Annotated in this window: 110 protein-coding genes and 4 tRNA genes (2 of these 114 running past the window's edge); 61 read left to right on the plus strand and 53 right to left on the minus strand. The window is 68.0% G+C overall.

Going from position 1 to position 111757, the window contains the following annotated elements; translation table 11 throughout:
* Window positions 1–218 carry the 3' portion of a hypothetical protein gene (locus PWS46_RS09945; protein WP_434614416.1) on the plus strand. Its footprint begins 151 nt before the window's first position, so 218 of the gene's 369 nt are visible here — the last part of the coding sequence; the start codon falls outside the window, past its left edge; the stop codon is at window positions 216–218.
* Window positions 219–223: 5 nt separating this feature from the next.
* Here PWS46_RS09945 and PWS46_RS09950 read toward each other — a convergent pair whose 3' ends face one another.
* The 3 genes from PWS46_RS09950 to PWS46_RS09960 are packed head-to-tail and all read right to left on the minus strand — an operon-like array spanning window position 224 to window position 2855.
* On the minus strand, window positions 224–1186 hold the full coding sequence (locus PWS46_RS09950) for an ABC transporter ATP-binding protein (RefSeq protein ID WP_434614419.1): 963 nt from the start codon (window positions 1184–1186) through the stop codon (window positions 224–226).
* A complete protein-coding gene (locus tag PWS46_RS09955; protein ID WP_434614422.1) occupies window positions 1183–2166 on the minus strand; it encodes an HlyD family secretion protein in 984 nt (327 codons plus the stop codon). Before PWS46_RS09955 ends, PWS46_RS09950 begins: the two co-directional genes overlap by 4 nt.
* Window positions 2163–2855, minus strand: coding sequence for a TetR/AcrR family transcriptional regulator (locus PWS46_RS09960; RefSeq protein ID WP_434614424.1), 693 nt, complete (start codon window positions 2853–2855; stop codon window positions 2163–2165). Before PWS46_RS09960 ends, PWS46_RS09955 begins: the two co-directional genes overlap by 4 nt.
* Before the next feature lie 351 nt (window positions 2856–3206).
* On the opposite strand from PWS46_RS09960, the gene nifA reads away from it, so the two are divergent.
* From nifA to PWS46_RS10030, 14 genes are all read left to right on the plus strand, one after another.
* A complete protein-coding gene (gene nifA, locus PWS46_RS09965; RefSeq protein ID WP_434614427.1) occupies window positions 3207–5123 on the plus strand; it encodes a nif-specific transcriptional activator NifA in 1917 nt (638 codons plus the stop codon).
* Between the two features lie 104 nt (window positions 5124–5227).
* Entirely contained in the window at window positions 5228–6124 is an 897-nt protein-coding gene (locus tag PWS46_RS09970) for an adenylate/guanylate cyclase domain-containing protein (protein WP_434614430.1), read from the plus strand.
* Between the two features lie 184 nt (window positions 6125–6308).
* Window positions 6309–7874 carry a nitrogenase cofactor biosynthesis protein NifB gene (nifB, locus tag PWS46_RS09975; RefSeq protein WP_434614433.1) on the plus strand — a complete coding sequence of 522 codons (1566 nt, stop codon included), beginning with the start codon at window positions 6309–6311 and terminating at the stop codon, window positions 7872–7874.
* A 51-nt stretch (window positions 7875–7925) separates the two neighbouring features.
* Entirely contained in the window at window positions 7926–8117 is a 192-nt protein-coding gene (locus tag PWS46_RS09980; protein ID WP_014248512.1) for a 4Fe-4S dicluster domain-containing protein, read from the plus strand.
* Window positions 8118–8269: 152 nt separating this feature from the next.
* The gene (locus PWS46_RS09985) at window positions 8270–8812 is read left to right on the plus strand and encodes a hypothetical protein (protein WP_434614436.1); all 543 of its coding nucleotides are present in this window, start codon (window positions 8270–8272) and stop codon (window positions 8810–8812) included.
* Window positions 8809–9633, plus strand: coding sequence for a 4Fe4S-binding leucine-rich repeat protein (locus PWS46_RS09990; protein WP_434614439.1), 825 nt, complete (start codon window positions 8809–8811; stop codon window positions 9631–9633). The genes PWS46_RS09985 and PWS46_RS09990 overlap by 4 nt, the downstream gene beginning before the upstream one ends.
* Before the next feature lie 30 nt (window positions 9634–9663).
* Window positions 9664–9990, plus strand: coding sequence for a nitrogen fixation protein NifZ (locus tag PWS46_RS09995; protein WP_434614442.1), 327 nt, complete (start codon window positions 9664–9666; stop codon window positions 9988–9990).
* 43 nt (window positions 9991–10033) lie between these two features.
* Window positions 10034–10339 (plus strand): nitrogen fixation protein NifZ, encoded by a 306-nt coding sequence (locus PWS46_RS10000; protein WP_063635114.1) that lies wholly within the window; start codon window positions 10034–10036, stop codon window positions 10337–10339.
* A 29-nt stretch (window positions 10340–10368) separates the two neighbouring features.
* Window positions 10369–11520 (plus strand): cysteine desulfurase family protein, encoded by a 1152-nt coding sequence (locus tag PWS46_RS10005; protein WP_434614445.1) that lies wholly within the window; start codon window positions 10369–10371, stop codon window positions 11518–11520.
* Window positions 11521–11556: 36 nt separating this feature from the next.
* Window positions 11557–11766, plus strand: coding sequence for a putative nitrogen fixation protein NifT (nifT, locus tag PWS46_RS10010; RefSeq protein ID WP_295830528.1), 210 nt, complete (start codon window positions 11557–11559; stop codon window positions 11764–11766).
* 5 nt (window positions 11767–11771) lie between these two features.
* Window positions 11772–12056, plus strand: a complete 285-nt coding sequence (locus tag PWS46_RS10015; RefSeq protein WP_149222183.1) for a hypothetical protein — start codon at window positions 11772–11774, stop codon at window positions 12054–12056.
* The gene (locus PWS46_RS10020; protein ID WP_434614449.1) at window positions 12057–13268 is read left to right on the plus strand and encodes a DegT/DnrJ/EryC1/StrS family aminotransferase; all 1212 of its coding nucleotides are present in this window, start codon (window positions 12057–12059) and stop codon (window positions 13266–13268) included.
* A gap of 23 nt (window positions 13269–13291) precedes the next feature.
* Complete coding sequence (locus tag PWS46_RS10025; RefSeq protein ID WP_434614452.1) at window positions 13292–14179, plus strand: SIR2 family protein; 888 nt, start codon at window positions 13292–13294, stop codon at window positions 14177–14179.
* A 107-nt stretch (window positions 14180–14286) separates the two neighbouring features.
* Complete coding sequence (locus PWS46_RS10030) at window positions 14287–15330, plus strand: lipid A deacylase LpxR family protein (RefSeq protein WP_434614456.1); 1044 nt, start codon at window positions 14287–14289, stop codon at window positions 15328–15330.
* Window positions 15331–15334: 4 nt separating this feature from the next.
* Here PWS46_RS10030 and PWS46_RS10035 read toward each other — a convergent pair whose 3' ends face one another.
* Complete coding sequence (locus PWS46_RS10035) at window positions 15335–15973, minus strand: DUF4337 domain-containing protein (RefSeq protein WP_109154514.1); 639 nt, start codon at window positions 15971–15973, stop codon at window positions 15335–15337.
* A gap of 222 nt (window positions 15974–16195) precedes the next feature.
* Between PWS46_RS10035 and PWS46_RS10040 the strand changes: the two genes are divergently transcribed.
* The 10 genes from PWS46_RS10040 to PWS46_RS10085 all read left to right on the plus strand — a co-directional run bounded on the left by PWS46_RS10040 (window position 16196) and on the right by PWS46_RS10085 (window position 28476).
* The gene (locus PWS46_RS10040) at window positions 16196–16762 is read left to right on the plus strand and encodes a septation protein A (protein WP_434614459.1); all 567 of its coding nucleotides are present in this window, start codon (window positions 16196–16198) and stop codon (window positions 16760–16762) included.
* Window positions 16763–16881: 119 nt separating this feature from the next.
* Entirely contained in the window at window positions 16882–17181 is a 300-nt protein-coding gene (locus PWS46_RS10045) for a twin-arginine translocase TatA/TatE family subunit (protein WP_434614462.1), read from the plus strand.
* Between the two features lie 182 nt (window positions 17182–17363).
* Complete coding sequence (locus PWS46_RS10050) at window positions 17364–18434, plus strand: SPOR domain-containing protein (protein ID WP_434614465.1); 1071 nt, start codon at window positions 17364–17366, stop codon at window positions 18432–18434.
* Window positions 18435–18701: 267 nt separating this feature from the next.
* On the plus strand, window positions 18702–19103 hold the full coding sequence (locus PWS46_RS10055) for a response regulator transcription factor (protein ID WP_136704437.1): 402 nt from the start codon (window positions 18702–18704) through the stop codon (window positions 19101–19103).
* The gene (locus PWS46_RS10060; RefSeq protein ID WP_434614469.1) at window positions 19100–21307 is read left to right on the plus strand and encodes an exonuclease domain-containing protein; all 2208 of its coding nucleotides are present in this window, start codon (window positions 19100–19102) and stop codon (window positions 21305–21307) included. The genes PWS46_RS10055 and PWS46_RS10060 overlap by 4 nt, the downstream gene beginning before the upstream one ends.
* Window positions 21304–21522 (plus strand): hypothetical protein, encoded by a 219-nt coding sequence (locus PWS46_RS10065; RefSeq protein ID WP_434614472.1) that lies wholly within the window; start codon window positions 21304–21306, stop codon window positions 21520–21522. The genes PWS46_RS10060 and PWS46_RS10065 overlap by 4 nt, the downstream gene beginning before the upstream one ends.
* 9 nt (window positions 21523–21531) lie before the next feature.
* A complete protein-coding gene (locus PWS46_RS10070; RefSeq protein WP_434614475.1) occupies window positions 21532–24324 on the plus strand; it encodes an ATP-binding protein in 2793 nt (930 codons plus the stop codon).
* A 308-nt stretch (window positions 24325–24632) separates the two neighbouring features.
* Window positions 24633–26330, plus strand: a complete 1698-nt coding sequence (locus PWS46_RS10075; RefSeq protein ID WP_434614478.1) for a response regulator — start codon at window positions 24633–24635, stop codon at window positions 26328–26330.
* Window positions 26331–26389: 59 nt separating this feature from the next.
* On the plus strand, window positions 26390–28084 hold the full coding sequence (locus PWS46_RS10080; protein WP_434614481.1) for a PAS-domain containing protein: 1695 nt from the start codon (window positions 26390–26392) through the stop codon (window positions 28082–28084).
* Entirely contained in the window at window positions 28081–28476 is a 396-nt protein-coding gene (locus PWS46_RS10085) for a response regulator (RefSeq protein WP_085090045.1), read from the plus strand. The genes PWS46_RS10080 and PWS46_RS10085 overlap by 4 nt, the downstream gene beginning before the upstream one ends.
* Before the next feature lie 23 nt (window positions 28477–28499).
* On the opposite strand, the gene moeB is transcribed toward PWS46_RS10085, so the two are convergent.
* The 7 genes from moeB to PWS46_RS10120 all read right to left on the minus strand — a co-directional run bounded on the left by moeB (window position 28500) and on the right by PWS46_RS10120 (window position 35709).
* Window positions 28500–29657, minus strand: a complete 1158-nt coding sequence (gene moeB / locus PWS46_RS10090; protein ID WP_434614484.1) for a molybdopterin-synthase adenylyltransferase MoeB — start codon at window positions 29655–29657, stop codon at window positions 28500–28502.
* Between the two features lie 9 nt (window positions 29658–29666).
* Window positions 29667–29945 carry a MoaD/ThiS family protein gene (locus tag PWS46_RS10095; protein WP_434614487.1) on the minus strand — a complete coding sequence of 93 codons (279 nt, stop codon included), beginning with the start codon at window positions 29943–29945 and terminating at the stop codon, window positions 29667–29669.
* On the minus strand, window positions 29942–31345 hold the full coding sequence (locus PWS46_RS10100; RefSeq protein ID WP_434614489.1) for a TfuA-like protein: 1404 nt from the start codon (window positions 31343–31345) through the stop codon (window positions 29942–29944). The genes PWS46_RS10095 and PWS46_RS10100 overlap by 4 nt, the downstream gene beginning before the upstream one ends.
* A gap of 14 nt (window positions 31346–31359) precedes the next feature.
* On the minus strand, window positions 31360–32613 hold the full coding sequence (locus PWS46_RS10105) for a YcaO-like family protein (RefSeq protein WP_434614492.1): 1254 nt from the start codon (window positions 32611–32613) through the stop codon (window positions 31360–31362).
* A 254-nt stretch (window positions 32614–32867) separates the two neighbouring features.
* Complete coding sequence (locus PWS46_RS10110; RefSeq protein WP_434614495.1) at window positions 32868–34127, minus strand: hypothetical protein; 1260 nt, start codon at window positions 34125–34127, stop codon at window positions 32868–32870.
* A 306-nt stretch (window positions 34128–34433) separates the two neighbouring features.
* Window positions 34434–35009 (minus strand): hypothetical protein, encoded by a 576-nt coding sequence (locus tag PWS46_RS10115; protein WP_143266825.1) that lies wholly within the window; start codon window positions 35007–35009, stop codon window positions 34434–34436.
* A gap of 127 nt (window positions 35010–35136) precedes the next feature.
* Window positions 35137–35709, minus strand: a complete 573-nt coding sequence (locus tag PWS46_RS10120; protein WP_085090049.1) for a GNAT family N-acetyltransferase — start codon at window positions 35707–35709, stop codon at window positions 35137–35139.
* A gap of 339 nt (window positions 35710–36048) precedes the next feature.
* Between PWS46_RS10120 and PWS46_RS10125 the strand changes: the two genes are divergently transcribed.
* From PWS46_RS10125 to glyS, 4 genes are all read left to right on the plus strand, one after another.
* Window positions 36049–36498, plus strand: a complete 450-nt coding sequence (locus PWS46_RS10125) for a hypothetical protein (RefSeq protein ID WP_434614500.1) — start codon at window positions 36049–36051, stop codon at window positions 36496–36498.
* 124 nt (window positions 36499–36622) lie between these two features.
* Entirely contained in the window at window positions 36623–36904 is a 282-nt protein-coding gene (locus PWS46_RS10130; protein ID WP_434614502.1) for a hypothetical protein, read from the plus strand.
* A 116-nt stretch (window positions 36905–37020) separates the two neighbouring features.
* Window positions 37021–37917: a glycine--tRNA ligase subunit alpha gene (locus PWS46_RS10135; protein ID WP_014248542.1), complete on the plus strand. Its 897-nt coding sequence runs from the start codon at window positions 37021–37023 to the stop codon at window positions 37915–37917.
* A gap of 4 nt (window positions 37918–37921) precedes the next feature.
* On the plus strand, window positions 37922–40009 hold the full coding sequence (gene glyS / locus PWS46_RS10140; RefSeq protein ID WP_434614505.1) for a glycine--tRNA ligase subunit beta: 2088 nt from the start codon (window positions 37922–37924) through the stop codon (window positions 40007–40009).
* 141 nt (window positions 40010–40150) lie between these two features.
* On the opposite strand, the gene PWS46_RS10145 is transcribed toward glyS, so the two are convergent.
* Together PWS46_RS10145 and PWS46_RS10150 are read right to left on the minus strand one after the other, a co-directional pair.
* Window positions 40151–40792 carry a chemotaxis protein gene (locus tag PWS46_RS10145; protein WP_434614508.1) on the minus strand — a complete coding sequence of 214 codons (642 nt, stop codon included), beginning with the start codon at window positions 40790–40792 and terminating at the stop codon, window positions 40151–40153.
* A 5-nt stretch (window positions 40793–40797) separates the two neighbouring features.
* A complete protein-coding gene (locus tag PWS46_RS10150; protein WP_085090053.1) occupies window positions 40798–41157 on the minus strand; it encodes a response regulator in 360 nt (119 codons plus the stop codon).
* A 128-nt stretch (window positions 41158–41285) separates the two neighbouring features.
* On the opposite strand from PWS46_RS10150, the gene PWS46_RS10155 reads away from it, so the two are divergent.
* The 3 genes from PWS46_RS10155 (at window position 41286) to PWS46_RS10165 (ending at window position 43158) form a co-directional block, all read left to right on the plus strand.
* Entirely contained in the window at window positions 41286–41786 is a 501-nt protein-coding gene (locus tag PWS46_RS10155; RefSeq protein ID WP_434614511.1) for a putative toxin-antitoxin system toxin component, PIN family, read from the plus strand.
* 137 nt (window positions 41787–41923) lie between these two features.
* Window positions 41924–42394: a hypothetical protein gene (locus PWS46_RS10160; protein ID WP_434614514.1), complete on the plus strand. Its 471-nt coding sequence runs from the start codon at window positions 41924–41926 to the stop codon at window positions 42392–42394.
* Window positions 42395–42618: 224 nt separating this feature from the next.
* A complete protein-coding gene (locus tag PWS46_RS10165) occupies window positions 42619–43158 on the plus strand; it encodes a DedA family protein (protein ID WP_434614516.1) in 540 nt (179 codons plus the stop codon).
* Between the two features lie 12 nt (window positions 43159–43170).
* Here PWS46_RS10165 and PWS46_RS10170 read toward each other — a convergent pair whose 3' ends face one another.
* From PWS46_RS10170 to gltX, 10 genes are all read right to left on the minus strand, one after another.
* Window positions 43171–44415, minus strand: coding sequence for an HD-GYP domain-containing protein (locus PWS46_RS10170; protein ID WP_434614519.1), 1245 nt, complete (start codon window positions 44413–44415; stop codon window positions 43171–43173).
* A gap of 98 nt (window positions 44416–44513) precedes the next feature.
* A complete protein-coding gene (locus PWS46_RS10175) occupies window positions 44514–45743 on the minus strand; it encodes an SLC13 family permease (RefSeq protein WP_434614521.1) in 1230 nt (409 codons plus the stop codon).
* A gap of 22 nt (window positions 45744–45765) precedes the next feature.
* Entirely contained in the window at window positions 45766–46590 is an 825-nt protein-coding gene (locus tag PWS46_RS10180; protein ID WP_434614524.1) for an MBL fold metallo-hydrolase, read from the minus strand.
* Between the two features lie 174 nt (window positions 46591–46764).
* Window positions 46765–48990, minus strand: coding sequence for a phosphoribosylformylglycinamidine synthase subunit PurL (purL, locus tag PWS46_RS10185; RefSeq protein WP_434614527.1), 2226 nt, complete (start codon window positions 48988–48990; stop codon window positions 46765–46767).
* Window positions 48987–49676, minus strand: coding sequence for a phosphoribosylformylglycinamidine synthase subunit PurQ (purQ, locus tag PWS46_RS10190; protein ID WP_434614530.1), 690 nt, complete (start codon window positions 49674–49676; stop codon window positions 48987–48989). Before purQ ends, purL begins: the two co-directional genes overlap by 4 nt.
* 112 nt (window positions 49677–49788) lie before the next feature.
* A complete protein-coding gene (locus tag PWS46_RS10195; protein WP_434614533.1) occupies window positions 49789–51015 on the minus strand; it encodes an ammonium transporter in 1227 nt (408 codons plus the stop codon).
* 212 nt (window positions 51016–51227) lie between these two features.
* Window positions 51228–52598: a TldD/PmbA family protein gene (locus PWS46_RS10200; protein ID WP_434614536.1), complete on the minus strand. Its 1371-nt coding sequence runs from the start codon at window positions 52596–52598 to the stop codon at window positions 51228–51230.
* A gap of 120 nt (window positions 52599–52718) precedes the next feature.
* Window positions 52719–53150, minus strand: a complete 432-nt coding sequence (locus PWS46_RS10205; protein ID WP_434614539.1) for a DoxX family protein — start codon at window positions 53148–53150, stop codon at window positions 52719–52721.
* 296 nt (window positions 53151–53446) lie between these two features.
* Window positions 53447–54826, minus strand: coding sequence for a cysteine--tRNA ligase (gene cysS, locus PWS46_RS10210; protein ID WP_434614542.1), 1380 nt, complete (start codon window positions 54824–54826; stop codon window positions 53447–53449).
* 28 nt (window positions 54827–54854) lie between these two features.
* Window positions 54855–56210, minus strand: a complete 1356-nt coding sequence (gltX, locus tag PWS46_RS10215) for a glutamate--tRNA ligase (RefSeq protein WP_434614544.1) — start codon at window positions 56208–56210, stop codon at window positions 54855–54857.
* Window positions 56211–56391: 181 nt separating this feature from the next.
* Between gltX and elbB the strand changes: the two genes are divergently transcribed.
* From elbB to PWS46_RS10230, 3 genes are all read left to right on the plus strand, one after another.
* Window positions 56392–57060: an isoprenoid biosynthesis glyoxalase ElbB gene (elbB, locus tag PWS46_RS10220; RefSeq protein WP_434614547.1), complete on the plus strand. Its 669-nt coding sequence runs from the start codon at window positions 56392–56394 to the stop codon at window positions 57058–57060.
* A gap of 137 nt (window positions 57061–57197) precedes the next feature.
* Entirely contained in the window at window positions 57198–57767 is a 570-nt protein-coding gene (locus PWS46_RS10225) for a hypothetical protein (RefSeq protein ID WP_434614550.1), read from the plus strand.
* 132 nt (window positions 57768–57899) lie between these two features.
* The gene (locus PWS46_RS10230) at window positions 57900–58124 is read left to right on the plus strand and encodes a hypothetical protein (protein ID WP_434614553.1); all 225 of its coding nucleotides are present in this window, start codon (window positions 57900–57902) and stop codon (window positions 58122–58124) included.
* A gap of 53 nt (window positions 58125–58177) precedes the next feature.
* On the opposite strand, the gene nadE is transcribed toward PWS46_RS10230, so the two are convergent.
* Window positions 58178–59836, minus strand: a complete 1659-nt coding sequence (nadE, locus tag PWS46_RS10235) for an NAD(+) synthase (protein ID WP_434614556.1) — start codon at window positions 59834–59836, stop codon at window positions 58178–58180.
* A 264-nt stretch (window positions 59837–60100) separates the two neighbouring features.
* Between nadE and PWS46_RS10240 the strand changes: the two genes are divergently transcribed.
* Together PWS46_RS10240 and PWS46_RS10245 are read left to right on the plus strand one after the other, a co-directional pair.
* Window positions 60101–61087, plus strand: coding sequence for a hypothetical protein (locus PWS46_RS10240; RefSeq protein ID WP_434614559.1), 987 nt, complete (start codon window positions 60101–60103; stop codon window positions 61085–61087).
* Window positions 61088–61242: 155 nt separating this feature from the next.
* Window positions 61243–61653 carry a nuclear transport factor 2 family protein gene (locus PWS46_RS10245; RefSeq protein ID WP_434614562.1) on the plus strand — a complete coding sequence of 137 codons (411 nt, stop codon included), beginning with the start codon at window positions 61243–61245 and terminating at the stop codon, window positions 61651–61653.
* Window positions 61654–61666: 13 nt separating this feature from the next.
* Here the strand turns inward: PWS46_RS10245 and PWS46_RS10250 are convergent, their stop codons facing one another.
* The 3 genes from PWS46_RS10250 to PWS46_RS10260 form a co-directional block, all read right to left on the minus strand.
* Window positions 61667–62890: a serine hydrolase domain-containing protein gene (locus PWS46_RS10250; protein WP_434614565.1), complete on the minus strand. Its 1224-nt coding sequence runs from the start codon at window positions 62888–62890 to the stop codon at window positions 61667–61669.
* Between the two features lie 185 nt (window positions 62891–63075).
* Entirely contained in the window at window positions 63076–64824 is a 1749-nt protein-coding gene (locus PWS46_RS10255; protein ID WP_434614568.1) for a glycosyltransferase family 39 protein, read from the minus strand.
* Entirely contained in the window at window positions 64821–65945 is a 1125-nt protein-coding gene (locus PWS46_RS10260; RefSeq protein WP_434614570.1) for a glycosyltransferase, read from the minus strand. Before PWS46_RS10260 ends, PWS46_RS10255 begins: the two co-directional genes overlap by 4 nt.
* A 413-nt stretch (window positions 65946–66358) precedes the next feature.
* Here PWS46_RS10260 and PWS46_RS10265 point away from each other — a divergent pair, with 413 nt between their 5' ends.
* Window positions 66359–68368: a methyl-accepting chemotaxis protein gene (locus PWS46_RS10265; RefSeq protein WP_434614573.1), complete on the plus strand. Its 2010-nt coding sequence runs from the start codon at window positions 66359–66361 to the stop codon at window positions 68366–68368.
* 160 nt (window positions 68369–68528) lie between these two features.
* Entirely contained in the window at window positions 68529–69203 is a 675-nt protein-coding gene (locus PWS46_RS10270; RefSeq protein ID WP_434614576.1) for a hypothetical protein, read from the plus strand.
* Window positions 69204–69557: 354 nt separating this feature from the next.
* On the opposite strand, the gene PWS46_RS10275 is transcribed toward PWS46_RS10270, so the two are convergent.
* Window positions 69558–69632, minus strand: a tRNA-Gly gene (locus PWS46_RS10275).
* A 145-nt stretch (window positions 69633–69777) separates the two neighbouring features.
* Here PWS46_RS10275 and PWS46_RS10280 point away from each other — a divergent pair.
* The 5 genes from PWS46_RS10280 (at window position 69778) to PWS46_RS10300 (ending at window position 72822) form a co-directional block, all read left to right on the plus strand.
* Window positions 69778–70338, plus strand: a complete 561-nt coding sequence (locus tag PWS46_RS10280; RefSeq protein ID WP_434614579.1) for a prolyl-tRNA synthetase associated domain-containing protein — start codon at window positions 69778–69780, stop codon at window positions 70336–70338.
* A gap of 164 nt (window positions 70339–70502) precedes the next feature.
* A complete protein-coding gene (locus tag PWS46_RS10285) occupies window positions 70503–71456 on the plus strand; it encodes a tetratricopeptide repeat protein (protein WP_434614582.1) in 954 nt (317 codons plus the stop codon).
* A gap of 57 nt (window positions 71457–71513) precedes the next feature.
* The gene (locus tag PWS46_RS10290; RefSeq protein ID WP_434614585.1) at window positions 71514–72182 is read left to right on the plus strand and encodes an LON peptidase substrate-binding domain-containing protein; all 669 of its coding nucleotides are present in this window, start codon (window positions 71514–71516) and stop codon (window positions 72180–72182) included.
* A gap of 29 nt (window positions 72183–72211) precedes the next feature.
* A complete protein-coding gene (locus PWS46_RS10295) occupies window positions 72212–72442 on the plus strand; it encodes a Trm112 family protein (protein WP_434614588.1) in 231 nt (76 codons plus the stop codon).
* Window positions 72439–72822 (plus strand): gamma-butyrobetaine hydroxylase-like domain-containing protein, encoded by a 384-nt coding sequence (locus PWS46_RS10300; RefSeq protein ID WP_434614591.1) that lies wholly within the window; start codon window positions 72439–72441, stop codon window positions 72820–72822. The genes PWS46_RS10295 and PWS46_RS10300 overlap by 4 nt, the downstream gene beginning before the upstream one ends.
* Before the next feature lie 162 nt (window positions 72823–72984).
* Here the strand turns inward: PWS46_RS10300 and PWS46_RS10305 are convergent, their stop codons facing one another.
* The 4 genes from PWS46_RS10305 to PWS46_RS10320 form a co-directional block, all read right to left on the minus strand.
* Window positions 72985–74511, minus strand: a complete 1527-nt coding sequence (locus PWS46_RS10305) for a UbiD family decarboxylase (RefSeq protein ID WP_434614593.1) — start codon at window positions 74509–74511, stop codon at window positions 72985–72987.
* A 209-nt stretch (window positions 74512–74720) separates the two neighbouring features.
* Window positions 74721–75443: an acetoacetyl-CoA reductase gene (gene phbB, locus PWS46_RS10310; protein WP_063635164.1), complete on the minus strand. Its 723-nt coding sequence runs from the start codon at window positions 75441–75443 to the stop codon at window positions 74721–74723.
* A gap of 150 nt (window positions 75444–75593) precedes the next feature.
* Entirely contained in the window at window positions 75594–76769 is a 1176-nt protein-coding gene (locus PWS46_RS10315) for an acetyl-CoA C-acetyltransferase (protein ID WP_434614596.1), read from the minus strand.
* A gap of 113 nt (window positions 76770–76882) precedes the next feature.
* Complete coding sequence (locus PWS46_RS10320; RefSeq protein ID WP_434619970.1) at window positions 76883–77974, minus strand: alpha/beta fold hydrolase; 1092 nt, start codon at window positions 77972–77974, stop codon at window positions 76883–76885.
* An 803-nt stretch (window positions 77975–78777) separates the two neighbouring features.
* On the opposite strand from PWS46_RS10320, the gene phaR reads away from it, so the two are divergent.
* A complete protein-coding gene (gene phaR / locus PWS46_RS10325; protein ID WP_434614599.1) occupies window positions 78778–79428 on the plus strand; it encodes a polyhydroxyalkanoate synthesis repressor PhaR in 651 nt (216 codons plus the stop codon).
* Window positions 79429–79635: 207 nt separating this feature from the next.
* On the plus strand, window positions 79636–79854 hold the full coding sequence (locus PWS46_RS10330) for a hypothetical protein (protein ID WP_085090089.1): 219 nt from the start codon (window positions 79636–79638) through the stop codon (window positions 79852–79854).
* A gap of 20 nt (window positions 79855–79874) precedes the next feature.
* On the opposite strand, the gene PWS46_RS10335 is transcribed toward PWS46_RS10330, so the two are convergent.
* From PWS46_RS10335 to mepA, 6 genes are all read right to left on the minus strand, one after another.
* Complete coding sequence (locus tag PWS46_RS10335; RefSeq protein ID WP_434614602.1) at window positions 79875–81065, minus strand: glutathionylspermidine synthase family protein; 1191 nt, start codon at window positions 81063–81065, stop codon at window positions 79875–79877.
* Window positions 81066–81440: 375 nt separating this feature from the next.
* Complete coding sequence (locus tag PWS46_RS10340) at window positions 81441–81812, minus strand: hypothetical protein (protein ID WP_434614605.1); 372 nt, start codon at window positions 81810–81812, stop codon at window positions 81441–81443.
* 238 nt (window positions 81813–82050) lie between these two features.
* Window positions 82051–82126: transfer RNA gene (locus PWS46_RS10345), tRNA-Ala, on the minus strand.
* 38 nt (window positions 82127–82164) lie between these two features.
* Window positions 82165–82251, minus strand: a tRNA-Leu gene (locus tag PWS46_RS10350).
* 111 nt (window positions 82252–82362) lie between these two features.
* Entirely contained in the window at window positions 82363–83304 is a 942-nt protein-coding gene (locus PWS46_RS10355) for a methyltransferase domain-containing protein (RefSeq protein WP_434614608.1), read from the minus strand.
* Between the two features lie 198 nt (window positions 83305–83502).
* Window positions 83503–84474 (minus strand): penicillin-insensitive murein endopeptidase, encoded by a 972-nt coding sequence (mepA, locus tag PWS46_RS10360; protein ID WP_434614611.1) that lies wholly within the window; start codon window positions 84472–84474, stop codon window positions 83503–83505.
* Between the two features lie 294 nt (window positions 84475–84768).
* Here mepA and PWS46_RS10365 point away from each other — a divergent pair, with 294 nt between their 5' ends.
* Window positions 84769–85371, plus strand: a complete 603-nt coding sequence (locus tag PWS46_RS10365) for a hypothetical protein (RefSeq protein ID WP_434614615.1) — start codon at window positions 84769–84771, stop codon at window positions 85369–85371.
* A gap of 20 nt (window positions 85372–85391) precedes the next feature.
* On the opposite strand, the gene PWS46_RS10370 is transcribed toward PWS46_RS10365, so the two are convergent.
* On the minus strand, window positions 85392–86525 hold the full coding sequence (locus PWS46_RS10370; RefSeq protein WP_434614618.1) for an ABC transporter permease: 1134 nt from the start codon (window positions 86523–86525) through the stop codon (window positions 85392–85394).
* 204 nt (window positions 86526–86729) lie between these two features.
* Entirely contained in the window at window positions 86730–88523 is a 1794-nt protein-coding gene (locus PWS46_RS10375; protein WP_434619973.1) for an ABC transporter transmembrane domain-containing protein, read from the minus strand.
* 232 nt (window positions 88524–88755) lie between these two features.
* Here PWS46_RS10375 and rpmE point away from each other — a divergent pair, with 232 nt between their 5' ends.
* The gene (rpmE, locus tag PWS46_RS10380; RefSeq protein WP_012974887.1) at window positions 88756–88980 is read left to right on the plus strand and encodes a 50S ribosomal protein L31; all 225 of its coding nucleotides are present in this window, start codon (window positions 88756–88758) and stop codon (window positions 88978–88980) included.
* A 91-nt stretch (window positions 88981–89071) separates the two neighbouring features.
* On the opposite strand, the gene PWS46_RS10385 is transcribed toward rpmE, so the two are convergent.
* A complete protein-coding gene (locus PWS46_RS10385) occupies window positions 89072–89497 on the minus strand; it encodes a DUF1465 family protein (RefSeq protein ID WP_085090096.1) in 426 nt (141 codons plus the stop codon).
* A 265-nt stretch (window positions 89498–89762) separates the two neighbouring features.
* Between PWS46_RS10385 and PWS46_RS10390 the strand changes: the two genes are divergently transcribed.
* A complete protein-coding gene (locus tag PWS46_RS10390; protein ID WP_434614623.1) occupies window positions 89763–90239 on the plus strand; it encodes an Hsp20 family protein in 477 nt (158 codons plus the stop codon).
* A gap of 101 nt (window positions 90240–90340) precedes the next feature.
* Here the strand turns inward: PWS46_RS10390 and PWS46_RS10395 are convergent, their stop codons facing one another.
* From PWS46_RS10395 to PWS46_RS10405, 3 genes are all read right to left on the minus strand, one after another.
* Window positions 90341–90940: a PDC sensor domain-containing protein gene (locus PWS46_RS10395; protein WP_434614626.1), complete on the minus strand. Its 600-nt coding sequence runs from the start codon at window positions 90938–90940 to the stop codon at window positions 90341–90343.
* A gap of 154 nt (window positions 90941–91094) precedes the next feature.
* Complete coding sequence (locus tag PWS46_RS10400; RefSeq protein WP_434614629.1) at window positions 91095–91757, minus strand: hypothetical protein; 663 nt, start codon at window positions 91755–91757, stop codon at window positions 91095–91097.
* A gap of 235 nt (window positions 91758–91992) precedes the next feature.
* A tRNA-Ser gene (locus PWS46_RS10405) sits at window positions 91993–92082 on the minus strand.
* A 208-nt stretch (window positions 92083–92290) separates the two neighbouring features.
* Here PWS46_RS10405 and rplU point away from each other — a divergent pair.
* From rplU to PWS46_RS10430, 5 genes are all read left to right on the plus strand, one after another.
* Window positions 92291–92608, plus strand: a complete 318-nt coding sequence (gene rplU, locus PWS46_RS10410; protein ID WP_012974890.1) for a 50S ribosomal protein L21 — start codon at window positions 92291–92293, stop codon at window positions 92606–92608.
* Window positions 92609–92663: 55 nt separating this feature from the next.
* Window positions 92664–92951 (plus strand): 50S ribosomal protein L27, encoded by a 288-nt coding sequence (rpmA, locus tag PWS46_RS10415; RefSeq protein WP_014248601.1) that lies wholly within the window; start codon window positions 92664–92666, stop codon window positions 92949–92951.
* Window positions 92952–93112: 161 nt separating this feature from the next.
* On the plus strand, window positions 93113–94390 hold the full coding sequence (obgE, locus tag PWS46_RS10420) for a GTPase ObgE (RefSeq protein ID WP_434614633.1): 1278 nt from the start codon (window positions 93113–93115) through the stop codon (window positions 94388–94390).
* A complete protein-coding gene (proB, locus tag PWS46_RS10425) occupies window positions 94380–95519 on the plus strand; it encodes a glutamate 5-kinase (RefSeq protein ID WP_434614636.1) in 1140 nt (379 codons plus the stop codon). The genes obgE and proB overlap by 11 nt, the downstream gene beginning before the upstream one ends.
* A gap of 5 nt (window positions 95520–95524) precedes the next feature.
* Window positions 95525–96169, plus strand: coding sequence for an HAD family hydrolase (locus PWS46_RS10430; RefSeq protein ID WP_434614639.1), 645 nt, complete (start codon window positions 95525–95527; stop codon window positions 96167–96169).
* Window positions 96170–96191: 22 nt separating this feature from the next.
* Here PWS46_RS10430 and PWS46_RS10435 read toward each other — a convergent pair whose 3' ends face one another.
* The 9 genes from PWS46_RS10435 to PWS46_RS10475 form a co-directional block, all read right to left on the minus strand.
* Window positions 96192–96770: a hypothetical protein gene (locus tag PWS46_RS10435; RefSeq protein ID WP_434614643.1), complete on the minus strand. Its 579-nt coding sequence runs from the start codon at window positions 96768–96770 to the stop codon at window positions 96192–96194.
* A gap of 151 nt (window positions 96771–96921) precedes the next feature.
* On the minus strand, window positions 96922–98091 hold the full coding sequence (locus tag PWS46_RS10440) for a divergent polysaccharide deacetylase family protein (RefSeq protein WP_434614646.1): 1170 nt from the start codon (window positions 98089–98091) through the stop codon (window positions 96922–96924).
* 15 nt (window positions 98092–98106) lie between these two features.
* Window positions 98107–99528, minus strand: a complete 1422-nt coding sequence (locus PWS46_RS10445; RefSeq protein WP_434614649.1) for a S41 family peptidase — start codon at window positions 99526–99528, stop codon at window positions 98107–98109.
* Complete coding sequence (locus tag PWS46_RS10450; RefSeq protein ID WP_434614652.1) at window positions 99529–100821, minus strand: murein hydrolase activator EnvC family protein; 1293 nt, start codon at window positions 100819–100821, stop codon at window positions 99529–99531.
* Between the two features lie 291 nt (window positions 100822–101112).
* Window positions 101113–102690: a 2,3-bisphosphoglycerate-independent phosphoglycerate mutase gene (gene gpmI / locus PWS46_RS10455; RefSeq protein WP_434614655.1), complete on the minus strand. Its 1578-nt coding sequence runs from the start codon at window positions 102688–102690 to the stop codon at window positions 101113–101115.
* 104 nt (window positions 102691–102794) lie between these two features.
* On the minus strand, window positions 102795–103253 hold the full coding sequence (gene rlmH, locus PWS46_RS10460) for a 23S rRNA (pseudouridine(1915)-N(3))-methyltransferase RlmH (RefSeq protein WP_109075575.1): 459 nt from the start codon (window positions 103251–103253) through the stop codon (window positions 102795–102797).
* Between the two features lie 25 nt (window positions 103254–103278).
* A complete protein-coding gene (gene rsfS / locus PWS46_RS10465; RefSeq protein WP_014248611.1) occupies window positions 103279–103725 on the minus strand; it encodes a ribosome silencing factor in 447 nt (148 codons plus the stop codon).
* Window positions 103722–104435, minus strand: a complete 714-nt coding sequence (locus PWS46_RS10470) for a nicotinate-nucleotide adenylyltransferase (RefSeq protein WP_434614660.1) — start codon at window positions 104433–104435, stop codon at window positions 103722–103724. Before PWS46_RS10470 ends, rsfS begins: the two co-directional genes overlap by 4 nt.
* A 118-nt stretch (window positions 104436–104553) precedes the next feature.
* On the minus strand, window positions 104554–105828 hold the full coding sequence (locus PWS46_RS10475) for a glutamate-5-semialdehyde dehydrogenase (protein ID WP_434614663.1): 1275 nt from the start codon (window positions 105826–105828) through the stop codon (window positions 104554–104556).
* A gap of 166 nt (window positions 105829–105994) precedes the next feature.
* Here PWS46_RS10475 and PWS46_RS10480 point away from each other — a divergent pair, with 166 nt between their 5' ends.
* The 7 genes from PWS46_RS10480 to PWS46_RS10510 all read left to right on the plus strand — a co-directional run.
* On the plus strand, window positions 105995–106738 hold the full coding sequence (locus tag PWS46_RS10480) for a sulfite exporter TauE/SafE family protein (RefSeq protein WP_434614666.1): 744 nt from the start codon (window positions 105995–105997) through the stop codon (window positions 106736–106738).
* A 19-nt stretch (window positions 106739–106757) separates the two neighbouring features.
* Entirely contained in the window at window positions 106758–107264 is a 507-nt protein-coding gene (locus PWS46_RS10485; protein ID WP_434614669.1) for an RNA pyrophosphohydrolase, read from the plus strand.
* A gap of 197 nt (window positions 107265–107461) precedes the next feature.
* Window positions 107462–107776: an STAS domain-containing protein gene (locus PWS46_RS10490; RefSeq protein ID WP_434614671.1), complete on the plus strand. Its 315-nt coding sequence runs from the start codon at window positions 107462–107464 to the stop codon at window positions 107774–107776.
* A complete protein-coding gene (locus PWS46_RS10495) occupies window positions 107773–108138 on the plus strand; it encodes a response regulator (protein ID WP_199231895.1) in 366 nt (121 codons plus the stop codon). The genes PWS46_RS10490 and PWS46_RS10495 overlap by 4 nt, the downstream gene beginning before the upstream one ends.
* A 33-nt stretch (window positions 108139–108171) precedes the next feature.
* Window positions 108172–110484 carry a chemotaxis protein CheA gene (locus PWS46_RS10500; protein WP_434614674.1) on the plus strand — a complete coding sequence of 771 codons (2313 nt, stop codon included), beginning with the start codon at window positions 108172–108174 and terminating at the stop codon, window positions 110482–110484.
* A gap of 9 nt (window positions 110485–110493) precedes the next feature.
* Window positions 110494–111039: a chemotaxis protein CheW gene (locus PWS46_RS10505; protein ID WP_434614677.1), complete on the plus strand. Its 546-nt coding sequence runs from the start codon at window positions 110494–110496 to the stop codon at window positions 111037–111039.
* A 67-nt stretch (window positions 111040–111106) separates the two neighbouring features.
* Window positions 111107–111757: the start of a methyl-accepting chemotaxis protein gene (locus PWS46_RS10510; RefSeq protein ID WP_434614680.1), read on the plus strand. The gene runs 1914 nt beyond the window's last position; the window shows 651 of its 2565 coding nt (coding positions 1–651); its start codon is at window positions 111107–111109; the stop codon falls past the right edge of the window.

The raw sequence follows: 111757 nt of genomic DNA on the forward strand, positions 1-111757 counted from the left end.
GCTGGGACGAGGACATCCTCGGCCGCGATGTTCTGGAGGACGGCGAATATTTCGAGGTCTCCTTCGACAAGGCCGAAAAGACCTGCAAGTGGGACATGAAGGTCGTTTATGACGACGGCGAATCGGCGGTGTGGCAGGGGCTGAACCTGTGCCAGATCACCAAGCTGACGCTGAAGTGGAACAAGAACACCGGCGTCACCTCGGCCAAGACCGAGTAAGCGCGTCAGCGGAAATTGTCGGTGCTGCGGTTCATCAGATGGATGAAGACGTCTTCCAGCGTCGGCTCCGTCGCGGTGATCCGCAGCGCCGGCTGTCCGGCTCCCGGCGGTCCTCTCCAGGGAGCGAGCGCCCGGTCCAGCGCGGCGGCGTCGGTGCCGCTGACATGCAGGCGGCTGCCGAAGACCGCGACCATCTCCACCCCCGGCTGTCCTTCCAGCGCCGCGGCGATGCGGTGCAGACCGTTGCCGGCCACCAGACGGGTGTGCAGTCCCGATTCGGCGACGACCTGCTCGACCGTGCCGGAGGTCATCAGCGTTCCATAGGCGATATAGGCGATGCGGTGGCAGCGTTCCGCCTCGTCCATGTAGTGGGTGCTGACAAGAACGGTCAGCCCTTCCCCGGCCAGCCGGTGGATCTCGTCCCAGAACTCCCGCCGCGCCTTGGGATCGACGCCCGCCGTCGGCTCGTCCAGCAGCAGAAGCTTCGGTTCGTGCAGGATGCAGGCGGCCAGCGCCAGGCGCTGCTTCCAGCCGCCTGACAGCTCCCCGGCCAACTGCGTGCGGCGGTTGGACAGTCCCAGCCGCTCCAGCGCCTCATCCACCCGGCGGCGGCGGTCGGGCAGACCGTACATCCGGGCGACGAAGTCCAGGTTCTCGGCGATGCTCAGATCCTCCCAGAAGCTGAACTTCTGGGTCATGTAGCCGACCTGCCGCTTGATCGCCGCGCTCTGCCGCCGGATGTCGAGGCCGAGGCAGGTGCCCTCCCCCGCGTCGGGGGTCAGCAGGCCGCACAGCAGGCGGATCGTCGTGGTCTTGCCGGACCCGTTCGGGCCGAGGAAGCCATAGATCTCCCCGGTCTCCACCCGGATCGACACGTCGTCGACCACGGTCTTGCTGCCGAATCGCTTGACCAGCCCGCGCACGTCGATGGCGGGAGTGCCGGCGGCGGAAATGCTTTCCTCCGTCACTGCCCTGCCCCCGCCGGTTGGACATCCGCCGGCCAGACATCGACCGGCAGTCCGGGATTCAGCGGCCGGTCCGGCACCGCCTCCACCCGGAAGACCAGTTTCTCGCGGCTGCCGACGCTGTAGATCACCGGCGGCGTGTATTCGGCCTGGGAGGCGACCCGCGTCACCCGCGCCGACAGGCCGGGCGGGCAGCCGTCGCAACGCACCGACAGGGTTTCCCCCGGCGCCACACCCGCCATAACGGTTTCCGGCACGAACAGCACCAGCTTCACCCGCTCCGGCGGCAGCAGCGACACCACCGGGGAGCCGGCTGGCACCCATTCGCCGGGATTGTAGAGCGTATCCTCCACCAGGGCCGCCGCCGGCGCGACGGGCGCCAGATCGGCGAGCCGGCGCTCCGCCTGGGCCAATGCAGCCTCCGCCTGGGTCACCGCCTCGTCTGCGGCCCGCAACTGGTCCGGACGGGCGGGCAGCGCCGCCACCGCCAGCTGCGCCTCCGCCTCCGCCAACTGGCCGCGGTCGCGGTCGTAGGCGGCAAGGGCCTGATCGAGCTTGTCGGGAGAGGAGACCTTGCGGGCGACCAGTTCGCGCTGCCGGGCCAGTTCTGCGGTGGAATAGCGCAGAGCCGCCTCCGCCCGCGCCTTCTGTGCGGCCAGCACCGCCACCTCCTGCGGCCGTTTGCCGGTGGCGAGGTCGGCGCGTTGCGCCCGCGCCTGGGCCAGCGCCGCGGCCAGCCGGTCGCGCTCCGCCGTCGCGGTGGCCCGGTCGATGGCGAACAGCGGTGCCCCAGCCGCCACCCGGGTGCCGCGGGCGACCGACAGGCTCTCCAGCATCCCGGCGCTGGGGGCGGCGATGCGCAGATACTCCCCCTCCACATAGCCATGGGCGAGCGGTGGCGGCCCGTCCGCGGCGAAAGGCAGGCCGACCGCCAAGGCCAGCGCGGCCAGCCCGTCCAGGATGGTCCCGAGAAAGCCGCTCATGCCGCGCCCTCCCCTGAATCCTGCAGAAGCACCCGGCGCAGATTGCCGATGTGGACCTCCACCAGCGCCGTCACGTCCAGCGGCGGCTCGCCGTCGACACCGTCGAAGGAGGTCCGCCACACCGCGCTCATCAGCAGCGGTGCCACGATGAGGCGCACCGTAGGATCGACGGCCACCGGGCGGAACTCGCCGCTGTCGATTCCCCGCCGCAGCAGGGCGGCCAGCACGCCGAAGCCGCGGCGGATCACCTCGCGGTGGTAGAAGGCGGCAAGCTCCGGGAAATTGCCGGCCTCGGCGATCACCAGCCGCGGGATGACGGCCATGCGGGTCGTCGCGATCAGCCGCGCCACCATGCGCAGCAACCGCTCCAGCACCGGGAAGCACGGTCCGCCTGCCGCGGCGACCAGCGCTTCGGCCTGCTGCAGGTTGGGCAGGATGGCGGCGCGGATCACCGCCTTGAACAGATCGTCCTTGCTGGGAAAGTAGAGATAGAGCGTGCCCTTGCTCACGCCGGCGCGGGCCGCCACCTCCTCCAGCCTTGCGGCGGCGAAGCCGCGTTCGGCGAAGACATCCATCGCGGCGGCAACGATCTCCTGCGGGCGGGCCTCCTTGCGGCGGCGCCAGCGCGGCGGGTCGCCGGGCGGCACAGGGTCGGGATCGGAGTTGGGACCGGATTGGCGGGAGGGCATGGCTCGCCCCTTTTTATAACTGACCGGTCAGTTATTAACATGATTCGGCCCTTCCACCAATGGCTAAGGTCATTGTGCGACGCAGCAGAATCTATGCAAAAGGTCTTGCCTTTCGGCGAGCAGTCACGGACACTTTCCACCGGCTGGCCGCGTACGAACAGAGTTGCGGCCAGCCCCGGCCCGGACGGCGGGCTCCAAAACAGGGCATGAACGGCGTGGCCGGACCAACGGTCGCCGCGGTTTTCGGGAGGTACGGATCAAGGCGCCGACGCCGGGACCCGATGCATTGTGATGCCTGGACCAATCCGTCCGGCCCATGCCCGGGCCCCCTGCCGAGCAAGGGGATCGATCATGCCGAGTGCTGCCCAGTCCGCGTCATCCTCCAGCCTGGAGCTGCTGACGATCTACGAGGTCAGCAAGATCCTCGGATCGTCGCTCGATCTGGAACAGACCCTGCGCGAGGTGCTGCGCGCGCTCTCATATCAGCTGCAGATGCACCGGGGCCGGGTCTATCTCCAGGGCGAGGACGGGGCTCTGCGGCTCGTCGCCGCGCAGGGGCTGCCGAAGGGCGCGCCGGCGCAGGAGATAGACTACAACCAGGGCGAGGGCATCAGCGGCCGCATCCTGAAGACCGGCATGCCGGCGGTGGTGCCCAACCTGGCGGAAGAGCCGCTGTTCAACAACCGCTCCGGCGGACGCGACGATCTGGACGAACAGGTCGCCTCACTGGTCGGCGTGCCGATCAAGGCCGCCGGCACCGTCATCGGCGTGCTGACAATCGACCGCATCTCCGACGACGGCCCCAGCGGCCATTTCGGCTCCGACGTCCGCTTCCTGACCATGGTCGCCAACCTGATCGGCCAGACCGTGCGCCTGCATCGGACGGTGGCGGAGGAGCGGCGCTTCATGATGCGCGAGACCTTCCGCGTCCAGAAGGAGCTGCGGCCGGTCGTGGCCCCCGTCAACGACGTGGTCTGCACCAGCCCGAACATGGTCGACGTGCTGGCCCAGGTGCACCGGGTTGCCCCCTTCAAGTCGACCGTGCTGATCCGCGGCGAGAGCGGCACCGGCAAGGAGCTGATCGCGCGGGCCATCCACAACCTGTCGCCGCGCAAGGACGCTCCCTTCATCCGCGTCAACTGCGCAGCATTGCCCGAATCGCTTCTGGAGTCGGAGCTGTTCGGCCACGAGAAGGGTTCCTTCACCGGCGCGCAGAAGGACCACAAGGGCCGGTTCGAGCTGGCGTCGGGCGGCACCCTGTTCCTCGACGAGATCGGCGACATCTCCTCCAACTTCCAGGCCAAGCTGCTGCGCGTGCTGCAGGAGCAGGAGTTCGAGCGGGTCGGCGGGTCGAAGACGATCAAGACCGACGTGCGGCTGATCTGCGCCACCAACCTGAACCTGGAGGAGGCGGTCGGCCACGGCAAGTTCCGCGCCGATTTGTATTTCCGCATCAACGTGGTGACGATCCATCTGCCGCCGCTGCGCGAACGCCGCGGCGACATCGCCACGCTTGCCAAGCATTTCGTCGCCAAGTTCGGCCGCGACAACGGCCTGAACCTGGACATCGCCGCCGAAGCGCTGGAGGTGCTGAACCGCTGCACCTGGCCCGGCAACGTGCGCGAACTGGAGAACTGCATCGAGCGTGCGGCGACACAGTGCCGCAACGGCACCATCCGCGTGCCCGACCTGTCCTGCAGCATGAATCTCTGCAACTCGTCGGTGCTGTTCCAGTACCGCACCATGGGTGCCGCCGTCGGCGGGCTGGCGCCGTCGATGAGCGGGACCCCCACCAACCCGGCTGCCACCAATCCTGCCGCCGGCAATCCGGCACAGGGACGCACTCAGCCAGCCCCCATGAACGGCACCGCCATGCCGCCGGCCGTACCGGCCCCCGCCAACGGCACCCCGAACGGCGCCCCCAACGGTTCACAATGGCCAGCCTGCGCGTCCGGCTGCGGAGCCGGGCCGATGCCGGTCTGCGGCGCCTCCCAGCCGCTGCCGCCCTCGGCCATCGTTCCCCTGCCCGCTCCCCAGCCGGCGGCATCCACCCCTGCCACCCCGTCCGCGCCGGCTCCGCAGCCGGCGGCAGCCGGCCCCGACCTGCCGCTGGACGAGCCCGAGTCGGGTCCGTTGCGCGACCGCCTGGTCTGGGCGATGGAACGGACGGGCTGGGTCCAGGCCAAGGCCGCCCGCCTGCTGGGCATGACGACGCGGCAGGTGAGCTACGCGCTGCGCAAGTACAACATCGAGATCAAGAGATTCTAGGAATCGGGCGAAGCTCCCTCTCCGTCACACCTCGCCGCAATTTCGTGCTACCCTGACGGGCCCTCGGTTCGATGGCGCGTTCCCCGTTCCAACGGATCTCCGTCTTGCCTTCGCTTGAAAAGCCCCTTGCCCTGCTGTTCGTCGACATCGCCGACAGCACGATGCTGTACGAGCGGATCGGCAACGCCACCGCCGCGGCGCTGACGCAGCGGGTGCTGACCCATCTGCGCCGGCTGGTGGAGGAGCAGCGCGGCGGCGTCATCAAGAGCCTGGGCGACGGGCTGCTCGCCGCCTTTCCGGTCTGCGACGACAGCGCCCGCGCCGCCTGCGCGATGATGGGCATCCAGGACCAGCACGGGATGCGCCTGCGCGTCGGCATCCATTTCGGTACGGTGATCGAAGGGGTGGGCGACCTGTACGGCGACGCCTGCAACGTGGCCGCAAGGGTGCAGCAGATCGCCCGGCCGGGCGAGATCCTGGCGACCCAGGCACTGGTCGACGGCCTGTCGCCGGACCTGCGGGGCCGGACCAAGCCGCTGAGCAACGTCGCGATGAAGGGCAAGGCCGCACCGATCCGCGTCCACCAGATTCGGACCGACGACGAGGCCGACGACGCCATCGAAAGCACAACGCTGGGCTTCTCCCTGGTGCCGGAGGCCGGACGCAGCATGGTGACGCTGCACCTCTCCTACCGCGGGCAGGACATCACGATGAGCCGGGGGCTGCCGCGTGTCACCATCGGCCGGGAGGACAGCAGCGGCCTGCGCATCGCCTCGCGCCAGACCTCGCGCCAGCATGCGGTGATCGACTTCACCCGCGAAAGCTTTCTGCTGACCGACCATTCCACCAACGGCACCTACATCCGCAGCGGCGGGTCGCCGCCGGTGGTGCTGCGCCGCGATTCGACCAAGCTGGTCGGCAGCGGCCTGATCGGCTTCGGGGCGGAGGCGCTGGACGAGAGCCAGGACCATGTCGTCGCCTTCCGCGGCGAACTGGCCTGACCGGTTTGTCGGCACCCCGACAAAGCCCCTTGCCATACCCGCCATTGTCGCAATGACGACAGCGTCCGCGACGCCGACAAATCCCGGCAATCCCTTGTAATTCCTGCATTCTCCGCTCTGGCCCCGAACTTGCTTTTCTCCACTTCGTCCAACGGTGTCGTCCGGCACGGCAGGGAAGGAGTGGATGATGAGCAACGTGGTTTCGCTCGACAGCATCTTCGGGCTCGGGGAACTGGCCCCGCCCGCGACGATGCCGGCAGCGCCCGAGGCGGCGTCCGGCTGTTCGTCGTCGTCCTGCGGATCGTCCGACGGGCCGGCCGACATGGACCCGGCGGTGTGGGAGAAGGTGAAGAACCATCCCTGCTATTCGGAAGAGGCGCACCACTATTTCGCCCGCATGCATGTCGCGGTCGCCCCGGCCTGCAACATCCAGTGCAACTACTGCAACCGCAAATACGATTGCTCGAACGAGAGCCGGCCGGGCGTGGTCTCCGAAAAGCTGACCCCCGATCAGGCGATCAAGAAAATCCTCGCCGTCGCCCAGGAAATCCCGCAGCTGTCGGTGATCGGCATCGCCGGCCCCGGCGACAGTCTGGCGGCGAACGGCAAGAACACCTTCGCCACCTTCGAAATGCTGCAGAAGAAGGCGCCGGACCTGAAGCTTTGCCTGTCCACCAACGGCCTGGCCCTGCCGGACCATGTGGACACCATCGCGCAATACAACATCGACCATGTCACCATCACGATCAACATGGTCGATCCGGAGGTCGGCGCGCAGATCTATCCGTGGATCTTCTACAAGCACAAGCGCTGGACCGGGCTGGATGCCGCCAAGATCCTGCACGAGCAGCAGATGCTGGGGCTGGAGATGCTGACCTCGCGCGGCATCCTGGTGAAGGTGAACTCGGTCATGATCCCCGGGGTCAACGACGAACACCTGCTGGAAGTGAACAAGGCGGTGAAGAGCCGCGGCGCCTTCCTGCACAACATCATGCCGCTGATCTCCGACCCCGCCCACGGCACCTGGTTCGGCCTGAACGGCCAGCGCGGGCCGACCGCACAGGAGTTGAAGGTGGTGCAGGACGCCTGCGAGGGCGGCGCCAAGCTGATGCGCCACTGCCGCCAGTGCCGCGCCGATGCGGTCGGCCTGCTGGGCGAGGACCGCGGCGAGGAGTTCACCGCCGACAAGATCGAGGCGATGGGCGCCATCGACTATGACGACGAGGCCCGCCGCAGCTACCGCGAGCATGTCGAGGCCGAACGCGCCGGACGCCATGCCTCCAAGGCCGCCGCCCAGGCCGATGTGCGGGACAGCGTCGGCACCGCCGTCGACCCGATCCTGATCGCCGTCGCCACCAAGGGCGGCGAGCGCATCAACGAGCATTTCGGCCACGCCAAGGAATTCCAGATCTACGAGGTCGGCCCGAGCGGCGCCAAGTTCGTCGGCCACCGCCGCGTCGACCAGTATTGCGAGGGCGGCTCCGGCGACGTCGACACGCTGGACGGCGTGCTGGCCGCCATCAACGACTGTACCGCGGTGTTCGTCGCCAAGATCGGCGGCTGCCCGTCCAAGTCGCTGGCCGACGCCGGGATCGAGCCGGTCGACCGCTTCGCCTTCGACTACATCGAGGAATCGGCGCTGGCCTATTTCAAGGACTATGCCGAGCGGCTCGGCCAGGGCGTCGTCCAGTCCCGCGCCGGCCAGGACGCGGTGATCCGTACCGGGGCGCTGACCGCGCGCCGCGCCTGACACCTCCCTTTTCCCCCTTCCACAGCCATCCCATCACCGAAGGAGAGAGCCATGGCCTACAAGATCAAGTCCGCCGAATGCACCGTCTGCGGCGCCTGCGAGGCCGAGTGCCCGAACATCGCCATCAGCCTGAAGAAGGGCACCTACGTCATCGACCCGGCGAAATGCACCGAATGCCAGGGCCAGTTCGACAGCCCGCAATGCGCCGCCGTCTGCCCGGCCGACTGCTGCGTCCCGGCGTGATGTGAAGTGCCTCCGGTATCCCCTCTCCCCCCCGGGGAGAGGGTTAGGGTGAGGGGGAGGCGTTGCGGCACTCAACCGAGAATCCTCGCTGTGCATCCCCCTCACCCCGACCCTCTCCCCCCGGGGAGAGGGGGAGGATATCGGATGAAGGCTTGAACCAGGAGCACCGCGCCATGCTGGACGAGGTGGATGAGGACTGGCTCGCCCGCCGCTACTACGGCGGGGATCTTCCGCCCGAGGCGGAACGCTGCCTGCATCTGGCCGCCGCCAGCTATGCCGACAGCGGGGCGGCGCTCGCCCATCTCGCCCGCGCGGCCGAGGTCGCTCCCGGCCATCGCCTGGTCGATCTCGGCCATTACAAGTTCCACTTCTACAAGGCCAATCTCGATCAGGCGCTGGTCTATGGCGAGCGCATGATCGGCCACGCCATGGCCGCGCTCGGCGTCAACCACACCGACTGGCGCGCCGTCACCCCGGCCACCGCCGATTTCCGCGGGCTGGAGCCGGCACCCCGCCTGTTCCTGTTCGCCCTGGTCGCCATCGGCTATCTGCTGCTGCGCACCGGTCGGCTCGACGCCGGGCGTGAGGCGCTGGGCAAGGTCTGCCAGCTCGACCCCGACGACCGTTTCGGCGCCGCCCGCCTGATCGCCGTCGCCGACCGCCATGAGGATGAACTTGAGGAGGCCGGCGCATGAGCGACGACATCCTCGACTCCCTGGATTGGCGCGGCGAACCGGTGGACTGCACCGCCTGCCCCCACCGCGACCGCCGCCTCGACCCTGAGACCGCCGTCCTGACCGCCGCCATCCCCGCAGGCGGCAAGCTGACCGGACACTGCCTGCCGCTGAAGGCCTGCGTGCAGGACCGCTATGCCAAGCGCATCCAGCGCTTCTTCGAATGGAACCCGGACCTGTCGGCCGGCCATCTCGACCATCCCTATTTCGAAGTGCGGGCGAACGCCGCGCGCTTCGCCCCGATCTTCCAGCTTCCCCGCCTGATGAACGACCCGGACGAGACGGTGCGCTCCGTCCTGGCCCGGCGGCTGCCGCGCCGGCTGCTGCTGAAGCTGCGCGACGACCCCGACCGCGAGGTGCGGATCGCCGTCGCCAGCCGGCTGGAGGATGCCGACCTCGCTCCGCTGATGCGCGACCGCGACTGTTCGGTGCGGCTGCGCGTGGTGCGGCGGATCCCCGACGGCATGCTGCCGGCGATGATGCATGACGAGGATCCGGAGGTGCGGGTGGAGGTCGCCCGCCGCCTTTCCATGGACTGGCTGCCCAGTCTCGCCTGGGACGACAGCCCGCGGGTGCGTCTGGTGGTGGCGCAGCGGCTGCCGACCTCGAAGCTGCATGTGCTGCTGCAGGATACCGACTGGATGGTCCGCCTCGCCATCGCCGGACGGATCGACGCCGGACAGCTCGGTCCCCTGCTCGACGACCCGGAGGAGGAGGTGCGCGCCATCGCCCGCCAGCGCGCCGCCGGCCTCGCAATCGCCAACGACCTTCCGCCGCTGTAGCGGCCCCTCAACCGACGGAGCGCCAGCGCCATGACCGACACTGAAACCGCCACTCCGTATCGCCGCGAACGCGCCCGCAGCGCCGAGGACGCCAACGAGCTGGTCGGCCCGCCGGTGCTGGAACAGGGCTTCAAGGTCAAGGCGCTGCGCGACGTGCGCAACGACGGCACCTATCCCGGCCGGCCGGTCGGCGACTTCCTGATCCGCGAGGGCGATGTCGGCTACGTCATCTCCGTCGGGACCTATCTGCAGATGTATTACATCTACGCCGTTGATTTTTATGAGAAACGGGTCGTCGTCGGCATGCGCGCGCGCGAGCTGGAGGTGATCGACGCCCATTGCAACGACCCCCAGTAACCCGATCCAAGACCCCGGTCCCCACCTGAGAAGGAGCCTCGCGATGTCCGACGTCGAAGCCGCCGCCAAGCCCGGTTTCATCCCGCCGCGCGAACCGCTGTACGACTGGGGCCTGCGGGTCACGGTGCAGGAGGACCTGTTCAACGACGGCAGCCATCCGCAGGTGCCGGACGGCGCGCTTCTGGCCCCGAAGGGCACGCCCGGCGTGATCGTCCGCGTCGGCCGCACCGAGGAGGGCAGCCTGCCGGTCTATCTGGTGGAGTTCCCCGGCGGCACCGTCGTCGGCTGCCTGGAGGAGGAGATCGTCCCGGCCGACGGGTCGCGGCGCGGCGTGCCCGGTGTGATGTGAAGGGGCGTGATGTGATGGGGGGCGATGCGATGACTATCTATCTCGACAACAACGCCACCACCGCCCTGGCTGCGGAAGTGCGCGACGCCATGATGCCGCACCTGTTCGGCGAGTTCGCCAACCCGTCCAGCCCGCATTCCGCCGGCATGGCCGCCCGCCGCGCGGTGGGAGAGGCCAAGTCCCAGATCGCCGCCCTGATCGGCGCGAGGCCCGCCGATCTGGTGATGACCGGCAGCGCCACCGAGGCGACGCACACCGCGATCCTGGGTGCGCTCCGCGTCATCGAGGAGACCGACCACCGCCGTGACCACATCGTCACCACCGCAGTGGAGCACCCGGCGACGCTCGCCCTGTTCGACGATTTGCGCCAGCGCGGCTGGCGCATCACCATCCTGCCGGTGAACTGCGACGGCCTACCCTCGCTGGTCGATCTCGCCGCCGTGGTGACGGAGGCGACGGCGCTGGTTTCCATGATGTGGGCCAACAACGAGACCGGCGTGCTGATGCCGGTCGAAGGCGCGTCGGCCATCGCCCACGCCCACGGCGCGCTGTTCCACAGCGACGCGGTGCAGGCAGCCGGCCGGGTGTCGGTCGATTGCGGCATCGCCGATTACCTGACGCTGTCCGCCCACAAGATGCACGGGCCGAAGGGCGTGGGCGCGCTTTATGTCCGCAAGGGCGCACCCTTCCATGCGCTGATTCACGGCCATCAGGAACGGCGGCGCCGTGGCGGGACCGAGAATGTGCCGGGCATCGTCGGCTTCGGCGCCGCCGCCTCGCTGGCGTCCCTCTGGCTCGACGAGGCCGACCTGATCGCCTTTCTGCGCGACCGGCTGGAACAGGGCATCCTCGCCCGCTGGCCGGGTGCCGTCGTGAATGGCGCCGGCGCCGCACGGCTGCCCAACACCAGCAACATCCGCTTCGCCGACGGCCGCGGCCATCCGGTCGATGCGGAAGAGTTGCTGATGCGGCTCGACCGCGTCGGCATCGCCGTGTCGATGGGCGCCGCCTGCTCCTCCGGCGGCAACGAGCCGAGCCATGTGCTGACCGCCATGGGGCTGAACGGCGCCCAGGCCGCCGCCAGCCTGCGCTTTTCACTCAGCCGCTACACCACGGCGGCGGAGGTGGACGCCGTCCTGTCGGAACTGCCGGCGCTGCATGCCCGGCTGGTCGCAGCATAGAAAATACAACCAAAACAAAAGGATGGAGTGTCCGCGATGAAGGTGATGATCCGCAAGGCGTCCGAGCAATACACGATCTACGTCGCCAAGAAGGACCTGGAGGAACCCATCGTCGAGATGGAAAAGCCGGGCCTGTGGGGCGGCTGGATCAAGATCGCCAACGGCTGGACGCTCGACCTGCCGGAGATGCCGGACGACACCCGCCTGCCGATCACCGTCGAAGCCAAGAAACGCGGAACGGAGTGACGCCGATGGCCCTGTCGCCTGAGCGCATCGACAGCATTGCCACGCTGGCCGGCCGGCTGTTCGCCGGGGGCGGCACGCTCGACGCCGTGGTCCGCGGCGTGCGCGAGGCCAACCCGGACCTGAAGACCGTCACCGGCGCCATGGCCGCGGTGATGGCGGAAGATCCTTTCCGGGAAGAGGCGGGCTTCGACCTGCATCTGGTGGATGGCAACAACCACTGCTGGCTCATCACCGACAAGCCGGAGCTTGCCACCGGTGTCGTGATCGCCCAACGGGACGAGGACGAGTGAATGAGCGATGCCGCCGCAGCATGGGACCCCGCCGCCCCCGACGATGAGGATGTCGACGACTATATCCCGCTGACCGACCCCGACATCTCCGGTGCGGAGGTTGAGATGCTCGGCCGCCTGCTGTCGTCCGGGGCCTTGAGCGACGGGCGGATGGTGCGGGCGTTCGAGGACGCCTTCGCCGCCTATGTCGGTCGCGACCATGCGGTGGCGGTGTCCAGCGGCACCATGGCCACGCTGCTGATGCTGAAGGGCTACGGCATCGGCGAGGGGGACGAGGTGCTGTGCAGCCCCTTCGGCTGGCATCAGGTCCAGCATGCGGTGGCACTGTCCGGCGCCACGCCGGTGCTGGTCGACATCGACTATTGGCAGCACACCATCAACCCGGAGAAGGCCGCAGCTCTGGTCACGCCGAAGACCAAGGCGATCCTGGCCGCCAACGTCAACGGCCACCCCGCCCATTGGGACGAACTGCGCGCGCTGGCCGACGCCAAGGGCCTGATCCTGCTGGAGGATTCGACGGAGGCCATCGGTTCCACCTACAAGGGGCGGATGGTCGGCACCTTCGGCGACGCGGCGGTCTTCGACTTTTCCGAACCCGGCATCCTGCTGGCCGGCCAAGGCGGCATGATCGTCACCGACGACCGCGACCTCGCCCATCGGCTGCGCTACATGCGCCGGCGCGAGACGGAACACCGCAACACCGTGGTCATCACCCGCACCCTGCCCTGGCAGGCGGGGATGAGCGACCTGAACGCCGCGCTGGCCCTGGTGCAGTTGAAACGCCTGCCGGAGATCCTGACCCGCCGCAATCTGGTCATCGCCTATTACGACGCGGCGATGGCGAGCTTCGAGGGGATCAAGCCACCCTATCGCGGGCCGGGTGCGGAGGTGGTCAACCCGATGGTCTATTGCGTCCATCTCGGCACCCGCTTCACCGCGTCGGGGCGCCGGTCGATCATCGAGGATCTGGACACCCACGACATCGACGCCAGCGACTTCGGCCAGCCGCTGCACACCCAGCAATATTACATCGAAGCGCTGGGCGAGAGCCGTGCCGGCCGCGGCGCCTGCCCGGTCTGCACCAAGACGGCCGACCGCGTGCTCGCCCTGCCGCTGCACCGCAAGATCACCCGCGATCAGGTCGCCTTCATCGTGGAAACGCTGAAGGACGCCAGCATCAACACCGGTGCCGGCGCCGCGATCTATCTGTGAAGTCCAAGAGGGAAGAGGCATCCATGACCGTCACCACGCTTGCAACCGATTCCGACTCCGTCACGGTTCCGGACGCCGCGGCGGCGCTGGCCGACATCGCCGCGGCGCTGGCGGCCCGGCAGGTGGTGCCCTATCTCGGCCCCGGCGCCTTCGCCCTGCTGCCCCCCGACCAGTGCCCGATCCCGCGCAACTCGGCGGAGCTGGTGCAGCGCCTGAACGCCAAGGTCGCCGCACCCGGCCGCATCCGCTCCAACCTGACGGCAGTCGCCCAGTTCATCGAGACGCGCAAGCACCGCAAGACGCTGGAGACCATCCTCAACGAGATCTTCCGCCAGACCGTGCCGGCGACCCCGGTCCATGCCCTGCTGGCGGCGGTCCCGGCCCCGCCGTTGCTGGTCGACGTCTGGTACGACAGCGTGCTGGACAGCCTGCTGAGCGCCGCCGCCGACCGGACCTGGGGCCAGATTCAAGGCGTGTCGCACCCGCAATCGACCGGCGAATGGGTGCGCTACTACGCCCCCGACGGCGCCGAGACGACGGCCGACGCGGCGGCCGGCTGGGACACCGTGCTGTACAAGCCATCGGGCGCGGCGACGCCGGCCGGCAACTACCTGATCTCCGACAGCGACTATGTCGAGATCCTGACGGAGATCGACATTCAGACCCCGATCCCCGCCGTCGTGAAGGAGCGCCGCGCCGGCCGCCATTTCCTGTTCCTCGGCTGCCGATTCGATCACGAGATCCAGCGCACTTTCGCCCGGCAAATCTCCAAGCGCTCCTCCGGCAGTCATTGGGCGGTGATCCCCGGCGAACTGTCGAAGAACGAGGCGCGCTTCCTGGCTCTGCACGGGATCAAGCGCATCGACATGACGCTGGAGGAAGCGGTGGAGGGGCTGCGGGCGCGGGTGTGAGGATTGGGGGGCGGTTACGGCCGCCCCTACCCCCAAAGAAGCCGCATCGCAGCGCAACACACGCCCCCTCCGTCCGTTACAGTGCGAAACGGATGGAGCGTGCCGGAATGGTGACGAACAGCGGCCCCGCTTTGGCCGCGGCATTTGCGACCCTGCTGCTGACCGCATCGGCGGCCACCGCCCAGGAAACCACCCCTCCCCCCGGCGATGAGCCGGCGGCCTCCGGCCCGGCCATCGGCTTCTGGATCGACAACGACCTGTTCGGCGGCGGGACCGACCGCTATTACACCAACGGGTTCCAGTTCTATTACTTCTCCGGCGCGCGGCCGACCTACGGCAACATCGACTTGCTGGCCAATCTGGTGCCATGGATCGAGCCGGGCGGGGTGCGGCGCTATGGCTTCGCCTTCGGCCAGAACATCTATACGCCCAGCAATCTGACCGCCCGCAACCCGGATCCGCGGGACCGCCCCTATGCCGGCTGGCTCTATGGCCGGCTGTCGGTGCTGAACGAGGCGCCGACGGCGGTCGACCGCATCGACCTCGACCTCGGCATGGTCGGCCCGGCCTCGCTGGCGGAGCAGACGCAGAAGACGGTCCACAAGATCGTCGACGGCGCCACCTACCCTGAGGGCTGGAACTACCAGTTGCATGACGAGCCGGGCGTGGTGCTGAGCTATGAGCATGTCTGGCGCGACGAGAAGCCGAACAGCCTCGGCCCGGTGGAGTGGGACCTCAGCCCCCATGTCGCCGGCAGCCTGGGCAACGTGCTTACCTTCGCCGCGGTCGGCGCCACCGTCCGGCTGGGCGGCAACATGCCGCCGCCGGTCGGCGCGCTGGTGACGCGCCCGACCTCCAGCATCCCCTACCAGGACAGCCCCTATGCGGAGCGGCCGGGGCGCTTTTCCTGGTACGTCTATGCCAGCGCCGAAGGGCGGGCGGTGGCGCGCAACATCTTCCTGGACGGCAACACGTTCCGCGAGAGCCGGTCGGTCGCCAAGCATCCCTTCGTCGGCAGCATGCAGGCCGGCCTGACCCTGCGCTACGGCCGCTATGGCCTGACCTATGCCCAGACCCTGCAGACGCCGGAATTCCGCGGCCAGAAATCGCTGACCAACTACGGCTCCCTGCGTCTGTCTGTCCAGTTCTGAGCAATCACAGGAAGGGCAGCGGCAGGATCAGGGTGAAGCCGTCCGCCGCCATCAGCACGCCGGCCGCCGCCAGCGCGCGGCTGGTCCACAGGATGAAGCCCTTGTTGGTGATGGCGAAGACCGACGCCAGCACGATGGCGAGCTGCAGCATCCCCTCGGCGAAGTCGAAATAGGGGTCCTGGGCCGCGGCATGGTCGCGCCGCAGCTCCGCCGCCTTCGCCTTGCCCAGCAGGTCCTTGCGGCTGTTCTTGCCCTCGTCGGCCTCCATCCGTTCGGCCGACTGGCGGTATTCGGCGGAGCGCTGCAGCGCCTTGGCCTGCGCCTCGGCCGGCATGCCGGCGGATAGCAGCTCGATCTCGTCGGCGGCGAGGCGCAGACTGATCTGGCGCTGGGTCTTGGCCTGATAATAGGCGAAGCTGTCCGACGCCTCGATGGCGCTGGCCATCAGCTCCTTGCCGGCGTTGGAACCGGCGACGCTGACGATGGCGAGCACCGCCGCCAGGACCGAGATGTAGATGGCGGTGGAGGTCTTCACCCCATGCCCGCCCTCCTCTTCGGCATGATGCCGTTCGGCCGGGCGGTGCTTCGCCCGTTCCCGCTCATGGGCTTCGTCGATCAGATCCTTCACTTCGGCGGCTTCCATGACAAATCTGCCTTTCGTCCAGTCCCCCGCTAATCGGCGGATGGCGAAAGAGGTAGCGAAGCACGCGACGCGGGAAAAGCCCCGCTTGCGCTCTGCCCCGCCGGGCCGCGCAATGTCACCGCCGCTCCCACCCTTTCGGTGAGCGGAGTAGCGCACCCGAATGTCCCGCCCGCCAACATTCGCCCCTTTCATGGGCGGCCGGTTCGGGCTATGTCAGGGGGCATGAACCAGTTCGCACGTCTGGCGATCGAGGCCGGCCCGCTCGCCGCCTTCTTCGTTGCCAATTCGCAGGCCGGCATCATGACCGGCACCGCGGTCTTCATGGTCGCCATCACCATCGCGGTGGCGGTGTCCTGGCGGCTGGAACGCCGCATCCCGATCATGCCGGTGGTCGGCGCCGGATTCGTGCTGCTGTTCGGCGGCCTGACGCTGTGGCTGCAGGACGACCTGTTCATCAAGATCAAGCCGACCCTGGTCAACCTGCTGTTCGCCATCGTCCTGTTCGTCGCCCATGCGATGCGGCGCAACGTGATGAAGCGCCTGCTGGGCACGGTGCTGAACCTGTCGGACGACGGCTGGCGGACGCTTGGCATCCGCTGGGCCTGGTTCTTCCTGCTTCTGGCGGTGCTGAACGAGGTGGTGTGGCGCAACTTCGCCACCGACATGTGGGTCAACTTCAAGGTGTTCGGCATCATGCCGCTGACCTTGCTGTTCAGCGCCTTCCAGGCGCCGCTGATCATGCGCCACCAACTGCCGGAGGAGCCGGCGGAAAGCGGCCCGGCGGCCTGAGGGGCGTCCTTTATCACGGCCTTCCCGACGGCCGCCTCTTGTGCGGCGCGGAAGGGGCACTCACATTGGTGGCGACCGCGACGACGTCCGCTCCGACCGAATTTCAGAGGTATTGATCGATGGGCAGTTTCAGCATCTGGCACTGGTTGATCGTTCTGGTCATCGTGCTTCTCCTGTTCGGCGCCGGCAAGCTGCCCAACGTGATGGGCGACATCGCCAAGGGTGTGAAGGCCTTCAAGGCCGGCCTGAAGGACGAGAGCGACGAGGCCAATCCGCCCGCGGCGACCACCGCGCAGGCTCCTCCCGCCGCGATCAACCCGGCCCCCGCCCAGCCGGCCCAGCCTGCGGCGGCCCAGCCTGTCGCCCCCCAACCGGCCCCCACCCAACCGACCGACCCCAACCGGCCGCACCAGGGCTGACGTCCCTTCTTTCATGCCGCCCATCCGCCGGGCGCGACCGCATGGCGGTTTGATGGAGCGGCAAAATACGATAAAGAGAAGGGGCTTTCCGCAGCCGGGCCGTGTCACCGCGGTTCCGGCAACCGGAAGGCCCCTTTTTCTGCATTCAGCCGGCCCGCATGACGGGCAAGCGCAGGTCGACCGTGACGCTCCAGCCACCGCCCCGGCGGGCTCCCACCCTGACGACACCGACTTCCAAGGACGAGATGAAGGCCAACGGCAAACCTTCCGAGACTCCGCCGCCGGAGAACGAGGACATCGCCAAGCTGCTTCGCGCCTTGAACGAGGATCTGCGGGCCGACCCGCAGGACGAGGACGTGGAGTATGAGGAGGAGGAGCCCGCGGGCCGCAGCCTGCCGCTGGGCAAGATCGCGCTGGCCCTGCTGGCGGCCGGCGGCATCGCCGTTGGGGTGGTCTATTTCGGCTCGGGCGATCCGGCGCCGGTGACGACGGCGGCCAACAACTCGGCGCCGCTGGTGCCGGCCCCGGCCATCACCCGCGCGCCCGCCAATCCGGCTCCCACGTCGACAACCACGGCCCCGGCGACCGAAAGCCTGCCGGCTCCCGCCCAAACGGCACCGATCCAGTCGGCACCGGTCCAGACCGCGCCGTCCGCCGCGCCGCCACCACCGGTCGCCGCCCTGCCCGCCAGCCCGCCGCCGGTCCTAAAGGTGCCGGAGCCGCCGTCCGTCCCGGCAACCGCCCCTGCCACGTCGCCGAAGCCGCGGGCCGCCACCCCGTCGGAGACCGCGCCCGCCGCACAGAAGCCGGAGCCGCCGAAACCCGAAGCGGCCAAGCCGGAACAGCCCGCCGCCGCGCCGAACGATACCGGTGCGCTGCAGGCGATGCTGGCGCCGCCTAAGGATGCCGCGAAGCGCCCGCCCGCCGCATCGGCCGGCAATGGCGAGTCGAAGCCGAACCCCAAGGCCGCCCCGTCTGCCGCGCCGTCGACAGCCCCGTCCGCAACGCAGCCGGCCGGTCGCTACACCGTGCAGGTCGGCACCTTCACGGTGACGGCCAACGCCGATTCGCTGGCGCAGCGGCTGCAAGGCAGCGGTTTCCAGGCCTATACGGTGGACTGGACCGACAGCTCCAACCGGTCCTGGCGCGCCGTGCGCGTCGGCGGCTTCCCCGATCCGGCCGCGGCCAAGCGCGAGGCGGAGCAGTTGAAATCGAAGATGGGGCTCAACCCGGTCGTCGTGACCACGCGCTGATCCCGGTCCGGATCGGAGGCGATTCGCCACCGGTTCTTGCCCCTGCGACACTCTGTCATCCAAGCGAAAGCCCGGCGGCGACATTTGGTCGCGGCCGGGCTTTTTCTTGCGCTCGGCACCCCCGTTCTTTGGTCGGGGGAGCCGGGAGTGCCGCTTGATCCCCGCTTCTCTTTGCTCGTACCATGGACATTCCAGGGCACGAATGCATTGCCCCGGCCACAAATTGGGAAGCCGGCAAAAGACCGGCGTACCGGAGGACGCCCCGCCATGAAGCCGACCATCCTGGTTGTCGACGACGAGCCCAGCATCGTCCTGTCGCTCCAGGTTCTCATGCAGCGCGCCGGGTTCGACGTGCGCATCGCCCGCGACGGGGACGAGGCGCTGCGCTCGGTGGAGAATTTCACCCCCGACCTGATCCTGCTCGACGCGATGATGCCCAAGCGCGACGGCTTCGACGTCTGCCAGACCCTGCGGACCAATCCGGCCTGGAAATCGCTTCCCATCATCATGCTGACGGCGCGCAGCCGCGACGTCGAACGGCAGAAGGGCATGGCGCTGGGCGCCACCGACTACATCACCAAGCCATTCTCCACCCGCGACCTGCTGACCACCGTCCGCCGCCATCTGGGCCTGACCGCTGCGACCGGCGGCGGGGAGCCGGCGCCATGACCGCCCCGGCACCAACGGCCGCCGCCGCCGCTCCCTCACCCGCTCCCCTGCCCCGGCGCATGATCCCGCTGGCCTTCCGCGTCACCGGCTTCGGTCTGGTGGCGCTGGCGGTCGGGCTGGCGGCGGCGGTGCGCGGGTCGGACGCCTCGGACCCGCTGCTGACCTATGCCGTGGTGATGACGGCGGCCTGCGCCGCGGCGGTGTGGGGGCTTTGGCTGACGGTCGACCGTTACCTGCTGCGCGCCGCGGAAACCCTGAGCCGCGAGGCCGGGCTGATCGCCCATGGCAATGCGGAGGGGGCCGTCGGCGGCCGGGTGCCGCTCTCCCGCTATGGCGACCTGCTGTCCATCGCGCGCGCGGTGAACGAGCTGTCGGACAAGCTGGCCCAGGTCCGCCGCGACATCGCCCGCACCGTCGCCGACCACACCGCCAAGGCGGAGCAGCAGAAGACCCAGCTGGCCGCCGTGCTGCGCGACCTGCACGAAGGCGTTCTGGTCTGCAACACCAAGCACCAGATCCTGCTCTACAACCAGACCGCCCTCGACATCCTCCACCTTGCCGGCGACCTCGGGCTCGGCCGCTCGCTTCTGCATTTCGTGGTGGCGGAGCCGGTGACCCACACGCTGGAACGGCTGAGCCTGCGCGTCCGCGAAGGCCGGCACGTCAACCACGAGCACGGCACCACCGCGCAGTTCGTCGGCGCCACCACCGACGGCCGCATCCTGCTGGAAGGCCGGATGAGCGCCATCCTGCAGGACCCCGACCCTGCATCGGACGAGCCGCCGGCAATCACCGGCTATGTGCTGACCCTGTCCGACGCCACCAGCGAACTGGCCGCGCTTGGCCAGCGCGACGCCCTGCTGCGCGAGGCGACGGAGGGTTTCCGCGCGCCCATCGCCAACCTGCGGGCGGCGGTGGAGACGCTGTACGACGCCCCCGACCTCGGCCCCGGCGACCGCGCCGCCTTCGAAAGCGCGATGCTGGAATCCTGCGACAGCCTGTCGCAACGGCTGGAGCGGGTGACCACCGCCTACCGCAACGTCGTCACCGGCAGCTGGCCGATGAGCGACATCCACTCCAACAACCTGATCAACCTCGTGGCCCACCGGGTCGGGGCGGAGTCAGCCACCACGGTGACGCTGACCGGCCTGCCGCAATGGGTGCATGGCGACAGCCACAGCCTCGTGCTGCTGTTCGCCTATCTGATCGGGCGGGTGCAGGCGCTGACCGGCGCCACCGCCTACGACCTGGAGGCCGCCGGGCCGCAGGACGGCGACCGCTGGGTCTATCTCGACCTCGTCTGGCAAGGGCCGGCGGTGCCCAGCGCCACGCTGGACGGCTGGCTGGACCAGACGCTGCCCGACGGCCTGGGCGGCCTCAGCGCCGGCGACGTGCTGCAGCACCACCGCAGCACCGCCTGGAGCGAGCCGCTGCCGAACGACCTTCCCGGCGGTGCCGGCCGCGCCCGGCTGCGCGTTCCGCTGCCGCCGGCGCAGTCGCCGCGCACCGCCCAACCGCGGCCACGGGCCGGCGCCCGGCCGGAGTTCTTCGATTTCGGGCTGCTGCACCAGCCGCTGGCGACCAGCGAGCTTGGCCGCACGCCGCTGGACCGGCTGCATTACGTGGTGTTCGACACCGAGACCACCGGCCTGTCGCCCAGCACCGGCGACGAGATCATCCAGATCGCCGCGGTCCGCGTGGTCGGCGGGCGCATCCTGACCGGCGAGACCTTCAACACGCTGGTCGATCCGCGCCGGCCGATCCCGCCGGAGTCGGTCCCCTTCCACGGCATCACCGACGGCATGGTGGCGGGCAAGCCGACCATCGACGCCGTGCTGCCGCAGTTCCGCAACTTCGTCTCCGGTGCGGTGATGGTGGCGCACAACGCCGCCTTCGACCTGAAATTCCTGAAGATGAAGGAACGGGCGGCGGGGGTGTCCTTCGACTGCCCGGTGCTGGACACCATGCTGCTGTCCCGCATGCTGCTGGGCAATGACGGCGACCACACGCTGGACGGCATCGCCGAGCGGCTGGGCATCGAGGTGGTCGACCGCCACACCGCGCTGGGCGACAGCCTTGTCACCGCCGCGGTCTTCCTGCGGATGGTCGAGATGTTGCGCGAGCGCGACGTTCGGACGCTGGACGACGCCATCCGCGGCGCCAACATCCTGGTCGAACTCGCCGCCCGGGAGCGCGCCTTTTGAGCGCGCCCGACCGTGATCCTGGCCGAAGTCTTGGCCGCTACCGCGACCGGATGATCGGCCTGTTCCTGCTGGCGGCGGCGCTGTTCAACCCGCCGCTGCTCGGCCTGTTCGGGGTGGAGGGAAGAATCCTGGGGGTGCCGGCGCTCTATGTCTGGGTGTTCGGCCTGTGGGCGGCGGTGATCGCGCTGGCCGCGCTGGCCGGCCGGACACGATAGGGGCGCGGCATGGAGGTCGGACTGGAGTGGACCGCCGTCCTGATCGCCGCCCTCGCCTATCTTTCCGCCCTGTTCGCCATCGCCCATTGGGCCGACCGGCGGGAGGCGGCGGGGCGCAGCGTCATCGCTTCCCCCACGATCTTTGCGCTGTCGCTGGGCGTCTATTGCACGACCTGGACCTTCTACGGCTCGGTCGGGCGGGCGGCGACGCTGGGCATCGGCTTCCTGCCGGTCTATCTCGGCCCGACCCTGCTGATGCTGCTGGCGCCGCTGGTCCTGCGCAAGATCCTGCGCATCGCCAAGGCGCAGCGCATCACCTCCATCGCCGATTTCCTCGCCAGCCGCTACGGCCACAGCCCGCTCTTGGGTGGGCTGGTGGCGCTGACCGCGACCGTGGGCGTGACGCCCTACATCGCCCTGCAGTTGAAGGCGGTGGCCGTCAGTTTCGATGCGCTGACCGGCGGCGGCGGGCTGGGGCCGGCGGAGGGCCCGTTCCTCGACCATGGCTTCCTGATCGCCGCGGTGATGGCGCTGTTTGCCATCGTCTTCGGCGCCCGCCAGATCGACGCCGCCGAACACCATCCCGGCATGGTCGCCGCCATCGCCCTGGAATCTGTGGTGAAGCTGATTGCCTTCCTGGCGGTCGGGCTGTTCGTCGTCTGGGGCCTGCATGACGGGCTGGGAAGCCTGTTCGATGCGGCGGCCGCCCGTCCCGATCTTGCCCGCCTGATGGGCAGCGATCCGGCACTGGGACATACGGCATCGGGAAACGGGCCATGGGGCGCGTGGGTCACCACCACGATCCTGTCGGCCGCGGCGATGCTGTGCCTGCCGCGCCAATTCCAGGTGATGGTGATCGAATCGGTGGACGAGCGCCATCTCGACCGCGCGGTCTGGCTGTTCCCGCTCTATCTCCTGCTCATCAACCTGTTCGTGCTGCCGGTTGCCCTGTCGGGGCTGCTGAGCTTCGGCGGACGGCTCGATCCCGACCTGTTCATGGTTGCCCTGCCGCTGAGCGGCGGAGCCGACTGGCTGGCGCTGCTGGCCTTCCTGGGCGGGCTGTCGGCAGCGGCCGGGATGATCGTCGTGGAGTCGGTGGCGCTGTCCACCATGCTGTGCAACGATCTGGTAATGCCGATCCTGCTGCGCACGCGGTCACGCGCGCTGGCGCGCTCCGCCGATCTGGCGCCGCTGCTGCTCTCGGTAAGGCGCATCGCCATCGTGACGATCCTGCTGTTCGGCTACGGATATTTCCGGCTGGCCGGGTCGGCCTATGCGCTGGTGTCGATCGGACTGATCTCCTTCACCGCGGTGGCGCAGTTCGCCCCGGCGCTGATCGGCGGCCTTTATTGGCGCGGAGCGACCCGGCGCGGCGCTATCGGCGGGGTGACGGCCGGGACGCTGGTCTGGGCCTACACCCTGCTGCTGCCCAGCTTCGCGCGGTCGGGCTGGCTGCCGGCCAGCTTCATTGCCGACGGGCCGTGGGGCATTGCCGCCCTGCGGCCCTATGCGCTGTTCGGGCTGGAGGGCTGGGACTCGCTGGCCCATTCCCTGTTCTGGACCGCAATCGCCAACATCGGCGCCTATGTCGGCCTGTCGCTGTTCGATCGCCCCGGCGCAGCGGAGCGGGCGCAGGCCGCAGCCTTCGTCGATGTCTTCCAGCCCGCGTCGAACGGCGCTGTGCCGCTGCTGGAAGCGCCGCCGGACTGGCGCAGCGCCGCCAGCGTCGGCGACCTTACACGCGTGGTCGCCCGCTTCCTCGGACCCCAGCGCGCCGAGCGGGCCTTCGCCGGCGCCGATCCGGACGAACCGGCCGGGCCGGAGCGGCTGCGGCTGGCCGAACGGCTTCTGGCCGGCGCGATCGGCGGGGCGTCCGCCCGCGTCGCCCTCGCCTCCTCCGTCTCGGCCGGGGCGGTGGAGGCGGCGGAGCTTCTGCGCATGCTCGACGAGACCAGCGACGTCATCGCTCACAGCCGCGAGCTGGAGCGCAAGACCGCGGAGCTGGAGCGCGCCACCGACGCCCTGCGCGCCGCCAACGAACGGCTGACCGAGCTGGACCGGCTGAAGGACGATTTCCTGTCCACCGTCACCCACGAGCTGCGGACGCCGCTGACCTCGATCCGGGCGCTGAGCGAGATCCTGCACGACGCCCCCGACCTCGACATCGACCAGCGGCAGGAGTTCCTGGCCGTCATCATCAAGGAGAGCGAGCGGCTGACCCGCCTGATCAATCAGGTGCTGGACATGGCGAAGATCGAGGCCGGGGCGCTGGACTGGCGGATCGAGACCATCGACGCCGGACCGGCTCTGACCGAGGCCGTCGCCGCGACGGAGGCGCTGTTCCTGGAACGTGGCATCACCCTGTCGGTGGACATTCCGGACCACCTGCCGCCGGTGCGCGGCGATGTCGACCGGGTGATCCAGGTCGTCGTCAACCTGCTGTCCAACGCCGCCAAATTCACGCCGCCCGGCGGCCGGACCCGGCTGGTGGCTCGGTTGGAGAGTGGCTTCCTGCGGGTGACGGTGACCGACAGCGGCCCCGGCGTTGCGGCGAAGGACCGCGATCTGGTGTTCGACCGCTTCCGCCAGTCCGGCGACACGCTGACCGGCAAGCCGGCCGGCACCGGCCTGGGGCTGGCCATTGCCAAGCGAATCGTCGAGCATCTCGGCGGCCGGATCGGGGTGGCGGACGCGCCGGCCGGGCCGGATCCCGAGTCGGGCCAGGGAGCCGCATTCTGGTTCACGCTGCCGCTCGCCGGGAATCCGGCCGATGTCCCGCAGTCGGAAGAGCGGCGGGAGTGATCGGCCGCCGATCCGTTACAATGGTCTGGCGGCGCTGCAATCCCGTGTTATCCTGCCCCGTGTTATCCTGCAGGATATCCGTGCCCCACATCGAAGCCCCACATTGAAGAAGGGATTCCCGCTTGCGGTCCGGCCCAAGCTCGCCCCCCGAGTGGCATACAACCGATGGGGTGCCATACGCCACAGCCCTTCCCGTTCGGACGATGCGCGCTTATGGTAGGCTGCGCGGAGCTGGGTGCGCTATGGGGCGCCATGCGGGTCCGGCGGAGCGGCCCGCCTGTCGGGCGGGTTGGCGGTAGGAAGGCGGGATGGGCAAGATACTGGTTGTCGACGACGAGCGGGACGTCCAGACGCTGATCATGCAGCGTTTCCGCCGCGCCGTACGTGCCGGCGAACTGGAATTCCTGTTCGCCCATGACGGGAAGGAGGCGCTGGAGACCCTGCGCGCCCGCCCCGACATCGACATGGTGCTGAGCGACATCAACATGCCGGGCATGGACGGGCTGACGCTGCTGGACCATTTGCCTCAGGTGAATGCCGACATCCGGGCGGTGATGGTGTCGGCCTACGGCGATCTCGGCAATGTCCGCGCGGCGATGAACCGCGGCGCCTTCGACTTCATCATCAAGCCCATCGATTTCGCCGATCTGGAAGCCACCATCCACAAGACGCTGGAGGCCTGCCGTTCCGTGCGCCGGCTGCGCGACGCGCTGCAGGAAACCAGGACGGCGGAGGCGGCGTCGCGCGCCCAGGCCGCCCGCCTGCGCCGGGTCCTGGACGGCAGCCCGATCGGCGTGGCGATCATCACCGAAACCGGCGAGCTGCTCTACTGCAACCAGCGCTGCACCGACCTGTTCGGCGTGCCGGCGGAGACGCTGCAGCATCACTGCGCCCCCACCCTGTTCCGCCATGTCCAGGACCGGCTGACGGGACGGCCGTCGGAGGCCGGGTCGCAGTCGGCGTCGGAAGAGATCCATTACGTCCGCGAGGACGGGCACACGGTGTGGATGGCGATGTCCGTCGACCGCACCAACTATGAAAGCAAGCCGGTCTTCATCGTCTGGCTCTATGACATCACCGAACGCAAGGTGCAGGCCGAGGCTCTGCGCCGTGCCAAGGATTCGGCCGAACAGGCGCTGGCCGACCTCGAACGCATGCAGTCCGACCTGATCCGGGCGGAGAAGATGGCGGTGATCGGGCAGTTGATCGCGGCGGTCGCGCACGAGATCAACACGCCCGTCGGCATCGCGCTGACCGCCGCCACCCATCTGCAGACTGCCTCGGAAGCGATCATCCTGACCTTCAACGGCGGGCAACTGCGCAAAAGCGATTTTCAGGAGTATATCGGCACGGCCAGCGAGGTTTCGACGCTTCTGGTCGCGAACATCGAACGCGCCGCCGCCCTGATCCAGAGCCTGAAGCTGGTGACGGAGGGCAAGGCCAACTCCCCGCGCAGCCGCTTCGACCTGCGCGATTATCTGTCCGACATCGTGCTGGCGGTGCAGGTGCAGCCGGCCGCGTCCAGGCACCAGCTGGTTCTTGACTGCCCCGACGGCATTGCCCTCGACACCTATCCCGGCGCGCTGACCGAGGTGCTCCTGGCCCTGCTGACCAATGCCTTCGCCCACGCCTTCGAGACGGAGCCGGCCCCGGCGGCCGTCGCGGAAGGCGTCGGCGCGATGGCCGACGGCGGAGCCGATGGACTGGAGGAGGAGCCGGACGGCAGCCGGAACCGCCGGGGCCGGGTCACGGTTTCGGTCCGGCTGCTCGACAACGAGCGAATCGAACTTGTGGTGTCCGACAACGGCCGCGGCATTCCGGACGACATCCAGCCGCGGCTTTTCCAGCCCTTCGCCACCACCCGGCGTGGATCGGGCAGCATGGGACTGGGGCTTTATGCGGCGTTCAATCTCGTTACCGGCAAGCTGGGCGGCGAGATCGACATCGACAGCGCAGTCGGCCGTGGAACGACCGTGATCCTGCGCCTGCCGCTGGATGCCCCCTGACACGGCTTGGATGACCACCTCGCAAGACCGATACGGGCGACGGGAGAGTTGAAACGGACATGGACGATTTCACCAACCTCAAGGTTTTGCCGCCCCGGTCCGTGCAGGAAGCCCTGGACCTCGGGCGGGTCTACCATGACCAACTCGTCGCCGCGATGCCCGGCCTGCTCGTCCACAGCAACGACACTATCCTGCATTGCAGCGCCACCCTCGCCCGCCTGCTTGGATACGAGTCGGCCGAAAGCATCCAGGCGCTGCCGGGCGCCATGACGCTGGTTCCCGAGGACGACCGGCACACGGAACAGGATGTCTACACGCGCTGCCTGAAGGGATTGATCCGGTCGCAGGTCCGCCGGATCAAGCGGCACCGCGCCGACGGCAGCGTCCAGTGGTTCGACCAACTCATGGAGTCGGTGGACTGGGGCGGACAGCCGGCGGTGATGGAGATGCTGACCCTGATGCGCCCGCTGGCCGCCAATGCCGAGCTGCCGCACCAGGAACAGTTGCTGCAGGCGGCGATCGACGCCATGCCGAACGGCGTTCTGATGCTGGATCGCGACCTGAATGTCGAAGGCGCCAACAGCGAATTCTATCGGCTGTGGGACTATCCCATCGGCATGTTCCCCCCCGGAACCGCCGTTGCCTTGATTTTGACCTACAACCACGCCCGCGGCGATTACGGCGACGTTCCCTGTGAAGAGACCGTCGCGGAATTGTGCTCCCGCTATCTGGTCAAGGGTGTCTTCAACTCCGAGCGCCGTGTCCCGAACGGCCGCACCCTCGATATCCGCACCGCGCCACGGGCCGATGGCGGCTATGTCATCACCCACCATGACATCACCGACCGCAAACGCATCGAGGATGAACTTCGGCAGGCCAAGGAGCGTGCCGAAGCGATCCTGAAGGAACTGCGGGAAACCCAGCGGCAGCTGATCGTGCAGGAAAAGATGGCCGCATTGGGCCAATTGACTGCCGGAATTGCCCATGAATTGAAGAACCCGCTGAACTTCGTCAACAATTTCGCCGAGCTTTCGGGCGAATTGCTGGACGAGCTTCTGGAGTTGCTGGAGCCGCTGAACGACCATCTGAACGATGCCACGCGTATCGATGTCAACGATTTGGCCGGCAGCCTGCAAGGCAACTTGCGCAAGATTGCCGACCATGGCCGGCGCGCCGACGGCATCGTCAAAAGCATGCTGGCCCATTCGCGCGGCGGCGGTGGCGAGTGGCAGGCGACGGACCTGAATGCGCTGGTCGAAGAGGCGCTGACCCTGTCCTACCATGCCTTCCGCGCCCAGGATCGTGCCTTCAACGCCATATTGGCGAAGCATTTCGACCTTGTGGCCGGAGAGGTGAAGCTGGTGCCGCAGGACGTGTCGCGTGTCCTGGTCAACCTGTTCACCAACAGTTTCTACGCCGTCCGGAAACGCCAACTGATCTGCGGCGACCCGACTTTCGCGCCGCGGGTCGACGTCACAACCTCCGCAAGCGCGACCGATGTGTCGATCCGCATCCGGGACAACGGCATCGGCATGCCGCCGGCCGTCCTCGACAAGCTGTTCACGCCCTTCTTCACCACCAAACCGACCGGGGAAGGGACCGGCTTAGGCCTTTCGCTGAGCTATGACATCGTGGTACATCAGCACAGGGGGCGATTCGACGTGTCCAGCGTCGAGAACGACCACGCCGAATTCACAATCACGCTGCCGCGTGCAGCGACCGCGGTGTCGTTAGGGGAGCGCCGAAAGACATGACCCTGGGAATTCTTGTCGTCGACGACGAACCCGACATCGAGGATCTGTTCCGCCAGCGCTTTCGCGCCGAACTCCGCCGTGGTGAATTGGTCTTTCACTTCGCCGCTTCCGCCGAGGAAGCGCTGCAAAATCTGAACTCCGGATTGCAACCGGAGGCGGTGCTCGTTCTCAGCGACATCAACATGCCGGGCATGAGCGGGCTGGAGTTGCTGGAGCGCCTGCGGGTCGATTCGCCGGACGTGCCGGTCATCATGGTCACCGCCTATGGCGACAACGAGAACCGCCGCCGGGCGCTCGACATCGGCGCCACCGATCTGGTGACCAAGCCCGTCGATTTCGTCGCGCTGAAAAAGCTGGTCCACAGCGTCATCGAGCAGAAGAGCGCCGCCTGACCGGACATTCCGGCTCAATCCCTTCATGCCCCGCACACAGCCGCGATGTCGGTCAGTTCCGATGACGCGCCGGCGGCGCAGGATGGGCAGTGCGGGTCGACCGGTACGGCGATCTCGCTGAACTCGCCCCGCAGGCCGTCATAGAGCAGCAGGCGGCCGGCCATCGGTTCCCCCAGCCCCAGCAGAAGCTTGATCGTCTCGGCCGCCATGATGGTGCCGATCACGCCGGGCAGCACGCCCAGCACGCCGGCCTCGGCACAGGATGGGGCGTATTCGGCCGGCGGCGGTTCCGGGAACAGGCAGCGGTAACACGGGCGCACGCCCGGTGCGGCACCGCCGAACACCGAGACCTGCCCTTCGAACCGGAAGATGGCGCCGTAGACGTTCGGCACGCCCAGCCGCAGGCAGGCATCGTTGACGAGATAGCGCGTCGGCAGATTGTCGGACCCGTCGACCACCACGTCGTGGCCGACGAGCAGGTCCAGCACGTTGGCGGCTTCCAGCCGGGCTTCGTGGGCCACCACCTCGATGGTCGGGTTCAGGTCGAGCAGCGCGGTCCGTCCGCTCTCCACCTTGCGCTGCCCCAGCCGGCTTTCGGCATGCAGAATCTGGCGTTGCAGATTGCTGCGCTCCACCCTGTCATCGTCGATCAAGGTCAGCCGGCCGACGCCGGCGGCCGCCAGATACAGCGCGATCGGCGACCCCAGGCCGCCGGCGCCGATCAGGGCGACGCGGCTGCGCAGCAGCTTGTGCTGTCCGGCCTCGCCCACCTCGGGCATGGTCAGATGACGGCGGTAGCGCTCGCGCTGGGCGGCGTCGAGCCGCGGCGGCACCTCCACCGGCAGGCCCGCGGCCTTCCAGGCGGAGAAGCCGCCGGCGACCGAACGCACATCGCCATAGCCCAGCCGCAGCAGATCCTCGGCCGCGAACAGCGACCGGGTGCCGCCGGCGCACATCAGCAGGATCGGGCGCACCGGATCGGGCGCCGCCTCTTCGATGCGCAGCTCCAGGAAACCGCGCGGCAGGCGCAGCGCCCCGGCCGGCGTGCCGGACGCCGTCTCCTCGTCCTCGCGGACATCGACGAGCAGGGCGCCTCCCGCCTGCAGGGACAGCGCCTCGGCGGCGGCGATTTCCGGAATGCGGGCGCGCAGGTCGGACAGGCGCCGGTCCTTCAGGCTCATGACTGCTCCTCAACCACCCGCCAGGGCGACCATCAGCGTCAGCGTGGCGCCGGCCGGCAGCGCTGCCTCCAACCCACCCAGGCGCCGCACGTCGTCGCGACCGAGATAGACGTTCACGAACCGGCGCAACTCGCCCTCCGCCGTGAACAGCCGGTCGCGGAACGTCTCCTGCCCGGCGGTCAGCGCCGCCAGCGCCTCGCGCACGGTGGCGCCCGGAACCGCCACCTGATCCTTCCCGCCGACGAAGCCACGCAGCGGAGTCGGTATGCGAATCGTCACCTCGGTCACGCCTGCATCTCCTCTTCGGGCAGGGCCTCCGCGGCCTTGCCAAGCGCCGCCTCCGCCTCGGCGGCCAGACGGCGGAACAGATCGCGCACCTGCTTGGCCCGCATCAGGTCGATGCGCAGGTCGAGCACGTCCTTGAAGCCGGCCTCATTGGCCCAGACGTCGGCCGGCGCATCCATGCGGCAATTGGTGTGGGCGAGATGGTCGGCGATCAGCTCATCGATCGACTCGGTCGGCTGCTGGCTGTTGTCGCCGAAATGCAGCGCCATCACCTGTTCGATCAGCGCCGCCTCCTCCGCCGTCGCCTCGTACAGCCCGCGCAGGCGCAGTTCGTTCAGCACCGGCTTGGTCGTGCGCGCCATCATGCGGCGGGGGATCAGCCAGCGGATCATCGCCCGCTCAACCGCCAGCTCATGCATCAGTTCGGCGAATTCGGCGTCGGTCAGGTCGTTGCGGCGGCACCAGTCGGCCAATGCCTCCGGGCTGCCGAGCTTCCTGGCGTTGCAAAAACGCCAGACCTCGGCGTCGATCGCCGCCTGATCGACGGTCACGCCGACCACCTCCGCCAGTTGAATGATCAACAACCGGCCGAGCGCCGCCTTGTTGATCTGGGCGAAGTCCGGACGGTGCAGCGCCGCATGGCTGGCGATTTCCGACAGCGGCACGCTGTAGCCGCGGTGGGCGACGCGCCGGTCGCGCTCGTACAGAACGTTGAACGCATGCGACGCGTTGAAGGTGAAGGGGGCCGGGCGCGGCGGGGTGATCAGGCTGGCGAGATGGCTCAGCAGCACCTCGGCATCGCGGCGCTTCTGGTCGACCGCACCGTCCGCCAGGAACGCCTCGATCCGCTCCGTCTCCGCGTCGGTCAGCCCGGCATCCGCCCAGATGCGGTCGCGCTTGCGGTCGGTGAAGTAGAGCCGCTTTGCCGCAGCGATCACCCGATCGTGCAAGGCGGCGTCGACCACTCCCGCCGCCAGCGCCGCCGCCATGCTGGCGCGCAGATTCACCAGCGGCTCCGACAACGGGAAATAGCCGTCCTCCGGTCCGGCGTGGGCAAGCGCAACCTCGTCGTCGCCGGTCAGGCGGCCGTCGATGAACTGACGCGCCACCTCGCCCACCGGCACCATGCCGAAGGGATGGCATTCCGCCGCCCGCAACGCGCCCATGCTGGATGCGCCATAGACTGCGATCCCCTGATGCAGGGCGAACAGGATCTCCTTGTGCCAGACTGACAGCGACTGGCCGAACACGCCGTCGATCAAGGCGATCACGTCCGGGCGATGAATGGTCATCGCGCTGAGAACGTCCGCCTGCGCCGCCGGCGGCAGATAGATCGCGTCGGGCAGCAGCGCCCGGGCATCGTCCAACGGCATCGTCGGGCCGAGGAACACGCAGATCTTCATGCGCCCCATCCTGTTCATGCGACCGCTCCCACCCGGCCGGACTGCGCCTGCAATGCCTTGGCGAAGGCCACGGGGCGCGGGCCCGGGGTATAGAAGTCGAAGAGATAGCCTTCCAGGCCGGGCACCACCACCCGCACGACCGGAATGCCGATCTCCGGCTGGGTCAGGTCGAAGACCAGGGCCTGATCGATGCCGGACCGGCGCAGGACGTCCAGCAGTATCGCGATATCGCCCTCGAAAGTCGGCGTCGAGAGGTTCGCATGGCGCCGGCCGTCGACGCTGCACGGCGCGCTTTCGAGCGCCGCGATTTCCGCCATGCCGTCGGCGTTCTGGTTGCGGATCAGGTCGCGGCGGAAAAAGTCGTCCCGCGATCCCGCGATCAGCACCAGGCGCGACTGCACCGCCTCGGTCAGGGCCCGGCACATGGCGACCGCCGGCTCCAGATGGCTGCCGTAACCGCGATGCATGCCGGTCTTGCGGACGTCCCGGTCATACACCATCGCCAGATAGCTCGGCACGCCCATGTCATTGGTGACATCGTAAAGCAACGGGCGGATCCCGGCTTCGTCGAACCGGCGCAGCAGATCGCGTACGGAGGGCGCATCGATGGTCGACAGGTCCACCCGGGGCATCTGCATGCGCAGTACGTCGCTGGCATAGCGCCAGCACGCCACCGAGTCGCGCTCGATCACCTCGTAGAGGCCGGCGGCGATCGCCTCGAGGATGTGGTTGCCGCTGGCCAGTCCGTTGGTCCCCATCGCATAGAAGCTGCGCAGGCCCGGCCGGGCGACGGGGTTGCTGTAAAGACCGACGGAGGTCCACGGCGCGGCGACCGGGCGTCCGTTCATCAGATCCCAGCCCCAGGTCCAGAATTCCGGATTGTCGGGACGGAAAGCCCCGCCCTTGGTGCCGGGAATCCGGTCGAGCGGGATGCGCCCGTCGGCGGGCAGTTGGTTCCAGCTGACCTCAAGATAATGAAGCTGCAGCGTCTCGGCGTGGTGGAACTCGATCGCTTCCATCGCGGCCGACACGGTGGCGGCGGCAAGGCTGAACCCCTTGCCGGCACTGCCCGACAAGGTGGGGCTGTTGGGACGGTGGCCCAGCACCGTGTGGATACCCAGCCGGTCCAGCCCGGTGACATCGGCCAGCCGGGTGATTCCGCAGCGCGCGAAATGGGGAGCAATGCGGACCAGCGTCTCTTCCGGCGTCGACGTGCGATGAGTGCCCAGGAAAAAGCGCTTGGCTGCATGATGGACGGTATCGCCCAACCTTATGCCGAAAGGCGCCGTCCCATTCGGAACGGGAGAGGCACCGAACTGCGGCACGGCCGGAGGCGGCGATGCCGGGCGGCTTTGATCGAACGAAGCGTTGACTGGCATGGGTGCGGTCTTGGCCCTCGGCTGCGGCCGGTTCGGATAGGGACGTCAGCATTCATCGTCACGCCGCCGTCGGCAAGAGCCAACTCTGCGGAACCAGCGTGACGCGGGGGCCGGACGTCACGGGAACGCCGGCCCCCTGGACATCACGACTTGATCGGCGTGTCGTCGTCGGTCGCCGCCGGATTGGCCGCGCCGGCAGCGCTGGCCGCGGGCGACGGAGCACCGGCCGCAGCAAACCCGGCCGTGCCAGCAGCACCCGCCGCGGCGAAGCCGGCCATGCCGGCAGCGCTGGCCGCGGGCGACGGAGCACCAGCCGCAGCAAACCCGGCCATGCCGGCAGCACTGGCCGCGGGCGACGGAGCGCCAGCCGCAGCAAACCCGGCCATGCCGGCAGCACTGGCCGCGGGCGACGGAGCGCCAGCAGCGGCGAACCCAGCCGTGCCGGCAGCGCTGACCGCAGGCGACGGCGCACCGGCTGCGGCGAACCCAGCCGTGCCGGCAGCGCTGGCCGCAGGAGACGGAGCACCGGCCGCAGCGAAGCCAGCCGTGCCGGCAGCGCTGGCCGCAGGAGACGGAGCACCGGCCGCAGCAAACCCGGCGGTGCCAGCAGCACCCGCCGCGGCGAACCCAGCCGTACCGGCAGCGCTGGCCGCAGGAGACGGAGCGCCAGCCGCAGCAAACCCGGCGGTGCCAGCAGCACCCGCCGCGGCGAACCCAGCCGTACCGGCAGCGCTGGCCGCAGGAGACGGAGCGCCAGCAGCGGCGAACCCGGCCGTGCCGGCGGCACCCGCCGCGGCGAACCCGGCCGTGCCGGCAGCGCTGGCCGCAGGAGACGGAGCACCGGCTGCAGCAAACCCGGCCGTGCCAGCAGCACCCGCCGCGGCGAACCCAGCCGTGCCGGCAGCGCTGGCCGCAGGCGACGGAGCGCCCGCCGCAGCAAACCCGGCGGTACCGGCAGCACCGGCCGCAGCGAAGCCAGCCATACCGGCAGCACCGGCCGCAGGCGACGGAGCACCCGCCGCAGCAAAGCCAGCAGTACCGGCAGCGCCGGCCGCAGGAGACGGAGCGCCAGCGGCAGCAAACCCGGCGGTGCCGGCAGCACCTGCAGTGGCGTGCCCGGCCATGCCCGCGCCGGCAAAGGACGGAAGCGCAACGCCCGCCAGCGAAACAGCCGACGCTGCATTCGCAATCGATTCAGCGACGGTTGCGACACCCGTCTCGTCCGACAGATTGCCGAATGCCTCGGCCGCGGCAGAGCGCACATCCTCCGCCGTTACTCCGGCGAAACCGCCCTGCGCAAGAAGGGCGTGCTTGCCGGCAATATCCGACGTGTTCAACTGATCCCTAAATCCGCCATCGGTGGCGAGACGCTTTATAAGGTCAAGAGCCTGTTCGCTGGCCATTTGGCCCCTCCTGCAACGGGACTGCCAATATGATTGTTACTATCGTTGAGCAACGGCTAAACCAATAGCATAGGCAATCGGGCAAATTTCTACCAAAATCCTGCAGCTTCCGACAAATCGCGCACAAATTTAATATTGGGCGGCTGGTGCGGCATGTGACGGAAACTCCGCCAATCCGCGAAGAAAACACGACGCATCAATCGGATTGTGTTGAACAACAGCCGCACTACGCAAATACGAAAGCGGCAGGCTGACTGGAGCAACTCGACATTGCTTCAGCCAGCCCATCCACTACCGCCCCTGGATTCAGGCGGCCTTCTGATAAGCAGAGGCCGATGCATGGCTGAAGTTCGCGTTGAACGACGCCATCACATGAGCATCGACGGTTTCAATCGCTGACGCGCTGGCAGCGACATGCGTCGGAGCCAACGCCCGGCCGTCAGCGGTCTCGATCGCAGACGCGCTCATCGCCACCGGCAGCGGAGCCAGCGCATAGCCATCAGCGGTCTCGATTGCGGACGCGCTCATCGCCACAAGCGTCGGCGCCAGCGCACGGCCATCAGCGGTCTCGATCGCGGACGCGCTCATCGCCACAGGCAGCGGAGCCAGCGCCCGGCCGTCAGCGGTCTCGATCGCGGACGCGCTGGCGGCAACGGCGTTCACCACGCCTGCGCTCGGAACGAGGTGGGAAACGGCAGCCTCCGCTTGCGCGCCGAAGGCGTTCGCTGCGGCCGTGCGCATGTCGGACGCCGTCAGCGTTCCGAAGCCGCAACGCTGGAGAAGATCGCGCTTCCCCCGTGCGTCGAGAGATTGCAGCTGGCTGCGAAAGCCATGGTCGGTAGCGAGGGACTTCAAGAGATCGAGAGCCGTCGAGTCGGCCATGTTCATCGCCTCCATCATTCATGCCGGTCGGGTCCAGCGGGCATGACGACGGTACTGTGAAGACTCAGTCTCGAACAAGTTAAAAAGTTGCGTTGCTCGGGAATATTGCTACCGACAGGCTTTCCGATCAGCAGGTCCGGCGCTGCAGCGACCGGACTGCCTGGGCGCGACCGTCGCCGAACCACTCCTCCCGCGTCTGGCGCCAGAAATCGGCCTCGGCGGGGACCATCGGTTCAGGCAGAAGGCCCGACCCGCGGATCCGGGAACCGAGACGGCGCGCCACGGCCTGGGAGGCGGCATTGTCCGGGTGGATCGAATGGACGACCTCGGTCCAGCCGAGATGGTCGAACACCCAGTCGATGGCCGCGACGGCACTTTCCATCGCATAGCCGCGCCCCCAGCATTCGCGCGGAAGAACCCAGCCGACCTCCGTCACCGGCCAGCCTTCCGGCACCCATGGGCCGACCCGTCCCACCCACCGGCCGCTGGCCTTCTCGATCACCGAAAACATGCCGAAGCCCTGGATCGCCCAGGCACCGGCCATGCCGACGAATCCACGCCACGCCACGGACCGCGACTGCAGGCCGCCTATGAAGACGGTCGCCTGGGGATCGGTCATCATCGCAGCCCATGCGTCGAAGTCCTCCGCGCGCGTGGGCCGAAGGATCAGGCGCGCGGTTTCCAGCACCGGTTCACCCATGGATGCCACCATCGCCGAATGGAAAGCACCGGGAAAAGGGCCAACCCAGGCCGGGAATATGCCTTATGAGGATCCTTGGCGTCGCGCGCAGATCGAGGATAACCGACAACCGAAGACACATAGCAGCCCCGTGACAAACAACGCATGGACGAATCATAATTCACAGGCATCAGCCGTCCGTCCAGAGCGAACTGTCGGTACTACCCCTTCATCTAAGCGGAAAACCCTAGGCGTTCTGGGCTAGGGTGGCGGCGCCTCCGGCATCCCATATAGTAGCGCGCCTCCCGGTCCCGCGACCGTGGGGGACAAGAAGAACGGACACAAGAACGGAGTACGACGATGTCGCGGTTTCGGATGGCGGTTCTGGCCCTGACGGCGATGAGCGGCGCAACCTTGGCCCTCACCGGCTTCAGCGGCGGCGCCGCAGCCCAGTCGAAGCTGGATTCCTCGGGCCAGCCCGTGTGGGACGAAAGCCACAACCAGCGCCCGACCGCGCCCAGCGACCGCGCGCTGCCGGCCGGGGTCGTCACGCTGCGCACGGCAACCTCCGCCCCCGGGCTGCTCGGCGTCTATGCCCGCAACGGCCTGCCCTTCGACATCGTGCTGACCCGGGTCGACGCCACCCAGTGCATCAACATCGTGCCGGAGGATTGCGGCCTGCTCGGCACCGACATCCGCGTCGCGACCGGTGCGGAAGTGCTGGTGCGCAGCGTGCGGCAGGCCGACATGACCCGCACCTACGGCGTCGTTCCGGTCTACAGCTGGCGCCCGGCGGTCGCGGCCAAGTAACGCGGCCGGACGGGACCGCCGCCTCCCCTTTGCGGCGGTCCCGCCTTTTCCGTCCCCACCCTATTCTCTTGACTTCCCGTCACCCGCGGGCTGAATGCCCGGGAGATCAGACGGGTTGCCGGCGATGATATCCTTGTCCAAGATTATTCTCCTTGCGCTGGTGATCGGCGCGGTCTGGTACGGCTGGCGCTGGGTCAACCGCGTTCAGGAGATCGGCCGCGCCCGCACCGCCGCCCGCCGCCCGGATGGACGGCGCGATGCCGCTGGCGCCTCTGCGCGCGACTCCGGTACGCACACCCCCGCCATGGAGGCGGAGGATATGGAGAAATGTCCGGAATGCGGCGCCTATGTCGCTCCCCGCTCCGCCGTGTCCTGCGGCCGCCCGGCCTGCCCCTACGGACGCTGACGGCGGGAGCGGTCTGCCGCGCTGCGCTCTGACCGCGCTCCGCGCTGCGGCTTGATTTGACGGTCCCACCCGCCTATCGTGCGGCGCGTTTTCAACATTTCTATTGTGGACCGTCCATGGCCTCCCAGATCGGGACTTCCGACGGCGGAAACTCCGCCGACCGCCGCGGCCTGTCGTTCCAGGCCCTGATCCTCAAGCTCCACCAGTTCTGGTCGGAGCAGGGTTGCGTCATCCTGCAGCCCTACGACATGGAGGTCGGCGCCGGCACCTTCCACCCGGCGACCACGCTGCGCGCGCTGGGTCCGGATGCCTGGAAGGCGGCCTATGTGCAGCCGTCGCGCCGGCCGAAGGACGGCCGTTATGGCGAGAACCCGAACCGCCTGCAGCATTACTACCAGTACCAGGTCATCATGAAGCCCTCGCCGGCCAACGCGCAGGAGCTTTACCTGGACAGCCTGCGCGCCATCGGAATCGACCCGGCGCTGCACGACATCCGCTTCGTCGAGGACGACTGGGAAAGCCCGACGCTGGGCGCCTGGGGCCTGGGCTGGGAAGTGTGGTGCGACGGCATGGAAGTGACGCAGTACACCTATTTCCAGCAGGTCGGCGGCATCGAATGCGACCCCGTCGCGGTCGAGCTGACCTATGGGCTGGAGCGCCTCGCCATGTATGTGCAGGGCGTGGAGAATGTCTACGACCTGGACTTCAACGGCCAGGGCGTGAAGTACGGCGACGTGTTCAAGCGCGCCGAGGTCGAATATTCGAAGCACAATTTCGAGTTCGCCAACACCGACATGCTGCTCCAGCATTTCAAGGACGCCGAGGCCGAGTGCCAGGCGCTGGTCGCGCAGAACCTTGCGCTGCCCGCCTATGACCAGTGCATCAAGGCGTCGCATCTGTTCAACCTGCTGGACGCCCGCGGCGTGATCAGCGTTGTCGAGCGCGCCGCCTATATCGGCCGCGTGCGCACGCTGGCCAAGGCCTGCTGTGAAGTCTGGACGGGGGCGAAGTAATCCAATGACCGAACTCCTGATCGAATTCTTTTCCGAAGAAATCCCCGCCCGCATGCAGGCGCGGGCCGCCGACGACCTGAAGCGCCTCGTCACCGACAAGCTGGCGGCGAACGGCCTGACCTTCGCCAAGGCCGAAGCGCATTCCACCCCGCGCCGTCTGGCCCTGGTGGTCGACGGGCTGCCGGAGCGCACCGCCGACGTGCGCGAGGAGAAGAAGGGTCCGCGCGTCGGCTCGCCGGAGCAGGCGGTCGCCGGCTTCCTGAAGTCGGCCGGCCTCGACAGCCTCGACCAGTGCGAGCAGCGCGACACCGGCAAGGGCGTCTTCTATTTCGCGGTGACCGAAAAGAAGGGCCGCGAGACCGCCGGGGTGCTGGCGGAGATCATCCCCGCCGCCATGGCCGAGCTGCCCTGGCCGAAGTCGATGCGCTGGGGCACCGGCACCGTGCGCTGGGTCCGCCCGCTGCACTCGATCATCGCGCTGTTCGGCGGCCGCGTGCTCGACGGCGGCTATGACATCGGCGGCACCCAGGGCCGCGTCGCCTTCGGCAACGTCACCCGCGGCCACCGTTTCCTGGCGCCCGACGCCTTCACGGTGGAGAGCTTCGCCGACTACAAGGAGAAGCTGCGCGCCGCCAAGGTCGTGCTGGACCGCGAGGAGCGCAAGGCCAAGATCAAGGCCGATGCCGAGGCGCTGGCCGCCGCCCAGGGCCTGACCCTGTCGCCCGACGACGCCCTGCTGGAGGAGGTCGCCGGCCTCGTTGAATGGCCGGTCGTGCTGATGGGCGGCATCGACGAGAGCTTCATGGACGTGCCGTCGGAGGTCCTCATCACCTCCATGCGCACCCATCAGAAGTATTTCGCCGTGCTGGACGCCGAGGGCCGGATGGCCCCGCGCTTCATCGTCGTGGCGAACACCGAGACGCTGGACGGCGGCAAGGCCGTGGTCGCCGGCAACGAGCGCGTTCTGCGCGCCCGCCTGTCCGACGCCAAGTTCTTCTGGGACCAGGACCGCAAGACCAAGCTGGAAGCCCGCGTCCCGGCGCTGGAGAAGATCACCTTCCACGCCAAGCTCGGCACGGTGGCCGAGAAGGTCACCCGCGTACAGCTGCTTGCCGCCGAGATCGCCCGCGCCATCGGTGCCGACAGCGACGCCGCCAGCCGCGCCGCCCTGCTCTGCAAGGCCGATCTGGTGACCGAAGTGGTCGGCGAGTTCCCCGAGGTGCAGGGGATCATGGGCCGTTACTACGCGCTGGGCCAGGGCGAGAGCGCCGACGTCGCCAACGCGATTGCCGACCATTACAAGCCTCTGGGTCCGTCGGACTCCTGCCCGACCGCGCCGGTTTCGGTCGCGGTGGCGCTGGCCGACAAGATCGACACGCTGGTCGGCTTCTTCGCCATCGACGAGAAGCCGACGGGGTCGAAGGACCCCTATGCGCTGCGCCGCGCCGCGCTGGGCGTGATCCGGCTGGTGCTGGAGAACGGGCTGCGCGTGAAGCTGTCGGAGATTTTCGCTGCGGCCCATGGCGCCTACACGGTCAGCGGCTTCGCCCCGGCCGGCAGCGTCGGCGGCGACCTGATGTCCTTCTTCGCCGACCGCCTGAAGGTGGTGCTGCGCGAGCAGGGCGTGCGTCACGATCTGGTGGATGCGGTGTTCGCACTGGGCGGCGAGGACGATCTGGTCCGGCTGCTGGCCCGCGTGAAGGCTCTGCAGGCCTTCGTCGGCTCCGAGGAGGGCGCCAACCTGGCAGCGGCCTACAAGCGCGCCTCCAACATCGTCCGCATCGAGGAGAAGAAGGACGGCGCCAGCTTCGACCAGCCGGTCGACGCCGACCGTCTGGCCCAGGACGAGGAAAAGGCGCTGTTCGCCGCGCTGAACGAGGCCTCGGCCACCGCCAAGCCGCTTCTGGACGCGGAGGACTTCACCGGCACCATGGCGGCGCTGGCGAAGCTGCGCGGCCCGGTGGATGCCTTCTTCGACAAGGTCACGGTGAACGCGGAGGACAAGGACCTGCGCGCCAACCGCCTGCGCCTGCTGACGCAGATCCGCACCACGCTGAACGCGGTGGCCGACTTCTCGAAGATCGAAGGGTGAGGCTTGGGGGTGGGGCGTTAGACCCCCACCCTAACCCTCCCCCGCTGGGCGGGGGAGGGGATAAGGGCTTGTTCGGAAAAGCAGCGGCAGTCCCTCCCCCGCCCAGCGGGGGAGGATAGGTGGGGGTCTAACCCCGCACCCTCACAACCCCGCCAAAGCCCGCCGGATCGCTTCGCGGAAGGCGTCCAGCGAGGCGATGTCCAGCAGGAACAGCGCATGCCCGCTGGCATCGCCGGCGGCCAGCGCCATGTCGATGCGCACGAACAGCACCGGGTCGGTGGCGGACCCGATGACCGCCGACGGCGCGCCGGTGCCATAGCCCGGAACCGCACCCGACAGCTCACCGCCGATCAGGTTGGACAGACTGGCGAGGCAGCCGTTCAGGATGATGTTGCCGATCTCGGTCAGCGCATCCTGCTCCATCTCGCCCGGCGCCTTGGCGGCGGGATCGACGGGGACGAGGCGGCCGACCAGGGCCAGCGTGCCGCGTTCGGGGAAGATCAGCATCGCTTCGCCGGTGAAGGGGCCGGTGAAGGCGCCGCGCACGGCGCAGACCGGCTGATCGCCCTCCAATTCGCCGCCCACCTCGCTGGTGATGCGGGCGCGGGTCGACACCGCGAAGGACGGCACCGACAGATGCACCTCCTCGCCCAGCATGGAGCTGAGCGCGGCGGCCGGTTCGCCCATGCCGATGTTGAACAGCTCTGCGATGGCGTCGGCCTCGTCGGCGTCGAGGCGGAGCGGGTCTTCCGATGCCGGGCCGGATGATGTGGAGTCGGCCATCGGCGTCACTGCCCGGCCGCGGCGAGAAACTCGCGGATCTTGTCCGAGGTGATCGGCTTGGCGATGAAGCGGACGCCCAGCGCCTCGGCCTTGCGCTTCAGCGCGTCCTGGACGTTGGCGGTCAGCAGGCCGATGGGCAGGCCGATGAAACGCTCCTTCAGTCGCTCGGCCAGCTGCAGCCCGTCCATGCCCGGCATGTTGTAATCGACGATGGCGGCGACCGGCGGCACCTCTCCGACGATCTCCAGCCCCTCTTCGCCGCTGGCCGCGGTGACGATGGTCCAGTCAGGCCGCAGAGAGGCGATGACGCTGGAGACCATGTTGCGCGCAAGTCGGCTGTCGTCGACGACGAGGATGCTGGTCATGCCGATACTTCCGTCCTAAAGGTTCCGTTCACACCTTGCGGGCTTCTTACCGCAAAGCGCCCCTGCCCACAACAGACGCTTCGCACTGGCCCCGACAACTTCAACCGCGATGGTCCAGCAATATATCAATGCTCAGCCGCGACAACACCGACCCCGACGCGGTTCGCCCTTCGGCGCCGACGCCGATCCGGGCCGTGCTCGACACCAACATCCTGGTCGCCTATGCGCTGCTTGGCGATGCCGCTGCACGCCGGCACGACGCGATCCGCCGCTGCGTTGAGCGGGTGCGCGCCGACCGGGGCCTCGTCGGCAGCACCGAAACGCTGGCGGAACTGGAGGAGGTGCTGATGCGCCCGACCTTCGACCGCTACACCCCCGCGGCGGATCGCCGCGCCTTCCTGGATCGCATCAGCGGGGAGATGACGCTGGTTGCCCCCGCCGCGGTCGGGCGCCTGTGCCGCGATCCGGAGGACGACATGTTCCTGGCGGCGGCGGTGGGCGGATCGGTGCCCTGGCTGGTGACGGTCGACCGCCAGCTTCTGTCGGTGCGCCGCGCCGCCGAAACGCGGGTGCTGCGGCCCGAACGCTTCCTGGAGGCGCTGGCTCTTCTCCATGCCCCTCGGACATAGCCGGCAGAATCCGCTCGACAAACCCAGCGCTCTTCCTAGAATGAAAAGAGAACACACCGCAAACCGCGGGTGAACAGGGAATGGCCTGCGCGCGAAGCGCCGGCGATATTGGCGGAGCGCAGGGGGCAACCGCAGCGATGAGCGTCCAACGGCTTCTGTTCGACGATCTGCCGGAGACCGAACCGGCGCGCAAGCCGCGCCGGTCCCGGGCTGCCGCGACGACCGCCGCGTCTTCGACGATGGCCGCCCAGGTCGCGGTCGATGTGGTGCGGGAGGCCGCCCCCTTGCCCAGGGTTGCGACGAAGGCGGCGGCGATGGCGGCCGCTGTCGCCACCCTGCCGCTCGCCCCTCCCGCCCCTCCACCGCCGCCGCCGGCCTTCGATCCGGCCGCACTGTCCAATCCAGAGCTTCGGGCGCTGGTGCAGGCGCTGCCCGACCAGCGGCTGGCCCATCTGCTGATCGAGGCGGCGCGCGAACTGAAGCGCCGCGCCGTCCCCGACCGCGGCGGTGCCGATGGCGAGGATGGGGATGTGCCGATGGAACCCAACCCCGCCCTTCTGCGCGCCGCCCGGCAGGCCGTCGGCGAGTTGTCCGGCGACGATTTCTGAGCCACATCCCGCCGTTGGGGCAGCCCCTTAGTCAATAAAGTTTCCGAGACAAACGGCGCGGCTTTATGTCATGATCCGTCCCAGCCCACGCTCTACATGCCGCATCGCACAATATAGCGGTTACAAAGCGCCACCGGGCCCGCCGAACCCACAAGCGACGTCTCCCGGAGGGGGCTTTGGACTGGATCACTTGGTTGCAGGAATGGGGGAACGCCTTTTACCCGATGGCCTTTATCTGGGCCTTTTTTGAAGGTGAAACATTTGTAATCTTCGGCGGGATGGGCGCCAAACTTGGCATCGTCAATCTCTATTGGCTGGTCGGTTCGGTGTGGGTCGGCAGCTTCATGGGCGATCAGGTGTGGTTCTGGCTGGGCCGCCGCTGGGGCAAGAAGGCACTGGCCCGCTTTCCGTCAGCCGATGCCCATGCCTGCCGGGTCCTGAACTGGCTGGAGAGGTACGGCGTCGCCTTCATTCTGGTCTTCCGCTTCCTCTATGGCGTGCGCAACATCGCATCCGTCGCCATCGGCACCTCCGGCATGCCGTGGTCGCGCTTCCTGTTCTGGAACTTCATCGCCGCCGGCATCTGGGCCTGGAGCTTTGCCGGTGCCGGTTACCTGTTCGGTGAAGCCGCCGCCGCCATCGGCGAGGATGGGCCGAAGATCCTGCTGCTGACCGGCCTTGCCATCGGCGGCCTGTGGCTGGGGATCAAGAGCTTCCGCTGGGTCCGCCGCCGCGCGCTGGCCGCGACCAATCCGGCGGAGTGATCCGCCGGCCTCTCAGGCCGTGACGCTCTCCTGATCCTTCAACCGCTCCCAGATCGCATCGAACTCCGCATGGCGGCCGGCGAACAGCGACAGCAGGCGCGGGTCGAAATGGACCCTGGGGTCCAGACGGTCGTCACCGTTCAGCAGGATGTCGACCGCCTTCTCGTGGCTGAATGACGGTTTGTAGGGACGGGCGCTGCGCAACGCGTCGTAGCAGTCGGCGATGGCGACGATGCGGGCAGCCAGCGGGATTTCCTCCCCCTTCAAGCCACGCGGATAGCCGGTTCCGGCCCACTGCTCGTGATGGTACAGCGCGATCTCGGCGGCCATCTTCAGCCGGTCCGACGCGACCAGGATGTCGTGGCCATAGACCGGATGGCGCCGCATCTCCGCCAGTTCGCGGTCGTCGAGCCGGCCCTTCTTGTGCAGCACCGCCTGATCGACGCTCATCTTGCCGACATCGTGCAGGGCGGCGGAAAAGCGGATCTCGGCGCAGAAGGCGCGGCTGCAACCGGCCCAGGTCGCCAGTGCGTGGGAGTATTCGTTGACCCGCAGGATGTGGTTGCCGGTGTCCTCGTCATGCACCTCGGCGGCGCGGGCCAGCAGATTGACCGACACCATGAAGGCGCGCTCCGTCTCCGCCTGAAGCTCGGCGACGCGTCGGCGCTCGCGGGTCAGGGCACGGTTGCGCTCGGTCAGCCGCTCCAGCGTCGCCGCCCGCTCCAGCGCCCGGCCGACGATGTGGTTGACCGGAGCGATCATCTGTTCATGTTCCGGCAGAAAAGCCGGCGGCCCCTCCACCGGACGGCGGTTGATCAGTTGCACCACACCGATCGGCCGGTCACGGAAGCCTTTCAGCGCAAAGGCCATGATGGACCGGGTGCGGAATCCGGTGCGCTGGTCGAAGGCGGGGTTGAAGCTGTAAGGCCGTTCCACCGGGATGGCGTAGGCATCCTCCAGCAGCAGAGTCTCGCCGGTCGCCGCGACATATCCGACGATGGAGGCTTGGCTCACCGGCACGGAAAACAGCTTCGGTTTGGCACGGATCACGTCGTTCTGGGCGCTGACCGCCTCCAGATTCCGATGCCGCCCCTGCCCGCGCAGCATGAAGACCGTGCCGGCCTCCGCCCCCGTCAGATCGCGGCATTTGCGCAGCACCCGATCGCTGAGCGATCGCAGCGACTGGTTCGGCGCACTTTCGATAAATTCAAGGAATTGGCCGACCAGCCCCACAGCGCTCCCCCACCCGGCACACATGCAACGGTGCGCGAACAGAGTACCCCATTTGTCGCACCCGGCAGAAGGGGCTTGCAGTCCCGAAAATCACACGCTGATCACAGGTCACAGATGACGCGTCACAGCCCCATCCAGCCGCCGGCCCACAGCCAGACCGCCGCCAGCGCCATCGACAGCAGCGCCATCGGCACGCCGCAGCGGGCATGCTCGACGAAACCCAGCCGGACACCGGCCGCCGCCGCCCGCTCCGCCACGATGATGTTGGCGAGGCTGCCCGGCAGCAGCAGGTTGCCGGCCAGGGTCGACAGCAGGGCCAGACCATAGAGCGCCCCTTCCGGCGGCGACGGCCAGGCGGCCAGCAGCAGGATCACCGCCGGGACATTGCCGATGCTGTTGCTGCCCACCAGCGACAGCGGCAGAATCACCGCCAACCGGTCGGGCAGCCATCCCGCCGCCTGCAGGTCGCCGACCAGCGTCGCCGGGATGCCGGTCAGACCCAGCGCGTGGTTGATGGCGAAGAGCGCCGCGAACAGCACCAGCAGATGCCAGTCGACCATCCCCAACATATCGCGGCTGGCCATGCGCCGGCTGATCATCATGACGCCGGCGACCAGCAGCACCGCATGTTCCTGCGGGATATCGCGGGTGAACAGCACCAGCAGCACCAGCGTCGCCGCCACCGCCTTGCCCAGCTGCCAGCGGTCGAGCGCCACCGGTGCCACCTGTTCGCCGCCCTCCTGCGGCATTCCGAAGCGCCCGCGCCAGACGACCCAGACGGTGCCGTAGACGATGGCCATCGCCGCCAGGGCCGGGCCGCCGCAGACCGCCAGGAAACGCCAGAAATCGAGATGCCCGATCTGCCCGATCAGGATGTTCTGCGGGTTGCCGATCAGCGTGGCCGCCGATCCGGCATTGGCCGCGCCCGCGAGCGCGATCAGGTAGGGCCGCGGGTCCAGTCTTCGGGCCTGCAGGCCCAGGCACAGCATCGGCGTCATCGCGAAGACGACCACGTCGTTCGCCAGCACCGCCGACAGACCGCCGGCGACCAGCACGATCACCGCCAGCAATCGGGCGGGTGACCGCGCCGCCCGTGCGACCCGGAGCGCGCACCAGTCGTAGAATCCGCTGCCGGCATATTGCGCCGACAGGATCATCAGCCCCAGCAGGATGAAGATCGTCGGGAAATCTACCGCCGCCACCAGCTGCGTGGTGTCGAGCGCCCCGGTCGCCAGCAGCAGGATCGCCGCGACCAGTGCGATGCCGGTGCGGTCGATGCTGAGGCCGGGAAAGCGCCCCAGCGCCATGCCCAGATAGGTGGCGGTGAACAGAATCAGGATGGTGGCGGTCATAATGCCCGATGCGCAGGGAAGATCAGTCGAGGGAGATGGTGGTTCCCTCGCGCGCGGCAAAGCAGTTCGGGAATTCCGCCTTGGCCGCCGCTTCGATCCGCTCCATGGCGGCGTCGTCATGGTCGGGATCGTGGTGGAACAGGCCCAGCGTCTTCACATGGGCGGCACGGGCGATCCGCACCGCCTCCATCCAGGTCGAATGACCCCAGCCGACCCGCTGCGCCCATTCCTCGTCGGTGTAGGTCGAGTCGTAGAGCAGCAGATCGACGCCGTCGACAAGGTTCAGGATGTTGCGGTCTGGATGGTCCGGCACATGCTCGGTATCGGTGACATAGGCCACCGACCGTCCCTGATACTCGATCCGGTAACCGGTGGCGCCGTCGGGGTGGTTCAGCGCCGCGGTGTGGATGCGCACCCCACCCTCCAGCTTGAAGCTGTGACCAGGGGGCACCTCAAGGAAGCTCAGGTTGCCGCCCATGGTGCGCAGCGGCACCGGGAACAGCGGCCGTTCCATCTGGCGCGCCATCACCGATTCGATGTCGGGACTGCCTGTCAGATGGCCGGAGATCACCCGCAGGTCGAACCCCTTGGTGTAGGCCGGCGCAAAGAAGGGAAAGCCGCTGATATGGTCCAGATGGGTATGGCTCAGCAGCAGCGTCGCGCTGGTCACCCCCTCGGCCAGCAGCTTGCGGCCCAGCATCCGCAGTCCTGTGCCGGCATCGATGATGATCCGCTGCTTGCCCGCCTGCACTTCGACGCAGGACGTATTGCCGCCGAAACCCAGATGCGAGGCCATCGGGCAGGGGATCGTGCCGCGCACCCCCCAGAAGGTGACTGAAAACCCCATTCCCCCGCCTCCAGGCGCATCGATGCACCGTTCCAACCCCTTTGGACGGCGAGTTTAGCGCGATCCATCGGTATGTACACGACGGTGGACGTTCGGCAAGGAATGATCACCGAAAAACGGACGGGGCCGCTTCACAGGAAGCGACCCCGCCAATTGCACCATTGCTCGGCCGGCTTACAGCTCGGCAGCCATATAGTCCGGCAGCCAGTTCTCGTTGGCATCGCGCAGGCGCTTCAGCGAGACGATGTCGCCGCCACGGCCCGACAGCGCGGTGCCGTGGGTCTCGCCCAGCACGCTGACCGGCACGCCGGCCGCCTTGGCCTTTTCCTGCACCGCCGCGGCGACGTCCGGACGGACGGCCAGGACGTAGCGGCCCTGGTCCTCGCCGAACAGCACGCGCGGGGACGCACCGTCGAAGCCGGTCAGATAGGCGCCGATGCCGCCGGCCAGCGCCATCTCGGCGATGGTGACGATCAGGCCGCCGTCGGCCACGTCGTGGCTCGACACCACCAGACCGTCGCGGATCAGGCCGCGGACGAAGTCGCCGTTGCGGCGCTCCACCGCCAGATCGACCGGCGGGGGAGCCCCCTCCTCGCGGCCGAGGATCTCGCGCAGGAAGATCGACTGGCCGATGTGGCCCTTCGTGTCGCCCACGGCGAGAATGACGTCGCCCTCGTTCTTGAAGGCGATGCCGACGGCGATCATCGCATCCGGCATGATGCCGACGCCGCCGATGGCCGGGGTCGGCAGGATCGCTTCGCCGTTGGTCTCGTTGTAGAGCGAGACGTTGCCCGACACGACCGGGAAGTCCAGCGCCTTGCAGGCCTCGCCGATGCCCTGAACGGCGCCGACGAACTGGCCCATGATCCGCGGCTTCTCTGGGTTGCCGAAGTTCATGTTGTCGGTGATGGCGAGCGGCAGGGCGCCCACCGCCGACAGGTTGCGCCACGCCTCGGCCACAGCCTGCTTGCCGCCCTCGACCGGGTCGGCGAGGCAGTAGCGCGGGGTGCAGTCGGTGGTGATGGCGACCGCCTTGGTCTGGCCCGGCACGCGGACGACCGCGGCGTCGGCCTGACCCGACATGAAGCGGGTGTCGCCGCCGACGAGGCTGTCATACTGCTCCCAGATCCAGCGCTTGGAGGCCAGATCGGGGCAGCCGAACAGCTTGGTCAGCGTGTCGCCCAGGTCGCCGGAATAGCCGGCCAGCGCGCTGTCGTCGACGTCCGAAGTCTTCGGCGTCGGCTCCCACGGGCGGTCGTATTCCGGGGCGGCGTTGGACACCGGGGCGATCGGCATGTCGCACCAGGTCTCGCCATACATCTTGATGACGAGGTTGCCGGTGTCGGTCAGGTGGCCGATGACGGCGAAGTCCAGCTCCCACTTGTCGAAGATGGCCTTCGCCACCTCCTCGCGGCCGGGCTTCAGGATGATCAGCATGCGCTCCTGGCTTTCGGAGAGCATGATCTCATAGGGCGTCATCGCCTCTTCGCGCATCGGCAGGGTGTCGAGCGTCAGCTCGATGCCCAGACCGCCCTTGCCGGCCATCTCGACCGAGGAGGAGGTCAGGCCGGCGGCGCCCATGTCCTGGATGGCGACGATGGCATCGGTCTCCATCAGCTCCAGGCAGGCTTCGATCAGCAGCTTCTCGGTGAAGGGGTCGCCGACCTGCACGGTCGGGCGCTTCTCCTCCGAATCCTCGGTGAACTCGGCCGACGCCATCGTGGCGCCGTGGATGCCGTCGCGGCCGGTCTTGGAGCCGACATAGACGACCGGGTTGCCGATGCCGGCGGCGGCCGAATAGAAGATCCTGTCGGTCTTGGCCACGCCCACGGTCATGGCGTTGACCAGGATGTTGCCGTTGAAGGCCGGGTGGAAGTTGGTCTCGCCGCCCACGGTCGGCACGCCGACGCAGTTGCCGTAATGGGCGATGCCGGCGACCACGCCCGACACCAGATGGCGGGTCTTGGAATGCTCGGGCGAGCCGAAGCGCAGCGCGTTCATGTTGGCGATGGGTCGGGCGCCCATGGTGAACACGTCGCGCAGGATGCCGCCGACGCCCGTCGCCGCGCCCTGGAAGGGCTCGATGTAGGACGGGTGGTTGTGGCTCTCCATCTTGAAGATGACGGCGTCGCCGTCGCCGATGTCGACCACGCCGGCATTCTCGCCGGGGCCGCAGATCACCTGCGGGCCGGTGGTCGGCAGCGTCTTCAGCCAGACCTTCGACGACTTGTAGGAGCAATGCTCCGACCACATGACCGAGATGATGCCCAGTTCGGTGAAGGTCGGGGTGCGGCCCAGGATGTCCAGGGCGTTCCGGTATTCCTCGGCGGACAGGCCGAACTCCTTGGCGAGTTCGGCGGTGACCGGACGCTCCTGCGCCTTGGTAGCTTCAGCGCTCACGACAGGGCCTCCACCAGACCATCGAACATGGGCTTGCCGTCGGTGTTGCCGTGCAGGGCCTCCACCGCGTCCTCGGGGTGCGGCATCAGGCCCAGCACGGTGCGCTTGGCATTGAAGATGCCGGCGATGTCCGTGACCGAACCGTTGGGATTGCCGCGCGGATCGGCGCGGGTCTCGTCGGCGATGTAGCGGAAGGCCACCTGGCCCTCGCCGTCCAGACGCTTCACCGTTTCGGCGTCGGTCCAATAGTTGCCGTCGCCGTGGGCGATCGGGAAACGGACAACCTGACCCTTGGCGTATTTCGCCGTGAAGGGGCTGTCGGTGTTCTCCACCCGCAGATGCTGGACGCGGCAAATGAACTTCAGCCCGCCGTTGCGCATCAGCGCGCCGGGCAGCAGACCGGCCTCGGTGATGATCTGAAAGCCGTTGCAGATGCCGAGCACCCGCACGCCCTGATCGGCCCGCGCCTTCACCTCGCGCATGATCGGCGAATGCGCCGCCATGGCGCCGGAGCGCAGGTAATCGCCATAGGAGAAGCCGCCGGGCACGACGATCAGGTCGACCTTGGGCAGTTCGGTGTCGCGGTGCCAGACCAGATACGGCTTGGTTCCGCTGGCGGCCTCCAGCGCGGCGACGGCGTCGCGTTCGCGGTTGGAGCCGGGGAAAACGACGATGGCGGCCTTCATGGGGCGGTCAAAATCCGGCGTCGTGAGGGGGAGGAGTTCGCGCCGGACACTAAAGCCGCCGCCCCGGCAAAGCAAGAGTTGGCCAAGGGACGGCGGACTTGTGCGCGGCGCATTACAGGGTCGGCGCGTCCTCTTCCGGGTACGCGGTGATGTGGTGCAACGACAGGTCGGCGCCCTTGTACTCCTGTTCGGGGTCCAGGCGGATGCCGACGGTGACGCGCAGCAGGCCATAGACCGCCAGACCGGCGGCGAATCCGAAACCGGCGCCACCCAGCGTACCGACGATCTGGCTGAGGATCGACACGCCGCCCAGCCCGCCCAGCGCTTCCTGACCGAAGACGCCGGCCAGCAGGCCGCCGGTCAGTCCGCACAGGCCGTGCAGCGGCCAGACGCCCAGCACGTCGTCGATCTTCCAGTCGATCTGGCACTTGTTGAAGGCCCAGACGAACAGCAGGCCGGCGATGCCGCCGGTGAGCAGCGCGCCCAGCGGATGCATCACGTCGGACCCGGCGCAGACCGCCACCAGACCGGCCAGCGCGCCGTTGTGGACGAAGCCGGGGTCGGTGCGGCTGATGACCAGCGAAGTGACGATGCCGCCGACCATCGCCATCAGCGAATTCAGCGCCACCAGACCGGTCACGCCGTCCAGAACCTGCGCGCTCATCACGTTGAAGCCGAACCAGCCCACGCACAGCACCCAGGCGCCCAGCGCCAGGAAGGGAATGTTCGACGGCGGAATGGCGATCAGCGAGCCGTTGGCGCGATAGCGGCCGCGGCGGTTGCCGAGGTTCAGCACGGCGCCCAACGCCACCCAGCCGCCGAAGGCATGCACCACAACCGATCCGGCGAAGTCGTGGAAGGGCTGGCCGAAGGTCGCCGCCATCCAGCTCTGCAGGCCGAAGCGGGTGCCCCACACCGTGCCTTCCAGCAGCGGATAGAACAGCGCGATCAGCGCCAGGGTGGCGCCGGCCTGCGGCCAGAACTTGGCGCGCTCGGCGATGCCGCCCGACACGATGGCCGGCACCGCGGCGGCGAAGGTCGCCAGGAAGAAGAACTTCACGAGGTCGTAGCCATAGGCCGCGAAGCCGCCGGCACCCTTGCCGACCAGCGTATGGGCATCGGCGAAGAAATCGACGCCGTAGGCGACCGCATAGCCGACGAAGAAATAGGCGATGGTCGACATGGCGAAGTCCGACAGGATCTTCACCAGCGCGTTGACCTGATTCTTGCGCCGGACCGTCCCGACCTCCAGCAGGGCGAAGCCGCAATGCATCGCCAGCACCATCACCGCGCCCATCAGCACGAAAAGGACGTCGCCACCCGTCTTTGCCGCATCCATTTGCACAAACCTTCAGCATTTCGCCCAAAAAAGCGGCAGATTGCTAACAGATCAGGCATTTATGCGCAAGGGCCTAGCTGACGTTTGGACAGGCAGAGTGGCGGAAATGCAGCACAAAAAGCGGGCGAACCCGCTTTGGGTTGCCCGCTGTCTGCGCAAGAACGATGCCAAATGATGAAGAGGTGGGCGGAGACGCCTCGGCCCTAAGCGATTCACATCCCGGCGATGGTCATGCCGTCGATGCGCACGGTCGGCGCATCCATGCCGAAGCGCAGTTCCAGGTCGTCGGCGGCTTCCATGTTCAGGAACATGTCCTTGAGGTTGCCGGCAATGGTGATCTCGTTGACCGGATAGGTGATCTGGCCGTTCTCGATCCAGAAGCCGCCGGCGCCGCGGCTGTAATCGCCGGTGACGCCGTTGACGCCCATGCCCATCAGGTCGGTGACGTAGAAGCCATCCTTGATCTCCGCCAGCATGTCGGCGCGGCTGCGCTTACCGGCAGCCATATAGACGTTGGCCGGGGCCGGGCCGGGCGGGCCGGAGGTGCCGCGGGCGGCATGGCCGGTGGTCTGCAGGCCGAGCTGCCGGGCGGAGCGCAGGTCGAGCAGCCACGTCGTCAGCACGCCGTCCTCGATGATCGTTCGGCGCGACACTTCGACGCCCTCCGCATCGAAGGGACGGGAGCGCAGGCCGCGCTTCACATGCGGGTCGTCGACGATGGTGATGGAAGGCGCGAAGATCCGCTGCCCCATCTTGTCCTTCAGGAAGCTGGTTCCGCGGGCGATGCTGGGGCCGCTGATGGCGCCGGTCAGATGGCCGAGCAGGCCGCGCGACACCCGCGGGTCGAAGAACACCGGCACTTTGCAGCTCTTCACCCGGCGCGGGTTCAGGCGGCGGACGGCACGCTCGCCGGCCTCCCGCCCGATGTCTGCGGGATCGCGCAGGTCGGCGCCATAGACCTTGCTGTCGTAATCATAGTCGCGCTCCATCCCCGTGCCGGTCCCGGCCAGGACGGAGGCCGACAGCGACTGGCGCGACACACCATAGCTGCCGGCAAAGCCGTTGGAGGCGGCGATCGCGATGGTCGAACGGCTCCAGCCGGCGTCGCCCCCTTCGGAGTTGGTGACGCCCTGGACCGCCAGCGCCGCCTCTTCGGCGATGCGGGCGCGCTCGATCAGCGTTTCCGCCGACGGTTCCTCGCTGTCGCAGATGTCGAGGTCGGGCCAGCTGCGGGCCAGCTGCTCCGGATCGGCGATGCCGGCGAAGCCGTCCTCCGGCACCACGCGGGCCATCGCGATGGCGCGTTCGACCAGTTCCTCCAGCGCCTTGCCGCTGCGGTCGGTGGAGGAGACGATGGCCTGCCGCTTGCCGACGAACACCCGCAGGCCGAGATCGCCGGATTCGGAGCGCTCCAGCTTCTCGGTCTGGCCCAGCCGATGGGAAAGGGAGACGGACGCGCTGTCGAACAGCACGGCATCGGCGGCATCCGCACCGGCGGCGCGCGCCTTGGCGATCAGGTCGTCCAGCAGATTCAGGACCCCGGACGAATCCGTCTTGTGCTGGTCGTTCGGCGAAACGGTCATCAGGCTCTCCGGTTGGTCTCCGTCCTGTCTACCAAATGGGACGGCGACGCGGAACGGGGAAGAGGCAAATTGCCCCCTCCCCGTTCCGCGTCGCAACCGAATGCAGTTTTCTATTGCGGTTCAGGCCAGTTCGCGACGGGCGGCCGGGGTGCCCAGCGCCGGAACCTTCAAGGCGAAGGCCCCCTCACCCAACAGCGACTGCACCACCAGCAGGACCGTCCAGAATGCCGGGAATTCCCAACCACCGCCCTGGGCGTTGAAGACCCAGCCGTTGCCGACATGCTGCAGCGTGGCGCCGATCATGATCGGCAGCAGGGCCAGCGCGATCCAGCGGGTGTAGACACCGGCGATCAGCAGCAGCCCGCCGCCGATCTCGCCCAGGATCACCAGATAGGCGAAAACGCCGGGATAGCCGATGCTCTCGAAGTAACCGACGGTGCCGGGAATGGTAAAGGTCAGCACCTTCAGCACCAGGCCGTGGGCCAGGAACAGCAGGCCGAGGCCGACGCGCAGCAGGAAGGCGGCATAAGGGGCGGTGCGATTGTCGATCATGGTCAGGGTCTCCTCGATCAGGGTGGCCGCCCCAAAGCTCTGGGTGGGCCGCGTTTCGTCTGAAGAGGAGATTAGCCTGATCGTTCTGCGCGATAATCAGCGGAGTCGGCGAAGATTTGTTGCGGATGAAGGGACAATGGGAAGGAAGGATGCCCTCTCCCGCCCCGGGAGAGGGAGGGTGAGGGGGAGTCCAAGAATTCCGAACCGCATGGTTCCTTGGACCACCCCTCACCCTTCCCACCGCTTCGCGGCGGGCCCCTTCCCTCTCCCGGGGCGGGAGAGGGTATGCCCGCATCTCACCCGCGCTTCCAGGTCGTGCCCTGCGGGCCGTCTTCCAGGACGATGCCCTTGTCGGCCAGCTCTTTGCGGATGCGGTCGGCCTCGGTAAAGTTCTTCGCGGCGCGGGCGGCCTTGCGGTCGGCGATCAGCTGCTCGACATCGGCGTCGCTAAGCCCTTCGGCACCGCCGCCGGCCGGCGCCCAGCGGAACCAAGCCTCCGGTTCCTGCTGCAGCAAGCCGAGCTGCTGCCCCGCCGCCAGCAGCGCGCCCTTGGCCGCCGCCTTCTCGGCATCGCTCTTCGCCTTGTTCACCGCCGTCGCCAGCTCATGCAGATGCGCGATGGCGAGCGGGCTGTTCAAGTCGTCCTCCAGCGCCGCCAGCACGTCGAAGGGCAGCTCTGCCGCGATCGGTGCAGGTTCGCCGCGCAGGGCCTGATACCAGCGGTCGAGCGCGCCCTTGGCCTGCCGGATGCCCTCGCGGGTGAAGTCCAGCGGCTGGCGATAATGCGCGCTCAGCAGCGTCAAACGGATCGCCTCGCCAGGGAACTCGTCCAGCAGGTCGTGCACGGTGAAGAAGTTGCCGAGCGACTTCGACATCTTCTCGCCTTCGACCGTCACGAAGCCGTTGTGGACCCAGTTGCGGGCCAGCCGGTCGGTGCCGTTGGCGCAGCAGCTCTGCGCGATTTCGTTCTCATGGTGGGGAAAGATCAGGTCCAGCCCGCCGCCATGGATGTCGAAGACGGGACCAAGATGCTCCTTGGCCATGGCGGAGCATTCGATGTGCCATCCCGGACGCCCGCGGCCCCACGGGCTGTCCCAGCCGGGCTGGTCGGGCGTGCTGGGCTTCCACAGCACGAAGTCGGAGGCGTCGCGCTTGTAGGGAGCCACCTCCACCCGCGCACCGGCGATCATGTCATCCAGCGAGCGGCGCGACAGCTGGCCATAGCTGGGCATCGACGGCACGGAGAACAGCACGTGCCCTTCCGCCGCATAGGCGTTGCCGCGTTCGATCAGCGTGGCGATCAGCGCGATCATCTGGCCGATATGCTGGGTCGCCCGCGGCTCGATGGTCGGGCGCAGGGCGTTCAGCGCGTCCATGTCGGCATGGAACAGGTCGGTGGTGCGCGCGGTCAGCGCATCGATCGGCTCGCCGCTGTCGCGGGCGCGGTCGATGATCTTGTCGTCCACATCGGTGATGTTGCGGACATAGGTCACTGCCGGATAGAGCCGCGACAGCAGCCGGAACAGCAGGTCGAACACCACCACCGGCCGGGCGTTGCCGATGTGGGCGGTGTCGTAGACGGTCGGACCACAGACATACATGCCGACATGGTCCGGGCGAAGCGGCTCGAAGCGCTCCTTACGGCGGGTCAGCGTGTTGTAGAGGTCCAACGGCACGGTCCGAACTCCTGAATGAAGAGAGGTTTCAGGCGGTTTCGCCGGCCAGACGCCGGAGGCTGCGCGCCCGTCCGATCAGGGGTAGCAGGTTCTTCAATTCCGGTCCATGGTCGCGCCCGGTCAGCGCCCGACGTAGAGGGAGGAACAGCTCCTTGCCCTTGCGCCCTGTCGCCCCCTTCACCGCATTGGTCCAGGCGCCCCAGGTGCCGAGGTCCCACGGCTCGTCGGGCAGCAGCGCCGCCGCCTGGGCCAGGAAGCCGGCATCCTCCACCACCGGCGTCACCGGCGCGTGGGTCACCGCCCACCAGTCGCGCGCGTCACCCAGCCGCGCCAGATTGGGCCGCACCGCCTCCCAGAAGGCGGCATCGGCGCCGGTCAGACCCTGCGCCTCCAATCGGGCGGCCACGGCGTCGAACGGCGTCAGGTGCAGGATGCGGGCGTTCAGCCGGCCCAACTCCTCCGGATCGAATTTCGGCGTGCCGCGGGCGATCTTCGACAGGTCGAACTCGGCAACCAGTTCGTCCAGCGTCAGCCGCGCCTCGATCGGGTCGGAGGTACCGAGCTTCGCCAGCAGGCTGTTGACCGCCATCGGCTCGATGCCGTCCTCGTCGCGCAGGCTGCCGACCGACAGGCTGCCCAGCCGCTTCGACAGCCCCTGCCCGCCGGCATCGGTCAGCAGCGGCAGATGGGCGAAGGTCGGCACGGCGGCGCCCAGCGCCTCGCCCAGGGCTTCAAAGATCTGGATCTGCACCGCGGTGTTGGCGACATGATCCTCGCCGCGGATGATGTGGGTGATGGCGAAGTCGGCGTCGTCCACCACGCTGGTCAGGGTGTAGAGCGGACGGCCATCCTCGCGAATCAGCACCGGGTCGCTCAGCGCCGCGCCTTCGAAATGCACCGGCCCGCGCACAAGGTCGGTCCATTCCACCGGAGTCGGGGTCAGCTTGAAGCGCCAGTGGGCCTTGCGCCCCTCCCCTTCCAGCCGGGCGCGGTCTTCGTCGGTCAGGCGTAGCGCCGCACGATCGTAGATCGGCGGACGGCCCTGCGACACCAGGCTGGCGCGCTTGAGGCTCAGCTCCTCCGGCGTCTCGTAGCAGGGATAGAGCCGGCCGGCGGCCTTCAGCGCCGCAGCCGCCTCGTCATAGCGCGGATAGCGGTCGCTTTCGCGGGCGAATCGATCCCAGCTCAGGCCGAGCCACGTCAAATCGGCGGCGATGGCGTCGGCGAACTCCTGGGTGGAGCGTTCCTCGTCGGTGTCGTCCAGCCGGAACATGAAGCTGCCGCCGGTCTTGCGCGCGAACAGCCAGTTGACGAGCGCGAGGCGCACATTGCCGACATGGATGCGGCCGGTCGGGCTGGGGGCGAAACGGACGGCGGTGGACATGGCTGGACTCGGGTTGCGGACGGGACAGGCGGGCAGTCCTAGCACGGCGGGCGCGCCTTCCGAAAGCGGTCCGCCACCGATGCAGCCGCGCAACAGGTGGTGCCCTGCGTCCGTTGGCACGGTAGGCGCGGGAAACGCACTGCGTTAGCTTGGCGGCAAATCCAATCCTCGGAGACATCCTATGGCGGACAAGAGCTTGCGCATCGGCGTCGTGCTGTCGGGTTGCGGCGTGTATGACGGTGCGGAAATCCACGAGGCGGTCTGCACCCTGCTGGCCATCGCTAAGGTCGGCGCGGTCGCGGTGTGCTACGCACCCGACATCCCGCAAGCCCATGTCGTCAACCATCTGACCGGCCAGGAGACCGGCGAAAGCCGCAACGTGCTGGTCGAATCGGCCCGCATCGCCCGCGGCAAGATCACCGCGCTCAGCGAGTTCTCGGCCGGCGACGTCGATGCGCTGATCTTCCCCGGCGGCTTCGGCGCCGCCAAGAACCTCAGCGATTTCGCCTTCAAGGGCGCCGACTGTTCGGTCAACCCACAGGTGGTCGCCGCGGTCGCCGCCATGCGCGCGGCCGGGAAACCGATCGGCGCCCTGTGCATCGCGCCGGCCATCCTCGCCAAGATCCTGGGCCAGCAGAGCGTCGAGTTGACCATCGGCAACGATTCCGGCACCGCCGCCGCGCTGGAATCGATGGGCGCCGTCCACCGCACCACCGGCCATGGCGAGATCGTGATCGACCGCGGCCTGAAGGTCGTCACCTCGCCCTGCTACATGCTGGACGCCAATCTGGTCCAGATCGCCGAGGGTGCGGAGAATACTGTCAAGGCTCTGGTCGAGCTGGCGAAGTGACCAAGTGAAATCGGCCGGCGAAGGGGGTAGCGATACCTCCTTTGTCACCGGTAATGTCACAAAGCTGGGCAATAATTCATTAACCGCCTTCCCACACCCTTTGCCTCAGCTTCTTTTCTATCAGGCGAGGGTTGGCGATGACCTGCATTGTGGGATTGGTGGACGGCGACCGGGTGTGGATGGGCGGCGACAGCGCCGGAGTGAACGGCCTGGACATCACGGTGCGCGCCGACACCAAGGTGTTCCGCAATGGCGACAGCCTGATCGGCTTCACCAGTTCCTTCCGCATGGGCCAGCTGCTGCATTACCGGCTGGATGTCCCGCCGCGTGAGCATGACATCGATCTGTTCCGCTACATGGTCGTGGACTTCGTCGATGCCGTCCGCAACTGCCTGAAGGATGGCGGTTACGCCCACCGCTCCAACGACGTGGAGACCGGCGGCACCTTCATGGTCGGGCTGGAAGGCCGGCTGTTCACCGTGCAGTCCGACTATCAGGTCGGCGAGGCGGTGCGCGGCTATCACGCCATCGGTTGCGGGTCGGACTATGCGCTGGGTTCGCTGGCCTCCACCATCGGCCAGCCGCCGGAAGAGCGCGTGCTGAAGGCGCTGGAGTGCGCCGAGCTGTTCAACGGCGGCGTCCGCGCCCCCTTCACCATCCAGTCCAACCTGCGCCGTCCGCAGCTGTCGCTGACCGAAGCGGCGTGATCACTTCTTCGACCAAAGTCGAAAGGCCGGGCCAAGGCTGCGCTCTGGTCATCCAAAGAATCGTGGCGTATGAACCCGTGTCCTGCTGCAGTGCGGGACAGGGAATAACCACAAGAAAATTGGGTGATCGAGATGACGGACCAAGCGGTTACCGCCGATGCTTACTTCGGTGAAGACGAGAACCCGGCCGGGTTGTTGAACAACTGGGGAAATTCGCCCCTTTTCGTCTTCCCGGCCATGCTGCTGATCTTCATCATGCCGCTGGCGATCATCTTCCACCCGACCTGGGTGGTGCTGCCGGCCGTGCTGTGGACCTTCGGCATGATCGCCACCATCATCAAGCTGACACGCGGCTGAAGCCGGCGCGAATGCGAAGGGGGAAGGGGGACCGCTCCCCCTCCCCGTCCCCTCTACATCAAGTCGATGAAGCCGCCGGCAACCGGAAAGCGACGCAGCGACGCGACCGTCCGGCGTGAAATCCGCGGCCCCGGCGGGGACCTGCGGCGGCCCGCTTCCGCTTGAACCACCAGCCGCCAGACCGCCTCCACCGTCTCGGCCGCATGGCCGCGCCCGGCAAGGTCGGCCGGCGACAGCCCGCCGTCGAGCAGGCCCGCCAACAGATCGTCCAGCGCCTCCACCCGCGGCAGTCCGGCCGGAGTCCCGGCCTTCAGCCGGCGCGCCAGCACCCGTTCCGGAACCACCCGCCCGGCCGGCCCGCGCGAACCCGCCGGCTGGTTGGCATTGCGCCAGCGCGCCAGCTCCAGCACGTCCGTTTTCGATACGTCGGCCAGCACGGCATAGCCGCAGCCCGCCTCATCCGCTGCGAGGCCGAGCAGCCGATCGGTCCGGTCCGCCGTGGACAGCAGCAGGGCGCCCATCCGCTCCGCCAACGCCGCCAGGGTTGCAGACCGTAGGCGGGCATGCAGCCGGTCGGCAGCCTCAGCCGACTCCCGCCCGGCAAAGGCCGGGGCCAGCAGCGAGTCGGCGGCCTTCAGCATCGGTGCCAGCGCGACATTGTCCAGGCGGCAGCCCAGCAGTTCGACGATCTCCGCGGTGTCGTCCAGGCTGTCGGCCAAGTTGTCGACCGAATTGCCGACCGGCAGCGGAGCGCGCACGGCCAGCACCCGGTCCGGCCCCAGCGCGTCGACCGCCAGCGCGGCGACCAGCGCCGAATCCAGCCCGCCGGTCAGCCCGATCACGACACCCGGCGCGCCGCTTTTCGTTACGGCGTCGTGCAGACCCAGCATCAGCGCCGTGTAGAGCGCCTCCCTCCCTTCGGCCGGAGCAATCGTTTCGGCTTCGGAACTGTCCCAGCCATCGTCGGCTCCGCGCTCCCACCGGGTCAGCAGCAGATGCTCGGCGAACAGCGGGGCCTGGCCGACCAGCCGGCCACCGCCGGCAAGCGCGAAGCTGCCGCCGTCGAACACCCGCTCCTCCTGCCCACCGACGAGGTTCACGGCAACCAGCGGCAATCCGCATTCCACCACCCGTGCGACGCCAGCCTGCAGCCGTTCGTCGGCGCGGCCGGGAGCGAAGGGACCGGCCAGCATCGCGACCAGCAGTTCCGCCCCGCTTTCAACCAGGGTCTCCGCCACGTCGCCGGTCGTCAGATCACCGCCGATCAGCAGGCCGATCCGCACCCCACGGACATTGATCGGGCCAGGCATCGGACCGTTATCGAAACGGTTTTCCTCCGGCGCACCGATCTCTCCCGCATCCGTTACGGCCTGGAAACGAACTGCGGCGAGCTTGCCTCCGTCCAGCAGCAGGGCGGCGTTGTGGCGCCCCTTGCCCTCCCGCCAGGGCGCGCCGACCAGCAGGGCCGGGCCGCCGTCGGCGGTGTCTTCCGCCAGCCCCTGCACCGTCGCCTCCACCGCGTCGAGGAAGACGGGAAGCGCCGCCAGATCCAGAAGCGGGGTGCCGGACAACGCGCCGGCGGGACAGATGACGAGGTCGGCACCGCGGGCCGCGGCCTCCGCCCTCGCCGCACGGATCAGGACGGCATTGGCAGTGAGGTCGCCCACGGTCGGGTTGATCTGGGCGAGCGCGATGGACAGGCGATCGGTCATGATGGTCGGCTTCCTTCTGGCGGGTCCTTTTCCGGCAAGGGTAGCAGCGCCATCCCCGGGGCGAAAGCCGCCGCTCGTCGCAGGTCATCACGCAGGCGGAACAAGTGGCGGCAAGAGATCGAATGAAGTTCCACAGTCGCGAACAGTTAGTAAGGTAACGAATTTATTTCAATTATTGAAAGAAAATCGCGAAATTAAGAAATGGTAAAGGTTGTTGGCGCCATGCTTCCGCTTGCGCACAAACAACGCGATGCGGGGGCATCCATGTACTACGCGGAGCTCAGCGGCCCGAACGGCAAACCGTCGGTGCTGTCCACGGCTGTGCAGAACGGTTCGTCAAAGACGGCCGGCACGGCGAAGGACGGGCTGGCCAAATCGGACGCGAAACCGGTGGACGGCGACAAGAAGTCCCAGTCGCCGGCCTACACCATCAGCCAGTCGATGGAATCGCTGCTGGACAGCATGACCGGCAAGGGCGGCGCCCAGGCTGCTGCAAGCGGCGGCGGTGGCCTGGCTTCCGCCAACAGCGGCGTGGATCGCGCCAAGCAGGCGCAATCGCTGATGCAGTCGGCGCTGGACCACGGCAAGGGTCTGGCCGGCATGTTCGGCAAGGGCATCGACGCGCTGAAGCAGGGGCTGGGCGATACGCTGAGCGCACTGGGCGTTCCGCAGAACCGCATCGACGATGCCGTGAAGGGCTTCGGCGACGGCCTGAAGTCCAAGCTCGACGGCATGAACCTCAGCGACCTGTCGGTGGACATGCAGGCCACCCAGTCGCAATGGTCGATCGAGTCGCACGGGATCGACCTGGAAATCCAGGACGGCGACCGCAGCGTCAAGATCTCCTTCGCCAAGTCCACCCTGGACTTCCGCCGCGACGACCAGCGGCTGCAGGCGTCGCTGGGCAAGGGCGGCGACATGGCGCTCAGCGCCACCGGCATGACCACCACCGCCACCGGCAAGTCGACCGGCATGATCGTCCGCTCCGAAGGCTTCAGCGAGGACGAGATCAAGGACATCCTCGGCAAGCTGAACGACATGGCCGCCAAGAACGGTGGCGGCGACGGCATGAAGGGACTGGCGGTGCTGAAGCCGACCACGTCGAAGGACGGCGTCACCCACCTGACGCTCGACCTCTCCACGCCGATCGCGGGCCTGTCGGCGGGGAAGACCGGGGCTGCGGACAGTGCGGCATCCGCCGCGACGGCCGGCACGGCCGCGAAGCCGCAGGGCGTCGACCTGACCGCCTGACCCGGTTTCAGGCGTTCATTGTCACAGCGCCGGCCCGGATCCGTCCGGACCGGCGCTTGCCCATGCGGGATGGCTTCTTTACAAGCGGTCGCGGTGGCGGCCTGCCGAGGCCGTGCACTGTCCGTCCTCCCGGAACCATCGCCCGGATGAACGCCATGACCGACCGCGACACGCTGCTGGCCCTGAACCAAGCCTTCTATCGGGCCTTCACCAACCGCGACGCCGCCGCGATGGAAGCCCTGTGGGCGGAAACGCTGCCCGTCTCCTGCATCCATCCCGGCTGGACCGCGCTGTTCGGGCGCGACGCGGTGCTGACCAGCTGGCGGGATGTGCTGCGCGCCCCCAGCGGCATCGTCGTCGAGGCGCGGAACGAGCGCGTGACCCTGCATGGCGACACCGCCCTGGTGGTCTGCGAGGAAACGCTGGGCGACGCCGTGCTGGCCGCCACCAACCTGTTCGCCCGCGAAAAGGGCAGTTGGCGCCTCGCCCATCATCAGGCCGGCCCCATCGCCCACGCCCGCGCCGACGTCGAGGTTCCGGCCAAGCCGCCGCGCCGCCTGCACTGATCGGTTTTCGCCCTCAGGGCAGGCTGGCCACCTCCGGCCGTGCTTCCAGACGGCGCACGAGGTCGATGACCACATGGTCGGCGGTGACCCGGTCTGGGTCGCTGTTGGTCAGCGCCACCACGCCCCAGCGATGCGCCTTCGAGAAGGCGATGTAGGCGTTGAAGCCGCCGGTGGAACCGGAATGCCAATGGATCGGCGTGCCGTCCGTGGCCCAGGCGACGAACCAGCCGAGCGCCATCGCCCCGCTTCCCAAGCTTCCCGGATCGGCCAGCGAGCGACCGTCCACCTGCACCGACTGCGCCAGCGCCAGGGTGGCCGCCACCGGCGGGGCGCAGCCATGGCCGTCCGGACCGGCAGCCACACCCGCCGGACAGTCGCCGAGATTGGCGGACAGCCAGCGCAGCAGATCGTCGGCCGAGGAATAGAGGCCGAAGGCAGGCAGCATCGCCGGTGCCTCCCAATCCGGAACGACCCGGCCGTGGGCATGGCCGGCCGCCTTGCGCGCCCGCTGCTCGGCCGTCGGATGCAGGGTGGTGTCGCGCATCCCGAAACGGTCGGTCACCACCCGCTTCAGCAGCGTTTCGTAAGGCTGACCGGTCGCCGCCGACAGCGCCTCCCCCAGCACCGACATGCCGGCATTGGAATAGCTGAAGCGCACGCCCGGCGGCACCGGCAGCCGATAGCCGGACAGCCACAGCGCCAGTTCGCCGCGCGACAGCGGCTTGTAGGGGTTGCGCGGATCCTCCAGCCGGCTCCAGGAGAATCGCGGGGTTTCGGGGACGTTGGGCAGGCCGGCAGTGTGGGTGGCGAGGTCGCGCAGCCGGATCGGCCGGCCCTCGTAATCCGGCACATGGGCGACCGGCACCGGGCCGACGCGGCGCAGATGGCGCTGCAGCGGGTCGGCGGGATCGACCCGGCCCTCCCGCATCAGCTCCGCCATGATGGTGCCGGTGAAGGGCTTGGTCAGCGAGGCGATCTGGAACAGGGTACGCCCGTCGGGCGGCCCGCCGTCGGGGCGTCCGGTATCGCCGCGCCCGACCACCAGCGTCCGGCCGTCGCGGATCACGCCGACCACCAGACTGCCGGCACCGGCCGGTGGCTGCCGGTCCTCGACCGCTCGGGTCACGTCGTCCACCAGCCGGTCGGGAACGCGGTCCAGGCCGATGGCCCCGGTAGGCCCGAGCGGAACGCTCCACAGCAGCAGACACAAAACGCCCCAGAGCAGCCTGCGCCGCATCCCCGCCTCCGCCCGGCCTCAATCGAGAGTACGGAGAGAGTGGGCGGACGTACGGCGGGCGCACAGGGCCGCGAAGGGCGATGCGGCGAAAGACGGCGCGGGAGCCGCCGGGGTACTCCACCACCGCCCCGCCACCGCCCGACCGGTCGGACTTGGCAGAGCGGGGATGGCTATTCGGTGGGCGATTACTCGGTGGGGATGTCGGCCCTGGGCGGGCGGCGGTCCTTGACGATGGACAGCGGAACGTCGTCGGCCGCGATCTCCAGGATCGGATGACCATCCAGCAGCGACGGGCAGCGCTTCACCTGGGTGAAGGCCAGGAAGAAATCGGCCTTGCGCCAGTCCGGCTCGATCCCGTTGACCAGACGCAGCCAGGGCGGCAGTTCGAACCGCACCGCCAGCGTGTTGCCGCAGACGGTCAGCGTGTATTGCCGCGGCGGCGCATGGCCGTCATTCTCGCGCTCGACATACTCGATCAGTTCCTGCAGCGCCTCGTGCAGCGAGTTGCCCCAGTAATCCAGCTCGAACTTGCCGTCGGCGCCCCGTACGCCTCCGACGAACTGGTTGTAGTACACGTACTGGTTCGGGTGCATGGCGCCCAGCTGCCACGCGTACACCACGCCGACCACGGTCATCGCCGCGGCGAAGGTTTGCCCCAGCGCCCGGCCACCGCGCTGGCACAGAGTCCACAGCCGGTCGGCGGCGATGGCGGCCATCACCACCATGGGCGGGGCCAGGAACAGGAAATGGCGGATGCCGTTGTAGACCGACGGCCGCATCAGCACGAACAGCAGGATCGGCAGGAAGCCCGCCAGAACCAGCGGCGTGTAGCGGACGACCGTAAAGGCGCCGGTTCGCCGCCAGCCGCCGCGCGCCAGCCAGACCGCCGCCATCACCACCGCCACGCCGACGCCGATCACCACCGCCTCCGGCAGCTTCACCGCCAGATAGACCGGCAGGTACAGCGCCGGCGGAGCGTTGGAATGGACCAGCTCGCCCATGAACAGCGTCTGGATGTCGATGGGGAAATGGGAAACGACGCGCAGGGCCTCCAGCGGGTTGCGGAATGGCCGCTGCACCACCCAGGGCCAGAACACCGCCATGATGACATAGGCGACGGGAATCGCCGGCCACAGGCTGAGGAAGGCGCGCCGCGCATCGACCAGCGCCCAGCGCCGGCCCTCCTGCCGGGTCACCAGCGCGAAATGCATCGCCATGGCGACCGCCAGATAGAAGCCGGCCAGCACCGCGCCGACGCGGATCGCCAGCGTCAGGCCCAGCACCAGCCCGAACTTCAGCACCGCGCTGCGGCTCGGCCGCGGCATCTGCTTCAGGATGCGGGTGGCGAAATAGAGCGTCCACACCATGCCGGCCGCGAACGGCACGTCCTTGGTGTTGTTGAACATGGCGCCGTAATAGACACCGCTCAGCGACAGCAGAGCCGCCGCGATGAAGCCGGCGCGCGGGCCGGCCAGCAGCCGGGTGTAGCGCCAGGTCCCGGCGATGCCCAGCACGCCGACCAGCGCGCAGAGCAGGTGCCGCGTCTCATACTCCTCGAAGGGGGAGAAGGGCACGATCACGGCGGTGACGAGGTCGAACAGCCCGCCGTAATAGGCCAGATCCTTGAAATGGAAGGCCGACCGGTCCTGGAAGCCGCTGAGATAATAGGACAGCAGCTTCTTGCCGTAGATATGCTGCACCTCCTCGTCCGTGCTGATGCCGTAGCTGAGGAAGGTCAGTGCCGCGAGGATCAGCAGGCCGAGCAGAAGTGCCCGCGACAGCCCGTCCCACAGGGCCGCCTCACCGCGCGGCAGCACGACGCCGGCCGCGCCGGCGGTGGACGGCGCAGCCGTAGCCATGCCGGGGCGGCGGGTGGCGGAAGTGGGGCCGCCGACGGCATCCCCATCGCCACGCAAACCGGTCTCGATGCTCATCGGCGCGGCTCCCGCTCCACCGTTCCGCCGACGGGATCGAACTCATGCTCATCCCGGCCATCCGCCGGGCCGAAGCCGTGGGCGGAGCGCACGATGAACAGCGGCCGGCCCTTCACCTCGGCGAAGACACGGCCCAGATAGTCGCCGATGATGCCCAGCGTGATCAGTTGGATGCCGCCCAGGAACAGCACCGCGACCAGCAGCGATTCATAGCCGGGCACGTCGATGCCGTGGACAAGCGTGCGGATCAGGCGGATCAGGATATAGACGAAGGCGACACCCGACACCGCCATCCCGACCAGGCTCCACACCCGCAGGGGGAAGGTGGAGAAGGCGGTCAGCCCGTCGAAGGACAGGCGCAGCAGCTTGACGAAACCCCATTTGGTGTCGCCGCCGGCGCGCTCCCCCTGTTCGTAGGGGATCGCGGCCTGACGGAAGCCGACCCAGGCGAAGATGCCCTTCATGAAGCGCGTGCGCTCCGGCATCCGGTTGATGACCTCGACGACGCGACGGTCCATCAGGCGGAAATCACCGACCTCGCGCGGCAGCTTGATCTCCGACAGATGGTCGAAGACCCAGTAGAACAGGCGGGCGAACAGCCGGTGCTTCAGGCTCTGCCCGACGCGGGCATGGCGCACCGCCACCACCACGTCGAAGCCCTCGCGCCATTTGGCGATGAAGGCCGGCAGCAGTTCCGGCGGATGCTGCAGGTCGGCGTCCATCGGCACCACGGCGTCGCCGGTGGTGTGGCTCAAGCCGGCGGACAGGGCCAGTTCCTTGCCGAAATTGCGCGACAGATCGACCACCTTCACCCGCGGTTCGCGGTCATGGACGTCCAGCAGCCGGTCGATGGTGTCGTCGCGGCTGCCGTCGTTGACGCAGACCACCTCCCAATCCATGTCCAGCCCGTCCAGCACCGGGACCAGCCGGGCGAACAGGGCCTCGATGTTGGGACCTTCGTTATAGAAGGGAATGACCACCGACAGGCAGCCGCGTCGCGGTCGCCCCGACCTGTTCGCCGGGGGCCGGTTCGCCGATGGAAGCACCCCGCCCTCAAGGCGGACGGGAGCGGTGCGGACCTCCGGGGAAGCCGCGGAAAGGGGCGCGTCGGGAATGGACATGGCCAGCCGTCGGGTCAATGCGTCAGGGACCGGGAGATGAAGGGATCGGCGACGACCCCGGTCGGCCGCTGCGCCCTTCGGCATATATCACGATACGGGGGGATGTTCAAAATGCCTCTCCTGTGACCGCCACGGCACAAAAAATGGCCTGTCCGCCCGTGAAAGCGTCCGGACCCTGGTCACCTGCGATCCGACGAAACAGGCAAACATCCGCCATTGCCGTTTATTCCACGGCGGCGGAACGAGCGTATTCCCCTACGTCAGCCATAGGCCTCTGCGGTTGCCGGCACACACAACCGCACCATACCGGGGCATGTGGCACGCTTCCTGAAACAGGTCGCAATGCCTGACCCTTTCGGCTCGTCCCCGAGCAAAGGTTGGGCAACGTCCCTGTGCCGACGGAGGCCTCGATCATGAGCCTTTTCAATCGCTTTTCCGTAGGAACGAAGATCACGGCAGCCAGCGCCGGCATCCTGGTGTTCCTGGTGCTGATCGGCGGTATCGGCATCGCGGCGCTGTCGGAGGCCGGCGGCGCCGTGGACACCTACCGGCGGCTCGGCCAGCAGACCAACGAGCTGGGACGCATCCAGGCCCTGATGCTGGAGATGCGCCAGCAGGCCACCCGTTTCCTGCTGACCGGCGATGCGGAGGTCGGCGCCACCGTCCGCCGCACCGCGGAGGCGGCGGCGCAAACCATCGACAAGGCCCGCGCCCTGTTCACCGACCCCGCCCTGCTGCAGACCGCCGACAATATGGCGCAGGAGATTGCCCAGTATCGGGAAGCCTTCACCGCCATGATGGAGTTCCAAGAGCAGCGCAGCAAGGCCATCGCCGATCTGGACGAAATCGGGCCGCGGCTGGAAACCGCGCTGGACGGCATCATGGACAGCGCCGGCGCGGCCGGTGACACCGACGCCGCTTATCTGGCGGGCATGGCGCTGCGCCACATGCTGTCGGCCCGCATCTCGGCGACGCGCTACAATGTCGACGGCACTCCGGCGCTGGCCAGCCAGGCCCGGTCGCAGTTCACCGACGCCGCCAGCCGTGGCGGTGCGATGATGGCGAAGCTGACCGACCTCGACCGCCGCAAGATGGCGATGTCCTACACCGCCATGCTGCGCGTCTACATCAGCGGCTTCAATGCCGTGGTGAAGGCGACGACCGAACGCGACCGCTTGGTCAACGAGGTGCTGATCCCCGTCGGCGATTCCATCGCCAGGGAGGCGGAGCAACTGACAGACGCCAGCGTCGGCCACCAGAAGAGCCTTGGCATGGCGACCGGCGCCTTCCTCGACAAGGCGCGCGGCGGAATGGTGCTCGCCTCGCTGGTTGCCGTGGTTCTCGGGCTGGCGACGGCGCTGCTGATCGGACGTGGCCTGTCGCGGCCGGTGGTCGCGATGACCGACCGCATGACCCGGCTGGCCGGCGGCGACCGCAGCGTCGACATCCCCGGCCTGGACCGCGCCGACGAGATCGGCGGCATGGCGAAGGCCCTGCAGGTGTTCAAGGACAGCCTGATCGAGAGCGACCGGCTGGCCGAGGCCCAACGCGCCGCCCATGAGGCGCAGCGGGGCCGCGGCGAGCGCATCGACCGGCTGACCCAGGAGTTCGACCGGCTGGTGCTGGACGCGCTGGGCCGGGTGTCGGCGGCGGCGACCCAGCTCCAGGCGACCGCCCAGACCATGTCCGCCACCGCGGAGCAGACCACCCGGCAGGCCGATGCGGTGGCCAGCGCATCCAATGAAGCAACCGGCAATGTCGAGACGGTGGCCGCCGCGACGGAGGAACTGACCGCCTCCATCGCCGAGATCGGCCGGCAGGTGGCGGAAAGCACCCGTATCGCAGGGCAAGCGGTCGCCACCGCCGAGAAGACAGACGGCACCGTCCGCGGTCTGGTCGACGCCGCCCAGCGCATCGGCGAGGTGGTGCAACTGATCACCGACATCGCCAGCCAGACAAACCTGCTCGCCCTGAACGCCACCATCGAGGCGGCGCGCGCCGGCGAGGCGGGCAAGGGCTTCGCCGTGGTGGCGTCGGAGGTCAAGAACCTCGCCAGCCAGACGGCCAAGGCGACGGAGGAGATCGGCAGCCAGATCGCCGGCATCCAGGAGATCAGCCGGCAGGCCGCCGGCGCCATCGCCGAGATCGGCCGGGTGATCGCCGAGATCAACCACATTTCCACCACCATCGCCGCGGCGGTGGAGGAACAGGGCGCCGCCACCAAGGAGATCAGCCGCAATGTCCAGCAGGCGGCGCGCGGGACGCAGCAGGTGTCCGGCAACATCGCCGGCGTGTCGGATGCTGCCGCCTCCACCGGCGACGCCTCGCGCGAGGTGCTGACCGCCGCCGACGGGCTGAATCACGAGGCGACCGACCTGCGCGGCTTCGTGTCGCGCTTCCTGGCCGAAATGCGCGCCGCGTAAGAAACGGCACCGATCTTCAGCGCTGCGGTGACAGTTGTGGCGCCGGCAGGACCCGAATGGACCGGGGCTTGCCGGCGCCCTTCTTCTGGCGGGCAGCCCTGCTTCTTTGGCCGGTTACTTTCCCCTTGCGCCACGGCGCCCCCTTGGGCACATAGGCGCGATGATCCTGACCCCCATCGCCATCGACGACATGCCGAAGGCCATCGCCGCCTTCGACGCCCATCTGGACGGCCATGCCCAAGCGCGGGCCGCCTTCCGCCGGATCGCCGCGACCTGGCCGGTGCGGCCGGCGGAGGAGCCCGGCGGCGGCGTCGACACGCCGGCCCACCGGGCCGACGCGGTGCGGCTGGCCCACGCCCACGGCATCGACACGCTGGACGAGCCGCCCAGCCGCTCCTTCATGTGGGACGGCAAGGTAATCCGCACCGATGTCGAGGCGACGGTGATCGTGCATGAGGTGGCGCACTGGCTGTGCGCGACGCCGGAGCGGCGGACGCTGATCGATTACGGCCTGGGTCCCGGCCCGGAAACCACCGCCCGCCGGGAGGCACGCGCCGACAAGCGCCTGTGCTTCGAGGATTGCATGCACGAGGAGCAGCAGACCTCCCTGCTCGGCGTGCTGTGGGAAGTGGAACTGGGCCAGCCGGGAATCCTGGCCTTCCTGGAGCAGAACTGGATGGAGCATTGGGAGCGGCCGAGCACCGCCGCCTTCTTCATCCGCCACGCCGAAGAACTGTTCACCCGCGGCCTGATCGACGCCGACGGCCGCCCGACGACCGCGCGCGACTGGGCGGATGCACGGCAGGGCGTCCGGGAGCTTTCCCCACAGTTTTAAAAAGCTATGCAGTGACCGTGTGCCGTCCGACCGGGCCTCGGGTTGCGCCACTGGCGTGCACAGGCGTGAACCTACAGGGTTGATTGCTCTTGAAGCCAAGGACACCCCTCATCGACCGTCATCCCCGCGAAGGCGGGGATCCAGTGTTTCCCAAGCCGAACCAATGGGTTAAGCCTGGATCCCCGCCTTCGCGGGGATGACGCGGAGATTAGGTGCGGAGCCATCCGTTAAGTGCGCAGCCTGGAGAGCAGGCGGGCAGCTCGCAAGCTGTCACGGAGCCAAAATGCGAAAGGCCGGCACCCGAAGGTCCGGCCTTTTGAGATCGCATACTCCGGTGTTAAGACCGGAGGAAAATGGAGCGGGCGAAGGGATTCGAACCCTCGACCCCAACCTTGGCAAGGTTGTGCTCTACCCCTGAGCTACGCCCGCGCTCCGTACCGTCATCCAGCAGTTTGTTTCTGCCGTCCGGCGGTGTGCGGCGGACTATACTCATCGGCCGACGCAATGCAAGCGCCTTGTTTCAGTTTTTTTCACCGGCTGGACGATTTTCCGAACAGCCGGTAAAAGGGCCGTCATGGACACCGCATCGCTCCCCCTTCCGGGCGCCTCCCTGCCAGATGGCGACGCGCCGCTGCCGACCTCTCCGGACCAGTTGCTGGCGCGGCTCGACGCCTTGGGCATCCAGGCGACCACGCACAGCCACCCCCCGCTGCACACGGTGGAGGAGAGCAAGGCCCTGCGCGGCGCCCTGCCCGGCGGCCATTGCAAGAACCTGTTCCTGAAGGACAAGAGGGACCAGCATTGGCTGGTGGTGGCGCTGGAGGATGCGCAAATCGACCTGAATCGGCTGGACAAGGTCATCGGGTCGGCGCGGCTGTCCTTCGCCTCGGCGGAGCGGCTCTGGCGCTTCCTCGGCATCCGGCCGGGGTCGGTCACGCCCTTCGCCCTGGTCAACGACACCGAGCGCAAGGTTCGCGTGGTCCTGCAGCAGGCGATGATGGAGCATGAGCTGCTGAACTATCATCCGCTGCTGAACGACCGCACCACGGCGATCCGGCGCGACGACCTGCTGCGCTTCATCCGCGCCTGCGGTCACGAACCGGCGATCGTCGAGTTCGGCCGCGCCGGAGGCTGACCGGCAGGGCGGCCGTTTCCACGCAATGCTTGCCTGAGCCGCCTTGCGCGCTCACATATGTCGGCAACGATAGGGTCCGGACCGCCAGCGGCCGGACCGGCAACTCCATGGCCCACCGGGATGTCCTCATGGGCCAGGCATCACCAACGGGACCGAAACACGCCATGTTCTCCATGCCCCCCGCCAACGGGTCCAAGCCCGCCGCTCCCGCCGCCGCCGGTGCCGCCGACATCGTCAAGGACAGCACCGACCGCGCCTTCATGGCGGACGTGATCGAGGCCTCGGCCGAGGTCCCGGTGATCGTCGATTTCTGGGCGCCCTGGTGCGGCCCCTGCAAGCAGCTGGGCCCGATCATCGAAAAGGTGGTGCGCGCCGCCAAGGGTGCGGTGCGTCTGGTGAAGATCGACACCGACGCCAACCCGATGATCGCCTCGCAGCTGCGCGTGCAGTCGATCCCGGCGGTCTACGCCTTCTTCCAGGGCCGTCCGGTCGACGGCTTCATGGGCGCCCTGCCCGAATCGCAGGTGAAGGCCTTCGTCGACAAGCTGGTAGCGCTGGCCAAGCAGGCCGGTGCCGGCGGTGGTGCCGACGATATGCTGGAGGAAGCCCTCGCCCAGGCCAAAGAGATGATGGAGGCCGGCGACCTGCAGGGTGCGCTCGATCTCTACAGCCAGATCATGCAGGCCGAGCCGGAGAATGCCCAGGCCTATGCCGGCATCATCCGCTGCCTGATCGCCGCCGGCGACCTGGAGAACGCCAAGCAGATGCTGGCCCAGGCCCCGGAAGCCATCGCCAAGGACAAGGAGCTGGCCAACGTCCGCGCCTCACTCGACGTGGCGGAGCAGGCCGCCAACGCCGGCCCGATTCCGGAGCTGATGGAGAAGGTCGCCCACGATCCCAACGACCATGCCTCGCGCTTCGACCTCGCCATGGCGCTGTTCGCCGCCGGCAAGCGCGAGGCCGCGGTGGACGAGCTGCTGGAGATCTTCAAGCGAGACCGGTCCTGGAACGAGGACGGCGCCCGCAAGCAGCTGGTGAAGTTCTTCGAGGCCTTCGGCCAGACCGACCCGCTGACGGTGAAGACCCGCCGCCGCCTGTCGACCATGATGTTCAGCTGACGCTTTTCCAAAAACAGGACGGCTGTTCCATCGGCGAAGGGGTTCTATCTGATTGGCATGACCAGAAACCCCTTCGACCCTGAGTTCAGCCAGCTGCCGGCGATGATGCCGATCTTCCCGCTGGCCGGCGTTCTGCTGCTGCCACGGGCGCGGCTGCCGCTGAACATCTTCGAGCCGCGCTATCTCGCCATGGTCGAGGACGCGCTGGGCAGCGGCCGCATGATCGGCATGGTCCAGCCGCTCGACCCGGCGGGACGGGAGCGCGAGCCGGCCGTCTATTCCTGCGGCTGCGCCGGCCGCATCACCAGCTTCGCCGAGACCGACGACGGCCGTTGCCTCATCACCCTGACCGGAGTCGCCCGGTTCGAGATCGGACGCGAGGTGGAGGGGACGCGCGGCTACCGGCGGGTGGTTCCCGACTGGCGCCCGTTCCGCGCCGACCTGGAGCCCGAGTCCTGCGGCGACATCGACCGCAACCGGCTGCTCGGCGCGCTGAAAAGCTATTTTCGGGTCCAGGGCCTGTCGGTCGACTGGAAATCCATCGAATCGACGCTGGATGAGCGGCTGGTCAACTCGCTGGCGATGATCTGCCCCTTCACGCCCGGCGAAAAACAGGCGCTGCTGGAGGCGCCGACCCTGGCGGAACGCGGGAAGCTCTTGATCGGGCTGGTCGAGATGGCCATTCTCGACAGCCATGACGGGGACGGTCCGCCGCCCAAGCATTGACCTTCCTTCCAATCACCACGAGACACGACATGGCGACGTCCGAGGACAAGAGCAGCGACGCGAAAACCAACGCCCGCGTCGACCCGAAGCTGCTGGAGATCCTGGTCTGCCCGCTGACCAAGGGGCCGCTGCGCTATGACGCCGAGCGCGCCGAGCTGATCAGCGAGCGCGCCGGGCTGGCCTATCCGATTCGCGACGGCATCCCGATCATGCTGATCGACGAGGCCCGCAGCCTGGACAAGGCGGGGTCGGCACGATGAGTGATGACGGCTTCGGCACGGTCCACTGGCCGACCGAAATCCGCCTGAAGAAGGAGGAGAAGCGGCTGGAGGTCGATTTCGACGACGGCCGGACCTTCTCCTACCCGGCGGAGTTCCTGCGCGTGGTCAGCCCGTCCGCCGAGGTGCAGGGCCACAACCCCAGCCAGAAGCAGACGGTTGCCGGCCGCCGCCATGTCGGCATCATGCGGCTGGAGCCGGTCGGCAACTACGCCATCCGCATCGTCTTCGACGATTTGCACGACAGCGGCATCTTCAGCTGGAAATACCTTTACGAGATCGGCGCCGAACAGGAAGCCCTGTGGGCCGAATATCTCGAGGAGTTGCAGGCCAAGGGCCTGAGCCGCGACCCGCGGCGGTAGGGTACGGGTCCCTCTCCCGCCCCGGGAGAGGGTGGCCGCGAAGCGGCCGGGTGAGGGGTGATCCAAGAATCCCGAACCGCATGGTTCCTTGAATCACCCCTCACCCTTCCCAAGCTTTGCTTGGGCCCCTTCCCTCTCCCGGGGCGGGAGAGGGCAATCACCTCACTTCCAGATCGGCTTCCCGCTGCCGGGCAGGCCGTAAAGGTCCCATTTGCGGCTGACCTTCTCCACGACCTCGTCGGTCATGTGGAGCTTCTCGCCCCATTCGCGCTTGGTTTCCGGCGGCCATTTGTTGGTGGCGTCCAGGCCGACCTTGCCTCCGAGCCCCGATTCCGGGCTGGCGAAGTCGAGATAGTCGATCGGCGTGCCCTCGATCACCGTGATGTCGCGGGCCGGGTCCATGCGGGTGGAGATCGCCCACATCACGTCCTTCCAGTTCCGCGCGTCGATGTCGTCGTCCACGACGATCACCCACTTGGTGTACATGAACTGGCGCAGGAAGGACCAGACGCCCATCATCACGCGCTTGGCGTGGCCCGGATAGGCCTTCTTCATGCTGACCACCGCGATGCGGTAGGAGCAGCCTTCCGGCGGCAGCCAGAAATCGACGATCTCCGGAAACTGCTGGACCAGCAGCGGGATGAACACCTCGTTCAGCGCCTCGCCCAGCACCGACGGCTCGTCGGGCGGACGGCCGGTGAAGGTGGAGAGATAAATCGGCTTGCGCCGCATCGTCATGGCGGTGACGGTGAAGACCGGGAAGGGCTCGACCGAGTTGTAATAGCCGGTGTGGTCGCCGTAGGGCCCCTCGTCGGCGTATTCGTCCAGGCTGACATGGCCCTCCAGCACGATTTCCGCCTGGGCCGGCACCTTCAGCGGCACCGTCCTGCACTCCACCAGCTCGACCTTCTTGCCGCGCAGCAGGCCGGCGAACTGGTATTCGGACAAGGTATCGGGCACCGGAGTCACCGCCGCCAGGATGGTGCCGGGATCGGCTCCCAGCACGACGGCGCAGGGCAGCGGCTCGCGCTTCCCGCCCTTTTTGTCTTGATGGGCGGCCCAACGGTGATGGTGCTGGGCACCGCCGCGGTGCTTCAGCCAGCGCATGATCGTCTTGTTCTTGCCCAGCACCTGCATGCGGTAGATGCCGAGGTTGAAGTCGTCCTCGCGCTTCCCGGTCGGCCCCTTGGTCACCACCAGCGGCCAGGTGATCAGCGGCGCCGGCTCGCCCGGCCAGCAGCCCTGCACCGGCAGGCGGCCGAGGTCGATGTCGTCGCCGGTCAGCACCACCTCCTGGCACGGCGCCGAGCCGACCGTCTTCGGCTTCATCGACAGCACTGTCTTGGCGAGCGGGATCAGTTCCAGCGCCTCGCGGAAGCCGCCCGGCGGCTCCGGCTGCTTGAGAAAGGCCAGCGTCTCGCCGACGGCGCGCAGCTGGTGCGGCTCGCGGTCCATGCCCCAGGCGACCCGCTCCACCGTGCCGAACAGATTGACCAGCACCGGCATCTCGGAGCGCGTGCCGTCGGCCTTGATGACGTTTTCGAACAGAACCGCCGGGCCGTTCTCGGCCAGCAGGCGGGTCTGGATCTCGGTCATCTCCAGAACGGTGGACACCGGTTCCTTCACCACCACCAGCCGCCCCGCCTTCTCCAGCCGGTCGATGAAGTCGCGCAACGAGGTATAGGGCATCGCGGGGTGTCCAGTATGGTGGTGCGTCCGAAACGGACGATAACCTTCAACTCGGCGGCCGGTCCGTCAAGTGCGGTGGGGACCAATTCAAAAACAAAACCCCTCCCCCACCCCCGGCGGACCATGGAGTCCATCCGGAGACAGGAAAGGGGCTTCGTCACCTCTCATGAACCGGGGTGCGAGACCCGGCCAGGGATCAGGGCCTGGGATCAGTACATGTGCTGGCCGCCGTTGACCGACAGGGTCGAGCCGGTCATGAAGCCGTTGTCGTCGTCGACGAGGTACAGCACGGCCTTGGCGATCTCCGACGCGCGGCCGAGGCGGCCGACCGGGATGCGGGCGACGATCTTCTCCAGTACGTTGGCCGGAACCGCGCGCACCATGTCGGTGTCAATGTAGCCGGGCGCGATGGCGTTGACGGTGATGCCCTTGGCCGCGCTCTCCTGCGCCAGCGCCTTGGTGAAGCCGTGGATGCCGGACTTCGCGGCGGCGTAGTTGACCTGACCGTACTGGCCGGCCTGGCCGTTCACCGAGCCGATGTTGACGATGCGGCCGAAACCGCGCTCGCGCATGCCGTCGATGACGTTGCGGCACATGTTGAAGCAGGAGGACAGGTTGGTGTGGATCACCTTCTCCCACTGATCGTAGGTCATGCGGTGCATCACGCCGTCACGGGTGATGCCGGCGTTGTTGATGAGCACGTCGACCGGGCCCAGGTCGGACTCGATCGCGGCGATACCCTTCTTGCAGGCGTCGAAATCCGCGACGTCGAACTTGTAGGTCGGGATGCCGGTGCGGGCGGTGAACTCCTCCGCCGCCTGATCGTTGCCGGCATAGTTGGCGGCGACCTTGTAGCCGGCATTCTTCAGGGCGACGGCAACCGCCTCGCCGATGCCGCGGGTGCCACCAGTGACGACTGCAACACGAGCCATAGTTCTTCTCCCCAGATTTAGTGATGGTTGGTTGGTTTCTTTGACTTTTTATTTTTGGGTACGGGACTCCCTCCGCAGGTCCGGCGGATGTCCCAAACCGTCAAGCGAAGCGGGCCGCTTGCCCTATTGGAAAGCGGCCCGTTCCGGTCCTCAGTCGCGCTGGACGCAGAGGGCGATGCCCATGCCGCCGCCGATGCACAGGGTGGCGAGGCCCTTCTTCGCGTCACGCTTCTGCATTTCGAACAGCAGCGTGGTCAGCACGCGGGCGCCCGACGCGCCGACCGGGTGGCCGAGCGCGATGGCGCCGCCATTGACGTTGACCTTGCTGGTGTCCCAGCCCAGGTCCTTGTTGACCGACAGCGCCTGGGCGGCGAACGCCTCGTTCGCCTCGATCAGGTCGAGGTCGTCGACGGTCCAGCCGGCCTTTTCCAGCGCCTTGCGCGAGGCCGGGATCGGGCCGGTGCCCATGATCGCCGGATCGACGCCGGCGGTCGCCCAGGAGACGATGCGGGCGAGCGGGGTGACGCCGCGCTTGGCCGCGTTCTCCGCCGTCATCAGCACCAGGGCGGCGGCGCCGTCATTGATGCCGGAGGCGTTGCCGGCGGTCACAGTGCCGTCCTTCGAGAAGGCCGGGCGCAGCTTGGCCAGGGATTCCACCGTGGTGCCGTGCTTCGGGTATTCGTCCTCCGACACGACGACGTCGCCCTTGCGGCCCTTGATGGTGACCGGGACGATCTCGTCCTTGAAGCGGCCCGACTTCTGGGCGGCCTCGGCCTTCTGCTGGCTGGCGGCGGCGAAGGCGTCCTGCTCCTCGCGGGTCAGCTGCCACTTCTGGGCGATGTTTTCCGCGGTGTTGCCCATGTGATAGCCATGGAAGGCGTCGGTCAGGCCGTCGCGCAGCATGGTATCGAGCAGTTCGGCGGTGCCCATCTTGGTGCCGTTGCGCAGGTGCATGACGTGCGGCGCCATGCTCATGCTCTCCTGGCCGCCGACGACCAGAACGTCGGCGTCGCCGTTCTTGATCGCCTGATAGCCGAGCGCCACGGTGCGCAGGCCGGAACCGCAGAGCTGGTTGACGCCGATGGCGGTCGCCTCCACCGGGATGCCGGCGTTGACGGCGGCTTGGCGGGCGGGGTTCTGGCCCTGGCCGGCGGTCAGGATCTGGCCAAAGATGACCTCGTTCACTTCCGCCGCGTCGGTCTTGGCGCGGGCCAGCGCTTCGCGGATCGCGACCTCGCCCAGGACGTGGGCGGGAACGGCGCTGAGGGCACCGTTGAAGCTGCCGATGGGCGTACGGGCGGCACCGGCGATGACGACTTCGGTCATTGAACGCTCCTCGAAATAGGACAGTTTTATTATAGCGCTGGTGGGACGCTCGGAGTGATTGTTACCTTAAGTCGGGCAACATGACAGGTGCAAGCTGGCCGAAGGTCGCGGCGCTAACCTGTCGCAGCAAGCCATTCGGCCAGCGGCTTCCACACTCCGGTCTCGGCACCCGCGCTCACAACCATTCCGATATGGCCGAGCGGCGGGCGCAGAACCAGGGCGCCGGGGATCGCGGCGCCCAGCGCCAGGGCGGAGGCCGGCGGCACGATGCGGTCGCGCTCCGGGATCAGGGCCAGGGTGGGGACGCGGATGGCGCCGGGATCGACCGGCAGGCCGGCGACCATCCATGTGCCGGCCATGGTGTCGTTGCGCCCGTACCAGCCGGCCAGCGCGTCGCGCGCCACCCCGGCCACCAGCGGCACCCCGTCGTTCAGCCAATCCTCCAGCGCGACGAAGGCGGCCGCGGCGCGCGAGTTCGGCGCCATGCGGGCAAAGCCGGTGAACTTCTTGAGCGCCAGCAGCGGGTCGAGCTGGGCGAACAGCGCCTGCAGCGCATCGGTCGGCAACTCGCCCCAGCGGTCCAGCACCGGTCCCCAGGGCTGGATGAAGGTCGCCACCCGGCGCGCCGTGGCCGCATCCTCCGCATGGAAATCCCAGGGCGTGGCCATCAGCACCAGCCCGGCGACGGCGCGCGGCCGGCGCTGCGCCAGCGCCGCGGCCAGCAGCCCGCCCATGCAATAGCCGACCACCGGCACCGGCGCCCCCACCTCCTCCACGATGAAGTTCAGCGCCCGCTCCAGCCGCCCGGCGATGTAGTCGGTCAGGGTGAAGCGGCGCTCCAGCGGCCCCGGCCTGCCCCAGTCCAACAGGAGCGGCCGGAAGCCTCGCGCCGCCAGCCAGCGCATCAGGCTCTTGTCCCGCGACAGGTCCAGGATATAGCCGCGGTTGACCAGCGACGGCACGAACAGGACCGGCCGGCCGCCGCCCCCGTAATCAAGCAGGCGCGATCCGCCTTCCGTCCAGATCGTTGGCGGGTCGGGCAGGTCGCGGCGGTAGGGGTGGTGGCGATACCGCTCGATTCCGGTCAGGACGGCGTCGATGCGGCGGCGGATCTCGCGGTCGACCTCACCGGTCAGGCGGTCGGCGCCGCCCGCCCCGACGTCCGGATGCGGCCGGCCCGGGTTCATCCGGTCGGCCTGCGACATTTCGTCCCTGAGTGCCGCCGCCCGGTCCCGCAGGGCCGGACTCCAGGGCAGCAAGCCGTTCCTCAAGAGCGGCAATGCGGCCGAGGAGCTGAGCAAGCTGCCCAGAGCCGCCGTCAGATGCAGGGCCAGCGGGCGCGGCCCCTGCCGCATCCCCGGCCTTGTCCCTGGGCCGGGCGGAGTCCCCCCCGCCTGTCTGTCGTCCGCCAGACGATCGCTCATCGGAAGGCTGTCCGTGTTGGGGGGAGCCGGTGTTCGGGAATGGCCAGGGGCGGGGATCCCAGCCGGTGCCGGCCATGGTGCCGCCACCCAACCCGCCCATTCCGAAGCCGCCCGTTCCAAATCCAAAAGCCCCGGCACCCTGCCCCATCATCTGGAACAGGCGGGTCATCATGTCCGCCATTTCCGGATCGGCGGCGCTGGCCGTCCATTGGTCCTGCCACAGGTCCAGATAGCGGCGCGCCAGCGATTCGTAGGAAGGCGGATCGCCGGATGATTGATCGGAGGGTCGGTCTGGATTCGACGGGTCGGCCATGGCCGGATTATAGGGGCGGAAGGACCTGGTTGACCAGTCCGGCAAGGCTGGCCACCTGACCTTTCGGGTAACGGCGGGAGTGGCCCGGGCGCGTTCCATTTCTCCGTCTGGACCGGCAGATCCAACGCAACCGCGGCGCTATGCCGCGGCGCAACGCTGGACAAATTGCTATCCCTTCGAGTAGTCCTAATGACGGAACAATTTCCGCCGCCTGTCCCGCGTGTTCCGGAACACCTGCCCTGGAACATGTCCCTTCTTGAAAGAGTCCGCGATGGCCGACAAGGAAGACCAGAAGTCCGCTCCGATCACGATCAAGAAGTACGCCAACCGGCGGCTCTACAATACCGCCACCAGCAGCTACGTGACGCTGGACCATCTGTGCCAGATGGTGAAGGACGGCTTGGATTTCGTGGTCTATGACGCCAAGACCGGTGAGGACATCACCCGCTCCGTCCTGACCCAGATCATCGTGGAAGAGGAAAGCAAGGGGCAGAACCTGCTGCCGATCAGCTTCCTGCGCCAGTTGATCGGCTTCTACGGCGACAACATGCAGTCGGTGGTGCCGCGCTATCTGGAATATTCGATGCAGGCCTTCTCCCGCAATCAGGAGCAGATGCGCGACTATTTCCAGAACACGCTGGGCGGCATGTTCCCGTTCGGCCGGCTGGACGAGGTCAGCAAGCAGAACATGGCGATGTTCGAGCGCGCCATGCGCATGTTCACGCCCTTCGGCGCAGCCGGCGCCCCGGACGAAATGCCCGGCGGCCAGCGTCCGGCCGGCCAGCCCGGCCCGGCGTCGACCAACAACCCGCCCGCCGGTCCGGGCGGCGTGACCTTCGACGAGTTGCAGAAGCAGATCGACGAACTCCAGAAGCAGATCGCCAGCATCGCCAGCCCGGGAGCCAAGTCGGACACAAAGTAACGGGTCGGTCGGACAGGTCCGGCGGAAAACGTTCCCGATAAGCGGGCGGCACGGAAGGCGGGGTCATACCCCGCCTTTTTCATTGCGCGGGCCGGGACAGGCGCGCAGGCTTGGATCCGTGCATAGGGGGCACCTTCTCGGCCACCGTGCCGGTCCGGCTTTATTGCTGGGTCGACCGGCCGTTCAACAGATCGGAAGGAACCGACCATGACCACCGAACTGACCGTCTCGATCACCCTGGCCAGCGACGACCCGCGCGAGGTCACCCGTTTTGAAAATCTGTTGCGCGACTGGCTCAGCCATCAGCCGGGCGTGGCCGGCATGGCCATCGCGGATCGCGGCAACGACGTGGCGGCCGAGAATATCTGGCGCGCCGCCCGCAAGGCGACCTTCGGCCCAGCGCTTAAGAACCCCTTCGCCCCTTAAAGGCGCCGCGACCGCGGCATTCAGCCCCTGAACAGGTGCGGGACCATCGCCGAATCCGGGCCGACGCCGGATCCCAGGCGCGGATCGGCGGATTCCCGCACCCCCATGCCCAGGCACTTGTCGCCGACGATCCAGGCGTGCAGGACGGCGCGCGTGTCCTCCTCGCGGAATCCGGGCGGGGTTTCCAGCCAGACCGCGCCATGGGCCGCGACATCCTCGCCGATATCCGGCCCGTCGTCGGCGATCACCACCCCCTGTTCCAGGATGCGGCTCGGCGCGCCGTCCAGCCCGTGCAGGGCGCGAACGGTCACCATGTCCGCTCCGGCAACGCCGCTGGGATCCAGCGCCGCACGGCACAGGTTCGGGTGGCGCGGATAGAGATAGGACAGCACGGCCAGCAGCCCGTGGTTCGACCATAGCCAGCACCACAGCGGCGACAGAACGCTCATGCCGCTGCTGCGCAACCGTTGGAGGAACCCGTCGTCGGCCAGCCCGTCCCAGGGATAGAGCTTCGCCAGCCAGGAGATCGGCTGCCCCTCGTCATCCAGGAAGCGGCGGCCGTCCCAGGCGATGGACTGCAGCGGCAGCAGGCGGGTGTCGATGCCGGCCTCCGCCGCGGTGGCGGCAAGATAGACCAGTTCGCCCTCGCGCACCGGATCGGGGGTGGCGCAGGTCGCATGCATGCGACCGCGCCCCTGCACGCCCGTCGCCAACTCCTCCCACCGCTCCACCAGCGCCTCGTGCAGGCCGTTGAACTGGTTGGCGTCGGGGGCCATCGCCTCGCGCCAGTTGCGCTGGATCGTCGAGGCGGCGAACAACCCCTCGCAGGTGTCGTAATTGCAGCCCAGCAGCTTGACGCTGTCGCGCCCGTCATAGGCCAGCGTCAATCGTCCGGCGAGCCCGCCCGCCCGTTCGTTGCGCCGCCCGCCGGCCCAATAATCGAGCCAGGACGCCTCCAGCATGCGCGCGAGGTCGCCGCGGATGCCGAGCGAGGCGAACAGCTTGTGCTCCATCACATGGCGAACGGCGACCGCGATCATGCTGTGCAGTTCGTCCGCCACGCTTTCGATCAGGTCGATCTGCGAGGCGGTGAACTCATAAACGGTGTCCTCCCGCCAGGCGGCGCCGGCCGTCATGGCGCGCACACCGTAGGGATATTTGCGGAGACCCGGGCGCCAGTCGGCCCGCGGCTTCATCGTCGTCCTGCGCATGCCCGTTCCGATCCCCGAATGTCAGCGCCGGCGAGCCGGACGGCGCGCGGCGGCGACGGGCCGGCGCGTGGAGAGGGAGACGGGCAGCAAGCTGGTCAACGATCCACTGGTCAACGGTCAACTCCGGGGGAGGCCAATCCGACGCAGGCGCGGATGCTCGCGATGCAATCACTGCGGCGCAAGCACAGCCTTGCGTATGTACCCCGTCCCGCTGCAGCGCACCAGCGCGCATCCGCGATAGCTCCCCCTCGCCGGGGGACCGTCGGGAATCGCGCGGAATGGGGCCGCCCCCAATTGACCACACCCATCGACCGGGAAAGAGACGGGCCGCTGCGGCGAAAGGCGGCAGCGGCCCGGTTCGGAATGCGGCGCGCGTCAGATCAGCGGCGCAGAGGGATGCCGTGCAAGCGACCGCATCGCCCACAGCGCCAGACGGCCGCGACGCGGCTTCATCGCCTCGGCCGCCCGATGCACCGGCGGCATCGCCGCCAGGGCGGGGACGAGCACCGGCCGGTCGTCGCGCGAGCCGCCGAGCCGCTGGAGCCGGCGTGCCGACAGCACGAGGCGCAGCACCTCTTCTTCGGACACCTCACGACGGGCGGTGACGGAGGCGAGGCTGGCCGCCTCGTACAAAGCCGCCCGTTCGGCCAACAGGCCGGTCAGGCCTTTGGCAGCCGCCGTCAATGCGGCTTCATCGTAAAGGGCGAGGACAAGCGTCCTCAACCCGTGTTCCATCCGTGTGGACATGGCGGGGGGCTCCGGAAAATCGGAATGGCGTGCGGCGCTGGTGCGTGTTTATCGAAGCGAACAGATGAAAATTCGCGGTTCGACAGGCGCAATTATCCGTGCGCGGCACCCGTTCGGCCATGCTCTCCAAGGTGGTAACACCCTGTCTGCCTCCTGCTGATGCAGGATAGCCACAGTGGCTGTACCGATAAATATCCGGATTGGTCGGGAATTTGCCGCCCCGACAGGCGGGAAGAAATGGTGGAGCCAAGGAGGATCGAACTCCTGACCTCTACAATGCCATTGTAGCGCTCTCCCAGCTGAGCTATGGCCCCACTATATTTCTTCTACTCTTCACCAACACACGAGATGTTGGTGCGCTTGGAGGGAGTCGAACCCCCACGGCCTTTCAGCCACTAGGACCTGAACCTAGCGCGTCTACCAGTTCCGCCACAAGCGCGTCCGCGTTACTTGGGGTCACGCGGGGCGCTCTATGTACCCAGACCGCGCGTTGTGCTCAAGGAGAAAATGCGATTGCGCAAAAGTTTTTTGGGATGGGGCGCAGTGCCCCCTACTCCGCCGGCTTGATCGCGTAGAAGCGGTAGACCCGCACCCCGGCCTCGATGGCGGCGACGCGGCGGGCCCACAACTCGACCTCCTCCATCACCGCCAGCTTGGTGGGGGTGTCGAGCTGGAATTTCTCCAGATGCTCGACCAGCCCCTGGATGGCGGACAGGATCAGGCCGCGGTGGGTGTCGGAGATGTCCTCGGCGATGCGGAGGTCGAGGTTGCGCTGGGCGAACGCGTTCGCCATGCGGTCCTTCGGCCACAGGTTCGGCGTCGCCGGCTCCTTGTCGCACCAGTTCTGGATCGCCTTGGCGCCCATCACATCCGCTTCGGCGATGTAATCGGTGATCAGCAGGTGACCGCGCGGCTTCAGCGCCAGTTCCATGCCGTCGAACATCTGTTCCTTGTCGCGGACGAAGAACAGGCCTTCCTTGTAGACGATGGCGTCGACGCGCTTGGGATAGCCGAAATGTTCGGGATTGAAGGTCTCGATCGGCGCCTTCTTCTCCAGACCCAGCTTGAAGGAGCGGACCATCCCCTCCTTCGCCAGCAGTTCCGACGCCTCCAGACCGGTGACCCAGCAGCCGTATTTTCCGGCCATGGTGCGGCTGGTGCCGCCCAGCCCGGCGGCGAGGTCCAGCACGCTCATCGCCGGGTTCAGGCCAAGCGGCTTGACCAGATAGGGGATGTGGTCGGCGCCGCCGGGGGTGTTGAAGCCCTCGCCCCACATTTTCTCAGCCACCTCGATGCGGGTGGCGGTCCACAGCGGCTTGCCCCAGCGGTTCATGCCGGGGCCGGGTGCGGCAGGCTGCGGCTGTTCGGGCTGTTGCGGCTGCTCCTCGCCCTTCTTCGCCTTCAGACCGGACAGGTCATAGCCTTCCCACCACGCATAGAGGCGCGTCTTCAGGCTCGGTCCATGCCCGGACGATCCGTCCTTGTCCGTCATCGCCCTTTGTCCGTCATCGCCGACTTTCCCATCCGACGCCGCCCAGTCGAAACCGCCCAGTCGAAGCCGCAGGACGTAGTATCCTTGCGGTTGCTCTGCGCGATCCAAACACACCGCCCGCAAGAATCCGTCCAGCTTCAGGTTAGACGGACGCTAATTGCATGCAAGTGGAAAAATTTCTCCGCGGAAACACACCCGTCAGCGCGCGGCTTTGGCAGGAGCGGCGCCCGATTCGGGCAGGGAGGCCATGCGCGTGCCCGCCGCATTCAGCACCGGGGCGCAGGCCGCCGGCATCTTGCGGACCACCCGCGGCTCTGGCTTGTAACCTGGCGGATGCTCGATCGCGGGGGAGGCGCTGTCCAGCCAGGACATCAACTCGTCGTCACAGCCGTCGCCGTCGGGCTGGGCCGTCTGCTGTTCACACAGCGGACTGCCGGCCGGGCAGTTCAGCCGGATGTGCATGTGGCCGTCATGGCCATGCCAGGGCCGCAGCTTGTTGAGGAATCCGCGGTCGGACCAACTGCGCTGGCACATCGCCAGCTTGATCGCCGGATTGACGAAGATCCGGGCGACGCGGGGATCGCTGGCGGCGATCTGGATCATCCGGGCCTGCCGGTCCGACCAGTCGGCGGTGACGCGCATGCGGTCGTAATCGACATATTTGACCTCGTCCAGCCGTTCGCGCCCGGCGCGGCCCATCGGCGGCAGGTCCAGCCGCAGCCAGACATCGGCGTCCAGCCCGATCTGGTGGCTGGCATGGCCCGACGGCATCGGCCCGCCGCGCGCCTGCCCCATGTCGCCGACCAGCGCCGTGCCCAGCCCGGCATGCGCCACCCGCTGACCGAAGTCGCGGAGCATGTCGACCAGCACCGGATGGCCGTAGTTGCGCTGCCTCGACAGGCGGATCACCTGATAGCCGACACCTTCCGGCGGCAGGGCGCGGGCACCGGCGATGCAGCCGGCCGCGTAGCCGCCGATGGATCTGGGCGCCCCCAGCGAGGGGCCGGACACCGCCCCCCAGGCAACGCTGGTGGCGTAGGCCGGGATCGGAACCGGCTTTTTCTTCTTCCGCGACTTGGCATCGGCATCGCCGGCCGCCAGCAGAGCGGCCACCAGCCCGACGCACGCAATCACCTTGAAGGCACGCCCCCCGAAAGCACGAATCCCCATATCCGTCCCCCCCGCCGTCCCCGGCACCGCGGTCGATACCGCTATAGCGGATCCGTGGTTAAGGAATGATGGAGGATGCATCCGGACCGCACAACCGGACGGTCAGGCCCACGCCCGGTCCATCCGGGCAGTCCATTTGGGGTGCGTCCGACAATCCCGCCCTGGGCTCCGCCGCCACACGGGAGCACTCCAACATGGCTGACCGGACTGGCACCGGGAATATTGACAGCTCGTTATTAGCAATGGGAAGGTCAATACATTATCCGTCGAAGCATTATGAAAGTGTTAGTCAAGATGTCGGCGAAAAGGAATTTCAATGTTGGCGATACCGTTTCAGCATACGGCTGTGTGACGCGACTGATCGACATTATCAACCGTGACCCCACACATTTAGAGGAATTGATCGGCTTCCATCGCGGGCGCCTTAGCCGTGGCTATTACCTTCTTCTGCTGAAAGAGCCTCTGGCCGCCAATGAATTTGAGTTTTTCGGCTACACATACTTTTCCGGCGGGAAGTTTGGCCTGCCAAGCAACGATGAGGCGAAGGAAGCAGCGCGCCAGTCCGTTCACGACTCGCTGCTGAAGCAGATGGGCAACATGGGCGTCTACAACTTGGCACAGAAGGTCGCCGCCGACATACCAGCGACAGGGCAAAACCGATTGGTGAAGATCATCCCGGTGATCGGTCACGATGATAAGATGAAGACGGCCGATCAGTATCCCGCCTCCCCGCACGGCATTGCACAATTCAGACTGATAGTGGAAAAGAGATTCCTGGTCTCCGCCTTCGTCGGTCCGGACCGGCGCTTTCAGAGCGGCGCACTTGATCTCATCATCAACGAAGACACCGGCTATGAGAGCCGACGCGCGGTGTTCCAGTATCTGTCGCGCGCCTGACGCCGCTCAGTCTCCGGCTGTCAGTCCAGCGTCTGGCGATAGCGCTTCAACGCCACCACCGTCACCACCGTCAGGAACAGGGCCAGCGCCAGCACCTCCGCCGCGATCTCGGCGAATCCGTTGCCTTTCAGCAGGATGCCGCGGACGATGCGCAGGAAGTGGGTCAGCGGCAGGATCTCGCCCACCGCCTGCGCCCAGCCCGGCATGCCGCGGAAGGGGAACATGAACCCCGACAGCAGCATCGACGGCAGGAAGAAGAAGAAGGACATCTGCATCGCCTGCAGCTGGTTGCGCGCCAGCGTGGAGAAGGTGAAGCCGACGGCCAGATTGGCGGCGATGAACAGGATCAGCACGGCGGACAGCAGCCCCAGGCTGCCCACGATCGGCACGTCGAACAGCAGCCGCGCCGCCACCACGATCAGCAGCACCTGGACATAGCCGACGACGACGAAGGGCACGATCTTGCCCAGCATGACCTCGAACGGCCGGACCGGCATGGCCAGCAGATTCTCCATGGTCCCGCGCTCCCGCTCGCGGGTGACGGCCAGCGCCGTCATCATCACCATGGTCATAGTCAGCACCACGCCCATCAGCCCCGGCACGACATTGTATTGGGTGATGCCTTCCGGGTTGTAGCGGCGGTGAACGCGCAGCTCCACCGGGTCCGGCCCGGCGCGCAAGGCCGCCAACGGCCCGGTCAGGTCGGGGTTCAGCGCCTGCCGGGCGATGGTGGACAGCGCCGACAGGGCGTTGCTGGTCGCCGCGGGGTCGGTGGCGTCGGCCTCCACAAGCAGGACCGGGCGGGTGCCGCGCTGCAGGTCGCGGGCGAAGCCGGTGGGGATGGTGACGGCGAACTGCACCTCCCCCTCCGCCAGCATCCGATCGATCTCGGCCTCCGACGCCGCGGTTCGGGTGATGGCGAAATAGCGGGAATTCTCCATCGCCGCGATCAGCGTGCGGGCGAAGGGGCTGGAATCGGCGACCAGCACCGCCGTCGGCAGCGCCTTGGGATCGGAGTTGATGGCGAAGCCGAACAGGATCAGCTGCAGGATCGGCACCCCCACCATCATGGCGAAGGTCAGCCGGTCGCGCCGCATCTGGATGAATTCCTTCACCATCACCGCCATCAGGCGGCCCGCCGATATCCGCGCCATCGCACTGCCTTACAGGGCTGGGGATAGGGAGAAGGGTAGCGCGGTTCGATGGAAGCGTCGATGCCCCCTCCCTTCCCATGCTGCGCATGGGCCCCTTCCCTCCCCCGCTTCGCGGGAGAGGGTGGATTCGCAATGCGGCGGCAGTCCCCTCCACCTCGAAGAGGGGGAGGGTTAGGGAGGGGGCATCGAAGCCGACACGTCCCCCTACGCCACCCCGTCCGCGCGGTCGAACTGCAGCGCCGCCAGCCTCGCATAGAGGCCGCCCTGCGCCACCAGTTCGCCATGGGTACCGGTTTCCACCACGCGGCCCTGGTCCATCACCACGATGCGGTCGGCGTTCAGCACCGTCGCCAGCCGGTGGGCGACGATCAGCGTCGTGCGGCCATGCATCAGCCGGTCGAGCGCGTCCTGCACCATCCGCTCGCTCTCGGCGTCGAGCGCGCTGGTCGCCTCGTCCAGCAGCAGCACCGGCGGGTCGCGCAGGATGGCGCGGGCGATGGCGAGGCGCTGGCGCTGGCCGCCCGACAGCCGCACGCCCTTCTCGCCCAGGAAGGTGTCGAACCCCTCCGGCAGCGCATCGAGGAAATCCAGGGCGTGGGCGGCCTCGGCGGCGGCACGTACCTCGGTGTCCGAGGCGTCGGGCCGGCCGTAGCGGATGTTTTCCCAGGCGTTGGCGGAGAAGACCACCGGGTCCTGCGCCACGAGACCCAGATGGCGGCGCACCTCCACCGGATCGGCGTCGCGCAGTTCGACCCCATCGAGCCGCACCGAACCGGCCTGCGGATCGTAATAGCGCAGCAGAAGCTGGAACACCGTCGACTTGCCGGCGCCCGACGGGCCGACCAGGGCCACCCGCTCGCCCGGTTTCACATCAAGCGAGAACCCCTCCAGCGCCGCCCAATCCGGGCGAGACGGGTAATGGAAGCGGACGGCGTCGAAGGACAGCGCACCCGCAGCCGGGACCGGCAGCCGCTTCGGCACGGCGGGGGCGCGGATCTCCGACTCGACGGACAGCAGGCTGAAAAGCCGCTCCGTCGCACCGGCGGCGCGCTGCAGGTCGCCGATCACCTCGCTGATGGCGCCGACCGATCCGGCGACCACCACGGAGTAGATGACGAAGGCCGACAGCTCGCCCGGCGTGATCCGCCCGGCCACCACGTCATGGCCGCCGATCCACAGGATGATGCCGACGGCGCCGAACACCAGCACGATGACGATCACCGTCATCACCGCCCGCACCCGCACCCGGCGGATGGCGACGTCGAACGCCTCCTCCACGCGGCGGCCGAACAGGGCGCGGTCGATGGCTTCGTGGGTGAAGGCCTGGACCGTGCGGATGGCGGCCAGCGTCTCCTCGACGAAGGATCCGATGTCGGCGATGCGGTCCTGGCTGTCGCGCGACAGCTTGCGCACCCGCCGGCCGAAGAAGACGATCGGCGCCACCACCAGCGGAACCACCAGCGCCACCAGCCCGGTGAGCTTGGGCGAGGTGATCAGCAGCATGCCGGTGCCGCCCAGGAACAGCAGCGTGTTGCGCAGCGCGATGGAGGCGGAGGACCCGACCACCACCTGCAGCAGGGTGGTGTCGGTGGTCAGGCGCGACAGGATCTCGCCGGTCTTGGTCGTCTCGAAGAATCCCGGCGACAGGGTCAGCACATGGTCGTAGACGGCGCGCCGGATGTCGGCGACCACCCGCTCGCCGACCCAACTGACCAGATAGAAGCGGCCATAGGTGGAGGCCGCCATCAGCGCGATCACCCCCAGCAGGACCAGCAGCGCCCGGTCGAGCAGCGAGGTGTCGCCGCCGGCAAAGCCCTGGTCGATCAGCACCCGCATCCCCTGCCCCAGCCCCAGCACGGTGCCGGCGGCCACGGTCAGCGCCAGCATGGCGCCCAGGATTCGCCACTTATAGGGAAGCAGGAACGGCACCAGACGGCGCAGAGGCCCAAGGTCGCGGCGGCGGGTATCCGCCTCGCCACGGGCGGAGGCGGCGATCATGTCGGGGGAGGGTTGGCGAGCCACGCGGTTCCCGCTTGTCTGTTGGGGTTATTGATGCGGATCGCTGGCATATAGCGCGGTGCGATGGCGCCAACAAGGCGACGGGCCGGCTAAACCGCCCGGAAAATGGCTGCGGAAGCCGTCACCGCCCCCCGAATGAGGAGAGATTCCGGGGTTGCGCCGGGGAGGGGGTTTTGGTATAGACGCCGCTCGCTTTGCAGGAACCCCGGCCATGAAGACTGACATCCATCCCGACTATCACGAGATCACCGTGGTCATGACCGACGGCAGCTCGTTCACGACCCGCTCCACCATGGGCAAGCCGGGCGACACGCTGCGCCTCGACATCGACCCGAAGTCGCACCCGGCCTGGACCGGCGTGCAGAAGCTGCTGGACACCGGCGGGCAGATCGCCAAGTTCAACAAGCGCTTCGCGAACTTCGGCCTCAAGAAGTAAGCGTTACCGCGCTTCTATCCTGCCGATGCGAAAAGGGCGTCCGACCGGTTCGGACGCCCTTTTCGTTTGCACATGATCCGCAGTGAAACCGCTATCCCACCGCCGCCGCGGCCTCGCGCTCCACATCGGCGCGGACCATGGCGTCGAGTCGGTGGACGCGCATATACAGGCTGTGGCTGCGCTCCAGAAGGCTGCGCAGGCCGGACGGCAGATCCTCGTTGTCGGGGCCGCTGGGATCGGAACAGATTTCGCCGCCGGACAGCGCGAAATCCTCGCTCGCCGCCTGCTCCTTCGTCATCTCGCCGGCATGCACGGCCTTCTGCGCCAAGAGCCACGCCATCACCTGGGTCAGGCGGCTGGTCACCCGCATGGATTCGTAGGAGATCTGAAGGCGGACCTGCGGCGGCAGCTTCCGGTGTTCGGCCGCATCATGATAGGCGATGTAATTCCGCGCCTCGATCAAGAGGGCCATCGTCTCGTCATAGGGACCGTTGAAGAAGAAGGTGTGCGAAGTCATGGTCGTCGGCCCCCTCCTGCGGACTTACGGCCCTAGCGTGAGCCTTGCCGCAACTGATTAACAATTGGTGACCGGGCGGCACCCGGCAACCCCAGGCGGGGATTGACCGGTCTTTGTGGACCCGCCCTCTTGAACAGGGAAAAGCGTCGATTATCTCTCGCTCGTCCGGCGGATGCCCATACGGGGTCCGCCACCAATCCGCCCCAAGAGGACCGACCGATGCCGTGGTCCTCGACGGCCGTATCGCTCTTTCGGAGGATATGTCATGCGTAGCTACGACCTTTCGCCGCTGTTCCGTTCCACCGTCGGTTTCGACCGCCTGTCGCGTCTGCTGGAGACCGCGACCACCGGTGACGAGGCGGCATCCTATCCGCCCTACAACATCGAAAAGCTGAGCGAGGATTCGTATCGGATCACCATGGCCGTCGCCGGCTTTGGGATCGACGACCTCAACATCGTCGCTCACCAGAACTCGTTGACCGTCACTGGTAAAGCTAAGAAGGACGAGCCGACCGGCCAATTCCTCTACCGGGGTATCGCCGGGCGCGCGTTCGAGCGCCGCTTTCAGCTGGCCGATTTCATCAAGGTGACCAACGCGTCTCTTCAGAATGGCCTTCTGCACATCGAGCTGGCGCGCGAGGTACCCGAAGCGATGAAGCCGCGGAGCATTCCGATCGTCACCGCCGCCGGCAGCGACGCGGTGGAGGTCGAGACCCCCGCCCTGACCCAGCAGGCGGCCTGACGCCTGACGCGGCCCGTCCGCACATGATGCGGACATGAAAACGGCGCCCCGGACCACCCGGAGCGCCGTTTCCTTTGCCGATCAGTCGGTGCTCGCGGCGCCTATTGCCCCAGCTTCGCGGTATCCAGAACGATCATCGCAACGCCGATCTTCTGCTTTCCGGCCGGGTCCAGCACCGGAACGCTGGCTTCGGTCAGCATGGCGCCGCTCTTGTCGTCCTTCTCCGGGTCGGTCATGTAAAGATCGGCGTTGCCGGTGAAGATTTTCTGCCATTTCGGCTCGTCGCCCTGCCAGTAGTCGGAGGTTCCGGCGGTCTGGCCAACATTCAGGCCGTGGTCGTCCATCAGCAGGATTTCGACGATCCGCCCCTTGCTGTCCGCCACCACCTGCTTCAACTGTTTGGAGACGGCATTCGACGAGACCGCATCGAAGGCCGGATTGGCGCCGCCGGCCTTGGCCGCCGCCTTCCACTGGTTGTCCATCTCGTCGATCTTGGACTGGGCGATGCCGGCATGCTTGGCATTCTGCGATTTCACCGCCCCGACAACCGTGGGGTCGGACAGCCAGCTCTGGGCCTGCGGACTGACCGCCTTGCGCACTGACCCTTCCAATGCCGGGTCCGCAGCCGACGCCATGGAAATCGTGCCCGCCCACAGCAGGGAAATCGCACAGCCGGCAATCCAGAATCGAGTCTGCGTCATGTGGTGTCCTCCCAGTCGTTTGGCCCATTGACGGGCGGGGCGATGGTCGGACCAGCGATGCCGTCACCACAGCATCGGTTCTTGTTTTTCCGTCAAACGGAAGATCAGCAATGCTGATAAAATGCTTTTTATCGACCTGCCGGCCGGAGCGGCATCACCGCCGCGCAAAGCTGTCCGGCGGCGCCAGCACCCACTCCGCATAGCCCGCCCGCATCAGTTCATAGGCGGCAACCAGCCCGGCCGCACCGGCATAGGCGGTGACAAGCACCTGCTCAGGCGACACCTGCGCCCCGAATCCGATCAGCAGAGCCCCCAGGAACGGCCCGCCCAGCAAAAATGCCGCCAGCCACAACGGCTCGGCCGACAGCCAGGCGCCAAGCACCGCGCGGGTCCGTTGCGACAGGCGCAGCAACCCGCCGGCCTTGGCGTCGAGCGCTTCGAGGCTGCCGGCACGCAGTTCCGCCAGCCGCCGGCCGTCGGCGTCGATGAAGAGGACCTCCACCTTCATGCCGTGACGGCGGATCGAGGCCCGCACCGAGTCGCCAAGCCTCGTTTCCAGCAGGATCGCGTTGCCGCCCAACGCCGGCAGCGCGTCGCGCACCTCCTCCGGCGGATCACCCCATTCCCGGAGCGCCTCCAGGATGACTCGGGGATCGTCGCAGGGGATCGCATCCATATGAATCACCCGCCCCTGCGGCGCCGTCACCTTCAGGATCAGCACCTGCTCCGCCGGATCATGCGTCCCTTCGACGCGCAGGCCGCCCTCGACGACGTAAGAGAATCGCAGGCATCCATCACGGCGGCTGAGCGTGTTCATGTCGGCACCCCTCCGGTCGCACCCCTGGCTGATCGCACCAAAGGGATCTTGAGCGTTGGTTATCTGGGCGTTGGCATTGACATGACCAACAAACCAGCCGGGGGAACGGCCATCGCGACGGCGCGGCGAAAAAGGGGAAACCCGACCGGCCGAGGCGGCATCCGGGCATAAAAAAAGCGCCTAGCCGATCCGGCTGGCGCTTTGTGCTATCTTCCCTCTCTCAGAAGAGAGAGAATGGCGGATGGGGGGAGATTCGAACTCCCGATACCCGTGAGGGTATGCCGCATTTCGAGTGCGGTGCATTCAACCGCTCTGCCACCCATCCGCTGCCCCGTTTGGCGGGGTGGGCGGAACCTATATAAACGCCTTGAGCCGTGCAAGCCTTTTTTGCAGAAAAATGCGAAGGCCTTGGCCCGCAACCCTGTTGACTCTCAGCCCCTCCTGAGTATAGATCGTCGCTCCCATGAACGGGCTTGCGCATCGAACGGTGGGCGAGAAGCCCGCCGTTTGTTTTGACATAGGCAGTGACGACAATGTTTGCAGTGATCCGCACCGGCGGCAAGCAGTACAAGGTCGCCAATGGCGACGTGATCCGTGTTGAGAAGCTCGAGGCCGATGCTGGCGCCTCCATCACGCTCGATGACGTGCTGATGGTCGGCGACGCAGGCAACACCACCATCGGCACCCCGACCGTGGCCGGCGCCTCGGTCGTCGCCGAGGTCGTCGCCCAGGACCGCGGCCCGAAGATCATCGTCTTCAAGAAGAAGCGCCGCCAGAACTACCGCCGTAAGAACGGCCACCGCCAGGATCTGACCGTCCTGCGCATCACCGGCATCAACGGCGCGGCCTGATCCGGGTCCTCCGGTCGGGCTTCCAGGCGCATCTTCAGTTTAGGAGCAACACCCCATGGCACACAAAAAGGCAGGCGGCTCGTCCCGCAACGGCCGTGACTCCGCCGGTCGCCGTCTCGGCGTGAAGCGTTTCGGTGGCGAGAACGTCATCTCCGGCAACATCATCGTCCGTCAGCGTGGCACCAAGTTCCACCCGGGCGAGAATGTCGGCATCGGCCGCGACCACACCCTGTTCGCGATGGCCGACGGTCAGGTCTACTTCAAGCACAGCTCGAACGGCCGCACCTTCGTGAACGTCGTTCCGGCCAACGACCAGGAAGTTCCGGCCGTCGCCGCCGAGTGATCGGGCCGAGTAACCTCTAGGGTCGTTGCGCGGCCTGTGTCGCAGGCCAGCACGCTTGTGGGATAGAATCGGGGGACCGGGCGACCGGCTCCCCGATTTTCGTTTTCAGTCCGGTGCCGTCCCGCCGCCGGTTTCCCTTCCGTTTACGGGCAGGTTCCCCGATGAAGTTTCTCGATCAAGCCAAGGTCTTCCTGAAGAGCGGTGACGGCGGCCCCGGTGCCGTCGCGTTCCGGCGCGAGAAGTTCATCGAGTTCGGCGGCCCGGACGGCGGCGACGGCGGTCGCGGCGGCGACGTGATCATCGAGGCGGCGGACGGCCTGAACACGCTGATCGACTACCGCTACAAGCAGCACTTCAAGGCGCAGCGCGGCCATCACGGCATGGGCAGCAACCGCAACGGCGCGCGCGGCGAGGATGTCGTCCTGCGCGTGCCGGTCGGAACCCAGATCCTGGACGAGAACCAGGAAACCGTGCTGTGCGACCTGACCGAGGCCGGTCAGCGCCGCGTCTTCCTGCGCGGCGGCGACGGCGGGCACGGCAACGCGCATTTCAAGACGCCGACCAACCGGGCGCCGCGCAAGTTCCACCCCGGCTGGCCGGGGCAGGAGCAGTGGGTGTGGCTGCGGCTGAAGCTGATCGCAGACGCCGGCCTGCTGGGCCTGCCCAATGCCGGCAAGTCGACCTTCCTGGCCGCCACCACGGCGGCCAAGCCGAAGATCGCCGACTACCCCTTCACCACTCTGGCCCCCAACCTGGGCGTCGTCCGCGCCGGTGACGAAGAGTTCGTCATCGCCGACATCCCCGGCCTGATCGAGGGCGCGCACGAGGGCCATGGGCTGGGCGACCGTTTCCTCGGCCATGTCGAACGCTCGCGCATCCTGCTGCACCTGATCGACGGCACGGCCGACGACGTCGTCGCCTCCTACCGCACGATCCGGAACGAGCTTGAGGCTTATGGCGGCAACCTCGCCGACAAGCCGGAGGTCATCGGGCTGAACAAGGCCGATGCCCTGCTGGACGAGGAGATCGAGGAGAAGAAGGCGGCGTTGGAGGAGGCATCGGGCGCCGAGGTCATGGTGCTGTCCGGCGCCACCGGCCAGGGCGTTAAACAGGTGCTCTACCGGCTGCTGACGGTCATCAAGGAGTCCAAGTCGGAAGAACCCGAGGTCATCCACGCCCCGGCGACCCGGTCCATCCCGCGCCCGCCGGTCGGCCAGAAGCTGCCCGACGACAGCGAGATGCAGTGGGACGACGAAACCGGCGAGTGGGTCGGCGGCGAGACCGAGGAGTTCGAGGAGGACGACCTCGAAGAGGGCGAGGAGCTGGACGGCGAAGAGCTGGAAAGCGACTCGGACGAAGTCCTTGACGCGGACGAGCCGGAGGACGAAGAGGACGGTTCGGACGACGATACGGACGGAACCTCCCGCCATGGCGCTTGACGCCCCTACCCTTCTCGAATCCCGCCGGCTGGTCGTAAAGATCGGCTCGGCCCTTCTGGTCGATGGGGAAACCCGGCAAATCCGCCGGGACTGGCTCGATGCGCTGGCCGACGACGTCGCCGCCTGCCGCAAGCGGGGGCAGGAGGTGGTGATCGTCACCTCCGGCGCCGTCGCCTGCGGGCGTGAACATCTCGGCCTCGTCGGCCGGGCGCTGAAGCTGGAAGAGAAGCAGGCCGCCGCAGCCACCGGCCAGATTCGCCTCGCCCACGCCTATCAGGAAACGCTGGCCCGCCACGACGTCACCGTCGCCCAGGTGCTGGTGACGCTGGAGGACACGGAAGAGCGGCGGCGACACCTGAACGCCCGCAACACCATCGACACGCTGCTGAAGCTTGGCGCCGTTCCCGTCATCAACGAGAACGACACCGTCGCCACCGCCGAAATCCGCTTCGGCGACAACGATCGGTTGGCCGCCCGCGTGGCGCAGATGGTCAGCGCCGACACGCTGGTGCTGCTGTCGGACATCGACGGCCTCTACACCGCCGATCCGCGCAAGGACCCGGACGCCCGCCACATCCCAACCGTGCGCGAACTGACGCCGGAGATCGAGGGCATGGCCGGCGAGCCGCCCCCCGGCTACAGCAGCGGCGGCATGGTGACCAAGATCGCCGCGGCGCGCGTCGCCCTGTCGGCCGGCTGCCGCATGGTCATCGCCAAGGGCAAACGCATGAACCCGCTGGCGGCACTGGAGCGGCGGCCGGAGGATGGCGGGGCGCTCTGCACCTGGTTCCTGCCGTCCGCCGAGCCGACCAGCGCCCGCAAGGCCTGGATCGCCGGCCATGTCAACGCCACCGGCGTGCTGGTGGTCGACGACGGCGCCATGCGCGCCCTGTCCCACGGCGCCAGTCTGCTTCCGGCCGGCGTCACCGCCGTGCAGGGCGACTTCGACCGCGGCGACGTGGTGATCGTCCGCACCCAGGAGGGGCGCGAGGTCGCCCGCGGCCTCGTCGCCTACAGCGCCGACGACGCCCGCCGGATCCTGCGCCACAAGAGCACCGAGATCCCGGAGATCCTCGGCTATCAGGGGCGCGACGAAATGATCCACCGCGACGATCTGGTGGTGCGGTGACCGTGATGTCGCGCACCCCGATTCGGGCCGTGCTGTGGGACATCGACGGCACGCTGATGGACAGCGAACCCTGGCACCAGCAGATCACCGTCGAGGTCTGCCGCGGCTATGGCCATGAGCTGAGCGACGAGGATTGCCGGTCGATGCACGGCGTGGCGTTCCGCGAGATCTACGCCGCCCTGCACGCCCGCCGCCCCTTCCCCATCGACCTGCACGCCTGGGCCGACGAGATCAACGCCCAGTATGTCGCCAACGTCGATCGGGTGCGCCCGCGCGAGGGCGCCTTCGCCCTGGTGGAGGCCTTTGCCGCCCGCGGTCTGGCGCAGGCCTGCGTGTCGAACGGCGGGCGCATGATCGTCGACGCCAACATGCGCGCGATGTCGATCCCGCATTTCCGCTTCAGCATCGCCCGCGAGGACGTCGCCAACGGCAAGCCCCATCCGGAGCCCTACCTGCTGGCCGCGAAGATGCTGGGACTGCCGCCGGAGGCCTGCGCGGTGATCGAGGACAGCCCCACAGGCGCCCGCAGCGCCAAGGCCGCCGGCATGCTGACCATCGCCTGGCCCCAGCACCCCGCCGTGGTCTTCGACGCGGTGGACCACTTGGTGGAGGATCCGGGGGCGCTGGATTGGGATGCGCTTTGCGGGTGAGGGATTTCTGCCGGAAACTCCTTCAATCCAACGTCCATTTTGCCATCTGCGGAAACGGCGCCAGCCCGTTGTTGCCCATATAGGCGAACATCCCCGCATAGCCGGTGAAGTCGGCCTGCGCCAGATTGATCAGGCCGAAATGGGTCCCCTGCTCGATCCAGGCCTGCATCGGGTGGGTGCCCTGATAGTCTTGATATTGGTAGGAGCCGGGGAAGAACAGGCATTCCTGCGGCAGGCCCAGATGCCGAACCACGGCATAGGACCAGGCCTGCGACATGAACTCGCCCTGGCGGGCGGCACGGGTCAGGATCGGATCGGGGGTGCCGTCGCGCGCGGTCTGGTCGGCGAGGATGGCGTCGATGTCCGTCTGCACGTCGCGGTTCAGCAACGGCCAGTAGCGGCGAGGCATGACGATGATGTGGCCGGCCTCGTGCAGAAGGTCGCCCGGTCCCTTCAGGGTCTCCGGATCGACATGGAGCGCGCCGGCATGGATGTTCACGCCGGGCAGAAAGCCGTCGCGCCCGCCCTCGCCATATTCCACCTGCATGCCGATCCCGCGCAGGAAGGCGACGATGGGGTCCAGCGCTTCGGGGTGATACATCCGCCCTCTCCACCAATTCGAAATTCGGTCGAGATATTCGCGCAACGGACGCAATCAGGCAAGCCGCACACGGAAAGTCGCCCGATGCGCGTTGTCGCATCAGGCGGTTCCGTCGCAATCTCTATTTCAGGGGCCTCTATTTCTGGGCCTGCTATTTCTGGATGTTGACCACCGCCGACGCCGGGGCCAGCGCGATCCCACGGTCGGCCAGCGAAGTCAGCCACAGATTGAGGCGTTCGATCGTCGTCGGATAGGGGGAGGCGAAACCGACGGCGGCGCCGTTGGTCTTGGCAAGTTCCTCCAGTTCGCGCAGCTGGTCGTCGATGGCGCCGCGCGACAGGTCGCGGTCGATGACGCGGTCCCCCAGCGCCCGCGGCACGCCGGCCAGATTGGCGAGCGGCCCGGCCACGCTCTTCGGATTGACCCGCGAATCGACCAGCAGCAGGCCGCGCGCCTTCAGCACGTCGATCACCGGCTGCATCGCCGCCGGGTTGGCGGTGAATTTGCTGCCGGTGGTGCTGGTGATGCCGACATAGCCGACCGCTTTGCCCAGCGACCATTCAAGCCGTTCGACATTGCGGTCGGGACCGAGCATGGTCAGCAGCGCGTTCGGGCCGGGGTCGTCACGCGGGTAGTTCAGCGGCTCCATCGGCACCGACAGCATCACCTCGTGACCCTTGGTGCGGGCCCGCTCGACCCAATCGTCCAGCCGCTCGGCATAGGGCAGGAAGGCCAGCGTGATGCCGGGCGGCAGCTTCGCCAGCGCATTGCCGGTGGTGACGCCGCTGAGCCCCAGGTCGGACATGACGATGGCGATGCGCGGCCGTTTGTCGGTCGCCGGGAAGGGCCGGGCATAAACCTGCCAGGGCTTGCGCCCGTCCTGGGCGATGCGCGGCAGCGGGCCGTTGCGGCTGTCCTCCACCAGCCCCGGCACCGGCGCCGGGGTCAGCGTCACCGCCGCCGCCGGTACGCCCGGCAGGGGCAGCGGGGCGGCATCGGTGGGCAAGGGCGCCGCCGGCGCGGCGGCCTTGGGTTCCGGCACCGGGGGCGGCGGCAGCGGAGCGACCGCCACTGTCGCCGCCGGAATCGATGCCTGCCAGGCCTCCCGCGTCGCCTCGCCGTTCAGCGCCAGCCAGCCGGCCAGCCCGCCGCCGGCGACCGCCACCAGGGCGACGGCAGCCAGCAAAGGCTTGGACAGCGGTTTGCGCGGCCGGCCCGCCGAATCGCCTCCATTGCGGCGGAAACGGCGCAGCCAGCCGAGTCCGGGGCGCAGACCCCGGACATCGAACCGCAGACGACCCAGCAGGGCGGGAGCCTTCACCGTCGGTTGCTCCGGTCAGCGCGCCGCGGCGCGCTGCTGGAACAGGGCGACGCCACGCAGCAGATCCAGCGCGCGGGCGAGCTGGAAGTCGAAGGGCTGTTCCGCCCCCTCCGCCGCGGCGCCTTCGGCCGGAGCGGCACCCGGCGCAGGCGTTGCCCCCGGCGCAGCACCGGCACCCGGCCCCGGAGCGGGAGTCGCCGGGTTCGGGGCGGCGGGAGTGCCGGGAGCCGCCGGGTTGGTGGTGGCCGGACGCGGCGCCTTGTTCTGATTGGCGGCGTCGGGGTTGACCAGCGCACCCTTCAGGTCGGCTTCGCGGCGGCGGACGATGTTCTTGTCCAGATCCTCCACCTTGGCGACATGCACCTCGATGTCCGGGGTGATGCCCAGCTGCTGAATCGAGCGGCCCGACGGCGTGTAGTAACGCGCCGTGGTCAGCCGCATGGCGCCATGGCCGGGCAGCGGGATGATGGTCTGCACCGATCCCTTGCCGAAGCTCTGGGTGCCCATGATGATCGCGCGCTTGTGGTCCTGCAGGGCGCCGGCGACGATTTCCGAGGCCGAAGCGGATCCGCCGTTGACCAGAACCACCATCGGCAGGCCCTTGATCAGGTCGCCCGGCTTGGCGTTGAAGCGGGTGCCCTCCTCCGCCCGCCGGCCGCGGGTCGACACGATCTCGCCCTTCTCCAGGAAGGTATCGGACACCGACACCGCCTGATCGAGCAGGCCGCCCGGATTGTTGCGCAGGTCGAGCACGAAGCCCTTCAGCTTGTCGCCCAACTGCTGCTGGATCGAGGAGATCGCCTTCTCCAGCCCGCTCTGCGTCTGCTCGTTGAAGCTGGTGATGCGGATATAGCCGATGTCGCCCTCGGTGCGGTAGCGGACCGACTGCACCTTGATGACGGCGCGTGTCAGCGACACGGTGAAGGGCTCGCCCGCCTCGCCGCGGCGGACGGTGACCTTCAGCTCGCTGCCCACCGGACCGCGCATCTTCTCCACCGCCTCGTTCAGGCTGAGGCCCATCACCGCTTCGCCGTTCAACTGGACGATCAGGTCGCCCGGCTGCAGGCCGGCGCGGAAGGCCGGGGTGTCGTCGATGGGCGACACGACCTTCACCAGGCCGTTCTCCATCGTCACCTCGATGCCCAGCCCGCCGAACTCGCCGCGGGTCTGGACCTGCATGTCCTGGAAGCTCTTCTTGTTCAGATAGCTGGAATGCGGGTCGAGCGAGGTCAGCATCCCGTTGATCGCCGCTTCGATCAGCTGTTCGTCGGTCACCGGCTCGACATATTCGGCGCGGACACGCTCGAAGACGTCGCCGAACAGGTTCAACTGCCGGTAGGTGTCCGACGAATTGCTGGACTGCGCGGTGACGGTGGCGACGCCGGCGCCCAGAAACACCAGAGCAGCCGCCGTGGCGGCGCGCTTGATCATCCTCATCTACCCTTGTCCTTTCCCCTCCGGGGCGCCGAACCCGCGTTGCGGGTTGATCGGCTGGCCGTTTCGTCGCAGCTCGAAATAGAGATCCGGATTGCCGTCCGACGGCATGACCGCCAGCGGTTCCCCGCTGGCCACCTTACGCCCGACGGCCGTGTCGATCCGGCCCAAACCCGCAATCAGACTATGATATCCGTTGCCGTGTTCCACGATCAAGATGAGGCCATAGCCTTTGAACGGGCCGGCAAACACGATCGTGCCGCCGCGCGGCGCCACCACGGCGGCGCCGGGGCGGGTCTGCACCGTCACGCCGCGGCTGGTGGCGCCGAAACGGTCGGATTCGCCGAAGCGGGTGGTCAGCTTGCCGGCGGCGGGCAGGACCATTCCGGCGATGGCCGGCGGGCCGTCCGGAGACTTCGCAGCCAGTTCGCGCTCCCGCGCCGCTTCCCTGGCCGCTTCGTCCTTCGCCCGCTTTTCCTCGGCGGCCTTCTGTTCCGCCACCTTCTGCTCCGCCGCGCGGAGGTCGGCCAGCTTGCGTTCGGCCGCCTTGCGCTCCGCTTCCTTTTGCGCTGCAAGGCGGCGTTCGGCCTCGCGCTTTTCCGCTTCCCGGCGGGCGGCTTCCCGGCGTTCCGCCTCGCGCCGCTCGGCCTCGCGGCGGGCGGCGGCCTCGATGGCGGCGCGGCGTTCGGCCTCGATCCGCTCCATCAACTGGCGCAGGTCGGTGGCCTGACCGGACAGGTCCGCCATGCGCTGGCCGACCTGGACGCGCTCCTCCTCCGTCTGGCGCGACAGCTCTTCGCGCCGGGCGATCAGGCGGTTCATCTCGTCCTGCTTTTCGGACAGCGCCACCCGCGCCGCCAGCGCCTTCGCCCGCTGGTCCACCAGCTTGCCGCGGGTGTCGGCCAGCGCGGTCAGCGCCTGGGCCAGCGCATCGGCCCGCGCTTTCAGCGCCGGCACCGCATCGCGCAGCAGCAGGGCGGAGCGCAACGTGTCGACCGGACTTTCCGGCCGGGCCAGCGCCGCTTCCGGCGGGATGCGCGCCAGCCGCTGCAGGGCGGCCAGCAGGGTGGCGATCTGCTGCCGCTCGGCGTCGAGACCGGCGGAGCGTTCCCGCTCCTCGGCCTCCAGCGCGGCGAGCGACTCCTCCAGTTGGTCGAGTGACTGCTCCTGTCCGCGCGCCTGATCGGCCAACGAGATCAACCGGCCGCGCAGGTCGTCCAGTTCGGTCTGAAGCGCCTGCGACTGGCGTTCCAACTGCTGCTGGCGCTGCTTGCCGGTCTGAAGCTGCTGCTCCACCCGCTTCAGCGTGTCCTTGGGCGCTTCGCTTTGCGCATTCGCCGGCTGGGCGAGAATCAGGCCGGCGATGACGACGAAGCCGGCGAGGATACCCTCTCCCGCCCCGGATACCCTCTCCCCAGCGGATACCCTCTCCCCCCCGGGGAGAGGGCTGGGTGAGGGGGGTGCGCTGCGGGACGTAAATTTAAGCGCCGGGCTTCCCGCGACTCCACGCCACGCGCCCCCCTCACCCCAACCCTCTCCCCGGGGTAGAGAGGGGGACAACGAGGTGAAAGGGACGGGCGCCATCCGTTACTCCGCCGCCGCGCGGGCGGCGGTGCGGACCAGCAGGTTGCGGCCGGTCATCTCGGCCGGCTTCGGCAGGCCCAGCAGGTCGAGCAGCGTCGGCGCGATGTCGGCCAGACGGCCGCTCTCGATCCTCGCACCGGCCGGGCCGTTGATCAGGATCAGCGGCACCTTGTCCAGCGTGTGGGCGGTGTGCGGGCCACCGGTCTCCGGATCCTTCATCAGCTCGCAATTGCCGTGGTCGGCGGTGACCAGCATGGTGCCGCCGGCGCGGCGCACCGCCGCCTCCACCTGACCCAGGCTGCCGTCGACCGCCTGGACCGCTTTGATGGCGGCGTCGAGCATGCCGCTGTGGCCGACCATGTCGGGGTTGGCGAAGTTGACGACGATCAGGTCGTACTTGCCGGAATCGATGGCGCCGACCAGCTTGCCGGTCACCTCGGCGGCGGACATCTCCGGCTGCAGGTCGTAGGTGGCGACCTTCGGCGACGGCACCAGGATGCGGTCCTCGCCCTCATAGACCCGTTCCTCGCCGCCGTTGAAGAAGAAGGTGACGTGCGGGTACTTCTCCGTCTCGGCGATGCGCAACTGCTTCATTCCGGCCTCGGAAACCACCTCGCCCAGCACCTTGGTGAGAGATTTCGGCGGAAAGATGGTGGTCATCAGCTTGGCCAGCGCCGACGAATATTCGACCATGCCGACGGCGGCGGCCAGCTTCGGCGCGCCGCCCGCCGGGGAGTTGGCCACCGGGAAGCCATCGAAAGCCGGATCGACATAGGCGGCCAGGATCTCGCGGGCGCGGTCGGCGCGGAAATTCGCCATCAGGATGGCGTCGCCGTCCTTCATGCCCGCATAGTCGCCGATCACCGTCGGCAGGATGAATTCGTCATGCTTGTCGGCGGCATAGCTCTGCTCGATCGCCTGGATCGGGTCGGCGGCGCGCTCGCCCTCCGCCCTGGTCATCGCGGCATAGGCCTTGGCGACGCGGTCCCAGCGCTTGTCGCGGTCCATCGCGTAATAGCGGCCGATGACGGTCGCCACCTCCACACCCGGCAGCTCGAAGACGTCGGCCATGAACTCGGCGACCTGATCCTTGGCGCTCTGCGGCGGAACGTCGCGGCCGTCGGTGAAGGCATGGACCGCCACCGGCACGCCCTCGCGCGACAGCACGCCGGCCAGCGCCGCGATGTGATCCTGGTGCGAATGGACGCCGCCCGGCGACAGCAGGCCCATCAGATGGACGCGTCCGCCGGTCTTGTGCATCGCCTTGACCAGATCGTTCAGCGCGGCGTTGCGCTCAAGCTCGCCCTCGACGATGGCGTGGTCGATCATAACGAGGTCCTGCATGACGACCCGGCCGGCACCGAGATTCATGTGCCCGACCTCGGAGTTGCCCATCTGGCCCTTGGGCAGCCCGACCTCCTCCTCGCTGGCGTCGAGGAAGGCCGTCGGCTCGGCCGACCACAGGCGGTCCCAGTTCGGGGTGTCGCCCAGCGCAATCGCGTTGTCGGACCGCTCCTCGCGATAGCCCCAGCCGTCCAGGATGCAGAGGACGACGGGGCGGGGTCGGTTGGTCTCGGTCATCGCGCTTACCTTTCTCGAAAGGTTGTGGTCTCGGAGTTTTGTGTTTGGCTTTTTTGGGCTCTGGGCTCCGGCGCTTTTCCGCGCGCCGGATGCGACGCAGGGAATCAGGATCTGTGATAGGGGTGACCGGCAAGAATTTGTTGGGCGCGATAGAGTTGCTCCGCAAGCATGCCGCGCACCAGCATGTGGGGCCAGGTCATCGGCCCGAAGGCGAGCAGGAAGTCGGCCCGCGCGCGCACCGCGTCGCCATGGCCGTCGGCACCGCCGATCAGGAAAGCGAGGTCGCCGGCGCCGCGGTCGCGCCAGTCGCCGATCTTGGCGGCGAAGGCTTCGCTGGGCAGCGCCTTGCCCCGTTCATCCAGCGCCACCACGATGGCGCCGGCCGGCACGGCGGCGAGCAGCAGCTCCGCCTCCTGCCGTTTCAATTCGTCGGAGGAGAGGCGTTTCTTCACCTCGACCTCCTTCAGGGTGAAGGGCCACCCGAGCCGTCCGACATACTCGTCGAACAGGTCGCGGGTCGGTCCGCCCCGCGACCGCCCGACGGCGGCGAGCCACAGACGCATGATGCGGCCCTCCGCCCTCTTCCCGTCAGGCGCTCAGCCGCGCCGTGCCCGACGGCGTCGGCAGTTCCAGACCCCACATCTTCTCGATGTTGTAGAAGGTCCGGACTTCCGGCTTGAACAGGTGGACGATCACGTCGCCGGCATCGACCAGGACCCAGTCGCACTGGGCCATGCCTTCCATCTCGACGCCGCGGACGCCGGCCTGCTTCAGCTTTTCGGCCAGCTTCATCGCCATGGCGGCGATGTGCCGCGTGTTGCGGCCCGACGCCACGATCATGTAATCGGCGAAGGTGGTTTTCCCGGCGAGATCGATGACGGTGACGTCATCCGCCTGATCGGCGTCGAGCGACGCCTGAATGAGCGCCTTCAGGTCCTGCGGTTCCAGGATCTGGGGAACGGCGGCTGGCCGCGGAGCGGTCGCGGCCGTTTCGGTGTGCGTGGTGATGGCTCCAACCTCTTGCAACGGTTTCACGACCCGGCGGCCCGTGCCTGCCGGATCGCCGTCGCCGAGGCCGGGTGCAAGGGGTTGCGTAAGAACGCCCAGGCCGGCCGCCTGCGGCGCGCCAGCCCTTTGACCCCCGACACCGACACCCGCCGACGGGTGTAGCGCTGGGCGGCCTTGCCGCTCAACGCTCCAAGAGAATAGGTTGGGCGGGCGAAAACCGCAACGGCCACCGAGTCGAAGATTCGATTCCAGTGCTTCCAGCGCGGAATTTGTCGCAAATTGTCCGCCCCCATCAACCAAACGAAGCGTGTTCCGGGGAAGCGGCGCTGAAGCTTGGCCAGCGTGTCGGCGGTGTAGCGGGTGCCGAGCGCCGTTTCTATCGCTGTCACCTCGATCCGCGGATGGGCGGCGACCGCCCGCGCCTCCGCCATCCGGTCGGACAGCGAAGCCATGCCCGACGCCGACTTCAGCGGGTTCTGCGGGCTGACCATCCACCAGACACGGTCGAGCCCCAGCGCCTTCAGCGCGAACAGGCTGATGTGCCGGTGCCCGGCATGGGCCGGATTGAACGACCCGCCGAGAATGCCGACGGTGAGGCCGGCATAGAGCGGGCCGGAGAAGAGATGGGGGGCTTTTTCGCACCCGAACTTTAGCCCGGAGCGTTTCCCCTCTCCCCCCCGCTCTCGCGCAAACTCCGTTTGCGCTGACGCGACAGGCGGACCTTCGGTCCGCTGCAAGCGGGGAGAGGGTTGGGTGAGGGGGTTCCGTTTGCCGGACGATCCTCGCAACGCATCCCCCTCACCCTGCCCTCTCCCCGGGGGGGAGAGGGTTCCACCGGCGGGAGGAGCGTCGGTTTTACGGTCGCGTCTGGCCATCGCCGCGCACGACATACTTGTAGCTGGTCAGCTGCTCGGCGCCCACCGGGCCGCGGGCGTGGAACTTGTCGGTGGAGATGCCGATCTCCGCCCCCATGCCGAACTCGCCGCCGTCTGCGAACTGGGTCGAGGCGTTCCACAGCACGATGCCGCTGTCGACCCGCGACAGGAACCGCTCCGCCGCCGCCGGATCCTCGGTCAGGATCGATTCGGTGTGGTGGGAGCTGTGGGCGTTGATGTGGTCGATTGCCGCATCCACCCCGTCCACCACGCCGCAGGCGATGATGGCGTCGAGATATTCGGTGTCCCAATCCTCCGGCGCCACGGCGGTCACCCGCGGATCGGCCGCCTGGGCCGCGGCGTCGCCGCGCACGGCGCAGCCGGCATCCAGCAGGTCCTTCACCAGCAGCGGCAGCGCGGTGTCGGCGATGGCACGGTCGACCAGCAGCGTTTCGGCGGCGCCACAGATCGAGGTGCGGCGCATCTTGGCGTTCAGCACCACCTTGCGCGCCTTCTCCAGATCGGCGCCGGCATCGACATAGACATGGCAGTTGCCGTCCAGATGCTTGATCACCGGCACCCGGCTCTCGTCGGCGATGCGCTGGATCAGCGACTTGCCGCCGCGCGGGATGATGACGTCGATATAATCGCGCATCGTCAGCATATGGCCGACGGCGGCGCGGTCGGTGGTGGGGACCAGTTGGATCGCCGCCTCCGGCAGCGCCGCCTCGCGCAGCCCCTGGACCAGACAGTCGGCGATGGCGCGGGACGAGCGGATGCTCTCCGACCCGCCGCGCAGGATGGCGGCGTTCCCCGACTTCAGGCAGATGCCGCCGGCGTCCGCCGTCACGTTGGGCCGGCTTTCATAGATGATGCCGACGACGCCCAGCGGCACGCGGACACGCTGGATGCGCAGGCCGTTGGGCCGCGTCCATTCCGCCAGCACGCCGCCGATGGGATCGGGGAAGTCGGCGATGTCCTCCAGCCCCTTGGCCATCGCCTCGATGCGCTTGTCGTCCAGCATCAGCCGTTCGCGCATGGGGCCGGACAGGTCGCGGGCGTTCGCCATGTCCTCGGCGTTGGCGGCCTTGATCTCGGACGCGCGGGCGCGGATAGCCGCCGCCGCCGCCCTCAACGCCCGGTCCTTCGACGGTCCTGGCACGGTCGCCAGCGCGGCCGCGGCGGCGCGGGCCTTGCTGCCGAGGGACAGCATCTGGTCGTGCAGGGCGTCGGTGGTGTCGAGCAGGGCGGACATGGAGGTCTCCAGACACTCTATCCGTTGAAGGGACGACGACCTTAACGAATTGTTCGGGGTTGCGAAAGCCGCGCGGTTGTGGGACTTCGGCGTTGCGGTATGAGCGGGCGTGTGCAAAACGCAAGGCGCCGTTCCATGGCCGGGCTGAGTTTTCGGGTAAGGTGACATGCTGACGCTGCTGCTGATCGTCTCCGCCTTCTTCGCCGGCGTGCTGAACGCCGTGGCCGGGGGCGGCAGCTTCCTGACCTTTCCGGCGCTGATCATGGCCGGGGTGCCGCCGCTGAACGCCAACGCCACCAGCACGGTCGCGGTGTCGCCCGGCGCGCTGGCCAGCGCCTTCGGCTATCGGCGGGAGCTGGGCCGAATCCGCGAGATCCACCTGCCCTCCTTCCTCGGCATCAGTCTGGTGGGCGGACTGCTGGGCGCCCTGCTGCTGCTGTGGACGCCGCAGAAGACCTTCGAGATCATCGTGCCGTGGCTTCTGCTGTTCGCGACGCTGCTGTTCGCCGTCGGCCCGACCGCGTCGGCCTGGATCCGCCGCAACTTCACCATCGGCCACGGCACGGTGCTGGCGGTGCAGTTCCTGATCGCCGTCTATGGCGGCTATTTCGGCGGCGGCATCGGCATCCTGATCCTGGCGACGCTGGGCGTCTTCGGCCTGACCGACCTGCACGCCATGAACGGCCTGAAGTCGCTGGTTTCCGGCTGCCTGAACGCCGTCGCCGTGGCGGCCTTCGTCGCCGGCGGAGCGGTCTATTGGCCGGAGGCGCTTGTCATGCTGGTCGCCGCCATGGCCGGCGGCTATGCCGGCGCGTCGGTCGCCCGCCACATCCCGCCATCGGTCCTGCGCAAGATGGTGATCCTGGTGGGGGCCGGCATGACCGTCTATTTCTTCATCACCAAAGCCTGATCCGAACGGAGCCCCCGGCATGACCGCCCCCATCGACCGTACTCCTATTGATCGTGGGGCCCTGCCCTACCGCCCCTGCGTCGGCATCATGCTGCTGAACGACCGCGGCGAGGTGTTCGTCGCCCGGCGCTGCGGGTCGGCGGCCGACTGGCAGATGCCGCAGGGCGGCGTCGACGACGGCGAGGACGCCCGCACCGCCGCCTTCCGCGAACTGGAAGAGGAAATCGGCACTGCGAAGGCGGAGTTCATCGCCATGACCGCCGCCCCCCACCGTTACGACCTGCCCGACGATCTGCTGGGCCGGGTGTGGAAGGGCCGCTGGCGCGGGCAGGAACAGATGTGGATGCTGGCCCGCTTCACCGGCGACGAATCCGACATCCGGCTCGACACCGATCATCCGGAATTCGACGCCTGGAAATGGATCGACGCCGAGGAACTGCCGGGCATGATCGTCGCCTTCAAACGCCCGGTCTACGAATCGGTGCTGGCGGAATTCCGTCCGCTCATCGCCCGGGCAAAGGGCTGATCCGCATACCTCTGCACTGGCCGCCACACCGACGCCCGGCGGCATGTCCCAATTTTGATTGCGGTTATCCCCAACTTCTCAACGACACCCGGCCCATCCACCACTTCCGCTTAACGAATCCTTGAGACGCCTTCTGGCAACGTCGCTCCTACAACCGGAATGCGCAGGAGCGGGCCGGCTTTGGACGGAGGGGTGGCGTGTCGCTGATCAAGTGGACGGAGGAGGATGACGGGCGCATTCGCCTGGGCCTGCCGAGCGACCTCGATTTGCCCATGGCGCAACCTCTGCTCGACAGCCTGCGCGCCGCCTTCAAGGCGTCGGTGGACATCACCGTCCAGGCGGACGCGGTGGAACGCATCAGCGTCGCCTGCATCCAGGCGCTGGTCGTCGCCGCCCGCGATGCGGCGGAACAGGGAAATTCCTTCGCCATCCTGCGCCCGTCGGAGGTCCTCGCCGATGCCTGCGAGGATCTGGGGCTGGCCGGCTGGCTGAAGCAGTGGAGGCGTGCGTGAAGAAGAAAGTGATGACGGTGGACGATTCGCGGACCATGCGCGACATGGTGTCCTTCACCCTGCGCGGCGCCGGTTACGAGGTGGTGGAGGCCGCCGACGGCCAGCAGGCGATGAGCGCCATCGCCACCACCAAGGTCGATCTGGTCATCACCGACCTGAACATGCCGGTCATGGACGGGCTGACCCTGATCCGCAAGCTGCGCGCCATCCCGGCCCACCGCACCCTGCCGATCCTCATGCTGACCACCGAAGCGGACGAAAGCAAGAAGGCCGAGGGCCGCGCCGCCGGCGCCACCGGCTGGATCGTGAAGCCCTTCAACCCCGACAAGCTGGTGTCGGTGGTGCAGAAGGTCTGCGGCTGACCGCAAGCCGTCAGCGAAGTAAGGGGTACAGCCGTGGACGATCTCAGCCGCTTCAAGCAGACCTACTTCGACGAAAGCGCCGAATTGCTGGCCGTCGCCGAGGCCGGGCTGCTGCGCCTCGCCCCCGGCGAGGTCGACATGGACGAGGTGAACGCGATCTTCCGCGCCGTCCATTCGATCAAGGGCGGCGGCGGCGCCTTCGGATTCAACGATCTCGTCGCCTTCGCCCATGAATTCGAAACGGTGATGGACGGCGTGCGCAACGCCGAGATCCCCGTCACCACCGAACTGGTCGACACGCTGATCCGCGCCAACGACCTGCTGGCCCGCCTGCTGTCCCATGCCTCCGATGAGACGGAGGCGCCGGCCGGCACCACCGACGACACCGTCGCCGCGCTCCGCCGCTTCCTGGGCAAGGCCGAAGCGCCGGCCGAAGCACCGGCGGAGAAGGGGCCCGCGGCGCCGCCGCCCGCCACGGCCTACCCCGACGACGAGGATGACGAAGCCGGCATCTTCGGCGACGCCCTGGCCGCCATCCAGGCCGCCCGCGACGATCACCCGGCCTCCACGCCCTCCGGCCCGGTCCCCGAAGGCAAGGTGCGCTGGACCATCGCCTTCCGCCCGAAGGCCGAACTGCTGCTGTCCGGCAACGAGCCGACCTACATGCTGCGCGCCCTGCGCCGGCTGGGCGAGGCGGAGGTGGTCTGCCACCTGGACCAGCTGCCGTCGCTGCGCGACCTCGACGCCGAGCTGCTGCACCTGTCCTGGACGGTGACGCTGCTGGCCGACCCGCAGGTCGACCGCGCCCAGATCGACGACGTGTTCGAATTCGTCGCCGACGACTGCGACATCCGCATCAGCGCCGAAGCCCCACCGCCCGCGATCATTGCGCCGGCCGAACCTGCCCCGGTCCCTCAGCCGGCTCCCGTCCCGGCCGCCGCCAACCTGCCGGAACCGGCCGCTCCCCCACCCCCACCGGCCACCCCGGCCGCCACCACCTCGGGCTCGGCGAAGCCCGGCGACGGCGCCAAGCGCCCCAACGGCGGTGCCGGCGGCACGGGCGGCGGCGACCATACCGGGCCGACCACCCACACCATCCGCGTCGACCTCGACAAGATCGACCGGCTGGTCAACATGGTCGGCGAGATGGTCATCACCCAGGCGATGATCGCGGAGCATCTGCGCGACCTGCCGCCGGGCCAGTTCCAGGAACTGCTGGAAGGGCTGGAAGGCCTCGCCCAGCACACCCGCGAACTGCGCGAAAGCGTGATGTCGATCCGCGCCCAGCCGGTCTCCAGCGTCTTCTCGCGCATGCCGCGGCTGGTGCGCGAATGCGCCGCCATGACCGGCAAGGAGGTGATGCTGGTCACCACGGGCGAGACGACGGAGGTCGACAAGACGGTGGTGGAGAACCTCGTCGATCCGCTGACCCACATGATCCGCAACTCCATCGACCATGGGCTGGAAGGCCCCGACGAGCGGGAGCGCATCGGCAAGCCGCGCGCCGGCACCGTGCATCTGTCGGCCGCCCACCGGTCCGGCCGCATCGTGATCGAGGTGACCGACGACGGCCGCGGCATCAACCGCGCCAAGGTGTTGTCCAAGGCGATCGAGAAGGGGCTGGTCCAGCCGGGAGCCACCCTGTCGGACGAGGAGATCGACAACCTGATCTTCCTGCCCGGCTTCTCCACCGCCGATCAGGTGTCCAACCTGTCCGGCCGCGGCGTCGGCATGGATGTGGTGCGGCGGAACATCTCCAGCCTGGGCGGGCGCATCGGCGTCTATTCGACGCCGGGCGAGGGCTCGCGCTTCGTCCTGTCGCTGCCGCTGACGCTGGCGGTGCTGGACGGCATGGTAATCTCGGTGGGGGAGGAGCGTTTCGTCCTGCCGCTGACCAACATCGTGGAGAGCCTGCGGCCCAAGCCCGCCGATCTGCATGGGCTGGTCAACAAGTGCGACGTCATGATGGCGCGCGGCGAGTATGTGCGGCTGGTCCACCTGCATCGGCTGTTCGGCATCCCCAAGGCCATCGACGACGCCACCAAGGGGCTGGTCGTGCTGGTGGAGACGGAGGACGGCTCCCGCCTCGGCCTCGTGGTGGACGAGGTGCTGGGCCAGCAGCAGGTCGTCATCAAGAGCCTGGAGGCCAACTTCCGCCGGCTGGACGGCGTCGCCGCCGCGACCATCCTTGGCGACGGCCGGGTCGCCCTGATCCTGGACGTGGCCGGCCTGCGTGAAATGAGCCGCCACAACAATTCCGGCAGCGATGCCGGCAGCCCTTCCGCTTCCCCGTCCCTGCCCGCCCCGGCGGACAGATCCGACCAGCGTCAACGCCAAACGGTTTGAGGCCCAGCGATGAGCAGTTCCACCGCAATCGCCCCCGTCAGCTCCCGCACCGACCTTTCGGCCGCAGGCTCCGCCGCCAACGGGACGGAGGAGCAATATGTGACCTTCACGGTCGGCAGCGAGGAATATGGCGTCAACATCCTGGCCGTGCGCGAAATCCGCGGCTGGACGCCGGAAAGCCGCCTGCCGAACCTGCCCGACTATGTCCGCGGCGTCATCAACCTGCGCGGCATCATCATCCCGATCTTCGACCTGCGCGCCCGCTTCGGCGGCGGCCTGACCCAGGTGACGAAGCGCCATGTCGTGGTGGTGATGCAGGTGGGCGAGCGCACCCGCGGCATCCTGGTCGACGCGATTTCCGACATCCTGGCCATCGGCCATGACGCGATCAAGCCGCCGCCCGACGTCGACAGCGGGCTGATCGACGCCGAATATCTCAGCGGCCTCTACACCGCCGAGAACCGCATGGTGACCCTGCTGAACGTGGGCAAGCTGTTCGCGGGCGAGCATGTCGACCAGGACGCCATCCCCCGCACCGCCCTGGAATCGACCTGACTGCGGCTGGCTGCCGAGCCCCCGGGACACAACGACAAGAAGCCTTGAAAAAGAGGGAACGTCACCGATGGCCACCGACGGTACGAACGCCGAAGCCGGCACCTTCCTCAGCAACATGCGCATCGGCAAACGGCTGTGGCTGGCCTTCGGCCTGCTGCTGCTGCTGATCGCCGCCCAGTCCGGCACCGGCATCTTCGGGCTGGACGGGCTGAACCGCCGCGTCGACGGCGTCATCGCGTCGGGCGACCTCGCCGTCTTCGCCAAGGATCTGGAAAGCCGTCTGGCCGCCGAACGGCTGCAGACCCGCGAATACATCAACATCGGCTCGACCGAGGCGCTGGACCGCCTGCGCGTCCTGCGCGGGGAGTTCGACCAGGCGATGGCGGCGCGGCAGGCCAAGTTGAAGGCATCAAGCCAGGCCGCCGCCTTCGCCGAGCTGGGCAGCCTTCACACCGCCTACCATGAGCGGTTCGAGGCGGTGCGCGCCGTGCGCGAGCAGGCCGACCGCCTGCTGCACGAGCGCATGGACCCGGTTGGCGCCCAGGTGACCAAGCGGCTGGAGGACATGGTCGCCGCCGCCGAGGCGTCGGGCGACAAGGATTTCGCCTTCGGCGCGCAGGAGGTGGAGAACCGCTGGCTGATGACCCGCTTCCGGGCCAACCGCGCCCTCGGCCTGCGCGACGCCGAAGCCGCGACGCAGGTCGAGGCGGTGGGCAAG

Origin of the sequence: Azospirillum sp. B2RO_4, from assembly GCF_051124815.1 — a bacterium.
Classification (GTDB): Bacteria; Pseudomonadota; Alphaproteobacteria; order Azospirillales; family Azospirillaceae; genus Azospirillum.

What these genes read in the sequence shown, in the direction of transcription:
- obgE (WP_434614633.1), top strand. Translation starts at nt 93,113, where the DNA reads ATGAAGTTTCTCGATCAAGCCAAGGTCTTCCTGAAGAGCGGTGACGGC.
- PWS46_RS10085 (WP_085090045.1), top strand. Translation starts at nt 28,081, where the DNA reads ATGACCCTGGGAATTCTTGTCGTCGACGACGAACCCGACATCGAGGAT.
- PWS46_RS10225 (WP_434614550.1), top strand. Translation starts at nt 57,198, where the DNA reads ATGACCTGCATTGTGGGATTGGTGGACGGCGACCGGGTGTGGATGGGC.
- PWS46_RS10030 (WP_434614456.1), top strand. Translation starts at nt 14,287, where the DNA reads ATGGTGACGAACAGCGGCCCCGCTTTGGCCGCGGCATTTGCGACCCTG.
- PWS46_RS10285 (WP_434614582.1), top strand. Translation starts at nt 70,503, where the DNA reads ATGTTCTCCATGCCCCCCGCCAACGGGTCCAAGCCCGCCGCTCCCGCC.
- PWS46_RS10260 (WP_434614570.1), bottom strand. Translation starts at nt 65,945, where the DNA reads ATGTCCATTCCCGACGCGCCCCTTTCCGCGGCTTCCCCGGAGGTCCGC.
- nifA (WP_434614427.1), top strand. Translation starts at nt 3,207, where the DNA reads ATGCCGAGTGCTGCCCAGTCCGCGTCATCCTCCAGCCTGGAGCTGCTG.
- PWS46_RS10110 (WP_434614495.1), bottom strand. Translation starts at nt 34,127, where the DNA reads ATGGCCAGCGAACAGGCTCTTGACCTTATAAAGCGTCTCGCCACCGAT.
- PWS46_RS10505 (WP_434614677.1), top strand. Translation starts at nt 110,494, where the DNA reads ATGAGCAGTTCCACCGCAATCGCCCCCGTCAGCTCCCGCACCGACCTT.
- PWS46_RS10280 (WP_434614579.1), top strand. Translation starts at nt 69,778, where the DNA reads ATGGACACCGCATCGCTCCCCCTTCCGGGCGCCTCCCTGCCAGATGGC.
- PWS46_RS10485 (WP_434614669.1), top strand. Translation starts at nt 106,758, where the DNA reads ATGACCGCCCCCATCGACCGTACTCCTATTGATCGTGGGGCCCTGCCC.
- PWS46_RS10020 (WP_434614449.1), top strand. Translation starts at nt 12,057, where the DNA reads ATGAGCGATGCCGCCGCAGCATGGGACCCCGCCGCCCCCGACGATGAG.
- PWS46_RS10070 (WP_434614475.1), top strand. Translation starts at nt 21,532, where the DNA reads ATGGAGGTCGGACTGGAGTGGACCGCCGTCCTGATCGCCGCCCTCGCC.
- PWS46_RS10175 (WP_434614521.1), bottom strand. Translation starts at nt 45,743, where the DNA reads ATGACCGCCACCATCCTGATTCTGTTCACCGCCACCTATCTGGGCATG.
- PWS46_RS10075 (WP_434614478.1), top strand. Translation starts at nt 24,633, where the DNA reads ATGGGCAAGATACTGGTTGTCGACGACGAGCGGGACGTCCAGACGCTG.
- proB (WP_434614636.1), top strand. Translation starts at nt 94,380, where the DNA reads ATGGCGCTTGACGCCCCTACCCTTCTCGAATCCCGCCGGCTGGTCGTA.
- nadE (WP_434614556.1), bottom strand. Translation starts at nt 59,836, where the DNA reads ATGACCGATCGCCTGTCCATCGCGCTCGCCCAGATCAACCCGACCGTG.
- PWS46_RS10395 (WP_434614626.1), bottom strand. Translation starts at nt 90,940, where the DNA reads ATGACGCAGACTCGATTCTGGATTGCCGGCTGTGCGATTTCCCTGCTG.
- gltX (WP_434614544.1), bottom strand. Translation starts at nt 56,210, where the DNA reads ATGTCCACCGCCGTCCGTTTCGCCCCCAGCCCGACCGGCCGCATCCAT.
- PWS46_RS10180 (WP_434614524.1), bottom strand. Translation starts at nt 46,590, where the DNA reads ATGGGGTTTTCAGTCACCTTCTGGGGGGTGCGCGGCACGATCCCCTGC.
- elbB (WP_434614547.1), top strand. Translation starts at nt 56,392, where the DNA reads ATGGCGGACAAGAGCTTGCGCATCGGCGTCGTGCTGTCGGGTTGCGGC.
- PWS46_RS09955 (WP_434614422.1), bottom strand. Translation starts at nt 2,166, where the DNA reads ATGAGCGGCTTTCTCGGGACCATCCTGGACGGGCTGGCCGCGCTGGCC.
- PWS46_RS10155 (WP_434614511.1), top strand. Translation starts at nt 41,286, where the DNA reads ATGCTCAGCCGCGACAACACCGACCCCGACGCGGTTCGCCCTTCGGCG.
- PWS46_RS10230 (WP_434614553.1), top strand. Translation starts at nt 57,900, where the DNA reads ATGACGGACCAAGCGGTTACCGCCGATGCTTACTTCGGTGAAGACGAG.
- PWS46_RS10060 (WP_434614469.1), top strand. Translation starts at nt 19,100, where the DNA reads ATGACCGCCCCGGCACCAACGGCCGCCGCCGCCGCTCCCTCACCCGCT.
- PWS46_RS10150 (WP_085090053.1), bottom strand. Translation starts at nt 41,157, where the DNA reads ATGACCAGCATCCTCGTCGTCGACGACAGCCGACTTGCGCGCAACATG.
- PWS46_RS10040 (WP_434614459.1), top strand. Translation starts at nt 16,196, where the DNA reads ATGAACCAGTTCGCACGTCTGGCGATCGAGGCCGGCCCGCTCGCCGCC.
- PWS46_RS10295 (WP_434614588.1), top strand. Translation starts at nt 72,212, where the DNA reads ATGGCGACGTCCGAGGACAAGAGCAGCGACGCGAAAACCAACGCCCGC.
- PWS46_RS10315 (WP_434614596.1), bottom strand. Translation starts at nt 76,769, where the DNA reads ATGACCGAAGTCGTCATCGCCGGTGCCGCCCGTACGCCCATCGGCAGC.
- gpmI (WP_434614655.1), bottom strand. Translation starts at nt 102,690, where the DNA reads ATGACCGAGACCAACCGACCCCGCCCCGTCGTCCTCTGCATCCTGGAC.
- PWS46_RS10365 (WP_434614615.1), top strand. Translation starts at nt 84,769, where the DNA reads ATGTCGGCGAAAAGGAATTTCAATGTTGGCGATACCGTTTCAGCATAC.
- PWS46_RS10335 (WP_434614602.1), bottom strand. Translation starts at nt 81,065, where the DNA reads ATGCGCAGGACGACGATGAAGCCGCGGGCCGACTGGCGCCCGGGTCTC.
- PWS46_RS10340 (WP_434614605.1), bottom strand. Translation starts at nt 81,812, where the DNA reads ATGTCCACACGGATGGAACACGGGTTGAGGACGCTTGTCCTCGCCCTT.
- PWS46_RS10100 (WP_434614489.1), bottom strand. Translation starts at nt 31,345, where the DNA reads ATGAAGATCTGCGTGTTCCTCGGCCCGACGATGCCGTTGGACGATGCC.
- PWS46_RS10160 (WP_434614514.1), top strand. Translation starts at nt 41,924, where the DNA reads ATGAGCGTCCAACGGCTTCTGTTCGACGATCTGCCGGAGACCGAACCG.
- PWS46_RS10250 (WP_434614565.1), bottom strand. Translation starts at nt 62,890, where the DNA reads ATGCGGCGCAGGCTGCTCTGGGGCGTTTTGTGTCTGCTGCTGTGGAGC.
- PWS46_RS10035 (WP_109154514.1), bottom strand. Translation starts at nt 15,973, where the DNA reads ATGGAAGCCGCCGAAGTGAAGGATCTGATCGACGAAGCCCATGAGCGG.
- rlmH (WP_109075575.1), bottom strand. Translation starts at nt 103,253, where the DNA reads ATGCGTCTGTGGCTCGCCGCCGTCGGGCGGTCGCGGGGCGGACCGACC.
- PWS46_RS10330 (WP_085090089.1), top strand. Translation starts at nt 79,636, where the DNA reads ATGACCACCGAACTGACCGTCTCGATCACCCTGGCCAGCGACGACCCG.
- PWS46_RS10115 (WP_143266825.1), bottom strand. Translation starts at nt 35,009, where the DNA reads ATGGCCGACTCGACGGCTCTCGATCTCTTGAAGTCCCTCGCTACCGAC.
- PWS46_RS10385 (WP_085090096.1), bottom strand. Translation starts at nt 89,497, where the DNA reads ATGACTTCGCACACCTTCTTCTTCAACGGTCCCTATGACGAGACGATG.
- PWS46_RS10080 (WP_434614481.1), top strand. Translation starts at nt 26,390, where the DNA reads ATGGACGATTTCACCAACCTCAAGGTTTTGCCGCCCCGGTCCGTGCAG.
- moeB (WP_434614484.1), bottom strand. Translation starts at nt 29,657, where the DNA reads ATGAGCCTGAAGGACCGGCGCCTGTCCGACCTGCGCGCCCGCATTCCG.
- PWS46_RS09995 (WP_434614442.1), top strand. Translation starts at nt 9,664, where the DNA reads ATGACCGACACTGAAACCGCCACTCCGTATCGCCGCGAACGCGCCCGC.
- PWS46_RS10120 (WP_085090049.1), bottom strand. Translation starts at nt 35,709, where the DNA reads ATGGGTGAACCGGTGCTGGAAACCGCGCGCCTGATCCTTCGGCCCACG.
- nifB (WP_434614433.1), top strand. Translation starts at nt 6,309, where the DNA reads ATGATGAGCAACGTGGTTTCGCTCGACAGCATCTTCGGGCTCGGGGAA.
- phaR (WP_434614599.1), top strand. Translation starts at nt 78,778, where the DNA reads ATGGCCGACAAGGAAGACCAGAAGTCCGCTCCGATCACGATCAAGAAG.
- PWS46_RS10255 (WP_434614568.1), bottom strand. Translation starts at nt 64,824, where the DNA reads ATGAGCATCGAGACCGGTTTGCGTGGCGATGGGGATGCCGTCGGCGGC.
- phbB (WP_063635164.1), bottom strand. Translation starts at nt 75,443, where the DNA reads ATGGCTCGTGTTGCAGTCGTCACTGGTGGCACCCGCGGCATCGGCGAG.
- PWS46_RS09980 (WP_014248512.1), top strand. Translation starts at nt 7,926, where the DNA reads ATGGCCTACAAGATCAAGTCCGCCGAATGCACCGTCTGCGGCGCCTGC.
- PWS46_RS10170 (WP_434614519.1), bottom strand. Translation starts at nt 44,415, where the DNA reads ATGTGTGCCGGGTGGGGGAGCGCTGTGGGGCTGGTCGGCCAATTCCTT.
- PWS46_RS10270 (WP_434614576.1), top strand. Translation starts at nt 68,529, where the DNA reads ATGATCCTGACCCCCATCGCCATCGACGACATGCCGAAGGCCATCGCC.
- PWS46_RS09990 (WP_434614439.1), top strand. Translation starts at nt 8,809, where the DNA reads ATGAGCGACGACATCCTCGACTCCCTGGATTGGCGCGGCGAACCGGTG.
- rpmE (WP_012974887.1), top strand. Translation starts at nt 88,756, where the DNA reads ATGAAGACTGACATCCATCCCGACTATCACGAGATCACCGTGGTCATG.
- PWS46_RS10205 (WP_434614539.1), bottom strand. Translation starts at nt 53,150, where the DNA reads ATGATCGACAATCGCACCGCCCCTTATGCCGCCTTCCTGCTGCGCGTC.
- PWS46_RS10430 (WP_434614639.1), top strand. Translation starts at nt 95,525, where the DNA reads ATGTCGCGCACCCCGATTCGGGCCGTGCTGTGGGACATCGACGGCACG.
- PWS46_RS10390 (WP_434614623.1), top strand. Translation starts at nt 89,763, where the DNA reads ATGCGTAGCTACGACCTTTCGCCGCTGTTCCGTTCCACCGTCGGTTTC.
- glyS (WP_434614505.1), top strand. Translation starts at nt 37,922, where the DNA reads ATGACCGAACTCCTGATCGAATTCTTTTCCGAAGAAATCCCCGCCCGC.
- PWS46_RS10165 (WP_434614516.1), top strand. Translation starts at nt 42,619, where the DNA reads ATGGCCTTTATCTGGGCCTTTTTTGAAGGTGAAACATTTGTAATCTTC.
- PWS46_RS10370 (WP_434614618.1), bottom strand. Translation starts at nt 86,525, where the DNA reads ATGGCGCGGATATCGGCGGGCCGCCTGATGGCGGTGATGGTGAAGGAA.
- PWS46_RS10300 (WP_434614591.1), top strand. Translation starts at nt 72,439, where the DNA reads ATGAGTGATGACGGCTTCGGCACGGTCCACTGGCCGACCGAAATCCGC.
- PWS46_RS10045 (WP_434614462.1), top strand. Translation starts at nt 16,882, where the DNA reads ATGGGCAGTTTCAGCATCTGGCACTGGTTGATCGTTCTGGTCATCGTG.
- PWS46_RS10320 (WP_434619970.1), bottom strand. Translation starts at nt 77,974, where the DNA reads ATGTCGCAGGCCGACCGGATGAACCCGGGCCGGCCGCATCCGGACGTC.
- PWS46_RS10435 (WP_434614643.1), bottom strand. Translation starts at nt 96,770, where the DNA reads ATGTATCACCCCGAAGCGCTGGACCCCATCGTCGCCTTCCTGCGCGGG.
- PWS46_RS10195 (WP_434614533.1), bottom strand. Translation starts at nt 51,015, where the DNA reads ATGGATGCGGCAAAGACGGGTGGCGACGTCCTTTTCGTGCTGATGGGC.
- PWS46_RS10125 (WP_434614500.1), top strand. Translation starts at nt 36,049, where the DNA reads ATGTCGCGGTTTCGGATGGCGGTTCTGGCCCTGACGGCGATGAGCGGC.
- PWS46_RS10055 (WP_136704437.1), top strand. Translation starts at nt 18,702, where the DNA reads ATGAAGCCGACCATCCTGGTTGTCGACGACGAGCCCAGCATCGTCCTG.
- rplU (WP_012974890.1), top strand. Translation starts at nt 92,291, where the DNA reads ATGTTTGCAGTGATCCGCACCGGCGGCAAGCAGTACAAGGTCGCCAAT.
- PWS46_RS10145 (WP_434614508.1), bottom strand. Translation starts at nt 40,792, where the DNA reads ATGGCCGACTCCACATCATCCGGCCCGGCATCGGAAGACCCGCTCCGC.
- purQ (WP_434614530.1), bottom strand. Translation starts at nt 49,676, where the DNA reads ATGAAGGCCGCCATCGTCGTTTTCCCCGGCTCCAACCGCGAACGCGAC.
- nifT (WP_295830528.1), top strand. Translation starts at nt 11,557, where the DNA reads ATGAAGGTGATGATCCGCAAGGCGTCCGAGCAATACACGATCTACGTC.
- PWS46_RS10000 (WP_063635114.1), top strand. Translation starts at nt 10,034, where the DNA reads ATGTCCGACGTCGAAGCCGCCGCCAAGCCCGGTTTCATCCCGCCGCGC.
- PWS46_RS10130 (WP_434614502.1), top strand. Translation starts at nt 36,623, where the DNA reads ATGATATCCTTGTCCAAGATTATTCTCCTTGCGCTGGTGATCGGCGCG.
- PWS46_RS10025 (WP_434614452.1), top strand. Translation starts at nt 13,292, where the DNA reads ATGACCGTCACCACGCTTGCAACCGATTCCGACTCCGTCACGGTTCCG.
- PWS46_RS10475 (WP_434614663.1), bottom strand. Translation starts at nt 105,828, where the DNA reads ATGTCCGCCCTGCTCGACACCACCGACGCCCTGCACGACCAGATGCTG.
- PWS46_RS10135 (WP_014248542.1), top strand. Translation starts at nt 37,021, where the DNA reads ATGGCCTCCCAGATCGGGACTTCCGACGGCGGAAACTCCGCCGACCGC.
- PWS46_RS10200 (WP_434614536.1), bottom strand. Translation starts at nt 52,598, where the DNA reads ATGACCGTTTCGCCGAACGACCAGCACAAGACGGATTCGTCCGGGGTC.
- PWS46_RS10400 (WP_434614629.1), bottom strand. Translation starts at nt 91,757, where the DNA reads ATGAACACGCTCAGCCGCCGTGATGGATGCCTGCGATTCTCTTACGTC.
- PWS46_RS10480 (WP_434614666.1), top strand. Translation starts at nt 105,995, where the DNA reads ATGCTGACGCTGCTGCTGATCGTCTCCGCCTTCTTCGCCGGCGTGCTG.
- PWS46_RS10240 (WP_434614559.1), top strand. Translation starts at nt 60,101, where the DNA reads ATGTACTACGCGGAGCTCAGCGGCCCGAACGGCAAACCGTCGGTGCTG.
- PWS46_RS10005 (WP_434614445.1), top strand. Translation starts at nt 10,369, where the DNA reads ATGACTATCTATCTCGACAACAACGCCACCACCGCCCTGGCTGCGGAA.
- PWS46_RS10015 (WP_149222183.1), top strand. Translation starts at nt 11,772, where the DNA reads ATGGCCCTGTCGCCTGAGCGCATCGACAGCATTGCCACGCTGGCCGGC.
- mepA (WP_434614611.1), bottom strand. Translation starts at nt 84,474, where the DNA reads ATGGGGATTCGTGCTTTCGGGGGGCGTGCCTTCAAGGTGATTGCGTGC.
- PWS46_RS10445 (WP_434614649.1), bottom strand. Translation starts at nt 99,528, where the DNA reads ATGAGGATGATCAAGCGCGCCGCCACGGCGGCTGCTCTGGTGTTTCTG.
- PWS46_RS10355 (WP_434614608.1), bottom strand. Translation starts at nt 83,304, where the DNA reads ATGACGGACAAGGACGGATCGTCCGGGCATGGACCGAGCCTGAAGACG.
- PWS46_RS09960 (WP_434614424.1), bottom strand. Translation starts at nt 2,855, where the DNA reads ATGCCCTCCCGCCAATCCGGTCCCAACTCCGATCCCGACCCTGTGCCG.
- PWS46_RS10290 (WP_434614585.1), top strand. Translation starts at nt 71,514, where the DNA reads ATGACCAGAAACCCCTTCGACCCTGAGTTCAGCCAGCTGCCGGCGATG.
- PWS46_RS10265 (WP_434614573.1), top strand. Translation starts at nt 66,359, where the DNA reads ATGAGCCTTTTCAATCGCTTTTCCGTAGGAACGAAGATCACGGCAGCC.
- PWS46_RS10375 (WP_434619973.1), bottom strand. Translation starts at nt 88,523, where the DNA reads ATGATCGCCGCCTCCGCCCGTGGCGAGGCGGATACCCGCCGCCGCGAC.
- rpmA (WP_014248601.1), top strand. Translation starts at nt 92,664, where the DNA reads ATGGCACACAAAAAGGCAGGCGGCTCGTCCCGCAACGGCCGTGACTCC.
- PWS46_RS10245 (WP_434614562.1), top strand. Translation starts at nt 61,243, where the DNA reads ATGACCGACCGCGACACGCTGCTGGCCCTGAACCAAGCCTTCTATCGG.
- PWS46_RS10305 (WP_434614593.1), bottom strand. Translation starts at nt 74,511, where the DNA reads ATGCCCTATACCTCGTTGCGCGACTTCATCGACCGGCTGGAGAAGGCG.